Origin of the sequence: Eggerthella sinensis (assembly GCF_003339815.1) — a bacterium.
GTDB classification, from domain to species: Bacteria; Actinomycetota; Coriobacteriia; order Coriobacteriales; family Eggerthellaceae; genus Eggerthella; species Eggerthella sinensis.
Genome location: NZ_PPTT01000006.1, coordinates 1 through 115,343, shown reverse-complemented (window position 1 = coordinate 115,343; position 115,343 = coordinate 1). Strand labels below are relative to the sequence as shown.

The 115,343-nt window shown below is 66.3% G+C and carries 102 protein-coding genes, 3 tRNA genes and 1 riboswitch (1 of these 106 running past the window's edge); of the genes, 29 read left to right on the top strand and 76 right to left on the bottom strand.

The features are described from left to right. A protein-coding gene (locus tag C1876_RS05090) for an FAD-binding protein (RefSeq protein WP_114545638.1) crosses the window boundary here: on the top strand, positions 1–1,199 show its 3' portion. It extends 484 nt beyond the left edge of the window; only the last 1,199 of its 1,683 coding nucleotides appear in the window; its start codon lies off the left edge, out of view; it ends in the stop codon at positions 1,197–1,199. A gap of 100 nt (positions 1,200–1,299) precedes the next feature. Here C1876_RS05090 and ispH read toward each other — a convergent pair whose 3' ends face one another. From ispH to C1876_RS05045, 9 genes are all read right to left on the bottom strand, one after another. Continuing rightward, positions 1,300–2,136, bottom strand: a complete 837-nt coding sequence (ispH, locus tag C1876_RS05085) for a 4-hydroxy-3-methylbut-2-enyl diphosphate reductase (protein WP_114545637.1) — start codon at positions 2,134–2,136, stop codon at positions 1,300–1,302. After that, positions 2,133–3,014, bottom strand: coding sequence for a lysophospholipid acyltransferase family protein (locus C1876_RS05080; RefSeq protein ID WP_114545636.1), 882 nt, complete (start codon positions 3,012–3,014; stop codon positions 2,133–2,135). The genes ispH and C1876_RS05080 overlap by 4 nt, the downstream gene beginning before the upstream one ends. Continuing rightward, entirely contained in the window at positions 3,011–3,712 is a 702-nt protein-coding gene (gene cmk / locus C1876_RS05075) for a (d)CMP kinase (protein ID WP_114545635.1), read from the bottom strand. Before cmk ends, C1876_RS05080 begins: the two co-directional genes overlap by 4 nt. After that, the gene (gene aroA / locus C1876_RS05070) at positions 3,709–5,040 is read right to left on the bottom strand and encodes a 3-phosphoshikimate 1-carboxyvinyltransferase (RefSeq protein ID WP_114545634.1); all 1,332 of its coding nucleotides are present in this window, start codon (positions 5,038–5,040) and stop codon (positions 3,709–3,711) included. Before aroA ends, cmk begins: the two co-directional genes overlap by 4 nt. Then, positions 5,030–6,202 (bottom strand): prephenate dehydrogenase/arogenate dehydrogenase family protein, encoded by a 1,173-nt coding sequence (locus tag C1876_RS05065; RefSeq protein WP_114545633.1) that lies wholly within the window; start codon positions 6,200–6,202, stop codon positions 5,030–5,032. The genes aroA and C1876_RS05065 overlap by 11 nt, the downstream gene beginning before the upstream one ends. Before the next feature lie 86 nt (positions 6,203–6,288). Continuing rightward, positions 6,289–7,137 (bottom strand): pseudouridine synthase, encoded by an 849-nt coding sequence (locus C1876_RS05060; RefSeq protein WP_114545632.1) that lies wholly within the window; start codon positions 7,135–7,137, stop codon positions 6,289–6,291. Between the two features lie 17 nt (positions 7,138–7,154). Next, entirely contained in the window at positions 7,155–7,964 is an 810-nt protein-coding gene (gene scpB, locus C1876_RS05055; protein WP_114545631.1) for an SMC-Scp complex subunit ScpB, read from the bottom strand. Between the two features lie 4 nt (positions 7,965–7,968). Next, a complete protein-coding gene (locus C1876_RS05050) occupies positions 7,969–8,760 on the bottom strand; it encodes a segregation and condensation protein A (protein WP_114545630.1) in 792 nt (263 codons plus the stop codon). Positions 8,761–8,773: 13 nt separating this feature from the next. Continuing rightward, positions 8,774–9,457, bottom strand: a complete 684-nt coding sequence (locus C1876_RS05045; RefSeq protein WP_114545629.1) for a site-2 protease family protein — start codon at positions 9,455–9,457, stop codon at positions 8,774–8,776. A 234-nt stretch (positions 9,458–9,691) separates the two neighbouring features. Between C1876_RS05045 and C1876_RS05040 the strand changes: the two genes are divergently transcribed. Then, complete coding sequence (locus tag C1876_RS05040) at positions 9,692–10,474, top strand: glucose 1-dehydrogenase (protein WP_114545628.1); 783 nt, start codon at positions 9,692–9,694, stop codon at positions 10,472–10,474. A 195-nt stretch (positions 10,475–10,669) separates the two neighbouring features. Here C1876_RS05040 and serC read toward each other — a convergent pair whose 3' ends face one another. From serC to C1876_RS05020, 4 genes are all read right to left on the bottom strand, one after another. Further along, a complete protein-coding gene (gene serC / locus C1876_RS05035) occupies positions 10,670–11,752 on the bottom strand; it encodes a 3-phosphoserine/phosphohydroxythreonine transaminase (RefSeq protein WP_114545627.1) in 1,083 nt (360 codons plus the stop codon). Between the two features lie 201 nt (positions 11,753–11,953). Beyond that, positions 11,954–12,424, bottom strand: a complete 471-nt coding sequence (locus C1876_RS05030) for a tRNA (cytidine(34)-2'-O)-methyltransferase (protein WP_114545626.1) — start codon at positions 12,422–12,424, stop codon at positions 11,954–11,956. Further along, positions 12,421–14,517, bottom strand: a complete 2,097-nt coding sequence (locus tag C1876_RS05025; RefSeq protein WP_114545625.1) for an ABC-F family ATP-binding cassette domain-containing protein — start codon at positions 14,515–14,517, stop codon at positions 12,421–12,423. The genes C1876_RS05030 and C1876_RS05025 overlap by 4 nt, the downstream gene beginning before the upstream one ends. Positions 14,518–14,694: 177 nt before the next feature. Next, positions 14,695–15,234 carry a flavodoxin family protein gene (locus tag C1876_RS05020; RefSeq protein WP_114545624.1) on the bottom strand — a complete coding sequence of 180 codons (540 nt, stop codon included), beginning with the start codon at positions 15,232–15,234 and terminating at the stop codon, positions 14,695–14,697. Between the two features lie 172 nt (positions 15,235–15,406). On the opposite strand from C1876_RS05020, the gene C1876_RS05015 reads away from it, so the two are divergent. Continuing rightward, complete coding sequence (locus C1876_RS05015; protein WP_114545623.1) at positions 15,407–15,790, top strand: MerR family transcriptional regulator; 384 nt, start codon at positions 15,407–15,409, stop codon at positions 15,788–15,790. 131 nt (positions 15,791–15,921) lie between these two features. Here the strand turns inward: C1876_RS05015 and C1876_RS05010 are convergent, their stop codons facing one another. From C1876_RS05010 to trpS, 3 genes are all read right to left on the bottom strand, one after another. Next, positions 15,922–16,125: a cold-shock protein gene (locus tag C1876_RS05010; RefSeq protein ID WP_114545622.1), complete on the bottom strand. Its 204-nt coding sequence runs from the start codon at positions 16,123–16,125 to the stop codon at positions 15,922–15,924. 205 nt (positions 16,126–16,330) lie between these two features. Further along, positions 16,331–16,405 (bottom strand) — tRNA-Asn (locus C1876_RS05005). Positions 16,406–16,533: 128 nt separating this feature from the next. Beyond that, positions 16,534–17,580, bottom strand: coding sequence for a tryptophan--tRNA ligase (gene trpS, locus C1876_RS05000; RefSeq protein ID WP_114545621.1), 1,047 nt, complete (start codon positions 17,578–17,580; stop codon positions 16,534–16,536). 132 nt (positions 17,581–17,712) lie between these two features. Between trpS and C1876_RS04995 the strand changes: the two genes are divergently transcribed. Further along, positions 17,713–18,225 carry a DUF6125 family protein gene (locus C1876_RS04995; RefSeq protein WP_114545620.1) on the top strand — a complete coding sequence of 171 codons (513 nt, stop codon included), beginning with the start codon at positions 17,713–17,715 and terminating at the stop codon, positions 18,223–18,225. A 55-nt stretch (positions 18,226–18,280) separates the two neighbouring features. On the opposite strand, the gene C1876_RS04990 is transcribed toward C1876_RS04995, so the two are convergent. The 3 genes from C1876_RS04990 to C1876_RS04980 all read right to left on the bottom strand — a co-directional run bounded on the left by C1876_RS04990 (position 18,281) and on the right by C1876_RS04980 (position 20,897). Further along, positions 18,281–18,355 (bottom strand) — tRNA-Ile (locus tag C1876_RS04990). Between the two features lie 109 nt (positions 18,356–18,464). Further along, positions 18,465–18,539: transfer RNA gene (locus C1876_RS04985), tRNA-Val, on the bottom strand. 111 nt (positions 18,540–18,650) lie between these two features. Next, positions 18,651–20,897, bottom strand: a complete 2,247-nt coding sequence (locus tag C1876_RS04980) for a putative bifunctional diguanylate cyclase/phosphodiesterase (protein ID WP_114545619.1) — start codon at positions 20,895–20,897, stop codon at positions 18,651–18,653. Positions 20,898–21,118: 221 nt separating this feature from the next. On the opposite strand from C1876_RS04980, the gene C1876_RS04975 reads away from it, so the two are divergent. Continuing rightward, positions 21,119–24,202, top strand: a complete 3,084-nt coding sequence (locus C1876_RS04975; RefSeq protein WP_114545618.1) for a PAS domain-containing protein — start codon at positions 21,119–21,121, stop codon at positions 24,200–24,202. A gap of 33 nt (positions 24,203–24,235) precedes the next feature. On the opposite strand, the gene C1876_RS04970 is transcribed toward C1876_RS04975, so the two are convergent. Genes C1876_RS04970 through C1876_RS04955 form a run of 4 tightly spaced genes read right to left on the bottom strand, consistent with a single transcriptional unit; the run spans position 24,236 to position 26,058 of the window. Then, entirely contained in the window at positions 24,236–24,700 is a 465-nt protein-coding gene (locus tag C1876_RS04970) for a PH domain-containing protein (protein WP_114545617.1), read from the bottom strand. Continuing rightward, complete coding sequence (locus C1876_RS04965) at positions 24,693–25,037, bottom strand: translation initiation factor IF-2 (protein WP_114545616.1); 345 nt, start codon at positions 25,035–25,037, stop codon at positions 24,693–24,695. The genes C1876_RS04970 and C1876_RS04965 overlap by 8 nt, the downstream gene beginning before the upstream one ends. A gap of 20 nt (positions 25,038–25,057) precedes the next feature. After that, positions 25,058–25,720 carry an HAAS signaling domain-containing protein gene (locus C1876_RS04960; protein ID WP_114545615.1) on the bottom strand — a complete coding sequence of 221 codons (663 nt, stop codon included), beginning with the start codon at positions 25,718–25,720 and terminating at the stop codon, positions 25,058–25,060. Beyond that, positions 25,717–26,058 (bottom strand): PadR family transcriptional regulator, encoded by a 342-nt coding sequence (locus tag C1876_RS04955; RefSeq protein ID WP_114545614.1) that lies wholly within the window; start codon positions 26,056–26,058, stop codon positions 25,717–25,719. Before C1876_RS04955 ends, C1876_RS04960 begins: the two co-directional genes overlap by 4 nt. Positions 26,059–26,204: 146 nt before the next feature. On the opposite strand from C1876_RS04955, the gene C1876_RS04950 reads away from it, so the two are divergent. Continuing rightward, on the top strand, positions 26,205–26,906 hold the full coding sequence (locus tag C1876_RS04950; RefSeq protein WP_114545613.1) for a YczE/YyaS/YitT family protein: 702 nt from the start codon (positions 26,205–26,207) through the stop codon (positions 26,904–26,906). Between the two features lie 104 nt (positions 26,907–27,010). Here the strand turns inward: C1876_RS04950 and rlmKL are convergent, their stop codons facing one another. Further along, positions 27,011–29,323 (bottom strand): bifunctional 23S rRNA (guanine(2069)-N(7))-methyltransferase RlmK/23S rRNA (guanine(2445)-N(2))-methyltransferase RlmL, encoded by a 2,313-nt coding sequence (gene rlmKL, locus C1876_RS04945; RefSeq protein ID WP_114545612.1) that lies wholly within the window; start codon positions 29,321–29,323, stop codon positions 27,011–27,013. Positions 29,324–29,503: 180 nt separating this feature from the next. Continuing rightward, positions 29,504–30,739 carry an RNA polymerase sigma factor RpoD gene (rpoD, locus tag C1876_RS04940; protein ID WP_114545611.1) on the bottom strand — a complete coding sequence of 412 codons (1,236 nt, stop codon included), beginning with the start codon at positions 30,737–30,739 and terminating at the stop codon, positions 29,504–29,506. 323 nt (positions 30,740–31,062) lie between these two features. On the opposite strand from rpoD, the gene C1876_RS04935 reads away from it, so the two are divergent. Both C1876_RS04935 and C1876_RS04930 read left to right on the top strand, forming a co-directional pair. After that, complete coding sequence (locus C1876_RS04935; protein ID WP_114545610.1) at positions 31,063–33,360, top strand: bifunctional diguanylate cyclase/phosphodiesterase; 2,298 nt, start codon at positions 31,063–31,065, stop codon at positions 33,358–33,360. Next, on the top strand, positions 33,360–35,264 hold the full coding sequence (locus C1876_RS04930; RefSeq protein ID WP_114545609.1) for an extracellular solute-binding protein: 1,905 nt from the start codon (positions 33,360–33,362) through the stop codon (positions 35,262–35,264). The genes C1876_RS04935 and C1876_RS04930 overlap by 1 nt, the downstream gene beginning before the upstream one ends. An 8-nt stretch (positions 35,265–35,272) precedes the next feature. Here the strand turns inward: C1876_RS04930 and C1876_RS04925 are convergent, their stop codons facing one another. Next, the gene (locus tag C1876_RS04925) at positions 35,273–38,185 is read right to left on the bottom strand and encodes an ATP-binding protein (RefSeq protein ID WP_244910044.1); all 2,913 of its coding nucleotides are present in this window, start codon (positions 38,183–38,185) and stop codon (positions 35,273–35,275) included. 207 nt (positions 38,186–38,392) lie between these two features. Between C1876_RS04925 and C1876_RS04920 the strand changes: the two genes are divergently transcribed. Beyond that, complete coding sequence (locus C1876_RS04920; protein ID WP_114545607.1) at positions 38,393–39,895, top strand: D-alanyl-D-alanine carboxypeptidase family protein; 1,503 nt, start codon at positions 38,393–38,395, stop codon at positions 39,893–39,895. Positions 39,896–39,899: 4 nt separating this feature from the next. Here C1876_RS04920 and priA read toward each other — a convergent pair whose 3' ends face one another. The 4 genes from priA to metK form a co-directional block, all read right to left on the bottom strand. Beyond that, entirely contained in the window at positions 39,900–42,368 is a 2,469-nt protein-coding gene (priA, locus tag C1876_RS04915; RefSeq protein WP_114545606.1) for a replication restart helicase PriA, read from the bottom strand. 133 nt (positions 42,369–42,501) lie between these two features. Continuing rightward, complete coding sequence (locus C1876_RS04910) at positions 42,502–42,831, bottom strand: type II toxin-antitoxin system HicB family antitoxin (protein ID WP_158544621.1); 330 nt, start codon at positions 42,829–42,831, stop codon at positions 42,502–42,504. 2 nt (positions 42,832–42,833) lie between these two features. Continuing rightward, a complete protein-coding gene (locus tag C1876_RS04905; RefSeq protein ID WP_114545604.1) occupies positions 42,834–43,091 on the bottom strand; it encodes a type II toxin-antitoxin system HicA family toxin in 258 nt (85 codons plus the stop codon). Between the two features lie 378 nt (positions 43,092–43,469). After that, complete coding sequence (gene metK / locus C1876_RS04900; protein ID WP_114545701.1) at positions 43,470–44,735, bottom strand: methionine adenosyltransferase; 1,266 nt, start codon at positions 44,733–44,735, stop codon at positions 43,470–43,472. 8 nt (positions 44,736–44,743) lie between these two features. Continuing rightward, positions 44,744–44,837: riboswitch (SAM riboswitch) on the bottom strand. Between the two features lie 319 nt (positions 44,838–45,156). Between metK and C1876_RS04895 the strand changes: the two genes are divergently transcribed. The 6 genes from C1876_RS04895 to C1876_RS04870 are packed head-to-tail and all read left to right on the top strand — an operon-like array spanning position 45,157 to position 51,508. Then, complete coding sequence (locus C1876_RS04895) at positions 45,157–46,521, top strand: glutathionylspermidine synthase family protein (protein ID WP_114545603.1); 1,365 nt, start codon at positions 45,157–45,159, stop codon at positions 46,519–46,521. A 43-nt stretch (positions 46,522–46,564) separates the two neighbouring features. Next, positions 46,565–47,308 (top strand): lipoprotein intramolecular transacylase Lit, encoded by a 744-nt coding sequence (locus C1876_RS04890; RefSeq protein WP_114545602.1) that lies wholly within the window; start codon positions 46,565–46,567, stop codon positions 47,306–47,308. A 47-nt stretch (positions 47,309–47,355) separates the two neighbouring features. Then, a complete protein-coding gene (gene gltX, locus C1876_RS04885; protein ID WP_114545601.1) occupies positions 47,356–48,855 on the top strand; it encodes a glutamate--tRNA ligase in 1,500 nt (499 codons plus the stop codon). Further along, positions 48,848–49,966 (top strand): 4Fe-4S binding protein, encoded by a 1,119-nt coding sequence (locus C1876_RS04880; protein ID WP_114545600.1) that lies wholly within the window; start codon positions 48,848–48,850, stop codon positions 49,964–49,966. The genes gltX and C1876_RS04880 overlap by 8 nt, the downstream gene beginning before the upstream one ends. Positions 49,967–49,997: 31 nt before the next feature. Continuing rightward, entirely contained in the window at positions 49,998–51,095 is a 1,098-nt protein-coding gene (locus tag C1876_RS04875; RefSeq protein ID WP_114545599.1) for a hypothetical protein, read from the top strand. A gap of 11 nt (positions 51,096–51,106) precedes the next feature. After that, a complete protein-coding gene (locus C1876_RS04870) occupies positions 51,107–51,508 on the top strand; it encodes a PaaI family thioesterase (protein ID WP_114545598.1) in 402 nt (133 codons plus the stop codon). Here C1876_RS04870 and C1876_RS04865 read toward each other — a convergent pair. Both C1876_RS04865 and C1876_RS04860 read right to left on the bottom strand, forming a co-directional pair. Beyond that, positions 51,505–52,995 (bottom strand): helix-turn-helix transcriptional regulator, encoded by a 1,491-nt coding sequence (locus C1876_RS04865; protein ID WP_158544619.1) that lies wholly within the window; start codon positions 52,993–52,995, stop codon positions 51,505–51,507. The two genes, C1876_RS04870 and C1876_RS04865, sit on opposite strands and share 4 nt — an antisense overlap. 161 nt (positions 52,996–53,156) lie before the next feature. After that, a complete protein-coding gene (locus C1876_RS04860) occupies positions 53,157–54,251 on the bottom strand; it encodes a dipeptidase (protein ID WP_114545596.1) in 1,095 nt (364 codons plus the stop codon). Positions 54,252–54,393: 142 nt separating this feature from the next. On the opposite strand from C1876_RS04860, the gene C1876_RS04855 reads away from it, so the two are divergent. Genes C1876_RS04855 through C1876_RS17940 form a run of 3 tightly spaced genes read left to right on the top strand, consistent with a single transcriptional unit; the run spans position 54,394 to position 55,313 of the window. Then, positions 54,394–54,687: an autorepressor SdpR family transcription factor gene (locus C1876_RS04855; RefSeq protein ID WP_244910043.1), complete on the top strand. Its 294-nt coding sequence runs from the start codon at positions 54,394–54,396 to the stop codon at positions 54,685–54,687. Further along, on the top strand, positions 54,684–54,947 hold the full coding sequence (locus C1876_RS17945; RefSeq protein ID WP_244910042.1) for a DUF1648 domain-containing protein: 264 nt from the start codon (positions 54,684–54,686) through the stop codon (positions 54,945–54,947). The genes C1876_RS04855 and C1876_RS17945 overlap by 4 nt, the downstream gene beginning before the upstream one ends. A 51-nt stretch (positions 54,948–54,998) precedes the next feature. After that, on the top strand, positions 54,999–55,313 hold the full coding sequence (locus C1876_RS17940; RefSeq protein ID WP_244910041.1) for an SdpI family protein: 315 nt from the start codon (positions 54,999–55,001) through the stop codon (positions 55,311–55,313). Here the strand turns inward: C1876_RS17940 and C1876_RS04845 are convergent. The 7 genes from C1876_RS04845 to C1876_RS17810 form a co-directional block, all read right to left on the bottom strand. Further along, positions 55,295–56,281, bottom strand: coding sequence for a DMT family transporter (locus C1876_RS04845; RefSeq protein WP_114545595.1), 987 nt, complete (start codon positions 56,279–56,281; stop codon positions 55,295–55,297). The two genes, C1876_RS17940 and C1876_RS04845, sit on opposite strands and share 19 nt — an antisense overlap. After that, the gene (mfd, locus tag C1876_RS04840) at positions 56,278–59,952 is read right to left on the bottom strand and encodes a transcription-repair coupling factor (RefSeq protein WP_114545594.1); all 3,675 of its coding nucleotides are present in this window, start codon (positions 59,950–59,952) and stop codon (positions 56,278–56,280) included. The genes C1876_RS04845 and mfd overlap by 4 nt, the downstream gene beginning before the upstream one ends. A gap of 220 nt (positions 59,953–60,172) precedes the next feature. Then, on the bottom strand, positions 60,173–60,487 hold the full coding sequence (locus C1876_RS17600; protein WP_158544617.1) for a type II toxin-antitoxin system RelE/ParE family toxin: 315 nt from the start codon (positions 60,485–60,487) through the stop codon (positions 60,173–60,175). Beyond that, the gene (locus tag C1876_RS04830) at positions 60,474–60,800 is read right to left on the bottom strand and encodes a type II toxin-antitoxin system Phd/YefM family antitoxin (protein WP_114545592.1); all 327 of its coding nucleotides are present in this window, start codon (positions 60,798–60,800) and stop codon (positions 60,474–60,476) included. The genes C1876_RS17600 and C1876_RS04830 overlap by 14 nt, the downstream gene beginning before the upstream one ends. Before the next feature lie 77 nt (positions 60,801–60,877). Then, complete coding sequence (locus C1876_RS04825) at positions 60,878–62,710, bottom strand: ABC transporter ATP-binding protein (protein ID WP_114545591.1); 1,833 nt, start codon at positions 62,708–62,710, stop codon at positions 60,878–60,880. Beyond that, positions 62,710–64,434 (bottom strand): ABC transporter ATP-binding protein, encoded by a 1,725-nt coding sequence (locus C1876_RS04820; RefSeq protein ID WP_114545590.1) that lies wholly within the window; start codon positions 64,432–64,434, stop codon positions 62,710–62,712. Before C1876_RS04820 ends, C1876_RS04825 begins: the two co-directional genes overlap by 1 nt. Positions 64,435–64,629: 195 nt before the next feature. Continuing rightward, positions 64,630–65,493: a MarR family winged helix-turn-helix transcriptional regulator gene (locus tag C1876_RS17810; protein ID WP_211309504.1), complete on the bottom strand. Its 864-nt coding sequence runs from the start codon at positions 65,491–65,493 to the stop codon at positions 64,630–64,632. A 218-nt stretch (positions 65,494–65,711) separates the two neighbouring features. Between C1876_RS17810 and nth the strand changes: the two genes are divergently transcribed. Both nth and C1876_RS04805 read left to right on the top strand, forming a co-directional pair. Continuing rightward, on the top strand, positions 65,712–66,374 hold the full coding sequence (gene nth, locus C1876_RS04810; protein WP_114545589.1) for an endonuclease III: 663 nt from the start codon (positions 65,712–65,714) through the stop codon (positions 66,372–66,374). Positions 66,375–66,391: 17 nt separating this feature from the next. After that, positions 66,392–67,534: an aldo/keto reductase gene (locus tag C1876_RS04805; protein ID WP_114545588.1), complete on the top strand. Its 1,143-nt coding sequence runs from the start codon at positions 66,392–66,394 to the stop codon at positions 67,532–67,534. Here the strand turns inward: C1876_RS04805 and C1876_RS04800 are convergent. From C1876_RS04800 to C1876_RS04790, 3 genes are read right to left on the bottom strand one after another with little or no spacing between them, the layout of a single operon-like run. Next, on the bottom strand, positions 67,531–68,409 hold the full coding sequence (locus C1876_RS04800) for an SIR2 family NAD-dependent protein deacylase (protein WP_114545587.1): 879 nt from the start codon (positions 68,407–68,409) through the stop codon (positions 67,531–67,533). The two genes, C1876_RS04805 and C1876_RS04800, sit on opposite strands and share 4 nt — an antisense overlap. Continuing rightward, positions 68,406–69,050: a 4Fe-4S binding protein gene (locus C1876_RS04795; protein WP_114545586.1), complete on the bottom strand. Its 645-nt coding sequence runs from the start codon at positions 69,048–69,050 to the stop codon at positions 68,406–68,408. The genes C1876_RS04800 and C1876_RS04795 overlap by 4 nt, the downstream gene beginning before the upstream one ends. A 54-nt stretch (positions 69,051–69,104) precedes the next feature. Next, a complete protein-coding gene (locus C1876_RS04790; RefSeq protein ID WP_114545585.1) occupies positions 69,105–69,542 on the bottom strand; it encodes a MarR family winged helix-turn-helix transcriptional regulator in 438 nt (145 codons plus the stop codon). Positions 69,543–69,752: 210 nt separating this feature from the next. Between C1876_RS04790 and C1876_RS04785 the strand changes: the two genes are divergently transcribed. The 3 genes from C1876_RS04785 to C1876_RS04775 all read left to right on the top strand — a co-directional run bounded on the left by C1876_RS04785 (position 69,753) and on the right by C1876_RS04775 (position 71,872). Beyond that, on the top strand, positions 69,753–70,292 hold the full coding sequence (locus C1876_RS04785; RefSeq protein WP_114545584.1) for a CarD family transcriptional regulator: 540 nt from the start codon (positions 69,753–69,755) through the stop codon (positions 70,290–70,292). Between the two features lie 64 nt (positions 70,293–70,356). Further along, positions 70,357–71,187 (top strand): DNA-formamidopyrimidine glycosylase family protein, encoded by an 831-nt coding sequence (locus C1876_RS04780; protein ID WP_114545583.1) that lies wholly within the window; start codon positions 70,357–70,359, stop codon positions 71,185–71,187. A 91-nt stretch (positions 71,188–71,278) separates the two neighbouring features. Next, a complete protein-coding gene (locus tag C1876_RS04775) occupies positions 71,279–71,872 on the top strand; it encodes a helix-turn-helix domain-containing protein (RefSeq protein ID WP_114545582.1) in 594 nt (197 codons plus the stop codon). Here C1876_RS04775 and C1876_RS04770 read toward each other — a convergent pair. The 4 genes from C1876_RS04770 to C1876_RS04755 form a co-directional block, all read right to left on the bottom strand. Continuing rightward, positions 71,869–72,297 carry a hypothetical protein gene (locus C1876_RS04770; protein ID WP_114545581.1) on the bottom strand — a complete coding sequence of 143 codons (429 nt, stop codon included), beginning with the start codon at positions 72,295–72,297 and terminating at the stop codon, positions 71,869–71,871. The two genes, C1876_RS04775 and C1876_RS04770, sit on opposite strands and share 4 nt — an antisense overlap. Continuing rightward, entirely contained in the window at positions 72,294–72,860 is a 567-nt protein-coding gene (locus C1876_RS04765; protein ID WP_114545580.1) for a flavodoxin domain-containing protein, read from the bottom strand. Before C1876_RS04765 ends, C1876_RS04770 begins: the two co-directional genes overlap by 4 nt. Beyond that, positions 72,857–73,495, bottom strand: coding sequence for a TetR/AcrR family transcriptional regulator (locus C1876_RS04760; protein ID WP_114545579.1), 639 nt, complete (start codon positions 73,493–73,495; stop codon positions 72,857–72,859). Before C1876_RS04760 ends, C1876_RS04765 begins: the two co-directional genes overlap by 4 nt. Before the next feature lie 121 nt (positions 73,496–73,616). Beyond that, positions 73,617–74,039, bottom strand: coding sequence for a DUF488 domain-containing protein (locus tag C1876_RS04755; RefSeq protein WP_114545699.1), 423 nt, complete (start codon positions 74,037–74,039; stop codon positions 73,617–73,619). 267 nt (positions 74,040–74,306) lie between these two features. On the opposite strand from C1876_RS04755, the gene C1876_RS04750 reads away from it, so the two are divergent. Continuing rightward, on the top strand, positions 74,307–75,986 hold the full coding sequence (locus C1876_RS04750) for a bifunctional diguanylate cyclase/phosphodiesterase (RefSeq protein WP_114545578.1): 1,680 nt from the start codon (positions 74,307–74,309) through the stop codon (positions 75,984–75,986). Here C1876_RS04750 and C1876_RS04745 read toward each other — a convergent pair. From C1876_RS04745 to C1876_RS04735, 3 genes are all read right to left on the bottom strand, one after another. Next, on the bottom strand, positions 75,964–76,851 hold the full coding sequence (locus C1876_RS04745; RefSeq protein ID WP_114545577.1) for a sensor domain-containing diguanylate cyclase: 888 nt from the start codon (positions 76,849–76,851) through the stop codon (positions 75,964–75,966). The two genes, C1876_RS04750 and C1876_RS04745, sit on opposite strands and share 23 nt — an antisense overlap. Before the next feature lie 158 nt (positions 76,852–77,009). Beyond that, positions 77,010–77,540, bottom strand: coding sequence for a hydrogenase maturation protease (locus C1876_RS04740; protein WP_244910040.1), 531 nt, complete (start codon positions 77,538–77,540; stop codon positions 77,010–77,012). Further along, entirely contained in the window at positions 77,537–77,965 is a 429-nt protein-coding gene (locus C1876_RS04735) for a viscotoxin-A3 (protein WP_114545576.1), read from the bottom strand. Before C1876_RS04735 ends, C1876_RS04740 begins: the two co-directional genes overlap by 4 nt. 97 nt (positions 77,966–78,062) lie before the next feature. Between C1876_RS04735 and C1876_RS04730 the strand changes: the two genes are divergently transcribed. Beyond that, entirely contained in the window at positions 78,063–78,626 is a 564-nt protein-coding gene (locus C1876_RS04730; protein WP_114545575.1) for an NADPH-dependent FMN reductase, read from the top strand. Between the two features lie 260 nt (positions 78,627–78,886). Here the strand turns inward: C1876_RS04730 and C1876_RS04725 are convergent, their stop codons facing one another. The 3 genes from C1876_RS04725 to C1876_RS04715 are packed head-to-tail and all read right to left on the bottom strand — an operon-like array spanning position 78,887 to position 82,490. Beyond that, positions 78,887–79,585, bottom strand: a complete 699-nt coding sequence (locus C1876_RS04725; RefSeq protein ID WP_114545574.1) for a cytochrome b/b6 domain-containing protein — start codon at positions 79,583–79,585, stop codon at positions 78,887–78,889. Position 79,586: 1 nt separating this feature from the next. Continuing rightward, entirely contained in the window at positions 79,587–81,251 is a 1,665-nt protein-coding gene (locus tag C1876_RS04720) for a nickel-dependent hydrogenase large subunit (protein WP_114545573.1), read from the bottom strand. Positions 81,252–81,257: 6 nt separating this feature from the next. Continuing rightward, on the bottom strand, positions 81,258–82,490 hold the full coding sequence (locus C1876_RS04715; RefSeq protein ID WP_114545572.1) for a hydrogenase small subunit: 1,233 nt from the start codon (positions 82,488–82,490) through the stop codon (positions 81,258–81,260). A 343-nt stretch (positions 82,491–82,833) separates the two neighbouring features. Between C1876_RS04715 and pheA the strand changes: the two genes are divergently transcribed. Continuing rightward, positions 82,834–83,685: a prephenate dehydratase gene (gene pheA / locus C1876_RS04710; protein ID WP_114545571.1), complete on the top strand. Its 852-nt coding sequence runs from the start codon at positions 82,834–82,836 to the stop codon at positions 83,683–83,685. A 59-nt stretch (positions 83,686–83,744) separates the two neighbouring features. Here the strand turns inward: pheA and C1876_RS04705 are convergent, their stop codons facing one another. The 10 genes from C1876_RS04705 to nrfD (C1876_RS04655) all read right to left on the bottom strand — a co-directional run bounded on the left by C1876_RS04705 (position 83,745) and on the right by nrfD (C1876_RS04655) (position 93,643). Then, positions 83,745–84,326 (bottom strand): manganese efflux pump MntP, encoded by a 582-nt coding sequence (locus C1876_RS04705; RefSeq protein ID WP_114545570.1) that lies wholly within the window; start codon positions 84,324–84,326, stop codon positions 83,745–83,747. A 557-nt stretch (positions 84,327–84,883) separates the two neighbouring features. Next, positions 84,884–85,375 carry a molecular chaperone TorD family protein gene (locus C1876_RS04700; RefSeq protein WP_280523734.1) on the bottom strand — a complete coding sequence of 164 codons (492 nt, stop codon included), beginning with the start codon at positions 85,373–85,375 and terminating at the stop codon, positions 84,884–84,886. 352 nt (positions 85,376–85,727) lie between these two features. Further along, a complete protein-coding gene (locus C1876_RS04690) occupies positions 85,728–86,177 on the bottom strand; it encodes a DUF4405 domain-containing protein (RefSeq protein ID WP_114545567.1) in 450 nt (149 codons plus the stop codon). Between the two features lie 4 nt (positions 86,178–86,181). Beyond that, complete coding sequence (locus tag C1876_RS04685) at positions 86,182–86,541, bottom strand: hypothetical protein (protein ID WP_114545566.1); 360 nt, start codon at positions 86,539–86,541, stop codon at positions 86,182–86,184. A 61-nt stretch (positions 86,542–86,602) separates the two neighbouring features. Next, positions 86,603–87,829, bottom strand: a complete 1,227-nt coding sequence (gene nrfD, locus C1876_RS04680) for an NrfD/PsrC family molybdoenzyme membrane anchor subunit (protein ID WP_114545565.1) — start codon at positions 87,827–87,829, stop codon at positions 86,603–86,605. Positions 87,830–87,847: 18 nt separating this feature from the next. Then, positions 87,848–88,471 carry a 4Fe-4S dicluster domain-containing protein gene (locus C1876_RS04675; protein ID WP_114545564.1) on the bottom strand — a complete coding sequence of 208 codons (624 nt, stop codon included), beginning with the start codon at positions 88,469–88,471 and terminating at the stop codon, positions 87,848–87,850. A gap of 3 nt (positions 88,472–88,474) precedes the next feature. Then, complete coding sequence (locus tag C1876_RS04670) at positions 88,475–90,958, bottom strand: molybdopterin-dependent oxidoreductase (RefSeq protein ID WP_114545563.1); 2,484 nt, start codon at positions 90,956–90,958, stop codon at positions 88,475–88,477. A gap of 373 nt (positions 90,959–91,331) precedes the next feature. After that, positions 91,332–91,739, bottom strand: a complete 408-nt coding sequence (locus C1876_RS04665) for a GntR family transcriptional regulator (protein WP_114545562.1) — start codon at positions 91,737–91,739, stop codon at positions 91,332–91,334. Continuing rightward, on the bottom strand, positions 91,736–92,716 hold the full coding sequence (locus tag C1876_RS04660) for a slipin family protein (protein ID WP_114545561.1): 981 nt from the start codon (positions 92,714–92,716) through the stop codon (positions 91,736–91,738). The genes C1876_RS04665 and C1876_RS04660 overlap by 4 nt, the downstream gene beginning before the upstream one ends. A gap of 12 nt (positions 92,717–92,728) precedes the next feature. Continuing rightward, on the bottom strand, positions 92,729–93,643 hold the full coding sequence (nrfD, locus tag C1876_RS04655) for an NrfD/PsrC family molybdoenzyme membrane anchor subunit (RefSeq protein ID WP_114545560.1): 915 nt from the start codon (positions 93,641–93,643) through the stop codon (positions 92,729–92,731). A 164-nt stretch (positions 93,644–93,807) separates the two neighbouring features. Here nrfD (C1876_RS04655) and C1876_RS04650 point away from each other — a divergent pair, with 164 nt between their 5' ends. Beyond that, positions 93,808–95,427, top strand: coding sequence for a sensor domain-containing diguanylate cyclase (locus C1876_RS04650; protein ID WP_148044571.1), 1,620 nt, complete (start codon positions 93,808–93,810; stop codon positions 95,425–95,427). Positions 95,428–95,462: 35 nt separating this feature from the next. Here the strand turns inward: C1876_RS04650 and C1876_RS04645 are convergent, their stop codons facing one another. Beyond that, a complete protein-coding gene (locus C1876_RS04645) occupies positions 95,463–96,308 on the bottom strand; it encodes a DUF4097 family beta strand repeat-containing protein (protein ID WP_114545558.1) in 846 nt (281 codons plus the stop codon). A 15-nt stretch (positions 96,309–96,323) separates the two neighbouring features. Continuing rightward, the gene (locus C1876_RS04640; RefSeq protein WP_227114751.1) at positions 96,324–97,022 is read right to left on the bottom strand and encodes a helix-turn-helix domain-containing protein; all 699 of its coding nucleotides are present in this window, start codon (positions 97,020–97,022) and stop codon (positions 96,324–96,326) included. Between the two features lie 257 nt (positions 97,023–97,279). Here C1876_RS04640 and C1876_RS04635 point away from each other — a divergent pair, with 257 nt between their 5' ends. Then, entirely contained in the window at positions 97,280–97,834 is a 555-nt protein-coding gene (locus C1876_RS04635) for a TetR/AcrR family transcriptional regulator (protein ID WP_114545556.1), read from the top strand. A gap of 18 nt (positions 97,835–97,852) precedes the next feature. Here C1876_RS04635 and C1876_RS04630 read toward each other — a convergent pair whose 3' ends face one another. From C1876_RS04630 to C1876_RS04610, 5 genes are all read right to left on the bottom strand, one after another. Next, entirely contained in the window at positions 97,853–99,670 is a 1,818-nt protein-coding gene (locus tag C1876_RS04630) for a hypothetical protein (protein WP_114545555.1), read from the bottom strand. After that, positions 99,667–101,769, bottom strand: coding sequence for an efflux RND transporter permease subunit (locus C1876_RS04625; RefSeq protein ID WP_114545554.1), 2,103 nt, complete (start codon positions 101,767–101,769; stop codon positions 99,667–99,669). Before C1876_RS04625 ends, C1876_RS04630 begins: the two co-directional genes overlap by 4 nt. 162 nt (positions 101,770–101,931) lie before the next feature. Further along, positions 101,932–102,477 (bottom strand): NYN domain-containing protein, encoded by a 546-nt coding sequence (locus C1876_RS04620; RefSeq protein ID WP_114545553.1) that lies wholly within the window; start codon positions 102,475–102,477, stop codon positions 101,932–101,934. 15 nt (positions 102,478–102,492) lie between these two features. After that, on the bottom strand, positions 102,493–103,248 hold the full coding sequence (rlmB, locus tag C1876_RS04615; protein ID WP_114545552.1) for a 23S rRNA (guanosine(2251)-2'-O)-methyltransferase RlmB: 756 nt from the start codon (positions 103,246–103,248) through the stop codon (positions 102,493–102,495). A gap of 261 nt (positions 103,249–103,509) precedes the next feature. Then, positions 103,510–104,301, bottom strand: a complete 792-nt coding sequence (locus C1876_RS04610) for a trimeric intracellular cation channel family protein (RefSeq protein WP_114545551.1) — start codon at positions 104,299–104,301, stop codon at positions 103,510–103,512. Positions 104,302–104,501: 200 nt separating this feature from the next. On the opposite strand from C1876_RS04610, the gene C1876_RS04605 reads away from it, so the two are divergent. Then, positions 104,502–105,290: a hypothetical protein gene (locus C1876_RS04605; protein ID WP_114545550.1), complete on the top strand. Its 789-nt coding sequence runs from the start codon at positions 104,502–104,504 to the stop codon at positions 105,288–105,290. 189 nt (positions 105,291–105,479) lie between these two features. Here C1876_RS04605 and C1876_RS04600 read toward each other — a convergent pair whose 3' ends face one another. From C1876_RS04600 to C1876_RS04570, 7 genes are all read right to left on the bottom strand, one after another. After that, complete coding sequence (locus tag C1876_RS04600) at positions 105,480–106,124, bottom strand: TorD/DmsD family molecular chaperone (protein ID WP_114545549.1); 645 nt, start codon at positions 106,122–106,124, stop codon at positions 105,480–105,482. A gap of 138 nt (positions 106,125–106,262) precedes the next feature. Next, a complete protein-coding gene (gene nrfD / locus C1876_RS04595) occupies positions 106,263–107,486 on the bottom strand; it encodes an NrfD/PsrC family molybdoenzyme membrane anchor subunit (protein ID WP_114545548.1) in 1,224 nt (407 codons plus the stop codon). 12 nt (positions 107,487–107,498) lie between these two features. Continuing rightward, a complete protein-coding gene (locus C1876_RS04590; RefSeq protein ID WP_114545547.1) occupies positions 107,499–108,116 on the bottom strand; it encodes a 4Fe-4S dicluster domain-containing protein in 618 nt (205 codons plus the stop codon). 10 nt (positions 108,117–108,126) lie between these two features. After that, positions 108,127–110,556: a molybdopterin-dependent oxidoreductase gene (locus tag C1876_RS04585; protein ID WP_114545546.1), complete on the bottom strand. Its 2,430-nt coding sequence runs from the start codon at positions 110,554–110,556 to the stop codon at positions 108,127–108,129. A gap of 311 nt (positions 110,557–110,867) precedes the next feature. Further along, complete coding sequence (gene nrfD / locus C1876_RS04580; RefSeq protein ID WP_244910038.1) at positions 110,868–112,064, bottom strand: NrfD/PsrC family molybdoenzyme membrane anchor subunit; 1,197 nt, start codon at positions 112,062–112,064, stop codon at positions 110,868–110,870. Positions 112,065–112,091: 27 nt separating this feature from the next. Continuing rightward, positions 112,092–112,709 carry a 4Fe-4S dicluster domain-containing protein gene (locus C1876_RS04575; protein WP_114545697.1) on the bottom strand — a complete coding sequence of 206 codons (618 nt, stop codon included), beginning with the start codon at positions 112,707–112,709 and terminating at the stop codon, positions 112,092–112,094. Between the two features lie 9 nt (positions 112,710–112,718). Beyond that, positions 112,719–114,992 carry a molybdopterin-dependent oxidoreductase gene (locus C1876_RS04570; RefSeq protein WP_244910037.1) on the bottom strand — a complete coding sequence of 758 codons (2,274 nt, stop codon included), beginning with the start codon at positions 114,990–114,992 and terminating at the stop codon, positions 112,719–112,721. Positions 114,993–115,343: the final 351 nt, after the last annotated feature.

The following is a 115,343-nucleotide window of genomic DNA, read 5'->3' as shown; positions in this document are numbered from 1 at the left end:
GGGAAGGCGCTACGACCGCAACCCGCACCGTCAAGCCCATCGACCCCGAAACGGGCAAGTCGACGAACGGTGGCGGGTACACGCAGCCGCAGGCCGACAAGTTCACCGAGCTAGGCGGCACGATCCTCTTCAACACCACCGCCGAAACGCTGGTCGCCCGCACCCTCGACGACGGACGCCAGGAAGTGCTCGGCGTCATCGCGACGGACGCGAAGGGCGCCACGCTTGCCATCAAAGCATCGAAAGCCGTGCTGCTGGGCGCCGGCGGATTCGACTACAACGACGACATGAAGGCGCAGTACCTCGACATCCCCTCGCCCTGCACTTTCATGGTGGAAACGTGCGATGGCAAAGGCGTCCGTATGGCGCAAGGCGTGGGTGCAGATCTGGCTATGATGTGCTACGGATGGGGAAACGCGGCGTACAAGGTCATCGGAGAGGAAGCCTACGCCAACAAGGTGGTCGATGCCAACATCGCGCCGCTGTGCTACCAGAGCGACACGTCGTCGATGTGGATCAACCGTTACGGCCGTCGTTTCTGCGATGAAGCTGCTTCGTATGATTCGTTCTGGTACGGCTTCGGCAACGGACGTGACACGACGGGCGAGATGCTGTACACGAACATTCCCGCCTGGTACGTATGCGATCAGGGGAACCGCAACCGAAACGCAGGCGGCGACGGCGTGGCCACGCCCGATTCCGGCGGCAACCTCTGGGGAGTGGAAGCCTCGGCGGAGCCGCCCGCCTGGGTGCTGCAAGCCGACACGCTTGAAGAGCTCGCCCAGAAAATGGGACTCGACGAGCTGGGGACGGAGAACCTGCTCGCCCAGGTCGAGCGCTTCAACCGGTACGCGGCCGAAGGAACCGATCCCGAATTCCATCGAGGAGAATCGACCTTCGACCAAGGCGGTCCCGGCCGCCCAGCCAACTGCCTTGAGCCGATGAACGTCCCGCCCTACTTCGCCGCGCAGATCGTACCCTTCCTGCAGGGCACGAAGGGCGGCCCGCGCACCAACGAATTCGGACAGGTGCTTCATGTGAACGGCGATACCGTACCCCGCCTGTACGCTTGCGGCAACAACGCCGGATGCGGCACGCCGGGCAAGTACTACAATGGCGCAGGCGGCACCGTGGCCCCCGGCATGGTGTTCAGCTATATCGCCGCCATCGATGCCGCGAAGCTGGACAGCTGGGAATAGCAGCCCTGCTCCCCTCCATGAAGAAGGGCCCGGAAACCGTATGGTCGCCGGGCCCTTCCGATGTGCTGCCAAACAGCCGCGCGAGTGTCGCGCTGGGGGGTCATAGCGCCTCCAGGCGCTCCACGATGGCGGCGATCTGGTCTTCGGGGGTGGAGGCGCCGGCGGTGACGCCCACGCTTTCGCAGCCGGCGAACCAGGCGGGGTCGAGCTCGTCGGGAGCTTCCACATGGTGGGTGCGGGCGCACGACAGCGCGCAGATGTCGGCGAGCCGCGTGGTGTTCGACGAGTTGCGGCCGCCGATGACCACGATGGCGTCCACCTCGTCGGCGAGCGCCGCGGCCGATTCCTGGCGCTGGCGCGTGGCGAAGCAGATGGTGTTCTTCACGTCCGCCTCGATGCCGCGCTCCGCGAGCGCCGCCACCACGGCGTCGAGCGCCTCGCGCGTCTGGGTCGTCTGCACGACGATGCCCACGGGCGCCTCGAGCGACGCGGGCAGGTCGTCGGGCTCGGCGACCACCACCACGTGGCCGCCCGCCTCGCGCGCGTGCGCGACGAGGCCCTCCACCTCGGGATGCCCCGCCTCGCCCACCACGACGACGCGGCCGCAGCGACGCGCGAGCTCGGCCGCGGCCTTCTGCGCGCGAGCGACGTGCGGGCACGTGGCGTCGATGAGGGGCAGGCCCCGCGCTTCCACGGCGCGCCGCACCGCCGGCGTCACGCCGTGGCTGCGGATGATCACCGAACCCCGCTCCACGTTCTCGGGGCCCTCCACGGCGCGGATGCCGCGCTCGGCAAGCTCGGCCACCACCTGGGGATTGTGAATGAGCGGGCCGAGCGTCGAGGCGCCCTGCCCGCTTTCGCTCGCCTTGACGGCCATGTCGAGCGCGCGCTGCACGCCGTAGCACGCGCCCGCGAACTCGGCCTTCACCACCCTCATGCGGCCTCCTCCGCCGAAGCGGCTGCCGCCTTCGCGGCCTTCGCTGCGGCCTTCGCGTCGAGGTCGGCCACGATCTCGGCCGTGGTGTGCGCGGGAATGGGATGCTCGGCGAACACGGCCGTGAAGTCCTTGCCGCCGGGGAACAGCGCCGGCATGTCCACCTGCTCGCGCGGCAGGTACAGCGACAGCGCGAAGCACTCGCGCATGGCGTACCACGTGCACGCGTCGATGCGGTCCTCCTTCGGCAGGAAGTCGAAGTCGCTCACGAGCAGCGGATCGCCGTACTCGATGGTGATCTTCGGGAAGCGGAAGAACTTGCCCTTCTGCTTCACGTACTCGGCGTTGCGCACGGTCATGGGCAGGATGGGCGCGTGGCCCATCTTCGCGATGAACGCGGCACCGGAGTGGATTTCGGGCGTCCGGTCGCTCTTGCCGCGACGGGTTCCCTCGGGCATGATGCCCACGATCTCGTTGTTCTTGAGCATGCGCGTGGCACGCTTGATGGCGGTGCGGTCGGCGGCGTCGCGCTTGATGGGGAACGCCCCCACGCGCGACAGCACCTGCCCCACGAGGCCGTGCGCGTTGCCGAACAGGCTCTCGCGGCCGAGAAAGCGCACCCACTGCGAGGGGCGCCCGGCCAAGTACATGAAGGCCACGTCGAGAAACGAGGTGTGGTTGCCCACGACGAGCACGCCGCTCTTGTCCTTGAATCCGCGCAGGCTCTCGCGATGGTCGACCCGGTAGCGGAAGCAGATCTTGAAGACGAAGGCCAGAAAGCCCCAGATGAGATTGCCGGCCCAGTGCGGAACCTGCTTCTCGTCGGACGTGCCGCCGAGCGGCATGTCCCACATCTTCTCGTACGGGAGGAACAGGCTCATTTGCAGGTTCCTTCGGTTCCGGACACGACGCCCTTCTCGCGGGCGAGCGCGACGATGTCGTCGATGACTTCCTCGATGTAGCGGCCGGTGGAATCCATGCGCACGGCGTCGTCGGCGGGACGCAGCGGCGATGTGGCGCGCGACGAGTCCTGATCGTCGCGGCGGCGGATGTCGGTGAGCACCTCGTCGTAGTCGATGGAGCCCACGCCGCGGTCGACGTTCTGACGCACGCGGCGGTGCGCGCGCTCCTCGGCCGACGCGGTGAGGAACACCTTGACGGGCGATTCGGGGAACACGGTGGTGCCGATGTCGCGGCCCTCCACCACGTAGTCGCCCGCGCGCCCGATGCGCTGCTGCTGCTCGACGAGCGCGGCGCGCACGGAGGGAGCGGCGGACACGGGGCTCACCGCGCGGTCGATCTCGGCCGTGCGGATGGCGTCGGTGACGTCGGCACCGCCGATGGACACGCGGCGCGGGACGGGGTCGCCCGCGACGTGCCCGAAGGCGATGTCGTGCGTGCGCGCGAGCTCGCCGAGCGCCGCGTCGTCGTCGAACGGCACGCCGTCCTGGATCGCCTGCCAGGCGATGGCGCGGTACATCGCGCCGGTGTCCAGGCAGGAGAAGTCGAGTTCACGGGCGACGGCCTTTGCAACCGTCGACTTGCCGGCCCCGCTCGGGCCGTCGATGGCGATGATCATCGTGCCAACCTTTCGATATCGGTGAGGAACTGCGGATAGCTGATCTTGACGGAGTCGAAGTTCTCCACTTCGACGGGCGTGGAGCCGCACAGGCCGGCGAGCGCCCACGTCATGGCGAGGCGGTGGTCGTTCTTCGAGTCGAACGTCGCGCCGGCGGGCACCTGGAGGCCGGGCTGGCCTTCCACGAACAGGTCGTTGCCGTCGATCCACGCGTCCACGCCGAGGGTCTCAAGCCCTTCGACGATGGCGGCAAGGCGGTCGGTTTCCTTCACGCGCAACTCACTGACCTCGCGAAACACAGTCACGCCGCGGGCGTGGGCCGCCACGAGCGCCAGCACGGGCACCTCGTCGACGAGCGTGGCGATCTTGTCGGCCGGCACTTCGCAGCCGTGGAGCGCGGGCGTATGGCACGCCGAGATGATACCGTAGGGCTCCTTGCCCGCCGCGCCCGTGTGCCGTACGCTGATGTCGGCGCCCATGCGCTCGAGCGTGCGCGTGAAGCCGATGCGCGCGGTGTTCAGGCTGACGTTCTCCACCTGGATGGAGCTGCCGGGCTTGAGCACGGCCGCGCACACGAGGAAGGCCGCCGAGGACGGATCGCCCGGCACCTGCACCTCGCAGGCTCCGAGCTGCGCCGGGCCCGTCACGCTTGCCGTGCGGTCGGCCGCCGTGGTGGTGACGCCGAATTCGGGCAGCATGAGCTCGGTATGGTTGCGCGACGGCGACGGCTCGTTGAGGGTCGTCGTGCCGCGCGCGTACACGCCGGCCAGCAGCACCGCGGTTTTGAGCTGGGCCGACGCCATGGGCGCATCGTAGGTGATGGCGCGCAGGCTCGGCGAGCCGCACACGGTGAGCGGCAGCGTCTCGCGTCCCTCGGGCTCGAAGCGCACGCCCATCTTCATGAGCGGCGCCGTGATGCGGCGCATGGGACGGCGCTGCAGCGACTCGTCGCCCGTGAGCTCCACCTGGAGGTTCCAGGGCGCGAGCACGCCCATGAGCAGGCGCACCGTGGTGCCCGAGTTGCCGCAGTCGATGGCGCCGTCGGGCTGCACGGGGCCGGCGCTTCCCCACCCCGTGATGCCGCCGGCAAGGCTGCCGTCGGGCTGCTTCTCCATCGACACCTGCGCGCCCAGCTGGCTGACCGCCTTGATGGACGAGCGCACGTCTTCGGAATCGAGCACGCCCGCCAGGCGCGACGTGCCCTCGGCCATGGCCGCGAACAGCACGGCGCGGTGGGAGATGGACTTGTCGCCCGGAACCGTGGCCGCCCCGCGCAGGGGCGCCGGCAGCGGGTTGACGACGGTGGCGTTGGCTTCATCATGCGACATGGGTGTGCTCCTTTGCCGTCAGGGGGCTGAATGATACCGAGAATCCCGCGTTGATGAGCTGGGCGGACAGCTGACCGATATCGCCTTCGTCGGTGAGGACGAGGCTGAGCACGGCGCTGTCCTCGGTGACGTGGTCGATCTCGATGGATTGGATGTTGCAGCCCACCGAGCTGGTGACGGTGGTCACCTCGGCCACGACGCCGGGGCGGTCCTCCATGGGGATGCGCACTTCCAACAGGCGCTCCGTCGAGGGCACCCAGGCGGCCGGCAGCGCGCGTCGCGCCGCGGCGGCCTCGGCCAACAGCGCGGTGAGCGCGGCGCGGTCGTCGGCGTCGAGCGCGTCGGCGAACGAGGCGATGATGCCCTGCATCTCGGAGAGCCCGCAGGCGAGGGCCTCCTTGTTGTCGAAGGCGATGCCGCACCACAGCTCGGGCGAGCCCGCGGCGATGCGCGTGGAGTCCTTGAACCCGCCGGCGGCCAGGCGCATGAGCGCCTGCTGATCGTCGGCATGGCGGCTTGCCAGCTGCACGAGCGACGAGGCCACGATGTGCGGCACGTGGCTGACCACGGCCACCGCTTCGTCATGGTCTTCGCGCGGCAGGGCGATGACGCGGGCGCCGAGCGAGGTGACCAGCTCGTGCAGCCGGGGGAAGTGCTCGGCGGGCGTGTCGGCGTCGGGGCAGAGTATCCAATGCGCGCCCTTGAACAGGTCGGGGCGGGCGCCCTCGAGACCGTTCTTCTCCGAGCCGGCCATGGGGTGGCCCGGCACGAAGTTCTCGGGGTGCGGCAGGATCGACTCCGCAAGCGCGACGATGCGCGCCTTCGTCGAAGCCGTGTCGGTGACGATGCCGCGGTAGTCCCACCGCGCAAGGTCTTCGAAGTACGGCGCCACCACGCCCACGGGAGTGGCCAGCACCACGAGGTCGCAGCCCTGCACGACGAAGCGCTCGAACGCGGGATCGTCGGGCAGCGCGGCGGCGGTCGCCCAGTCGCGGGCGAGGGCCTCGGTCAGCGTATGCTCGTCGATATCGACGGCCAGCACCTGCGTGTCGGGATAGGCGGCGCGCACGGAGGCGGCGAACGATGCGCCGACAAGGCCGAAACCGACGACCGCGATACGGTGAAACGCCTGCTCAGGTTGCGCTGCTTGCCTGTGTGCCATGGAACGGGAACGCCTTTCTTGCGAGGGGTCGTTTTCTTCGTGCGCTCAGACCCGCGAAGCGGGCCCCTGCGCGTTTCATTCTAGCATTATTTGCTGCTGCCGATAGCCTTATGGAGCGCCGCCACCTCATCGGCATCGAGCACGCGCCACGATCCGCGCGGAAGGTCGCCCAGCTCGAGCGGACCGAAGGAATCGCGATGCAGGGCGAGCACGGGGTGCCCGATGGCGGCCAGCATGCGCTTCACCTGGCGCTTGCGGCCCTCGCGGATGCCCACTCGCACGATGGCGCGCTCGAGAGCGCGGCCCTCGCACACCGCGGCGTACTCCCTCGACGAACGCGGAGGCACGGCGGCGGGGATGTCCAGCAGGCGCGCGGCCTGGCGCGCGGGGCCGCCTTCGACGATGCGCACGTCCGCCGGCTGCGCAGGCCCGTCGTCCAGCTCGATGCCGCGGCGCAGCAGCGCCAGCTCGCGCTCGGTCGGCGTGCCCTCCACGCAGGCCAGGTAGCGCTTCGTCACGTGGTGCTTGGGATGGAGCAGCCCGTTGCCCAACTCGCCGTCGGTGGAGAACAGCAGCAGCCCCGTGGTGTCGTAGTCGAGGCGGCCGATGGGGAACAGTCCGGGATAGCGCTCCGTCGGCACGAGCTCGGCCACGGTGGGACGCCCCTGCGGGTCGGACATGGTGGTGACGAAGCCGGCAGGCTTGTGCAGCATGAGGGTGATCGGGCCGTCGGCCAGGCGCACCACCGCGCCGTCCACCGCCACCTCGTCCACGAGCGGGTCCACCTTGCTGCCCAGCTCGGTGACCACCTCCCCGTTCACCGTGACGCGCCCCGCCGTCATGAGGTTCTCCGACCCCCGCCGGCTGGCCGCCCCCGCCCGCGCAAGGAACTTCTGCAACCGCATGGGGACGACAAGCTCGTCAGCAGACGACATGAGGCGCCTCCACGTCCCTACTCATCGTCGGTCTCGAAGGTCAGCTTGTCGAAGTCGATCTTCTCCACGAGGCCGAAGCCGCTGGCCATAGCCTCGGCGAGCATCTGCTGGGCGGCGTCGGAGGCGGCTTCTTCGCGAGGGCTTTCCACGGCCATCACCGACACGTCGTCGTCGAGCTCGAACTGCACGCCGTCGAGCGCGTCGGCCGGCTCGTCGTCGAGACGGGCGTCCTCGGCGATGTACACCTCGTCGCGCGTGGCGCTCAGGCGCTCGCGGATGAACGCGCGCGTGTCGTCGTCGGGCGCGAACTGGTCGAGGTCGGGCAGGTCGGCGGTCGAGCGCAGGCCGAACTTCTCGAGGAAGGCGCGCGTCGTGGCGTAGAGCGTGGGGTTGCCGGGCGCGTCGGCCACGCCCGCCTCGCGCACGAGGCCCTTCTCCACGAGCGAGTTGATGGAGCTGTCGGAGTTCACGCCGCGCACCGAGGCCACGCCCGAGCGCGTGACGGGCTGCAGGTACGCCACGATGGCGAGCGTCTCCATGGCCGCCTGCGAGAGCTTGCGCGTGTCCCACGACAGCACGTAGCGCTCGATGAGCTCGTGGTACGCCGGGTGCGAGTACAGGCGCCATCCGCCGGCCACCTCGCGCAGCTGGATGCCTCGGTTCTCGCCTTCCAGCTGGCCGCGCAGCTCCACGAGCGCGCGCTCCACCTCGCCCGGCTCCACCTCCAGCATGTCGGCCAGCGCGATGGTGCCCACCGGCTCGTCCGTGACGAACAGCATGGCCTCGATCGCGCCCTTGAGCTGGTTTTCCTGCAAGCCTTGGAACATGGCCCTACCCTTCCTCCACCGAGGTGAGCGAGTCGTCGCCCGTGAGCACGAGCTCCCCCGACCCTTCGATGTAGCGTATGTCGATGTCGCCGAACAGCTCGGCCTGTTCGATGGTCACCATGGCGCGCTTGTACAGCTCGAGCACGGCGAGGAACGTCACGACCACCACCGGCGTGGGTGTGCGCTCGTCGACGAGTTCCGAGAAGCGCAGCGTCTTCTTGTTCTGGATGCGCTGATGGATGGCGCGCACGTGCACCTCCACCGGGATGGGCTTCGCGGCGATGTGCTCGGATTCCAGCAGGAACACGTCGCGGCGCGCGAAGGCGCGGGCGGCCAGCAGCGCGAGGCCGTCGAGCGTGACGTCCTTGAGGTAGTCGGGCATGAGGTTCAAGAAGCACGCGTCGGGGCCGAAGGGGCGCGGATGCATGCGGCCCTCGGACACGAAGCGCATGTGCAGCGCGCTCGCGGCGTTCTTGTACTGCTTGTACGCGAGCAGGCGCTCCACGAGGATGTCGCGCGCCTCGCTCGGCGCAAGCTCCTCGAACTCGTCCTCCACCGCATCGCGCTCGCGCGGCAGCAGGCTCTCGGCCTTGATCTCGAGCAGCGTGGACGCCACGAGCAGAAAGTCGCTCGCCACGTCCAAATCGAGGTTGTCCATACGCGACACTTCGGCCAGGTACTGGTCGGCGATCTGCGTGATGGAGATGGCCCCGATATCCACCTTCTGGCGGCTGACCAGGTACAGCAAGAGGTCGAACGGCCCCTCGAAGCTGTCTATGCGAACCTTGTACGACACGGACGCGCCTCTTCTACCCGCCGAACGAGAACAGCAGGTCGAACACGTTGCCGGCCGTCGCGTCCAAGTAGATGCCGATGGGGTTGAAGTGCAGCACGTAGGGAACGGCGATCACCGCGATCATGAAGATGGGGAACGCGTAGCGCTGCACCTTGTAGTACTGCGGCAGGTACTTCTGCGGCAGGAAGAACGCGAAGATGGACGAGCCGTCGAGCGGCGGGATGGGCAGCAGGTTGAAGAACATGAGGTACAGGTTGATGAGCGAGAACATGGGCAGGAACAACGTGAGGAAGTAGTAGAAGATGTCGTTCTGCGCAAGCTGCTGCACGGGAAGGACGAGCATGATGAGCGTGTACACGACCGCGCCCAGGATGGCCAGCACGAGGTTGGCGGCGGGGCCGGCGAGGCCCACGATGAGATCGCCCTTGCGCGGGTCCTTGAAGTAGGCCGGGTTGTACGGCACCGGCTTCGCGTAGCCGAACACGGGCATGTTCATGGCCATGAGCAACAACGGCATGATGACGGTGCCGAAGGGGTCGATGTGCTTGAGCGGGTTGAACGACAACCGCCCCGCGCGCTTCGCCGTGGGGTCGCCCAGGCGGTAGGCGGCGAAGCCGTGGCAGGCCTCGTGGCATACGATGGCCGGAACGAAGCTCAGGATGGAGCATATGAGGTAGGGCAATGATATGGAAGACATAATGCTGATCAGTCTACCGCAACCCCGCCCCCGTTCGACGCGCCGGCAGGAAATTTCACAAGTGACCGACGCTTCGCCGCCGAAGATCGTTTCGCTACCGCTCGCATCGGGGGCGGCCCGCCGCGCGAGGACCTCCGGCCTTTCGCCGTCGGAGGCATCGGCGGCGCGCGGGGGCGCATGGTACGCTGCGCAACGGAACCAACCCGATCAACCGGCTTGAAAAGGAGTTGTCACATGTCTGACGCACGTCCCCATTCCGTACTCGAGAACCAGGTCGCCGTCATCACCGGAGGCGGGTCCGGCATCGGCAAGAGCATCGTCCAGCGCTTCCTCGAAGCCGGGGCGAGCTGCTTGGCCGCCGACCTCAACGAGGACAGCCTGAACGCGCTCAAGGACGAGTTCGCCGCGTACGGCGACAAGCTCGACGTGATGAAGGTGGACGTCTCGAACCGCGCGGCCGTGGAGGACATGGTCGACCATGCCGTCGGCACGTTCGGAAAGATGGACATCATCGTGAACAACGCCGGCATCATGGACAACCTGCTGCCCATCGCCGAGATGGACGACGACGTGTGGGAGCGTCTCATGAAGGTGAACCTGAACAGCGTCATGTACGGCACGCGCAAGGCCGTGCGCTATTTCCTCGAGCGCGGCGAAGGCGGCGTCATCATCAACACGGCGTCGCTGTCGGGTTTGTGCGCCGGGCGCGGCGGCTGCGCCTACACGGCCTCGAAGTTCGCCGTGGTGGGCCTCACGAAGAACGTCGCGTTCATGTACGCCGACACCGGCATCCGCTGCAACGCCATCTGCCCGGGCAACACCCAGACGAACATCGGCGTGGGCATGCGGCAGCCGAGCGAGCGCGGCATGGCGAAGGCCACGACCGGCTACGCGGGTGCCACCCGCTCCGGCACCCCGGAGGAAATCTCCGCCGCCGCCCTGTTCCTCGCATCCGACCAGGCCGGCTTCATCAACGGCGAAACCCTCACGATAGACGGCGGCTGGAGCGCGTACTAGGAAGGGCAGGCGCACTCGAGGGCTTCCGTGCTCCTCCGCCCATGGCTTCCTCCTACTCCATGGCGCGCGGGAAGACATGCGAAAAGGCGCGCCCACGGCGCGCCTTTTTCGTTAACCTGCGAGACGTCCCAACGGCGCGGAAGAGCTCAACAACTCACATCTCCCCCGCCGCGCCACAGGAAATGGAATATCCCCTTACCCGTTCTCCCTCTCGAACTCCTGCATGAACTTCACGAGGGCTTCGACGCCTTCGCGGGGCATGGCGTTGTAGATGCTGGCGCGCATGCCGCCGACACTGCGGTGGCCCTTGATGCTCTCGATGCCCGCCTTCTTCGCCTCGGCGACGAACTTCGCGTCCAGCTCGTCGGAGCCGGTGACGAACGGCACATTCATGATGGAGCGGTCCTCTGTGCGGGCCGTTCCCTTGAACAACTTCGACCGATCGAGGAAGTCGTAGAGCAGCTGGGCTTTCTCCACGTTGCGCTGCTGCATGGCCTCGAGGCCTCCCTGAGCCTTGAGCCACTTGAACACCTTGCCGCACATATAGATGCCGTACGCGGGAGGGGTGTTGTACAGGCTCTTCGCGTCGACGTGCGTGTCGTAGCGCAGCATCGTTGGCGTGCCGGGCAGCGGCTCGTCGGTAACGAGGTCGTCGCGGATGATGACGATGGTCACGCCGGCCGGTCCGACGTTCTTCTGCACGCCGCCGTAGATGAGGCCGTATTTCGACACGTCCATGGGCTCGGAGAGGAAGCACGACGACACGTCGGCAACGAGCGGCTTGCCGTTCGTGTCGGGCAGCTCGTGGTACACCGTGCCGTAGATGGTCTCGTTCTGGCAGATGTAGACGTAGTCGGCGTCGTCGGACAGCTCGAGGGCGTGCACGTCGGGCACGTAGCTGAAGTTCTCGTCCGCGCTCGAGGCCACGCAGCGGGCGTCGCCGAACAGCTTCGCCTCCTGATACGCCTTCTTCGACCAGGAACCGCTCACGACGTAGTCGGCCACCTTGTTCTTCATGAGGTTCATCGGGATCATCGCGAACTGCGTGGACGCGCCGCCCTGCAGGAACAGCACGCGGTAGTTGTCGGGGATGCTCAGAAGGTCGCGGATATCCTGCTCGGCCGCTTCCATGATGGCGGCGAACGGCTTGGATCGATGGCTCATCTCCATGACCGACATGCCGGAGCCCTCGTAATCGAGCATCTCGTCGGCGGCTTCGCGCAGCACCTCCTCGGGCAGCACCGCGGGACCGGCGGAGAAGTTGTACACTCGAGCCATAGAAACGACCTCCTTGATAGGCACGCAGATAATGTTCTCAAGTATACCGCGATTCCCCCGCGCCAACCGCTTTATCCCGCTAAAGCGGCGAAACGGGACGCCGGGCGGTCACCGGGCACATCTTCGCTCGGAAACCACGCCTCACGCCACGTAGCGTGTTTTCCGAGCGAAGATGCGGTGCGTCACGTGCGCGCGGGCGTCCTACCCCAGCTCCGGCCAGCCTTGCTGGCGGAGGGCCTCGTAGGCGGCGACGGCCACGGCGTTGCTCAGGTTGAGGCTGCGCAGGCCGTCGCGCATGGGGATGCGCACGCAGCGCGCGGCGTGTGCCTCGATGAGGTCGCCGTCGAGGCCGCGGCTCTCGCGGCCGAACACGAGGAAGGCACCCTCGCCGTACGAGACGTCCGCGAACGAGCGCGCGGCATGGCCGGTGAACAGGTGCAGCTCGTCGGCGGCGTGCGCTTCGAAGAACGCGGCGGCGCAGGGCCAGCGCACGATGTCCACCTCGTCCCAGTAGTCGCACCCGGCGCGCGCGAGCTGCTTCTGCGTCAGGCGGAAGCCCATGGGCTCCACAAGATGCAGGCGCGCGCCCGTGCAGGCGCAGGTGCGCGCGATGTTGCCGGTGTTCTGCGGGATCTCCGGCTCCACGAGCACGATGTTGAGCGGCTCGCTCACAGCGCTTCCGCCTGCTTTGCCATCTCCTCTTCCAGCTCTTCGGTGAGCATGAACCACTCCTCCTCGGCCGCCGACAGGCGCTGCTTGAGCTTCGTGTGCTCGGCCACCGCGTCGGAGCTGGCGTCCTCGTTCACGTAGAAGTCGGGGTCGGCCATGAGCTCAAGCAGCTCCGCCATACGGGCGTTGTCGCGCTCCATCTGACGGTCGAGCTCGGCGATGCGCTTGCGGTGGTTCTTGAGGGCCGCGTAGGCGCGGTTGCGCGCCTCGGCCTCGCGGCGCTTCTGCTCCTTGGTTTTCGGCGCGCTCGCGCGCGGCGCGGTGAGGTCGACGGTGGCGTCCTGCTCCGTTTCGGCCGCGCCGCGATCCTTGCGGTTCACGTGCACGACGGTCTTCGACCCGCCGGCCTTCGCGCTCCCCTTCGCCGCGTCCTTCCCGCTCGCCTTCGGCGTCTCGTCCAGCATCTCGTCGACGAGCGACGGGCTCATGGGGCCTTCCGCATCGAGCTGCCCGCTCTTGAACAGGTAGTAGTCGTAGTCGCCGTCGTAGTTCGTCGCCTTGCCGGGCTCGATCTCCACGATGCGGTTCGCCACGCCGCGGATGAGGTGCCGGTCGTGCGTGATGAACAGGATGGTGCCCTCGAACACCTTGAGCGCCTGCTCGAGGATGTCGGCGCTCGCTATGTCGAGGTGGTTCGTGGGCTCGTCGAGGCACAAAAGCGGGCGCGGCGCCACGAGCATCTTCGCCAGCGCGAGACGGCTCTTCTCGCCGCCGGACAGCACGCTCACCTTCTTGTCCACCGCGTCGCCCGTGAACAGGAACGCGCCCAGCAGCGTGCGCACCTGCGAGATGCTCCAACCCGGGGCCACGTGGTCGAGCTCCTCGAACACGGTGTTGCCGGGGTGCAGCTCTTCGAGCTGATGCTGCGCGTAGTAGGTCTTCGACACGTGCACGCCGTAGTCGATGGTGCCGGCGTCGGGCTCGATGGCGCCCGCGATCATCTTGAGCAGCGTGGACTTACCCGCGCCGTTCGGCCCGACGAGGGCTATCTTGTCGCCGCGGTACATGGTGAAGTCGAAGCCGTCGTACACCTTCTTGTCGCCGTAGCGCTTCACGAGGCCGCGGGCCTTCACCACTTCGTCGCCCGTGCGCGGCGGCTGCTTGAAGTTGAACTTGACGGTTTTCTTCTCCTCGGGAAGCTCGATGCGCTTGATCTTCTCGAGCTTCTTCACGCGATCCTGCACCTGCTTGGACTTCGTGGCCTTGTAGCGGAACTTCTCGATGAACGCCTCCATGTGGGCGATCTCCTCGGCCTGCCTCGCCGCTTCGGCGCGCAGGCGCTCGAGGCGCTCCTCGCGCGTCTTGAGGTAGGCGGAGTAGTTGCCCTTGTACAGGTTCACCTGGCCGTTGTCCACTTCGGCCACGCGGTCCACCATGTTGTCCATGAACGCGCGGTCGTGGCTGACCACGATGACGGTGCCGGCGTAGCCGCGCAGAAAGCCCTCGAGCCACTTCACGCTTTCGAGGTCGAGGTGGTTGGTGGGCTCGTCGAGCAGGAGCACTTCGGGGTTGCGGATGAGCAGCTTCGCCAGCGCGATGCGCATCTGCCAGCCGCCGGAGAACTCGGTGGTGGAGCGTGCGAGGTCGTCCTCCTTGAAGCCCAGGCCGAACAGCACGCTGCGCACCTTCGCCTCGATGGTGTAGCCGCCCAGCACCTCGTAGGCGTCGCGGGCGCGCCCGGCGGCGGCCAGCTGCTGCTCGGTGGGATTCTCGCCCAACTCGTGCTCGAGCTTGTGGAGGCGACGCTCGGCTTCGAGCACTTCCACCTGCGACGACATGACCTCCTCGAAGATGGGCTGGTCGGCCATCTCGATGGCCTCCTGCTCGAGGTAGCCCACGCGCGCGCCCTTCGCGAACAGCACGCGGCCCTCGTCGGCGTCCTCGGCCCCCGAGATGATGTTGAGCATGGTGGTTTTGCCGGCGCCGTTCGGGCCGACGAGCGCCAGGCGCTCGTACTCTTCGAGACGGAACGTCACGTCGTGGAAGAGCTGGCGTCCCCCGAACGACTTGGATATATGTTCGAGCTGCATGATCATGATGCGTGCGTGCTTTCTGCTTGCGTGCGGTTTCGCTGAGGGCTGCGCCCGCCTGGGGCACAGCCCTCATATGATAGCGGAAGAAGCCGCCTCCTGCGAAGCGGCTTCCCCATTTCCCCGGCAATTCCCGAAAGCAACGCGCACGCGCGTCGGTCGCCGCCGCGCGCCGGCTCTCTCTTACGCTTCCACGCCCATGCGGTACGTCTCGTCCATCGCCGGGCTGCCCGCGATGGCGCCCTTCTCCCATGCGTCCACGCCGCACACGACGCCGCGCACCACCGCGCCCGGCAGGCAGTCGGTGAAGCCGCGCAGGCCCTCGAAGGTGCGCTCCATGAGCTCCTCGTCGGGGTCCGCCATGGCCGCGATGAAGTAGAACTCCTTGTCGGCGAGCTCGGTATAGCGCGCCACCGTACGGTCGATGAGCGCCTTGAGCTGCGCGTCCATCGAGTAGAAGTACACGGGCGTGGCCAGCACGATCACATCGGCCTCCGCCATCTTGTCCAGCACCTCGGCGGCGTCGTCGCGCTGCACGCAGGCGCCCTCGTGCGTGCGGCAGTAGTCGCATGCACGGCAGAACCCGATCTCCTTCTCGCGCAGGAACACCTCGTCCGCCACGTTGCCCGCTTTAAGCGCGCCTTCGATGAAGCGTTCCGCCAGCAGGTCGGAGTTGCCGTTCTTGCGCGGACTCGCCGCTATCGCCAAAATCCGTTTCGTCATGTGCCGTTCCTCTCGTCTTGATCGTCTGACGGGATTCATCCTATTCCTTCGAGTCAACTCTAAGTCAAGAGGTCGTATGAACCAATTTCGCCGCATGCCGACGCGCTTGACTTGGAGTGCACTCCATGTGCTTCAATAGGCGTACACGATGCGTACGAGGAAAGGGACGTGCATGAAAATCGCCGAAGTGAGTAAGGAATACGGTCTGTCCGCCGATACCCTGCGCTACTACGAGCGCATCGGCCTGCTGCCGAACGTCACGCGCACGGCAAGCGGCATCCGCGACTACAGCGAGCAGGATTGCGCCCGCGTGCAGTTCGTGAAATGCATGCGGGCGGCAAGCGTGTCCATCGAGGCGCTCATCGAGTACATGGCGCTCATGGACGAGGACGACGCGACGCTCGAGGCCCGCAAGGCCCTGCTCGAGGAGCAGCGCGAACTCGTGCGGGGGCGCATCGCCGAGATGCAGGCCGGCCTCGACCGCCTCGACTACAAGATAGACAACTACGAGCAGACCATCCGCCAATGCGAGCGGCAGCTGCGCGGCGAGTCGTAGCGCCGCCCCCTCCCGCAGCCCCGCATCCTCATGCGAGGCCCCCGAACTAAGAAGCCCCCGAAACCGCGGAGGGTTCGGGGGCTTCGGCACGTCGGCCCGTCGGGCCGCGCGCAATCGATCCTCGGCGTCGCTTAGAGCGCGCGCACCTGGGTCGCCTGGTTCTTGCCGTTCGCGCCGGACGCGATCACGAATTCGACTTCGGCGTTCTCATCGAGGCTCTTGTAGCCGTCGCCCTGAATCTCGCTGAAATGGACGAACAGATCTTCGCCGTTCTCCTGGGAGATGAAGCCGTAGCCTTTTTCGGAGTTGAACCACTTAACGGTACCCTTAGACATGCAAAACCTTACTTCCTACCCCGCAGGGCAAATGCTGACGACGCGCGGCATAACCGGCGCTGTCGATGAATATGCGGCCTCTGCCGCTTGAAAGAGTGTACGCGATGCACGGCGTCAATCGGAGGGCAGGGCGATATTCGATGACCGCACACATGATCGATACAAAAAAGGAGGCCAGACGTTGGTCTGGCCTCCTTCAAGTTTCTGGCTCCCCGGGTAGGATTCGAACCTACAACCCTCCGGTTAACAGCCGGATGCTCTGCCGTTGAGCTACCGAGGAATGGGCGCCCTTGATTGCGCAAGTGAAGATTATACCGGAACCTCATCTTTTCGCAATACCGAATTTTCGAAATTCAGGCACATGCACGATTTTCCTTCATTCGCGCAGGTCATATGCGACAAACGTCCCTAATACACCATGTTCATGGCGGCGCGGACCTCGTCGAGGGTGGCGTTCGCTATCTCGTTGGCGCGGCGGTTGCCGTCGTGCAGCACGTCCTTGATGTAGTCCATGTCGCCGGCAAGCTGCACGCGGCGCTCGCGGATGGGCGCGAGGAACTCGTTGACGCTTTCGGTGACGTACTTCTTGAGCGCGCCCGATCCCCCGTCGCCGATTTCGGCGGCGATGTCGAGCTCGGTGCGGCCTGTGCACAGCGCGGCGGTGGTGAGCAGCGCCGAGACGCCGGGACGGTTCTCCTTGTCGTAGGTGATCATGCGGTCGGGGTCGGTCTTCGACTTCTTGATGAGCTTGGCGGTTTCCTCCGCCGTGAGCGACAGGCTGATGGCGTTGCCGTAACTCTTCGACATCTTGCGGCCGTCGAGGCCGGGAATCTCCACCGCGTCGTTCAGCACGCCCTCGGGCTCGGGGAACACGTGGCCGTAGCGCTCGTTGAAGCGGCGCGCCACCTGACGGGTCTGCTCGATGTGCGGCAGCTGGTCCTTGCCCACCGGCACGATGTTGCCCTTGCAGAACAGGATGTCGCACGCCTGGTGCACGGGATACGTGAGCAAAAGGCCCGTGAGCGCGTGGCCCGACGCGTCCATCTCCGACTTCACCGTGGGGTTGCGCAGCAGTTCGGACTCGGTGACGAGCGACAGGAACGGCAGCATGAGCTGGTTGAGCGCCGGCACGGCCGAGTGCGTGAAGATGATGGTCTTCTCGGGGTCGATGCCGCAGGCCAGGTAGTCCACCACCATGTTGTACACGTTGTCCTGGATGTGCTCGGTGGTGTCGCGGTCGGTGATCACCTGGTAGTCGGCGATGATGATGCGCGTGGCGATGCCCAAGTCCTGCAGCGCGACGCGCTCGCGGATGGTGCCGAAGTAGTGGCCCAGGTGCAGACGGCCCGTCGGGCGGTCGCCCGTCAGCATGGTGTACTTCTCGGGATGGACGGGCAGGTCGGCGCGAATCTCGTCGGAGCGCTTGCGGCTCGCTTCAAAGCTATCGATGCTCATGGTCTCGGTTCTCCGTTGTTCATGATCGGGTGGAATCAATCGGCAACGCAACAGTATAGCGGTTTTGTGGTCTGCGGTGCACTTCGGCAGCGCGCTATAATCGAAGCCGACCCCGCATCGCAAGGAGATTCCATGAACGAAACCGTACGCGCCCTGTCCAAAGACGAGCTCATCGAGCTGCTGGAAATATACGCGAAGAACCTCATCGCCCTCGACGGCACCTGGTTCCAGTCCATCGAAGCCGAGGACGGCATGGACGCCGCCGTGCACCACGACATCGAGGCGTGGCGGCGGTTCAGCGCATCGGAGGCGCGCCGCATCAAGCGGTTCCTCGGCCTCGACGAGCACCCGGGCCTCGAGGGCCTGGCAAAGGCGCTCGCCCTGCGCTGCCAGTCGGCCGCGAACGTGGACGAGATCACCGTGGACGGCGACGAGCTGCGCTATCGCATCGTCGACTGCCGCGTGCAGAACGCCCGCGAGCGCAAGGGCATGGGCTTTCACCCGTGCAAGAGCGTGGGCGTGGTGGAGTACGGGGTGTTCGCCGAGCAGATCGACGACCGCATCACGTGCACATGCCTGAGCTGCTTCCCCGACATCGTCGACGACACGTGCAACTGCGCCTGGAAGTTCACGCTGCGCGCCTGAGGGCACGAAAAAGCCGGCCGCCCGAATGATCTCGTGCGACCGGCTCGTACGTCCGTGGTGGGCCCAGCAGGGCTCGAACCTGCAACCAAGGGATTATGAGTCCCCTGCTCCGCCATTGAGCTATAGGCCCGTAAAGCGCCCCGCTATTCTATCCCAAAACCGACGCCGATGCCAAGGGGCTCTTTGCCGCCCGACCGAAAAGAAAGAACCCCCGGACTTCCGAGGGTTCTGAGGATTCATGGTGGTCGCTACAGGATTTGAACCTGTGACCCCCGCCGTGTGAAGGCGATGCTCTCCCGCTGAGCCAAGCGACCGTGCAAGCGCTGTTGTTAACGCGCTCGAAGTATTCTACCGGTAGTTTCAAAGACGCGCAAGTCCCTATTTCCAATTTTTTCCTCAGGGGTTTTTGAAAGGCCGTCGAGCCGTCAGCGGCCCGCCCCCTCCCCCTTGAGAAAAACGCGCTCGAACTCGTCCGCCGGCACGGGCGCGGAGAACACGTAGCCCTGCACGGCGTCGCAGCGCATGGCGCGCAGCACCTCCACCTGCGGGATGGTCTCGATACCCTCGGCCACCGTGCCCATGTCCAGTTTCTTCGCCAGCTCCACCACCGAGGCCACCACGTCGCGGGCACGTTCGTCGTCGCTGCTGAAGAACGTGCGGTCGATCTTGAGCACGTCCACGGGGATGTCCTTGAGCACGTTGAGCGAGGAGTAGCCGCTGCCGAAGTCGTCCATGGAGCACGTGAATCCCAGCTCGTGGATCTCGTCCACCACGCGTCCCAGAAGCTCGAGGTTCTCGAACGCCACGCGCTCGGTGAGCTCCAGCTCCAAGTACCGGGCCGGCACGTCGTAGCGCGCCCTGATCTGCTCGAACGCGTCGAGGAAACCGGGGATGCGCAGGTGCACGGGCGAGAGGTTCACCGACAGGGGAAGCGGATCGACGCCCGCATCGAGCCACGAGCGCACGAGGCGGCACGCCTGCTCGAACACGCACAGGTCGATCTTGACCACGAACCCGTTGCGCTCGAACAGCGGGATGAAGTCGTTGGGCGGGATGAGCCCCCGCTCGGCGCTGATCCACCGTACGAGCGCCTCGGCGCCCACGGGGCGACCGTCGCGCAGGCTGACCTTCGGCTGCAGGTAGGCCACGAACTCGCCCTTCGCCAAGGCGTCGTCCATGCGGTTCTCCAGCTCCTTGTCGCGCAGGATGCGCTCGAAGTCGGCGTCGTTGCAGAACGAGATGCTGCACAGGCTCAAGCCCGACGCGGAGGCCTCCTTGCGCGCGGCGTTCGCGCGGTCCCTGACGGTCACGATGTCGAGCGGCGCGTCGTCCACCAGGTACGCCCCGCAGCTGAGCGCCAGCAGGTAGGGCGTGTCGCCCATATGGTTGTACGCGTTGAGCCGCGTGGCGATGCGATCGATCCATGCGGTGGCGCGCGCGGGGTCGGCGTCGTCGAGCACCACGTTGAACACGTCGGAGGACACGCGTGCGGCGAACTCCCCTCCGGCGAGCTCCTCCACGACGAGCCGATGCAGGTACTTCAGGGTGAGGTCGCCCTTGTCCTTGCCGAAGAAGTCGTTGACCAGCTTGAAGTCCTTGATGTCGAGCGAGAGGAACGTGAACGGGCGCCCCTCGCCCATCCTGCGCGCCAGCAGCTGATCGAAGCGCGCCGCCGTGTGTCCCTCCGTCACGGGATCGACGTAGGCCATGCGCTTGATCTCGCGGTTCTTGCGCGCCGACGTCCAGAGCAGCAGGCCGCCGAACGCCGCGAAGGCCGCGCACGCCACCGCCGCCACGCCGCCCACCGAGAACGCCGTGTACGCGCTGAGCGCGCCCACGTACGCGTCGGGCGGCACGATGGACATGAGGTACCAACCGCCCCTGCCGAGCGGGGCGAAGGTCATCTCGCGCGCCTGGCCGTTCACGGAGAAGCGGACATGCCCGCTTTCTCCAGCCTCCATGCTGCGCTGCAGCTCGGCGAGGCTCCCCTCCTCGAACGTCGCATCGGCGGCAAGGGCGGCGAAGAAGCTCTCCCCCTCGAGCACGGCGTTGCCGTTCGACGACTTGAGGATGAAGTCGCCGTTCTCGGCCACGACGTGGGAGAACCCCACCCCGTCGGACGTGTCGGTGTCCATGAGCAGCTGCATCCGCTCGGGCGGCACCCAGCCCACCACGGCGCCTATGGCGGGATCGTCCGAGGCGGGCGCGGCGTACAGCGCGCCTTCCCGCTCGTCGAGCACGGCGACGAGGCCCTCGCTCACCGCCGTCTCGCCCGCGAGCGCGCGGGCCACCGCGCCGAACCCGGAAACGTCGCGCACCTCGCGCCCGTCCACACGCAGCATGCCCGCCGCGTCCACCGTGCCGATCCATTCGAAGGGGCCGTTGTCCACGTACGCCGCCACCGACGCCGCGCGGCTGTCCTCGGAGGGGCCGTCGATGGCCAGCTCGCGCCCGAGCAAGCCCAGCAGTTCCAGGTTGAACGAGACCCGCTGATCCATCTTGAAGGCCGTCTGCCGCGAGAGCTCGGTCAGGTACCGGTCGGTGTCCTCGCGAGCGATGTCCGCGCCCCGCTGCAACGTCACGCTGCACACGACGGCCGTGGCGAGGGCGAGCACCGCCAGCGCGGTCAGATAGAGCGCAAGGGAGCCTTTGTTTCCTTCGGGGGTTCTCATGCGGCGCGATCCCTTCGGCGTGGTGCCAATACGAATGCGTCCAGTATATGCGCACGTTCGTCGCCATCTTAACCCTTGACTTGACGGCGCGTTCGTGTCAGCAGGTTTTTACACGTTCATCAGGCACGACATCGCATAGATTCCACTTTTCCGCAGCCCCGCGCGCACCCGAAACTTGCTACACTGGAACCCTATTCATGAGCACGGAAAGGATCGGGAACATGGTCTGCGCGAACGCCGCCGGAGGACAACCGAAGATGACGCTGCTGCTCGCCTGCTGCACGCCGGACGAGCGAGCATCTCTCGCGCACACGTTCGGCGACGGCTTCCGCCTCGTGCTCGCGCACGGCGCCGACGAGGCGCTCCGCGCCGTGCGCGTCGACGCGCCCGCCGCCGTCCTATGCAACTTGTCCGCACCCAAGGCCCACACCTTCCTCGACCTGCTCCGGCGCGACGACGACGCCCGGGGCCTGCCGGTGCTCGCGCTCGCGCCGAAGGACGACGAGGACGCGCAGGCATCGGCGCTCGAGCACGGCGCCGACGGCATCGTCACGCTTCCCGTAAGCCCCCTGCTCGCCCGCGCGCGCCTCGAGAGCGCCCTGCGCACCCAGAGCGCGGCGGATGCGCGTGCGCAGGAGATCAACGACCAGCTGCGCTTCCTCAACGAGACGTCGCGCCTGCTGCTCGTGGGCACCGACCCCGACGCGGCCATCCACCGGGCGCTGCGCAAGATCCTCGAGCACTTCGACGGCGAGCGGTCCTACCTCTTCGAGCTGGACGACGAGCGCGAGGAGGCGGCGAACACCTACGAGGTGTGCGCTGCCGGCGTGCCCTCGGAGCAGGCGAACCTCCAGCATCTTCCGTACGCGTCGCAAGCCTACGTGCTCGAAGAGTTCCGCAACGACCGCGTCGTGCGCATCGAGGACGTGGCCGGCATGCCCGAGAACGGCCTTCGGGAGCGGCGCGTGCTCGAGCGGCAGGGCATCCGCAGCGCGTTTCTCGTGCCGCTGTGGAGCGAGGGGCGGCTCGTCGGCTACGCCGGCGTCGACGACCCGCGCAAGAACGCGCGCCACGTCGACCAGCTGGCCGCCATCGGCGACTACCTGGCGGCCATGCTCGCGCGGCGCAATCAGACGCGGCGCTCCGAGCAGGACGGCGAGCTGGCGCAAAAGCTCATGAACGACACGCCCGGCGGCTTCGTCCGCATGAGGATGTCCGCCGGCGGCAACGCCGTGCCCGTGTTCATCAACGACGGGTTCTGCCATATGATGGGCATGACGCACGACGAGGCGATGGCGCTCTACACCGAGGATGCCTACGCGGGCGTTCATCCCGACGACGTCCTCGCCATCCAGCAGGCGGCCGTGAAGGCCATGGAAGAGGATTGCGTGTTCTCGGCGCGGGCGCGGTTCCTCCATCGGGAGAAGGGCTACCAGCTGTTCCAGGCGTACTACCGCACCACGACCGACTCGGACGGCACGAAGTACACGAACGGCTACTACGCCGACGTGACGCCGGAAGCCGCGCAGGAGGAGCGTCGCCGCGAGCTGTTGGACAACCTGCCGTGCGGCGCGATCATCTTCGAGATCGCCTCAGACGGCAGCATCGACTGCCCGCACATCAACAAGCGCTACATCGAGCTCATCGGACGCGATGCGGCCGAATTGCGCGTCCACGACGCCATCCACGCCGTCCATCCCGACGACCGCGCACGGTTCCTGCGCGCCATCGACGAGGCCGTGCGCGAGGACTGCATGATGGAATGCGACCTGCGCACGCTCAAAGGCGACGGCGGCTACCTGCCCTTCCACCTCGTCGGACGCGTGGTGGAGAAGGGGCCGAGCAAAACCGTGATGTACACCACGTACACGCCCATCAGCGATGAGACGCGCTCGCTCGGCGCCGCCCTCGCCGACCAGCGCCGCGCCGAGCGCCGCGCGCGCGAGATCAACGAGCAGCTGCAGTTCCTCAACGACGCCTCGCGCTACCTCTTGGTGGGCGCCGACCCGGACGACTCCATCCGCCTCGCCCTCGAGAAGATGCGCACGTACTTCGCCGGCGACCGCGCCTACGTGTTCGAGCTCGACGATGAGGAGGGGCTGACCAACAACACCTACGAATGCTGCGCGCCCGGCGTCCCCTCCGAGCAGCACAACCTGCAGGATCTTCCCTGCACGGCCTACACGCGCACGCTCGGCATCCTGGGAACCGGCGAGAGCATCTGCCTCGACGGAGTGGATGCCATCGTCGAGAGCGGCATCGACGAGAACGACATCATCACCGGCCAGGGCATCGAGAGCATCATCCTCGTGCCGCTGCGCACCGGCGAGCGGCTCGTCGGGTTCATGGGCGTCGACAACCCCGCGCGCAACGTCTCGCACGCGAGCCACCTCGTCGCGCTCGGCGATTACGTGACGGCCATCCTGCGCCGCCGCGACGACGAGGAGCAGATCCTGCACGACAACCGCGTCATGCACGACCTCATGAAGGACATGCCCGGCGGCTTCGTCCAGCAGCGGGTGACGCCCGACGGGCGGACCATCCCCCTGTTCATCAACGAGGAGTTCTGCCGCATGAGCCATATGAGCCACCGCGAGTGCGTCGAGTTCTACAGCGAGGACGGCTTCACCGGCGTCCACCCCGACGATGTGGAGATGGCGAACGAAGCGCTGGGCAAGCTCGTATCCACCCGCGACACCATCACGCTGCGCCTGCGCCTCATCCGCGGCGACGGCGGCTACGTGCCCATGCAGGTGTTCTACCGCGTGACCGACGACCGCGACGGCAACCTGCTGCTGAGCGGCTACTACACCGACCTCACCGAGCAGCTGGCCCGCGAGGAGCGCGAGAAGGCCGAGCGCGACGAGCTGACGGGGCTCTTCAACCGCACCTGCCTCGCGCGCATGCGGGACGACGCGTACCTGGGGCTCTCGTCGTGCGGCGTGCTGTTCTTCGACGTGAACCATTTGAAGACGGTGAACGACACGCAGGGCCATGAACAGGGCGACATCATGCTGCGGCTCGTGGCCGACGGCATCCACGCCATATCCGACGAGCGCGTGCACGGCTACCGCTACGGCGGCGACGAGTTCATCGTGGTGGCCTGCGATTGCGACGAGGCCGAGCTGGCGGCGCTCGTCGCGCGGTGGGAGGAGGCCCTGCGCGCGCTCTGCGAGAACCGCGCGGTGGTTGCCACGGCCGCCGTCGGCAGCGCATGGAGCCGGGCGCCTTTCACGCTGAGCGACCTGATTCGCCGCGCCGACCGCGCCATGTACGACGAGAAGCAGCGCGCCCGCAGCCGCTAGCGCGCCCTCAATCGCATGCGGTCGCGCCGGCGGCTACCTCGCGCGGCGCTCGACGGTTGCGTGCGGGCAGCGCTGCTCCACCACGCGGTAGAACGCCTCCTTGTCCTTGACGGCGATCATGATCTCCTCGAGCCCCAGCTGGATGGCGATGCGGTCGAACGAGGCGGCGGTCGACGCGAGGGGGCTCCGCGTCTCCCGCAGGGCGCGCACCTTCTCCACCGGCACCCGCACCCCCTGCCAGCCGAACGCGACGACGAAGTTCCCCTCGTCGTCGAACTCCACGTAGTTGCGCGCGATCATCGGGATGAAGAGGGCGTCGCACACGACGAGGCATCCCAGCGAGATGGCCGCCCCGAGGAGCGCCCCCTCCTTCGCAGGATCGGCGAAGGCCATCGCCGCCGGCACGATGAGCAGGATGTTCGCCGCGATCGTGATGAGGTAGAACCACACGTCCACCTTCCCCGCAAACCGCACCGCCCCGCCCGCTTCCTCACTCATGGCTCCCCCTCAACAGCTCGACGTGCGTTTTGACCTGCAGCGCGACGATGACCGCGATGGCGAGCGCCGCCGCGATGCCCGCGCCGAGGCAGACCTGCGGCGCGCAGGGCCACAGCGCGAAGCATCCGATGATGAGTGCCACCAACCACACCGCGACCCCCGATTGGCGCGCCGACGTGCGGTACTGCGCCTCGCTGGGGTGCAGGGAGAGGAACGCGCCGCCTCCTGCGAGGACGGAGAAGCACCTCCTGTTGCCCGCGAACACGAACGCGCCGTACACGAACGTCGCGAGCCCGAACGCGAGGATGGCGATCTGCTCGAGCGAGAACGGTTCCATGGTTGCGCCTGCCTTTCGGGTTACATCACGCGCATCTCGGTCAGTTGCAGATCGCCGTCGAACGCGAGGACGAACGTGACGGTGGTATGCTCGTACACGGCTACGAGCTGAACGGGATTGCTCGTCTTCCCCATGTAGACGAATTCGCCGACGTATTCGTTTCCGAACGACTCGAACGCGCCCCAGTCTCCGCCGTTGAACAGGTCGCGGGCGGAATCGATTACCTCCTGGTTGGTGAGGCTCTTCAGCGTTTCGTTGCCGAGCGCCGCGATGCCCTCGGCGTCGCCCGCCGCGAACAGCTCGACCACCTGCTCGGCTTGGTCGAGCACCTGCTGCTCGGTGTGGCCGCTCGCCTCGCCCACGGCCACGTAGTGCGGCGTGGCCCACCAGGTGGCGGCGGCGAGGATGGCGGCGAGGACCACCACGACGGCCAGCACGATCGCGATGATCTTCGTGCGCTTGCGCTTCTTGCCGGCGGCAATCTCCGACGCGGAAAGGTCCTCGTTGAACTCGGCGGCCACCTGCAGCGGATCGCCCATGCGGCGCTCGACCTGCTCCCAGGTCTCCCCCGCCGCAAGCGCGTCGGAGATGTCTGACTCGAGATCGCGGACGAACTCGTCGCGCCGCCCCTTCGAGCACGCAAGGCGCTTCGCCACCGCTTTCACGTAGGCTTCCCTGTTCATTGCCCCTCCTCCATGATCGACCGCACGTATCCGTCGAATTCGCTCCAAAGCTCGTACATCTCGCGCAGGGCGACGCGTCCTGCGTCGGTGATGGCGTAGTACTTGCGTGCGGGTTCTTTCGCGGTGTGCGCACCCATGCGGCTCGTCACGAGGCCGCCGTCTTCCAGCCGGTAGAGAATGGGATACAGCGTGCCCTCCTTGAGCGAGAGCGCCTCGTCGGTGCGGTCGCGCAGCTCGGCGATGAGCTGGTAGCCGTACTTCTCGTCGCGCTCGAGCAGCTTGAGGACGAGCATATCGAGCGCGCCCTTCTTCATCTGCTGCGCGAACCGTTGCTGCATCGAGCATCCTTCTCTCAGGCACTTAGCAATACTAAATATATCTGATCTGGCATTATATTGCAATATGAAGCTCTTGGGACAAACGGAGGCAGATGGCGAACAGCACTACCTTGTCGGGCGGAAGACCCAGCGCTACAATCGAGGGTATGAAAACTCCCCTTGTGCGTTCTTGCCTGCTTGCTGCGGGCGTCCTCATCATGACGGCGGGCATCGTGCTCGTCACGAAAAGCAACCTGGGCACCTCGCCCATCTCGTCGCTCGGCTACGTGCTGACCTTGGCGTTCCCCGCCGTGTCGTACGGCACGTTCATGTTCGCGTGGAACAGCGCGCTGCTGCTGGGGCAGGTGGCCATCCTGCGCCGGCGCTTCAAGGCGATCGCGCTGCTGCAGATTCCCCTGTCGGTGCTGTTCAGCATCGGAATCGACGGCTTCAACCAGGCGCTCTCGTTCGTCGCGCCCGCAACCTATCCCGCCTCGCTCGCCACGCTCGCGCTCGGCATCGTGGTGCTCGCGTTCGGGGTGGCGTGCACCGTGGTGGCGAACATCGTGATGAACTGCGGCGAAGCGTTCGTCTGCGCCATCACGAGCAGGACGGGGTGGAACTTCGGGCACACGAAGGTGGGCTTCGACCTGGGCTGCGTCGTGCTGGCCGTCATCGCGTCGGTCGCGCTCGTGGGCGGCGTCGCGGGCGTGCGCGAAGGCACCGTCATCGCGGCGGCGGCCACCGGCTTCATCGTGAACGCCTTCATCAAGCTCATGGGCGGCGTGCGACCCGCTTTGGGAGAGGCGAAGGAGCGCGAGAACGAAAGCCCCCTCCCCCATGGCGCGGAGTACGACCGCGCGGACTAAATAAAACACGCCGCGCCCTTTCAACCAGGACGCGGCGTGCGATGGGCGCGATGGGGGCGGCGCAGACCGGTAAGCCAACGCCGCGCCACAATGGAAGGAAGATGCTACCCTCTCTTCACCAGGTAGCATTTGTGGATGCGGGGGTTTCTTTCGAAGTCGTGCGGGATGGTCTGCGCGGTGATGTCCTCGATACGCACGCCGTACTTGGCAAGCTCTTCCTCGTCGGGCTTGAACGAGCGCAGGTTGCATGAGAACACGGCTTCGCCCTCTTCCGAGAGCAGGCGCGACACGCCGATGAGCAGCTCCACATGGTCGCGCTGCACGTCCCACGTGCGCTTGCCCATCGCCTTCGAGTTGGAGAACGTGGGCGGATCGACGAACACGAGGTCGAAGCGGCGGCCCGTACGGCGTGCCTCGGTGATCCACGCCATGACGTCGCCGCGCTCGAACGTGTGCTCCGGGCCCTCGAACCCGTTCGCGGCCATGTTGCGCGCCGCCCAATCGAGGTAGGTCTGCGACAGGTCCACCGTGGCCGTCGTGCGCGCGCCGCCGGCGGCGGCATGCACGCTCGCCGTGCCCGTGTAGGCAAACAGATTGAGGAAGCGCTTGTCCTGCGCCTTCGCGCCCACGAGCTCGCGCGTGAGACGATGGTCGAGGAACAGCCCCGTGTCGAGATAGCCCGCAAGGTCCACCTCGAAGCGGTAGCCGTCCTCCTCCACCTGCGTCACGTAGGAGCGGCGCCCGGAGTCGCGATACTGGCTGCCGCCCTTGTCGCGGCGGCGCACCTTGGAGAACACGTGGTCGGGGCGCACGCCCAGCACCACCGGCGCGAGAGCCAGCACGTCGTCGTAGCGGCGCTGCGCCTTGCCGGGGTCGATGGTGGAAGGGGCCGCGTACTCGGCGATGTGGAGGTAGAGGTTGCCCTCGGCGTCGCCCGCGCCCGGGTACACGTCGATGGCCACCGCGTAATCGGGCAGGTCGGCGTCGTACACGCGATAGCACGACACGCCCTCGCGCTTCGCCCACTTGCGGCGCTCCTTCGCGGTTTTGCGCAGGCGCGCGGCGAACTGCTCGGACGAAGGCTCGAGCACCTCCACCACATGCTCGGCCCCGCCGGCCGAATCGGGCACGATCACCGTCACGGCCTGCATCGGCGGCTCGTCGAACACGAGCGCCTCGGTGGCCACGCGGTCGTGGCCGAGCGTGGCGCGCACGATGGGCGCGCTGCCGAAGCGCGCCTCCACGCCGTCGCCGCCGGCAACCGCGAACGTCGAGCCCGCCGGAGCAGCCGATGCGGCGCGCACGAACGTGGCCGCCTCGGCCTGAGCGCGCGCGTCCGACTGCGAGCGCTCGCCCGACAGCAGCACGCTGGCCACCGTGCAGGCCATCTCCTCGCCGCCGCGCACCTTGCCCGCCGCCGCGCACACGCGCTCCACGAGGCCGTCGACGTTCTGAGCGTCGGCCAGCTCGATGCTGACGGCCTGGCGCAATCCCGCGCGCTTGGCGTGGGTGCGCGCCCGCGCGATGGCGGGCGACGAGGTGGACGCGCCGGCGAAGCGCACGTACAGCGGGTCGGGCGGAGCCGAAGCCGGGCCCTCCGCCGCACCGGGAGCGACGGCCGACGTCAACCCGCGCTCGAAGCGCTCGTCCGCGTCGTCGATGAGCTCGTTCCACGCCTCGGGTTCGGACTGCGCCCAACCGAAGAAGCCCCACCGCTCGCGCGTGAGCCCCGGTGCCAGATCGCACGCCGCAGCCGCCGCCTCCACCACGAGGAAGCCGTCGCCGCAAGCAGGGTCGACGCACGCTTCGCCCCGGCTGCCGCGCTGGCGCCATCCGGACAGCGCCAGCAAGCCCGCCGACAGCGCGCAGGACAGCGGCGCGTCGGGGCCGTCGTCGGGCGTGAGGTAGGTGCGGTGGTACAGCGATTCGCCCGACAGGTCGAGCGAGATGGTGGCGCGTCCCTCGCGGATGCGCACGTCGACCGTGACGTCCGCCGAAGCGGCGTCCACGTCGGGGCGCTCGCCGCGCGCTTCGCGCAGGCGGTCGCACACACCGTCCTTCACCTTGAGCGCGGTGAAGCGGGTGTTGCGCAGCTCCTCGTTCATGCCGTGCGCCGTCACGGCCATGCTCGCACCCGGCGCGATGACGTCCTCCCAGGGAAGGCGCCGCACGCCCTCGTACAGCAGGTTGGCGTCGCCGGCGTTCACGCGTCCCACCACCACGAGGATGCGCGACGCGAGCCGCGACCACAGGCAGGCGGACAGGGCATGGCGCACGTCGCAGAAAAAGGCGACGCCCCCACCGAGGGGGCGCACGCGCTTGATGCCGAGGCGCTTCAACTCTTCAGCGAGCGGCGCCTCCAAGCCGGACAGGCAGCTCGCGAACAGTTCGAGGTTTTCGTTGCAAGGATTGCTCATCCGGGGAACTCCTTGGGAAGTGTTTTCATGGCGCGGGAAGCGGCATGCGATCAAGCACCCGCACGCGCGCCGATTCGTGACGGGAGCGGCATGCGCACAGGCGCGGCAAGGGACGCATGGAACGCTACGTCCCCGCCGCGCCGGAAAAGACTGGAGCGCCGCGCCATAAAAGGAAGAGCCCTAGTCTTCCAGGTAGTCCTTCAGCTTCGAGGAGCGGGAGGGGTGGCGCAGCTTCGCGAGGGTCTTGCTCTCGATCTGGCGGATTCTCTCGCGCGTGACGCCGAACTCGCGTCCGACCTCCTCGAGCGTGCGCGGATGGCCGTCTTCCAAGCCGAAGCGCAGGCTGATCACCTTGCGCTCGCGCTCGGCCAGGCCGTCGAGCACCTTCGACAGCTGCTCCTGGAGCATGCTGAACGAGGCGGCGTCGGGCGGCACCACGGCGGCGTCGTCTTCGATGAAGTCGCCCAGCTGGGAGTCTTCCTCTTCGCCGATGGGCGTCTCGAGCGACACGGGCTCCTGCGAGATCTTCTGAATCTCGCGCACGCGCTCGGCGGGCAGGCCCATCTCCTTGCCGATCTCCTCCGGCGTGGGTTCGCGCCCGAGCTCCTGCAGCAGCTGGCGCTGGATGCGCACGAGCTTGTTGATGGTCTCCACCATGTGCACGGGAATGCGGATGGTGCGGGCCTGGTCGGCGATGGCGCGCGTGATGGCCTGGCGAATCCACCAGGTGGCGTACGTCGAGAACTTGAAGCCCTTCGTGTAGTCGAACTTCTCAACCGCGCGGATGAGGCCGAGGTTGCCTTCCTGGATGAGGTCGAGGAACAGCATGCCGCGACCCACGTAGCGCTTGGCGATGGACACGACGAGGCGCAGGTTCGCTTCGATGAGCTGCTGCTTGGCGTCGATACCCACCTGCTCGATGCGGCCGAGGCGGCGCTTTTCGCGGCGCTCGAGCTCGATGCCCTCGTCTTCGGCCTTCTCAAGTTCTTCGGTGGCGGCGACGCCGGCTTCGATCTTCATGGCGAGGTCGATTTCCTCCGCTGCGGTGAGCAGCGGAACCTTGCCGATTTCCTTGAGGTACATGCGCACGGGGTCGCCCGTCAGCATGGTCACGCTTGCGTCGGCGTTGCGCTTGCGCACCGAGCGCACCTTGCTCTTGCCAACCACCTTCGGCAGCGGAACGTCGACCGTCGCTTTGAGCTCCTCTTCGGGAATGCCCTCAAGCAGGTCTTCGTCGTCGCCGTCCTCGGACAGGCTGCCATCGAGTTTATCGTCGTCGAGCGCGTCGCCGGCGTCAACCACATCGGGTTCGTCGTCGAGCGCGTCTTCTTCCAACATGTCTTCGGCTTCGATTGAGACTTCCGTAGCTTTGCTCTGCTCTTGAACAGACGTTTGCTTACTTGAGGCTTGGGCCACGTGATCTTCCTTTCCGACAGGACTGCGCGCTGGGCATGAGTATACATACGCACCAGGCGCAAAGATACAGCCAAATAGTTTATCATAGTTGGGCCCGTTTTAGACGACGAATATAAAGCTTCAAACGGGGTGGTGCAGGGCCGGCCCCCCTCCCTGTTCGCACGAATGAACAGGCATTTTAGAACGCGTAGCAATTCGGTCGCGTTCTTGCAACATTTTCTTGCCAACCTATGCTTTAATAACGCGTACGTCGTTTGATTCGGCTTCGCGCGCCCCACGGCATCGCGCACCGGTCCGATGCTCTTCCGTCGAAAGGACGCAGTATGGGACGTACTCACCGCAGGATGCCGGCTTTCAAGGGCTCCCTCAAGCTGTCGCTTGCGACGTTCGCGCTCGCCTGCATCGTCGTGGGAACGTTCAGCTTCCAATACTACCAGCAGCTGCAGAGCACCATCCGCGCCGAGAGCGGCGGCTACCTCCAGGAAATCGCCACGCGCATCGGCGCGAACATCGACCGCACCATCGCCGACAACTACTCGTTCCTGCACACGGTGTCGTCGGGCCTGCACACCGCGCAGGTGACCACCTTCTCCCGCTTCGCCGCCGTGGTCGAGGCGCAGCGCGAAGGCTGGGAGTTCCAGGACATCATGCTCATCGACGCGGACGGCAAGGCGTACGCGAGCACCGGCGAGCCCGTGAAGCTTGACAACGACGCGTACTTCATGGATGCGGTGAGCGAAGGCAGGGCGGTCATCTCGAACGCGCAGATGATCGACAACGAAGAGCGCATCGCGCTGTCCATCCCGCTCGAGAACATCACCATGGACGGCACGCCCATGGTGGCGATGGCCGCCGTGTACGAGCCGGCATCCTTCGACGAGACGCTGTCCATGTCGTCGTTCGACGGACAGTCGTTCTCGTGCATCATCGACCGCGGCGGCACCATCGTCGTGCGCTCGTCCTCCCCCTCCGCCCTCGAACTGGGCTACAACGTGCTGACCACCATCGGGCAGTCGGAGCTCGATCAGGACGACAGCCTCGAGTCGATGAAATCCTCCATGGCCGCCGAGGGGAAGGGTCAGATCGGCTTCACCATCGACGACGTGCGCTACTACGCCGTGTACACGCCCATCGCGCCGCAGAACTGGTACCTGCTCACGTTCGTGCCCGCGAGCGTGGTGAACGCGCGCTCGGACATGATGCTGGGCGCAACGCTGCTCATGTGCGGCGTCGTGACGGCGGCCTTCGCCGCGCTCGTGGCGTTCTTGCTGTTCACCTCGTCGCGCAACCGCCGAAAACTCGAGCACATCGCCTACGTGGACGACGTGACGAGCGGCCACACCATCCAACGCTTCTACGACCTGGCGCAGCAATCGCTGTCCGCGACGGATCGGCCGCGCTACGCGCTCGTCTACACGAACATGGAGAAGTTCAAGGTGCTCAACGAGCAGTTCGGCCGCCGCTCCTGCGACGACCTGCTGCGCATGTTCTCGGAAACCATCGAGAGCGGGCTGCGCCCCGGCGAGTACATCGGGCGGCAGTCGGCCGACAACTTCTGCATCCTCATCGAGTTCGACGGCGAGCCGTGGCTGCGCGAGCGCTTCGCCGAATGGTACCGCATCGCCGAGCGCTTCCTCGAGGAGAACCAGCCGCAGTGGAACCTGCCCATCGTGGAGTTCGGCATCTTCGTCATCGACAACGACGAGCTGCCCTTCCCCCAGATGATCGACCGCGCGAAGCTGGCGTTGCGCGAATCGCCCCAAGCCATCGGCGGCAAGATTCGCTACGCCGTGTACGACGACGAGGTGCGCCGCCTGCTCGTGCGCGAGAAGCAGCTCGAGGACATGATGGAGCGCGCCATGCTCGAAGGCGAGTTCCAGGTGTATTTGCAGCCGAAGTACCGCCTGCCCGAGCGCGTCGTGGGCGGCTCCGAGGCCCTCACGCGCTGGGTGAGCGCCTCGGAGGGCATGATATTCCCCGACGAGTTCATCCCCCTGTTCGAGAAGAACGGGTTCATCGTCACGCTCGACCTCCACGTGTTCGAGGAGGTGTGCCGCACGCTGCGCGGGTGGATCGACCGGGGGCTCACGCCGCCGAAGACGTCGGTGAACTGCTCGCGCGCCCACGTGAAGAGCAAGAACTTCCTCGATGCGTACCGCGCCATCGCCGATCGCTACCGCATCCCCGAGCGGCTCATCGAGATCGAGCTCACCGAGGGCATCGTCATGGAGGACTCGCATCGCCTCATCGAGGTCATCGAGGACATCCACGAGGCGGGCTTCGACTGCTCCATCGACGACTTCGGCAGCGGGTACTCCTCGCTCAACATGATCCAATCCATCCCCGCCGACACGCTCAAGCTCGACAAGATCTTCTTCCGCAACCGCACGAAGGACCCGGCGCGCACGCGCTCGGTGGTGCAGAGCATCGTGAGCATGGCGCAGGCCCTCAACATGGACACGGTGGCCGAGGGCGTCGAGTACGAGGATCAGGTGGACATGCTCGAGGAGATCGGCTGCGACTACGTGCAGGGCTACGTGTTCGCGCGCCCGATGCCCATCGCCGACTTCGAGCGCCTGGCGTTCGGCGAAGAGACGAACGAGGAAGGCGAGGAGCGATGATGTCCGCACATCCGGCCCTGCGTCGTCTCGCGCGCGGCGCGCTCGCAGCCTGCGTCGCGGCGTCCCTGCTCGTGAGCACCGTCGCGTGCGCGAGCAGCTCGAGCGAGGACGGCGACGTGCTGTCGCAGAAGGTTGCCGAGGAGGGGCGGACGCAGGTGTCCGTCCTCGTGAAGTACGCCTTCACCGTCAACGGCTTCGAGCAGGCCGTGGAAGAGCAGTTTCCCGACATCGACATCGTGCAGGTGGGCAACTACACGCGCGAGATGGGCATCGACGAATACGAGGCGCGCCTCGCGCACGGCGACCTCACCGACATCGTGATGACCTGGCCCTACGAGGTGGGCGAGCAGTACTGGGACGACAATCTGCTCGACTTGAGCGGCATGGGCTTCTCGAGCCGCTACAACATCTCGGCGCTCAACGAGATCGCACGCGACGGCAAGCTGTACTACCTGCCCGGCCCCGCGCAGGTGCGCGGCATCGTGTACAACAAGACGCTGTTCGCCGAGAACGGCTGGGAGGTCCCCGCCGACTTCGACGGGTTCGTGGAGCTGTGCCGCACCATCGAGGACAGCGGCATGCGCTCGCTGCAGCTGGGCCTCAAGAACGCCGAGGTGCTCGACACCGCGTTCACGGGCTTCGGCTTCGCGTCCTGCTACGGCAAGCCGCAGGACGAGCGCTGGCTCGAGGCGTACGACCGCAACGACGGCGCGAGCTTCGGCGACCAGTTCCAACCGGCGCTCGACACGTTCCAGACGCTCGTCGACGAGAACATCCTGCAAGCGGGCGACCTCGACGTGGACTACGCGCAGCGCGAGACCATGCTGTTCACGCGCGGGTGCGCCATGGTGGAGGATTCGGTGCTCATGGCGCGCATGGGCGAGAGCCAGACGGGCACCACCGACGAGTTCGCGCTCATGCCGTTCTTCAACCCCGGCGACGGCGGCGACTGGGCACGGCTCTACCCCGTCTGCTACATCGGGTTGGGCAAGCAGATCGCGCAGGCGGGCAACGAAACCGTCTACGACGCCGTCATGCGCATCATGGACTACCTCAGCACGCCCGAAGGCCAGGAGGCGCTCATGTCCGACACGGGCGCCATGTACTCGAACCTCACCGGCGTCGGCGCGCCCGACGTGCCCGAGATCGACGACATGCGCAACGCGCTGGAGCACGGCCGCTACGGGTCCTTCCCCACCCTGGCCAACGCCCAGGACGCGCTGCGCGAGGGGCTGGCCGGCATGGTGCGCGGCGACACGACGAGCGCCCAGGTGATCGAGATGGTGGACGCGCAGAACGCCGCGCCGCAGAGCGCCTCGAACGAGGAGGAGGTGCTCGGGGCGGCCGCGAGCGACTTCACGCTGGCCGAGACGGGCGGCTTCGTGGCCGATGCGCTGCGCGAGGCGAGCGGCGCCGACGTCGCGCTGTTTTTGGACAACGGCAAGGACGGGCGCTACAACGGCAAGGGCATCAGCGGGCGGCTGTACGGCGGCACCGTGACCATGACCGACGTGCTGCGCATCCTGCCCGACCTCAAGCACGGCGAGACCGGCACGATGTGGACGGTGAGCATGACCGGCGCGAACCTGCTGCGCACGCTCGAGTACGCCCTTCCCGTGGACAACGACCAAACCGGCTGGTTCTACTACGCCTCCGGGCTCACGATGACCTACGATCCGCAGGCCGCACCGGGCAGCAGGATCAAGGCCATCGCCCGCAGCGACGGGTCGGCCATCGAGCCCGACGCCGTCTACACCGTCGCCGTCATGGACGAGACGGTGCCCGACGAGTACCTGCTGTCGTGCGATCGGTCGAACCGCGCCGTCGCCGACATCGTGGCGCAGGCGGTGCGCGACGCCAAGACCGTCGCGCCCGCGCAGGACGGGCGCTTCATCGTGGGCTAGCGTGCCCGTTAGCCCTCGGGCGGCAGGAAGCTGCGCAGCGTGTCGTAGAGCTGCTTCGCGTCGAACGGCTTGGGGATGAACCCGTTCATGCCCGCGGCCGCCGCATCCTCGCGATCCTCCTGGAACGTGTTGGCCGTGAGCGCGATGATGGGGATCTCCCGCGCGTCGACGCGGGCGAGCGCGCGGATCTCCGCCGCCGCCTCGAGGCCGTCGAGCACCGGCATCTTCACGTCCATGAGCACGAAGTCGAAGGTTCCGGGAACCGATTGCGCGAACAGGTCGACCGCTTCGCGCCCGTTGGCGGCGCGCTTGGTTTCCACGCCCTCCATGTCGAGCAGCGCCACGGCGATCTCGGCGTTCAAGTCGTTGTCCTCGGCCAGCAGCACGCGCGTGCCCGCAAGCGAGCGCGGCGGCACGCCGTCGACCGCACAGAACGACCCCGCTGAGGCAGGCGCCTCCACGGCGGCGGGCAGGTCGAGGATGAAGAAGAACTCCGAGCCTTCGCCCGCGACGCTCTTCACGTCGAGCTTGCCGCCCATGAGCCGCACGAGGTTGCTGCTGATGGCCAACCCCAAACCGGTGCCCTGCGCGTTGAGACGGTTCCCGGAAGCCTGTTCGAACGACACGAAAATGCGCTCGAGATCCTCCTCGTGGATGCCCGCGCCCGTATCCTTCACGCTGAAGCGCACGTTCACCGTGCCCTCCTCGCGCAGCAGCACCCCGATGCTCAGCCGGATGGTGTCGCCGGGATCGGTGAACTTGAGCGCGTTCGACAGCAGGTTCGCCAGCACCTGCTGCAGGCGCACGTCGTCGGCCACCACCACGTCGTCGGCGTCGCAGCGCGCCTCGAGCACGATGCCCTTCTCCTCGGCTTGAATGCAGAACATGCTCTGCAGCCGATCGGCGAGCGAATGCAGGCTGACCGGCGCCGTCTCGATGTGCATCTTGTCGTTCTCGATCTTGCTCATGTCGAGGATGTCGTTCACGAGCGACAACAGGAACTGCGCCGAGGTGTTGATCTTCTCGAGGCTCGAGCGGATGGACGGCGTGGCCTCGCCCGACAGCGACGCCACGTTCGACAGGCCGATGATGGCGTTCATGGGCGTGCGAATCTCGTGCGACATGCGCGAGAGGAAGTCGGTCTTCGCGCGGCCCATCTCCTCCACTTTCTCCAGCTTCATCTCCATCATGCGGTTGCGCACCTTCGCCACCGACACCACCACGACGATGGCGCCGACGAACAGGCACAGCACCAACCCGAGCGCCACGATGAGCAGCGGATTCTCGGACACGACGGCCTGGATGGTGCGCTGCTGGCCGAACGCGGGCATGGTGTTGCGCGACGAGATGGTTTCCAGCTCGTCGGAGGTGAAGCTGTTCACGGCCTTGCTCATGATGGAGTACAGCGCGGAATCGACGGGCTTCGGGAAGGCGAGCGAGAGGTTGCTGTCGTGGTGCTCGGAGGTGGTGGGCGTGATGTTGTTGAACGCCTGGTCGGTGAACAGGCTCTCCGCGAACGCGACGGGCATGCTCGTGATGTCGGCGCGTCCCGAGTTCACCGCTTCGAGGCAGTCCTCGTAGGTGCGGTAGTACACGATGTCCGACGCGCTCACGCCGTTCGAGCCGGAGCGCCCCTCGATCTGCGCGAACACGGTGCCCTGCGAGCTGGTGAGCTTGTTGCGGAACACCACCTCGTTGAGCGCGGCGAAGCTGTCGGTGATGGCGAGCCCTTCGGCGTCGGCGGCGTACCCGTCGTCCATGAAGCAGCCCATAATGTCCGCTTCTCCGGCGTTCACGAGGTCGATGGCCCCCTGGTAGGTGCTTGCGTGCACGAGGCGAAACGTGAGGCCCGTGCGCTCGGTGATGCGGTCGAGCACGTCCTTCACGATGCCCTGGTACTGGCCGTCGCGCTGGTAGTAGAGCGGGTAGCGGTCCTCCATGACGGCCACCCTGATGACGCCCGCCTGCTCGATGTAGGCGCGGTCGGCGTCCGAGAACCCGATGGGGGTTCGGTAGCGCGAGGGCATGTGCTTGACGTCGAGTTCTTCGGCGAATTCGGAATCTGCGGTGTATATCGAGGTCATCGCATTGTTCAGCTCGTCGATCAACGGGCTGCCCGCCGGCGTGGCGATGTAGTACGGCTCGCCTTCGAACTCGGCCACCACCTTGCGGCCGTCGATGACGTCGGGATCGTTTCCCAGCATGACGTCGGCGATACCGGTGCTCAGGCACTGGATGTAGTCGTCGTACTCCAAGCTCTTGACGGTGCAGTCGATGCCGTTGAACTCGAGGTAGTTTTCCAGACGGCGAATCTTCTCGGCAGCGTTCTCGAACGCGCCGATGGTTTTGCCGTTCAGCGTCTTGGGGTCGAAGGTGACGATGTCGTCGGCGTCCTCCGAACTGATGAGCAGCGCGTGGTTCGACCCGATGGGATAGGCGGCGTACTCGTAATAGGATGCGATCTGCTCGCGGTAGTACATGCCGCCGATGAGATCGAGCTCGCCGGCCACGATGCGGTCCATGAGCTCGTCGGCCTCCCCGTCGACGAACTCGTACTCCCACCCGGTGTACTTGGCGATCTCGACGAGCCAGTCGTAGAAGATCCCCGAGCGCACGCCGTTCTCGTCGGTTTCGCTGATGCCGGCAACTTCGGGAAACGCCACTTTGATCGCACGCGACGCGTGGGATTCGGGTTCGGTTGCGGATGCGGGGTCGGGTTCGTCGGGTTCGCGGGGCCCTTCGGCCGCCGACTCGTGCGATGACGCTTCCGCATCGCCCGCATCGGACGATTCGGCGGTCACCTCCGCTCCCGACGACTGACCGGGCACCGCTTCAGCCGATGCGGGTGCGACGAAGACGGTAGTTGCGATCAGCAATGCTGCCATTGCCGAGCAGACGCAGCGCGCTGCTTTTGTTCTCACAGCCCATCCCTCCTTCGACACCTGCTTGTTCGAGCTCGTCCCACGATGCGCTAGGATACCATGGGTTGACGGGTAACCGCCAATTCGGTAACCAACAATATGCGCGCCGTCCATGCCCATGGATTTCATGCACCTGCGGGGCGCTGCGCGCGCGTCGCGTATACTGTCGTCGAAGGACATCGTCGTCGCATGCGCAAGGAGTCCCTGATGATCGCACATCGTTTTGCCTGTTCAAATGGTCTTTCGACCCGGTTCGCCCGCGTCGGCCCGAGCCTGGCCCTCGGCTTCGCCTGCGCCCTCTCCCTCGCCGTCGCCCTCGGCTTCGCCTGCCTGCCGCACGCGGCGGCGTTCGCCGTGACGAGCGAGGACGACCTCGTGCTGGGCACGAGCATCGCCGAGCGCGGGACGCCCCTCGAGCAGGCCCCCGACCTCGACGCGTCGTTCGCGGCGCTCATGGACGAAGACGGAACCCTGTGGTTCGGGCGCGGGGCCGCCGATCAGGCGCAGATCGCCTCGCTCACGAAGATCATGACGGCCCTCGTGGCGGTGGAGCACCTCGACGCGGCGGCGACGATCGAGGTGACGCCGACGGCGGCGAGCATCGGGGAGTCGAGCGCGGGCCTGGTCGAGGGCGACACGATGACGTTCGACGACGCGCTCAAGGCGGTGCTCACGGCCTCGGGCAACGACGCCGCCGCGGCCGTGGCGCAGGCGGCCGGGGCGCGGCTGCTCGAGGAGCAGGGCGCGAGCGGCGACGCGCAGGCGTGCGAGGCGGCGTTCGTGGAGGCGATGAACGCCAAGGCGCGCGATCTCGATCTGGCGAACTCCCTGTTCACGAACCCGCACGGGCTGGACTTCGACGCGTTCGCGCAAGGGCAGCACAGCTGCGCGCAGGACGTGGCCGCGATGCTGCGCGCGGCCATGCAGCACGACCTGATCCGCGCGAACATCGGGTACGCGCAGGTGGACATCGTGGTGCAGCGCGGCGGCGTGCCCACCGCGCTCACGCTGACGAACACCGATGCGCTGCTGGGAAGCTACGAGGGAACCTGCGCCGCCAAGACCGGCTACACGCTGGCCGCGGGGCCGTGCTCGGCCTCGGCGGTGAACCGGGGCGACGGGCACGAGTACTACGCGGTCGTGCTGGGCTCCTCCTCGAAGCCGCAGCGGTTCGCCGACGCCGAGGCGCTCTACGACTGGGTGTTCGCCCACCGCGCCGCGCTCGAAGACGAGGCGGAAGCGCGACCCGAGGAGCGCGAAAGCGCGCCGCCGCAGGTTGACGAGGAGACGTATCAGCTGGTGAACGCGACGAGTTCGACGAAAACCGAGATCGCCGGCGCGGAGGCGTCCTACCCCGTCGTGGCGAAGGTTGCGCACGGCGACTGGACGGACCGCACCGTGGAGGCCACCGTAGCCGACCCGTACGCAGCGGTCACGGTGGCCGCGGGTTCCGAGCGCATCGAGCAGGAGGTCGCCTTCGCCGACGTGCACGGCGACGTGCGGCGCGGCGACGTCGTGGGGCGCATGACCTTTCGCCAGGGAGGAACCGTGCTGTGGGAGGCCGACCTCGTGGCCGTCCGCGACGCGGCCGCCCCCGCCTGGTGGGAAGCGCTCGGCGTGGGCGTGCAGCGCTTCTTCGCCAACCTCACGGGCGCGCCGACGGTGGCCGCGAGCAGCGTCGAGGCGCTCGGGGCCATGAAGGTGTCGTAGCGCGTTACAGCAGATCGTCCGGGTCGACGTCCACGGCCACGTTCGCGTCCTTGTCGGGCTTGCGGCGGCGGAACAGGGGCAGCAGCACACAGGACAGGTCGGCGTCGGTCGGGCACTTCACCACGATGTGCCAGCGGTACGTGCCGCGCAGCTTCGCGAGCACGCACGGCGTGGCGGGCAGCACGCTCCAGCCGTCGCCGCCGAAGTCGCGCACGACCTCCTCGAGCCCCGCTTGCAGCTCGCCCGCCACGCGCCGGACGGCCGGCTCGTCCTTGCCCCACACCAGCACGTTCGCCATGCGCACGTAGGGCGGGTAGCCCAGCAGGCGGCGCTTCGGCAGCTCGTCGCGCAGGAACAGCGCGCGGTCGTAGGACGCGGCCGCCCGGATGGGAGCCGCGTCGGCCTCGTAGGTTTGCACGAGCACGCGGCCCGGCAGCTCGGCGCGGCCCGCGCGGCCGGCCACCTGCTCCACGAGGGCGAACGTGCGCTCGGCGGCGCGGTAGTCGGGCAGCTTGAGCATGGTGTCGGCGTTGATGACGCCCACGAGCGTGACGTCTTCGAAGTCGAGCCCCTTCGCAATCATCTGGGTGCCCAGCAGAACGGCCGCGTCGGCGGCGGCGAACTCCTCGAGCAGGCGCTGGTGGGCGCCCTTGCCGCTCGTGGTGTCGGCGTCCATGCGCACGATGGGCACCGACGCGCCCACGCCCGGCATGCCGTCGAGCAGCACGCGAAGCTCGGCTTCGACGCGCTGCGTGCCCGCCCCGAACTTCTTGAGGTAGGGGCTGCCGCATTCCGGGCAAACGGGCGGCGCCGTCACGCGATGCCCGCAGTGGTGGCAGATGAGGAAGTTGCCGCGCTCGTGGTAGGTGAGCGACGTGGAGCACGAGGGGCACTCGGGCACGAACCCGCATTCGCGGCACAGCAGGAACTTCGCGAATCCGCGCTGGTTGAGCAGCAGCACCACCTTGCGGCCCGCCGCGAGCTCCTCTTCGAGGGCGCGCACGAGCGGCAGCGCGAACATCGAGCGTGAGCCGCCGCTGAACTCCTTCGCCATGTCCACCACCTGCACCGCGGGCAGCGGCTTGCCGTTGGCGCGTTCGGGCAGATCCACGTGATGCCACGCCGGGTCCTTCGCGCACGCGTGCAGCGCCTCGATGGACGGCGTGGCCGAGCCCAGCGCCACGGCGGCGCCGGCGCGGCGCGCCATCCATACGGCCACGTCGCGGGCGTGGTAGCGCGGGGCGCTGTCCTGCTTGTAGGAGCCCTCGTGCTCCTCGTCGATCACGACGAGGCCGAGGTTCGCGAGCGGCGTGAACAAGGCGCTGCGGGCGCCCACCACCACGCGCGCCGCGCCCGAGCGGATGAAGTCCCATTGGTCGTAGCGCTCGCCCTGGCTCATGCGCGAGTGCATGACGGCCACCATGTCGCCGAAGCGGCCGCGGAAGCGCGCGACGGTCTGCGGCGTCAGCGAGATTTCGGGCACGAGCACGCACGCCGTGCGGCCGGCGGCCAGCGTGGCCTCGATGGCCTGCAGGTACACCTCCGTCTTGCCCGAGCCGGTTACGCCGTCCACGAGCACCACCTCGCCCGCGCCGCGCTGCCGCGCGCCGTCGATGGCGGCGAGCGCGGCGGCCTGCCCGGGCGTGAGCGGCGGCTTGGGGCTGGGAACGAAAGATCCCCCCGGTCCGCCAACGTCAGCGAGGGCTCCTGCGGTGCCCGAGATCGTGGGGATGGCGGAGGCGAAGCGTACTTCGGTACGCGAGTCTCCGGCATCGCCGCGAGATCGGGTGCCGCAGGAGGCCGCAGCGTCGGCAGGTTCCGACGGCTGACAAGCCGGCGGAACGGCAAAGCCTCGCATGCGGCGGCGGTGCTCGATGACCACGACGCCCTGCTTCTCAAGCGTCTTGAGCGGCGAGGACACCGCGCCGAACTCGGCGGACAGCTCCGCCACGCGCAGCTCGCCGCGCTCGAGCGCCGCCACGATGGACGCCTGCTTCACGGCGTTCTTGCGCGGCTCGAAGTCGGAAAACGACGGGCCGGGCACCACCCAGCGGTCGTCCACCTCCCCCACCGAGGGCTCTTCGAGCCGCCAGTAGCCGCCCTGCGCCCGCACCATGCGCGGCACGCCGCCCGGCGGCGTGAACAGGCGCACGCACGACGACAGCGGCGCGACGTAGCGCTCCGAGAGCCACTGCGCGCACGCGGCGCCCTCCTCGTCGAAATAGGGGCGACTCACCGCGCGCACGATGCCCTTGAGCTTGGCGGGGTCGAGCCCCGCGGGCCAGTCGCCCTCGGCGCGCTCGTCGAGGGATATGACGAACCCCACCGCCTGCCGATGCCCGAACGGCACGAGCACGGCGCAGCCCACCTCCACCGGCTGATCGCCCGCGGCGGCCTCGTCGGCGACGGCGTAGGTGTACGGCGCGTCGAGCGCCTGCGTGGGAATGTCGAGGATAACGGATGCAAGTTTCATGCCCCCAGTATACCCCACGGCTCCCGCAGCCGCCGCCCCGCCGGCTCCTCCACCCACATTGCGCAGGAAACCCTTTGGTCGTCCGGCGCGGCGCACGCTCGTCGAACATGATCTTCACCTACGGTTTTAGACACTATACCGCCGCCGCCAGCGCCTCGATGACGAACTGGTTGAGCGACTCGTTCCTTTCTGCCGCCTTCAATGCGGCGCGCTCGTGCAGTTCTGCGCCGACGCGCACGTTGAACGTCCCCTTGAATGGCTTTTCCGGGTTTTTGCCTTTTTCCTCGCAGAAAGCCAGGTAGTCGTCCACAGCCGCATGGAAGGACTGCACGATCTCCGAGGCGTTGTCGCCCTCGAAGTAGATGGCGTCGCGCATCCCCGCTACGTTGCCGAACAGGTATCCGCCCTCTGCATCGTACGAGACGAGCGCCGTATAGCCTCGATACCTCAGCGCGTTTCCCACGTTCATCTCCTTCCCGCCTCTTTCAAGAAAGCGGCCATCGTGCGCACAGCCGCAGCACGCATCTCGCTACCTGGATGGGGCACATGCATGAGCAGCATTCGCCCATCGCTTTCCCGATAAAAGCGAATGCGGGAACCCGACGTTTTTCCCTTGCCGTCGAGCGCGAATCCGTACCAGGCCATCACCCGCACCGCATCGTCGAAACGGAACGTCCGAGGACAAGCCATCAGTCGGGCAGCGAGCCGATCGACGCTCGTCATGACGGTTCCTTTAGTTGCAACTGAATTATAGTTGCAATACCTGGAAAACTCAAGGGACGTCTCGCCAACGCGGCCATCGGGCACCTCCCGCCCGCCTTGCGAAGCGGCTTATCGCGGACGCGCAAGGCGTATTCCGTTGCTCAGAGGATCTTGCGGGCGTGGTACGGGCGGCGCGGAACCCCGCCGCCATCTATGGGCGTCGCGCAGAGACCGCCCTGCGGGACGGCTTGCGAGCGATGCGCCTGCACTGGCTCTTTTCGTTGGACGCAGTATAACACAAATAAACGTACATTTGTACTCTTTTAATAAGAATCCCCCGTAAACCAAAGCCGGCCCGCGGAAAGCGGGCCGGAATCGGAACCGAAGCAGGGAGTTAGTTTACGCCAGGCCGCAGGCCTTTCGCAGGGCGTCGGCCTTGTCAGTGCGCTCCCAGGTGAACTCGGGCAGCTCGCGGCCGAAGTGGCCGTAGGCGGCGGTCTTGCGGTAGATGGGGCGGCGCAGGTCGAGGGCGTCGATGATGGCGCCGGGGCGCAGGTCGAACGCGCCCTCGACGGCGGCCATGATGTCGGCCTCGGGCACCGCGTTCGTGCCGAAGGTGTCGATCATCACCGAGACGGGGCGCGCCATGCCGATGGCGTAGGCCAGCTGCACCTCGCAGCGCGCGGCGAGGCCGGCGGCCACCACGTTCTTGGCCACCCAGCGCGCGGCGTAGGCGCCCGAGCGGTCCACCTTCGTGCAGTCCTTGCCGGAGAACGCCCCGCCCCCGTGGCGGCCCATGCCGCCGTAGGTGTCCACGATGATCTTGCGGCCGGTGAGGCCCGCGTCGCCCATGGGGCCGCCGATGACGAAGCGGCCGGTGGGGTTCACGTAGATCTCGGCGTCCGGCGACAGCGCCACGCCCTCGCGCGCCAGGACGGGCATGACCACCTGGTCGACGACGGCCGCGTACAGCTCGTCGTGCCCGACCGACTCCGCGTGCTGCGTGGACACCACGACCTTCTCCACGCGCACAGGGCGGCCGCCCTCGTAGCGCACGGACACCTGCGTCTTGCCGTCGGGGCGCAAATACGGCAGCGTCCCGTCCTTGCGCACCTCGGCCAGGCGCTCGGCCAGGCGGTGCGACAGGTAGATGGGCAGCGGCATGAGCGTGGGCGTCTCGTCGCAGGCGTAGCCGAACATCATGCCCTGGTCGCCCGCGCCGATGCGCTCGTAGGGGTCGTCGTCGCCGGCGAGGCCGTGCTGGGCCTCCCAGCTCTCGTCGACGCCCTGCGCGATGTCGGGGCTCTGCTCGTGGATGGCGTTGAGCACGCCGCACGTGTCGCAGTCGAAGCCGTACTTCGCGCGGTCGTAGCCGATGTCGGAGAGCACCTCGCGCACGATGGCCGGCACGTCGACGTAGGCCTGCGTGCGGATCTCGCCCGTGACCATCACCATGCCGGTGGTGGCCAGCGTCTCGCAGGCGCAGCGCACCTGCGCGGGATCGGCGGCCTGCCCGCCGGGGGCCACGTAGCCGGCGGCGGCGAGCTCGATCTCCTTGGCGAGGATCGCGTCGAGGACGGCGTCCGAGATCTGGTCGCACACCTTGTCGGGGTGCCCCTCGGTAACGGATTCGGATGTGAACAGATATGATGAAACTTCGGCCATGAATTCCTCCTTCATCGGTGTAGGCCGGACCACCTTGGCATATACAGCCAGGTTGGTGTCGGGATCATCGAGCCAACTCTCTCCCCCGACTCTTGATAAAACGGGAACCGCGCAAGCGGCCGGAACGCCCGTAAACCTTGCCGATGGTACCCTGAAAGCGACATCCGCGCAAGGGCGAATGCACGGCAAGCGCGCAACCACCACGACTGCCCGGACAGCGCCTCCGGCTTCCGCTCGCAGCCGCACCCGACGGAGCGCCCGAAGGGGGTCGCGCAAAGGTGGCGCGCAACCGCCGTTCCTGTGGCGATACGGCAACTTCCTCGATCGGGCCGCGCAGCTCATGGTACACTTTTCGGCTGAAACCTAGCCCCCGCCCCGAGGCGCGCGATGCCTCGGAAGCGGTGTTCCGAAAGGACGCACCATGCCCACCAATGCCGACTACACGCACGAGTACTTCCAGATCATGGACGAACTGGGCGGCGACATCGCCGGACGGCGCGCCGCGTACGACTACATGCAGCGCTCCACGGCCATCGTGCACCACCAGGTGGTGGCCTGCTCGTTCATCCCGCGCCTGTTCAACAAGAAAACCTACGAGGTGATGAAGGACACGGCCGAGACGGCGCACCGCATCCTGTGCAAGGTTATCGAGCACTACCTGGACGACCCCGAGTACCGCCGCGCCTTCGACTTCGACCCGCGCCTCGAGGAGCTCATCCTGCTGCCGCGCGGCTACGCGTCGGTGCTGCCGTTCGCGCGCGTGGACACGTTCATCGACGAGGACGACTACCGCGTGAAGTTCTGCGAGTTCAACGCCGACGGCTCCTCGGGCATGAACGAGAACCGCGAGATCACCACGTCGGTGGCGCAGTCCGAGACGTTCAAGCGCTTCTCCGAGCGCCATCAGGTGCAGGGCTGCGAGCTGTTCGAATCGTGGGTGCAGGCGTTCCTGGACATCTACGCCACCTACGAGCGGCGCGTCGACAACCCGCGCATCGCCATCTGCGACTATCTCGAGAACGGCGTGGTCGACGAGTTCCACATCTACGCCGACCTGTTCCGCCAGCGCGGCGTGGAATGCGTCGTGGCCGACGTGCGCGAGCTGAGCTTCGACGGCGAGGTGCTGCGCGACAAGGACGGACAGCGCGTGGACGCCATCTGGCGCCGCTGCGTGACGAACGACGTCATCGACCATTGGGACGACTCGCAGGAGCTGCTCAACGCCGTGCGCGCCGAAAAGGTGGCGCTCATCGGCAGCTTCGCCGGGCACATCGTGCACGACAAGCAGATTTTCAAGGTACTGTTCGACGAGCGCACCGTGGCGTTCCTCGACGGCGACGATATCTCCTTCATCGAGGAGACGGTGCCGATGACGGCCTTCCTCGACGACGACTACATCAACGTGCCGCAAATCCGCGCGAACAAGGACGAATGGATCATCAAGCCCACCGACCACTACGGCGCCGACGACGTGTACGCCGGCTGCTCGGTCTCGCAGGAGGAGTGGGAAGCGCTCATCGACAAGTTCGCGAACGGCCGCGCCGGCTTCCCCTTCATCGTGCAGCGCTACATCCGCCCCTTCAAGACCGAGACGCTGCCGCCCGACGCGGGCATCGACGAGCTGCCCGACGACGAGGTGTCCGACGAACCGAAGCGCTACAACAACCTGAACGGCCTGTACCTCTACGACGGCATGTTCACCGGCGTGTTCAGCCGCCTCGGCCCCCTGCCGACGATCTCGAAGGACATGCAGGGGATGACCGCCGCCACGATCTGGGTGGATTAACGCCCTTCTTGGACGCGCTATGAGAGCTGGGGAGAGGAACGTTATGTCCAACCTGATCAACAAGGTGGCGGCAGTTGTTGCCGTCGTGTCGCTGGCGGTGACGCTTGTGGCGGCGGGATTCGTTGCGTGCGCGGCGTTTCCGCAGACCACGGAGATGCTTGCGGGGGCGTTCTCGGGCAAGGGGAATCCCGACACGCCGTTTTCGCACGACGAGCTCGTGCATGCGGCGGTGGTGACGCGCGACTACACGGTGGGCTCGAACGACCGCGAGGCCGTGTTCGCCATGCTGCACGACATCAACGAGGGCGCGAACACGCGCTACGCGACGGCCGACGAAACGGGCCTCGCCGCCGCGCCCGAGCAGTACACGCTCACGTCCGACGCGCTGTCGCACCTCGACGACGTGTACCGTGTCGTGGTGGCCGCGCGCATCGCGCTCGCCATCATCGCGCTGCTGGCCGTGGCCGCCTGCGCCCACATGGCCATCCGCGTGGGGCGCCGCGCGCTCGGCGGCGTGCTTTTGGCCGCGGGCATCGTCGTGGTGGCGGCCTTCGCGCTGTTGGCCGCATGGGTGGTCGTGGACTTCAACGGCTTCTTCGCCGCCTTCCACTCGCTGTTCTTCGCGAGCGGCACCTGGACCTTCTCCTACGATTCGCTGCTCATCACCATGTATCCTCCCGAATTTTGGATGGGGATGGGGGCCGTGTGGCTTGCGGCCACCGGCTTGTTGTCTATACTGGCAATCGTGGTCGGCGCCCTGCTGCGCCGCCGCACGCCCGCCCGCTAGGCGCGGGCCCACGCACGACGAACGACGAGACGTAAAGGATCCGCTCCATGACCAACGCAATCGACGCGCGCGTTCGCGTGCGCTTCGCACCCTCCCCGACCGGCCGCCTCCATGTGGGCGGCGCGCGCACGGCCATCTACAACTGGGCGTTCGCCCGCGCGATGGGCGGCGACTTCATCCTGCGCATCGAGGACACCGACCCCGAGCGCTCCACCGAGGAGAACGTGCAGGTCATCCTCAATGCCATGAAGTGGCTCGGCCTCGACTGGGACGAGGGCCCCGAGGTGGGCGGCCAAGCCGGCCCCTACTTCCAGACGCAGCGCATGGACACGTATGCCGCGGCGCTCGAGCTCATGAAGGAGCGCGGCAGCGTGTACCCCTGCTTCTGCACGAAAGAGGAGCTCGACGCAAAGCGCGCCGCCGCCGAGGCGAACGAAGGCGGCTACGCGGGCTACGACCGCACGTGCCGCGACCTCGACCCCGCCGAAGCCGCCCGCCGCATCGAAGCCGGCGAGCCGCACGTGTGGCGCCTGCGCGTGCCCGAGAACCACGGGCCCATCGAGTTCGACGACGCCGTGTACGGCCACGTGAGCTTCCCCGCCGAGGTGATGGATGACATGATCGTCGTGCGCACCGACGGCTCCCCCACCTACAACTTCGCCGTGGTGTGCGACGACGCCAACATGGGCGTCACGCACGTCATCCGCGGCGACGACCACCTGTCCAACACCCCGCGCCAGATCCTCATCTACGAGGCGCTCGGTTTCGACGTGCCCACGTTCGCGCACCTGTCGATGATCCTCGGCCCCGACGGCAAGAAGCTGTCGAAGCGCCACGGCGCGGCCTCGGTCGAGGAGTTCTGCGAACGCGGCTACCTGCCCGACGCCATGGTGAACTTCCTCGCGCTGCTGGGCTGGTCGCTCGACGGCGAGACCACGCTCATCGACCGCGCCACGCTGTGCGAGAAGTTCAGCCTCGACCGCGTGACCAAGAAGGACGCCGTGTTCGACGAGACGAAGCTCGACTGGATGAACGGCCAGTACGTCAAGGACATGGGAGCGAACGCCTGGGTGCAGGCATCGCTGCCGTGGCTGCTCGAGATCGGCGCCACGCCCGAGGACATCGCGGCGCGGCCGGATTTCTACCTGGGCCTGTACCCGCTCGTGGCCGAGCGCCTCACGCGCCTCGACGACGTGGCGAACAAGCTGGCCTTCATGTTCTGGGGGCCCGAGGTGCGCGAGCTCGACGAGAAGAGTGTGACCAAGGTGCTGAAGAAGGAAGGCGCCCGTGCCGATGAAGCCCTGGCCGCCTGCCGCAGCGTGCTGGCCGACGAGAGCGTTGCCTGGAAGGCCGAGCCGCTCCAGGAAGCGTGCCGCGCCCGCGGCGAAGAGCTCGAGCTCAAGCCGAAGCTGCTGTTCCAGCCGTTGCGCGTGGCCGTCTGCGGCAACATGGTGTCGCCGCCGCTGTTCGAGAGCATCGAGCTTCTGCCCCGCGAAGACGTGCTGGCCCGCATCGATTACGTGACGAAAGAGGTGTTCGGTGGCTGACGCCCCTGACAACATGCCCGAGCAGGCCGGCGGCCCCTCCGCCGACGCGGAGAGCCGCCCCAACCAGATCGTCGTGCTGCGCGACTACTGCACGCGCACGCACGGCGCGGCATGCGACCGCTGCGCGCTGGCCTGCCCGCACGACGCGATCAGCTTCGCGGAGGACGGCCGTCCGGTCATCGACGCGGATGCGTGCACGCGCTGCGGCATCTGCCTGGGTATCTGCGACGCGTTCTCCTCCTCGCGCGTCACGATGATCGACGTGCACGCGCGCATCCGCCGCATCGCCCTGCGCGGCGAGGACGTGGTGCTCACCTGCAAGGAGAACATCTTCCCCGGGCTCGAGCCGGCCGCGAACGTCGTGGTGCTGCCGTGCCTGGCGTGCCTGTCGCCCGAGTTCTGGACGCTCGTGCTGACCGAGAACATCCCCGTGCGCATTTCCGCCGACCTGGCCTACTGCGCCGAGTGCGACCGCGCCGGCGACATGGGCGAGCTGCTGTACTCCCACGCCGTGCAGACGGCCGAGGAGTGGAGCGGGCAGAGCGTGGGCTACCTCGACGTGATCCCCGAGAAGGAGAACCTCGTCAAGGATCTGGCCAACCCCGAAGGCGTCGACCGGCGCAGCGCGTTCACGAACCTCGTGGGCGATGTGGGCGACATCGCGTCGGGCAAGCGCCGCCTGCGCAACTCCGAGGTGCTGCAGCAGTTCTACGAGCGCAAGGAGCGTGCCCGGGCGCGGGCGCGCCTCAACCTCGTCGACGGCGTGCAGTTCAACGAGTTCGTTCCCGCCGGCCGCACGAAGAAGACCATGTGGCCGAAGCGCCAGCTGCTGCTGGAAGCCATCGACCGCAATCCCGACATCGCCGAGCGCGTGCCGGTGGTGATCTCGGAAACCGACTGCAGCCTCTGCACGAATTCCCTCGCCTGCGTCGAAGCCTGCCCCACGGGCGCGCGCTTCCCCAGCCCCGAGGACGGCACCCTCGACTACGACGCGCGGTACTGCATCGGCTGCGGCCTGTGCGTGGACGCGTGCCCGCACGGCGCCGTGGAACTCGTCGAGACCACGGCCGCCGTGTTCGCGCCCGACGAAGACGAGCATCCGCAAGCTTAAAACCCGCCCGCCCCAAGGCAAGGAGCCTCGCATGACCGCACCAGAAGAGCCCACGTTCCCGAGCGACGATCAGAACGCGCAGGGCAACGACGCCCCGCAGCAGCCCGCACCGGCGGCTCCCGGCGCTCCCGTGCCGCCTCCGCCGCCCGGGCAGCAGCCGTATGCCCCGCAGCAGCCCTACGGCGCGCCGTACGGGCAGGCCCCGCAGCAACCGCAGCCGCAGCAGCCCTACGGGTACGGCCAAACCCCGCAGCAGCCGTACGGACAGCAACCCTACGGCGCCGCCCCGCAGCCGCCCTACCCGGGCTATCCGGCGCAGCCGCCGTACCCCGTCGCGCCCGAGCAGCCCAAGAAGAAGGTGTGGCCGTGGGTGCTCGGCGGATGCCTCGTGGCGTTCGTGCTGTTCGTCGGCGGGTTGGTGGGATGCGTGTCGTGCGCCGTCATGATGGGCGAGCGCTACGACAGCTCCTATTACGGCTACTCCGATTCCTACGACGACTACGATTACCGCTACAACTATCCCTACGACGATTCCGACAGCGGGGATTATTCGGGCCAGCTCACCTACGAGAGCATCAAGGAGGCGGCCGGTAACCTGCCGAACAACGTCATCGACGGGAAGTGCACGTCGGGCGTGTACCGCGTAGGCGCGGGTGCCGATATCGAACCGGGCCGCTACTTCTTCGAGGGCAGCACGGGCGAAGAGGGCTACTTCTCGGTGTTCGACGGCGACGGCTCCGGCGGCTACGACATCCAGTCGGCCGTGGCCTACTTCGGCAACTACTTCGCCGACCTCGAGGAAGGCGACCTCGTCGTGTTCATGGGAGCGGCCAACGACCGCATGTACCTGGCCGACGAAGCCGACTTCAAGCCCGAAGCGCCCTACGAGTGCGGCCTGTTCCTCGTGGGCACCGACATCCCGGCCGGCACGTACACCGTGACGACGCAGGACGAGGCCGCGGCCGTCGCGGACAGCGAGAGCGCCGCCTTCATCATGAAGGACCTCGCCTTCGACGACGACTCCATCACCGACACGAAGTACGTGGTGAAGGGCGGCTCGCAGACCATCACCGTGCAAGACGGCGAGTGGCTCGAGCTGTACGCCGCCACGGCCACCCCCGCGGAATAGAAAGGCGCCCCATGCTTCCCGACCATCCCACGCGCGACGAGATCGAGGCCGTGTTCGCGAACGACCGGTTCGCAACCGAGGCAGCGGGGTGCCGCGTGGTGGAGGGTGCGCGCGGGCGCGCCGTATGCGAGATGGTGCTGGGAGACGTGCACAAGAACGCCATGGACAACGTCATGGGCGGCGCCATTTTCACCCTGGCCGATTTCGCGTTGGCCATCTGCTGCAACATCGGAGAGGAGCCCACCGTGTCGGTGGACTCCTCCATCAGCTTCTTCCGCTCCACGAAGGGCGCGAAGCTCACCGCCACGGCCGTCTGCGACAAGCCGGGCCGCCACCTGGGATTCTACACGGTGCTCGTCGAGGACGACCTGGGCAAGGCCATCGCGAAGATGACCGCCACCTGCTACCGCTAAACCGACGTGTCGGCCTCGAACACGAGGTCGACCACATCCTGCTGCGAGTGCGCATCGAGCTTCGCGTAGATGTGCTTCACGTGGGTCTTCACCGTGTTCTGCGATATCACCAGGTGCTCGGCGATGTAGGCGCCGCTGCGGCCGCGCGCCATCAGCTTGAGCACCTCCTCTTCCCGGCCCGTCAGCCCGCGCAGGGCCGCCAGACGCTCGCAGCGTCGTTCCACCGCGGCTGCAGGATCGACCTCCGTAGGCGGCGCGGCGGCTACCGCCGGGACCGGCGACGCCCCTTCCGCCTCGTCCGGCGACACGCCGTCGACGGACTCCTCGAAGCTGAAGCTGCGCAGCCCGATGAGGCAGTACGCCACGAGCATGAACGCGAGGGCGACGGCGATGGCGTCGGGCACGACCGGGTTCACCGCCGAGAACGAGCGGGCCGACGAGCCCACGATCAACCCGACGAGCGCGCCCAACGCAGCCGCCAGACGACCGCCCGCCAACGCAACGAGCGCGCGCGACGGATCGAGGAAGCCGCGCCGAGCGAGAACCGCCCACACGAGGATGGCGAAGCATTCCGAACCAGCCATGAGCAGGGTGTTCGACACATGGGACAGCGCCACAGCCGCGCCGACGCCCGCCTGTCCGACGAAAGGCACCACGAGCAGCCCGGCCAGCACGAGCAGCAGCCCGAAGTGGAACGCGACGTCGATGCGGTTCTTCGAGAAGCGTGAGGCGATCGCGCATACGAGCACCGCGGCGAAGAGCGCAGCGTAGCTGAGGCCCGCGCCGCCGCGCTCGCCGAACACCGCGAACGTGGCATAGCCCGACACGATGCCGAGCGCGAAGATCACCGCGAACAGGACGGGAGAGCCCGCGCGCGTCCCGGCGCGCCACGAGCGGCGGACGGGGGCCGGTTGCGCGACGGCGGCGCAGAGCACCTCGAGGGCCGCGCTCCCGCGCGCATGCCCGAGGGCGAACGCGACTCCGAACGTGACGAGCGCGAACCCGAGCAGCGCGGCGCGCGCGTAGGGAAGCCCGCTCATGAAGGGCATGGCGAACTCGGCGATGACGAAGACGAGGGCGAACGACGAGAACACCGTGCGCAAGCAGGCCGAGCCATCCATGCGCGCGAGGCACGATCCCGCGAGCACCACGAGCCACGCCGCGCCGAGCGACACGAGCAGCCAGCCCGCGAGCACGGCCACGGACGAGTGCTCGCCGCAGCCGTAGCCGATGAGCGCGATGCCGACGACGAACGAGGCGAGGAGCAGCCACGGGGTTGCGGCCGCGCGCAGCAACGACGGCCGCTTCGCCGCGACGAGCAGCAGGGCGGCCAAGGCGAGCGCCGATGCCAGGGCGTTGGCGAAGCCCGCGTACGAGGGGTACGGGCCCGCGGCAGGGCTCGCCAGCATGGCGAGCGTCAACGCGCAGAGTTCCAGCGCGGCAAGCAAAGCGATGCACCGCGGCTGGAAAGCCTCCCCGTTCCTCACGCTGCCCGCTCCCCCTTTTCCGTCGACCTCGGCCGCATCACCGAAGCGGCGCATCCAAATTGAGCACTATTATAGGGAACCTGCGCGCCGTCGCCCCGAGACGCCCGCACCTGCGCGGCAAGTCCACAGACGGCGGGTCGAGGTTGACGGGCCCGCAGCCGTCACGAGCGCGGCGCGGCATCCTCCATCCGGGAGAAGAAGCCGTGCGCGTTCTCGAAGAACACCTTGTCGGCAATCGGACGGCCGAACTCGCGTGCCAGCAGCTCGTGGAGGGCGCCGATGCTGCTGCACGGGTTCAGCCAGCTGGGCACGTCGCAGCCGTCGTAATCGCTGCCGAGCGCGAGCACGTGCTCGCCCGCCGTCTCGAGGACGTGGTCGACATGGCGCAGCACGTCATCGCGGGTCGGGTCGGCATGGGCATCGCTCAAAAACTGCACGCAGAAGTTGAGGCCCGCGATGCCGCCGCGGTCGGCCAACTCGCGCAGCTGCCAGTCGGCGAGATTGCGCGGGTGCCCGCACACGGCGCGCGCGTTGGAGTGCGAGGCGGCGAACGGCCGGTCGGCCACGTCGCACACGTCCTTGAACCCCGCGTCGTTGAGGTGCGACACGTCCACCACGATGCCGCGCCGCTCGAGCTCCCCCACCATCGCGCGGCCGAACCCGGTCAGGCCGTGGCGCGTGTCGTTGCCGCTGCCCAGCGCGTTCGGGCCGTTCCACGTGAGGGTCAGCATGCGCACGCCCGCATCGGCCAGCGCATCGAGCCGGGTCTCGGCCCGCTCGTCGTCTTCGAGAAACGACGCGCCCTCCACGGTGAACAGCGCCGCCGTCTTGCCCGCGGCGTGGATCGCGTCTATCTCGGTGCACGTGCGCGCCAAGGCCAGCTTGTCGCCGCAGCGGTCGAGCTCGCGCGCGAGCACGCCGCGCACGCGTTCGAACAGGCCCCATGCCGCCTCGCCGTGCACCTCGTCGGGAATGAACGCCGCGAAGCACTGGCACCACGCGAACCCTTCGGTGCGCGCGAGCGAGATATGCGCGTCGTTGTCGGCGAGCGTGGCCATGCGATGGCGCGGCACGGCCGCATCGTGCTCGGCGAAGCCGCCCGGCACGGACGGATCGCCCGAAAACGCGATGCGGTCGAGCGTGTCGCAGTGCAGGTCGAACACCCTCAGCTTGCCAGCCGCCGCCTGCCCGCGCTCCCGCGCGATGCGGCCCGCCTCCTCAGTCGCCAACTCCTCCAACGTGAGAAACGCGCCCATCGGATCATCCCTTCGTCTCGAACCATCGCACCTTCGCCTTGCACGCCGAGCCCTCGGCCCTTGCTCCCGTCACGATAGCACAAACCGCTCCGATTGCCTTCTCCGATCCGATCTGCTATATTTAACCGAAAGGTTAAATGTTGTGGCGGAGGACGACGCGCGCGTCATGGGCATCCAGGAAACACTCAAGGCTTTGTCCGATCCCGTTCGACGGGAGGTTTTGGAGCACCTCAAGCACGAGCGCATGGCGGCAGGCGAGATCGCCGAGCTGTTCGACATCTCAGCCCCCGCGATCTCGCGGCACCTATCGGTGCTGAAGAACGCGGGCCTCGTGCGCGACTACCCCGAGGGACGATTCATCTACTACGAGTTGAAAGCCTCCGTGCTCGAAGAGACGCTGCTATGGATTGCCAACCTGAAGGAGCAGAACCTATGAAAACCATCTATCGGGTCGTGTATCTCCTGGTCGCGCTCAACGTCATCATGGATGCGGCTTTCCTCTTGCTGATGCCCGACCAGGTTCCTGTGCACTTCGGAAACAACGGCGACGCGAACCGCATCGGCAGCAAGTACGAGCACCTGTGGTTCCCCGCGCTCGCGCTCGTGTTCGGCCTGGGCCTCGCCTTCACCGCGAAGCGGAGCGACGAATGTAACGTCCCCTCCTTGCGCCGGCCGAAAGCCGCTCACGTCCAATAGCCGCATCGCCGGCGCAACAGGGGAAGGGCGCTGCATCACGCCGAGAAGCGTGTGAGCCGAGGCAGCGCGCTCGTCGCCGGCATCGCGTTCATCGCCTGCGGAAACGTTATGCCGAAATCGGATCGGAACGACTCCTTCGGACTGCGCACGCCCTGGAGCCTCAGCAACGCCGAAGTGTGGCGCAAGGCGCAACGCTTCGGCGGACGCGCGATGATCGTCGCAGGCGCGCTCACGCTGATCGGCGGAGTCGTGCTCCCGACAGACCTCGTCATGCCCGCCATGGTTGCCATACTCCTGGTCGCGGCCGCGGTCAGCATCGTTGCGACCTACGTGCTATACCGCGCCCACTACACGCACTCGGAGTAGTCTTCCTCAACCGCTTCCTGCGAGGCGGCGGGGTCTTCGGTGGTGACGAGGAACACCATGGCTATCATGAGGGCGCAGCCCGCGAGGTCGGCGCCCGTGAACGCCGTGGCCAGCCACAGCGCCGAGAACACCGTGGCGCTGACGGGTTCGACGGCCCCGAGCAGGCTGCCCTGCACCGAGCCCACCACCGACACGCCGTGCAGGTACAGCGCGAACGCGGCGAACGTGCCGATCACGATGAACGCCGCGAACACGAGCAGCCCCGCCGCGTCGAGCGCCGGCAACGCGAGCGGCTGCCCGAACGCGGCGCCGCCGAAGTAGACCGCCGTGGCCACGACGCCGCCGGCGAGCATGCCGAGGCCCGTCACCGCGAAGCTGCCCCAGCGCGCGAACAGCTTCTTTGGGTACATGATGTAGAACGCCACCGATAACCCGTTCGCGATACCCCAGATCAAACCCACGAGGGGCAGCGACAGCGCGCTCGGGTCGCCCTGTGTGGCGATGAGCCACGTGGCCGCCACCGCAGCGACGAGCCCGACGATCTCGCGCATGCGCGGCAACCGCCGCATGAACAGGCACGTGGCAAGCATGACGAACGCGATGCCGGTGGTCTGCAGCACGGTGGCCGTGCCGGCGTTCGTGTACCCGATGACGATGGTGTAGGTGATCTGGCACAGGAACAGCCCCACGCCGCCGAAGACGGCGAGCTGGCCCACCGTGCGCCGGTCGCCCAGCATGGCGCGCAGCTGGGCGCGGTTGCGCACGACGAGCACCGCGAGGAACAGCGCGCCGGCGCCCAGCATGCGCACGGCGGTGATGAACGAGGGCGTGATGTCGTAGTTAGCCAGCAGGAACTGAGCGCACGCGCCCGAGAAGCCCCAGAGGGCCGCGCCCACGAGCGCGCAGAGCACGCCCTTCGTATGGCGGCGCCGGAACACGGACGCCCCCTCGGCTATGCGCTCCCTCATGCCAGCTCCTCGAGGAACTGCGCCACGGGACCCAGCAGGTTGTCGCCCTCGTCCAGCTTGAAGTGGCGCAGGGGCAGCGACAGCTTCCGCTTGTCGGCCAGGTAGCGGCCGCCCGAGCGGCGCAGGCCCGTCATCTTGTCGCGCGCGATGTCGATGGGCTCCACCACGAGCTTGCCGCCCGTCACCGACACGGTCTTGATGTGGTGCTCGTTGGCGTAGGCCTTGATGCGCGCCTTCTCCAGCAGGTTCTTCGCCGCCTGCGGCATGTCGGGGCGCTTGGCGGCCAAGTCGGCGCGCACGTCCTCGACGGCCTGCTCGGTGGCGGCCGACGCGATCTTGCGGTACCACAGCACGCGCTCGTCGGCGTCGGGCACGTACTCTTCCGGCAGGTAGGTGTGCCCCGGCACGTTCACCGTGATGTCGCTGAGCGCGGGCGGCAGCGCGTCCATCGCCTTGAGGTCGCCTTCGCGCGTGGCGCTCACGGCCTGGTTCAGCATCTGCGCGAACAGGTCGAAGCCCACCGCGCTCATGTTGCCCGACTGCTCGGCGCCCAGCAGGCTGCCCGCGCCGCGGATCTCGAGGTCGCGCATGGCGATGCGCATGCCGCTGCCGAGGTCCTGGTGCTCGTTGAGGGCCGTCAGGCGCGCGGCGGCCTCTTCGGTGAGCTCCATGTTCTCGGGGAACATGAAGAAGGCGTACGCCTGCGTGGACGAACGACCCACGCGGCCCTTGAGCTGGTACATCTGCGCGAGGCCGAGGCGCTGCGAGTCCTCGATGATGAGCGTGTTCGTGTGCGGGTTGTCGATGCCGCTCTCGATGATGGTGGTGGCCACGAGCACGTCGAGCTCGCCGGCGCTGAAGTCCTCCATCACGCGCTCGAGCTGCTCCTTCGACATCTGCCCGTGCGCCACGCCCACGCGCGCCTCGCCGGCGGCCGCCGTCACGCGGCGCACGGCCTCCTCGATGGAGCGCACGCGGTTCGACACGTAGTACACCTGCCCCCCGCGCGCGAGCTCGCGGCGGATGGCGGCGCTCACGAGGTCGGGGTCCCACTCGCCCACGTGCACCTCGACGGGACGGCGTTCGTCGGGCGCGGTGAGGATGAGGCTCATGTCGCGCACGCCCGACAGCGACATCTGCATGGTGCGCGGGATGGGCGTGGCCGACAGCGTGAGCACGTCGATGGACTCGCGCAGGTTCTTCATCTGCTCCTTGTGGCCCACGCCGAACCGCTGCTCCTCGTCGATGATGACCAGTCCCAGATCGTGCGGGTTCACGTCGCGGCTGAGCAGGCGATGCGTGCCCACCAGCACGTCGACGTCGCCCTCCTGGAAGCCCTTGAGCGCGGCGGCCTGCTGCGCGGGCGTGCGGAAGCGCGAGAGCACTTCCACCTTCACGCCGAAGGGCTCGCAGCGCTCCTTGAAGTTCGTGTAATGCTGCTGCGCGAGGATGGTGGTGGGGCACAGCACCATGACCTGCTTGGAGTCCTGCGTCGCCTTGAACGCGGCACGCAGGGCCACCTCGGTTTTGCCGAAGCCCACGTCGCCGCAGACGAGGCGGTCCATGGGCTTCGCGGACTGCATGTCGGCCTTCACGTCGGCGATGGCGGCCAGCTGATCGGGCGTTTCCTGATAGGGGAAGGCCTCTTCCATCTCGCGCTGCGCCACGGTGTCGGGGCCGAAGCGGTAGCCCTGCGTCGAGGCGCGGCGCGCGTACACGTCCACGAGGTCGAACGCGAGCTTCTTGGTGGCCTTGCGCGCCTTCGCGAGCGCGCGCGACCAGTCGGCCGTGTTGAGGCGCGTGAGGCGCGGGCTTGCGCCCTCGGGCCCCACGTAGCGCGTCACGCGGTCGAGCTGCTCCACCGGCACGTACAGCTTGTCGCCCTCGGAGTACTCGAGCAGCAGGTAGTCGCGCGCCGTGCCGTCCACGTCGCGCCGCACGAGCTCCTTGAAGTAGGCCACGCCGTGCGCGGCGTGCACCACGTAGTCGCCCGGCTGGTAGGGGAAGGTGATCTCGGTGATGTCGATGTGGCGGCTCGGCCGCGACGAGGACGCGCCCTGCGTGTCCGACACGCTCACGATGGCCAGCTTCGCCTTCGGGATGATCATGCCGAGCGGCACGTCGACGTCCACGACGTTGACCACGCCCCGCCGAAGCTGCCGCTTCGCGACCGCGAGCGCATGGGCAGCGTCGGCCGACGGAGCGCCTTCTTGCGCCGCGAGAGACGCGCGCCCTTCTTGCGGGGGTTCAACCTGCGTTCCCCCTCTTTGCGAGCGTTCGACTTGCGTTCCCCCTCCTTGCGCCGCGGGGAGCGCGTGCGCACCGGCAAGCCCCTCCGCGGCGCCATGAGTAGAGCCCGTGAGCGCACCTTTGTCGCCATACGTCTCTCCCCCGTCCAGCGCTTCTTGGATGGGCAGGCCGTGGTCTACGAAGGCCAGCTTCATGTCCTGGCGGGCGCGGAAGTTCGGCGCGCTGAACACCACGGTGTAGTCCGTGTCCACGAGGCTGCGCAGACGGCCGAACAGCTTGTCGGGATGCCCCGCCACTTCGACGCGCTTCACGGGCAGCTCGTCGTCCACCTGACCGCCCACGCGCATGATGGACACGTACGTGGCACGCTGGCCTTCGCCGAAGCTCACGTTCGCCGGCTGCTCGTACAGACCGTCCACGGGGATGCTCGATCCCTTCGCGCGGCCCACCACGTCGTCGAAAGCGTGGCTCATGTCGTCGAACAGCGAGCGCGGCTCGATCAGCGCGGTGAGCGCGCCGGGGCGCACGTAGTCGCCGAGCGTCGCCGTGGCGGCGTACAGGTACGGCAGCAGCATGTCGGAGCCGTCGAAGCGCAGACCGCCGTCCAGCTTCTCCAGCACGTCGCGCAGCACCGGGTTCGTCGCGGCAGGGCGTTCGAGCTTCTGACGCGCGCGGGCCAGCCCCCGCTTCGAGCACGAGAACTCCACCACGGGGTAGATGCTCACGCTCGGCAGCGCGGCGATGGTCTGTCCCGTCGTGGGCACGATGCGGCGAATCTCCTCCAGCTCGTCGCCGAAGAAGTCGAGGCGCACCGGGTACACGAGGTTGCCGGGGAACACGTCGATCGTGCCGCCGCGCACCGCGAAGGTGCCGGGGCCGTCCAACTCGCCGGTGTTCTGATAGCCGCGCTCCTCGAGCGCGTACGCCAGATCCTCGAACTCGGTGACGCTCGCCGCCTGCGCGCCGGGCATGTCCGCCAGCTCGTGCCCCGCCTCGAGCGCCACGGGAACGTGCACGTCGGAACCCACGGGCGGCAGGGCGCGCAGCAGCGCGCGGGCGCTTGCCACCACCACGACGCTGCGCCCGCTCGCCAGCGCGTGCACGGCCTCCATGCGGCGAGCCACCTGCGCCGGGTCGCTCGGCTTCGGCACGAAGGGAAAGTCGCTGCGCTCGGGGAAGCGCATGACGCGTTCGTCGCCCAGGTAGGCCGCGAGGCTGCGCGAGAAGGCCACGGCCGCGTCCTCGCCCGCCACCACGACGAGCGTCGGCTGCGGCTTGTGGGCGAAGCGCGCCGCCACGAGGAAGGGGCGGGCCGACGAGGCCACGCCGAGCGTGCCGTCTTCGCCCGCGTCGAGCTTGCCCCAGAACGCGTCGAGGCAGCCCGATTTCTCCAGCGTGAACGTGAGCGAGTCGATGAGCATAGTGAGTCCTCTTCCGTATGCGCGCAGCACGAAAAGCCGCATTTCGCGGCTTCGTGCAAGGTTTCTGCATGCCGTCCGCGCAAGCGCGGACAAACGCTGTCGATTCTACTACACGAGCGGCCTCCGCGCCCGCCGTGAAATCGTCCCGTGAAGGAGAAACCACAGCCAGCACGACCGACGGCGCACTCCAAGGGCCCTCAGCACGAAAGCGCCGGCAAGCTCAATCAACAAGCGTGTCGTCGAAGTTCATGCGCTTGTGAAGCACCCGCTTCACCCGCACGCGCTCCTCGTCGAACGTGAAGAATGCCACATGGTTCTCGGTTACGCAGAACCTGAACCCCGAGTTCTTACCCCCTTGATAGAAATACCGAGGATATGCGGCCGCCCCGTATTCGAGCGGCCGCAGACGTCGCCTGATCTTCTTCAGATAGCTGTCGGCCACCTGCTTCGATTTCGATGCGCGGTACACGTAACCCCTGATCGCTCGCAGATCCTCCACCGCATCGTCGAGCAGCTCGACCTTACGCGGTTTCACGGTGCGCACCCTGCTCGCGCTTCGAGCCCCTGTCCTCCAGCGGCTCGTCGAGCAGCTCTTCGAAGGCGAGCTCCATATCCCGATACGACGAAGCGCCCGTGCGTTCGTGCAGCTCGGCTTCGGCGAGCGCATCCCCGACGTAGCGATGCCAAACCTTGTCGAGCTGATACTCCTCGAAGGCATCGATATCCATGAGCACGAGGCTTCCGCGCCCGTTCTTGGTCAGGTAGATGGGCTCGCCTGATTTCTTGGCAAGCTCCTCCACTTCGGGAAAGCGGTTTCTCAGATCCGTCGACGGGATAATGTGCGGCATATCATATCCTATCACTATAACGATATAATACTGATAGTTTACTGAATGAGCAGCTGCGTGTCAAGGTACGAGGCGCGCTACGCGGCCGCGGCGGGTTTCTGCTCGAACTGGCTTTCGTAGAGGGACGCGTAGGCGCCGCCGCGGGCGAGCAGCTCGGCGTGGGTGCCCTGCTCGACGATGGCGCCGTGGTCCATGACCACGATGACGTCGGCGTTCACCACGGTGGACAGGCGGTGCGCGATGACGAAGCTCGTCCGGCCGCGCATGAGCTCGGCCATGGCGCGCTGGATGATGAGCTCGGTGCGCCCGTCGACGCTCGAGGTGGCCTCGTCGAGGATGAGGATCTCGGGGTCGGCCGCGAAGGCGCGGGCGATGGTGAGCAGCTGGCGCTGGCCTTGGCTGATGTTGTCGGCGTCCTCGGACAGCACCGTGTTGAAACCGTGCGGCAGCTTGCGCACGAACTCGTCGGCATAGGCCGCCTTCGCCGCCGCGCGCACCTGCTCAGGGGCAGCGTCGGGGTTGCCGTAGGCGATGTTGTCGTAGATGGTGCCGGTGAACAGCCACGGGTCCTGTAGCACCATGCCCATGCGTCCGCGCACCTCTTCGCGGCTCAAGCTGGCGATGTCCGCTCCGTCGAGCTCGATGGCGCCGCCGTCCACGTCGTAGAAGCGCTCGAGCAGGTTGATGAGGGTGGTTTTGCCCGCACCGGTGTGTCCGACGATGGCCACCGTGGCCCCTTCGCTCACCTCGAGGTCGAAGTGCTCCATGAGCGGCTCGTCGCCGTAGCCGAACGACACGTCGCGGAAGGCCACCTTCGGCAGCTCCCCGTCCGTCGCCAACGTCGCCAACGTCGCCGGCGCCAGCGCGCCCGTCCCGTCGGCTTCGCCCATCTCCTCGGCATCGAGCACGGCGAACACGCGCTCCGCCGACGCGACGGCGGACAGCACGTTCGTCCACACCATGGAGAATTTCGTGATGGGGTCGGAGAACTGCGATGAGTACTGCAAGAACGCCTGCAGGTTGCCGATGGGCATGCCGCCGCCCACCACCTGCACCGCGCCCACGACGGCGATCAGCACGTACGACGCGTTTTCCAGCAGCATCATGCACGGCATCATGATGCCGCCGAAGAAGCGGGCGCGCCATCCCGTGCGGTACATGTTCTCGTTGCGTTCGTCGAAATCGGCCAGCGCCGCCCCCTCGCCGCCGAACGCCTTCACCACGGCGAAGCCCTGGTACGTCTCCTCCACGTGCGCGTTGAGCGAACCCAGATGGGTGTAGTAGTACCGGTTGTTGCGCTTGGCCGGGCCGGTGAGCAGCTTCGCCACCAGCAGGCCGCCGGGCACCATGATGCAGGCGAGCAGCGTGAGCAGCGGGCTGATGGTGAGCATCATGACGAACACGCCCACGAACAGCACGACGCTCGTCACCAACATCACGAGGCCTTCTTGCAGGTTCTCGGCGATGTTGTCCACGTCGTTCGTGGCCACGGACATGAGATCGCCCGTAGCGCGCCCGTCCAGATACGAGATGGGCACGCGCGCCATCTTCTCCTTCAAGCGCTGACGCAAGGTGGCCGCCGTGCGCTGCGCCACGGCCACCATCGAGCGCTGTTGCAGAAACGACGCCACGAACGAACCCGCGTACAGCCCGCACACGCCAAGCAGGATGGAGGCGAGCGCGCCGAAGTCCATCGCGTGCGACGTGGCGCCGTTGAACAGGACCGTCGTCGCATCGCCCAGCATCTTCGGCGTGGCCACCTGCAGCACCGTGCCCACGATGGCCGCCACGAGCGCCACCGCGATGAGCAGCTTGCTCGTCTTCATGAATCCGAGCAACCGTCCCACCGTGCGCACGAGCTCTCGGGGAGACGACTCCACTGCGTCCTGACCTTCTCCTGGTGCCTTCATTACGCTGCCACCTCTTCCTGTATTTGCGTGTGCATGATCTCCCGGTACACGTCGCATCCGTCGATTAATTCCTCGTGCCTGCCGAACCCGACAAGCGCTCCGTCGTCGAGCACGGCGATGGCGTCGGCATCGAGCACGGCGCTCGCCCGCTGCGACACCACCACGCACACGGCGTCGGCCACGCGCGGCGCCAAGCGTGCGCGCACCACGGCCTCGGTCTTGAAGTCGAGCGCCGACAGCGCGTCGTCGAACAGGTACACCGACGCGTGCTTCACGAGCGCCCGGGCAATGCTCAAGCGCTGTTTCTGACCACCCGAGAAGTTGCCGCCCGCCTTGTCCACAACGGCGTCGAGCCCTTCGGGGAGCGCGCGCACGAACTCGTCGGCGTCGGCGATATGCAGCGCCTCCCACAGGTCTTCCTCCGTCGCGTCGGGACGCGCCATCAGGAGGTTCGAGCGGATGGTGCCCTGGAACAGCATCGGACGCTGCGGCGCGATGCTCACCTCGGCGCGCACTGAGGCGAGCGAGCAGGTCCGCACGTCCACGCCGCCGAGGCGCACGGCGCCCTCCTCGGGGTCGGCGAAGCGCATGATGAGGTTGAGCAGCGTCGTCTTGCCCTCCCCCGTGCCGCCCACCACGGCCAGCGTCTGCCCCGGCTGCACCGAGAAGCTCACATCGTCGAGCACCCGCCCGTCGGCACCGGCATAGCGGAAGCCCACGTGATCGAACGCGAGATCCTTGCCCTGCGGACAGGCGACGGCATGCGCGTCGTCCGCATCGTCCACCGACACGGGATGATCGATGACCTCCTGCACGCGCCGCGCCGACACCATGGCGCGCGGCACGAGCACGATGATGCTCGTGAGGATGGCGAACGCCATGAGAATCTGCGCCGCGTACGTGATAGCGCCCATGACCGCGCCGATCTGCATCTCGCCTGCCATGATCTGACCGCCGCCGATCCACACGATGAAGGCCGTCGCCAAACCCATGAACAGCGTCACGAGCGGGATGAACGCGCTCATGATGGTGGCGGCCTTCACCGCGGTTGCGCGATACGCCTCGTTCGTCTGGCCGTAACGCTCGATCTCGTACTGCTCGCGGCAGAACGCCCGCATGACGCGCGCGCCGGTCAGCCCTTCGCGGAAGCGCAGGTTCAACCCGTCGAGCAGCTCCTGCATGCGCCCGTACAGCGGGCCTGCGAAGCGGAACACCACGTACGCCGCCAGCGCGAGGAACGGCAGGGCGCCGATGAACACGAGCGCGAGCGCCGGGTTCAGCAGCCAGGTGAGCACGATGCCGCACACGAGGTAGATGGGCGCAAGGATGAGGAACTTGAGCCCCATCTCCACGACGTTCTGCACCTGCGCCACATCGTTGGCGCTGCGCGTGATGAGCGTGGCCGCGCCGAAATCGTCGAATTCCTTGCCCGAGAAGCGCAGCACCGACGCGTACACGTCGCGCCGCATGTCGCGGCCCACCTCGTACGAGACGCGCGAGACGAAGTACGCGCCCAACACGGCGGCCACGAGGCTCGCCACGGCGAGCGCCATCATGAGCGCACCGTCCGAGAGGATAGAGGGGATGTCGCCCGGAACGATGCCGTTGTCGACGATGCGCGCCGTCACGTAGGGCAGGCACAGCGCGCACACCGACTGCAGCACGATGAACAGGATGGCGACGGCCGACGCCTTGACGGGCAGCCGCTTGAGTAGAGCCAGCATAGCGAACTCCTTTCTGGTTGCAGCACGCACGGCAGGGCGCAAGCCATCGGCACACGAGCGCGTGCGAAGCTGCGAGCTCCCAAGGGAAGCCCTGGTCATGGTGCTATGAAATGATGTTTTTAAGGGATTACGGGATGCGAGGGCACGAGCCCTCGGGCCGGAGGCGGCGCACTGCCGCCTCCGGCGGGGGACATGCTAGCGGTCGGCGTCCTCGCGCTTCGGCGCGGAGTCGTCGTCGCGGGTGCGCGCACGATCGTCGCCTTCGTCGGCGTCCATGCCGAAGCCCGGTGCCATGCGCGGGTCGAACGTATGCGGGTCGAACGAGCTCGGGTCGAACCCTGCGGCGCGCGGGTCGAAACCCGGGAATCCGCCGAAGCCGTCGCGGCCCGCACGGCCGTCACGGCCGTCGAACCCTCCGAACCCGCCGAACCCTCCGCGGCCGCGCGCGTCGTGCGCGGCGCGCGGGTCCATGCCCATGCGCTCGGCGTATTCGGCCATGCGCTCGCTGTACTCGCCGAAGTTCTCCAGCCATCCGTCGAAATCGGGATGCGCCGGCGGGGGCGGCGGCGTGGGACGGCCGCGCCCGTCGCTTCCGCCCTCGGCTTCGGCAGCGCGCTCGAGCGAAGCGATGAGCTTGTCGAGCAGGGCGATGAGCTGGTCGCTCTCCTCTTCGGTGAAGTCGCCGAACACGACGGACCATTCATCCTCGCTGTCGGCCAGGTTCTCGGCCGCCTTCGCGCCCTCCGGCGTCAGCTTCACCACCATGGAGCGCCGATCGGCCTCCGACGGCTCCTTCGTGATGTAGCCCGCCTTCTCAAGCTTCGACAGCAGCTCGCCGAGCGATTGGGTGCGCATGTCGAGCAGGTAGCCCAGGTCTTTCTGGGTGATCTCCGGCTGCAGGCGCAGCAGCGTCAGCACCCGTCCCTGCCCGCGATGCGGGTTCGCCATGCCGCGGCGCCCGCCGCGACGTCCGCCGCGAAACCGCTGACCCTGATAGCGCTTCATCAACGCGTCGATGCGCGAGAGGCGCTCGACGATGGCTGCATTCTTTTCTTCCATACGTGCCTCCTCATTGAGTACGTGTTCTAGTTGCTCAGGTACCTTACTTTGCACACTATGAAGGTGCCTGAATAGTTTGTCAACACCGTTTCGAGAAATTTGTTAAGGTACCTTCAATTCAACGCAGAACGACCTTCAGCCGAAACCGCTTTCACGCCGTGGGCAAGTTCACTATACTGGGAGGAAATCCCCCGCACACGCGTCCGAAGGAGAGCCTGATGCCGCGCGAAACCATGAAAGACAAGCGCGAACGCGCGCTGGCGGTAGCCGAGCGCATGAACGAGCACTACCCCGCCGCGGAGTGCGCGCTCGTGTACGGCGGCAACCCGTTTCGCCTCACCATCGCCGTGCTGCTGAGCGCGCAGACCACCGACAAGGGCGTGAACAAGGTGACGCCGGCCCTGTGGGAGCGCTACCCCACCCCGGCCGACCTCGCCTCCGCCGACGTGCGCGACGTCGAGGACATCATCCGCACCATCGGGTTCTACCACACGAAGGCCGCGAACGTCATCAGGTGCGCGCAGATGGTGGTGGCCGACTACGGCGGCGAGATCCCGCGCGACATCGACGAGCTGCAGAAGCTGCCGGGCGTGGGCCGCAAAACCGCGAACGTCGTGCTCAACGAGGCGTTCGGCATCGTGGAGGGCATCGCGGTGGACACGCACGTGTTCCGCATCGCGCATCGGCTCAAGTTCGCCGGCCCCTCGGCCGATACCCCGGCCAAAACCGAGGACGTGCTGCTCAAGCTCTACCCGCGCTCCTGGTGGGGCCCCATCAACCACCAATGGGTGCTGTTCGGGCGCGAGACGTGCATCGCCCGCCATCCGAAGTGCGAGACATGCTTCATCTGCGACCTGTGCCCCAGCTGCGGCAAGGTCTAGGCGAGAAGGAGAACCTCATGGAATACCGCCGACTGGGAAAGACCGGGCTCATGGTGAGCGAGATCGGCTTCGGCGCCGAGTGGATGGAGAAGAAGTCGGCCGCCGAGGTGCGCGCCGTGACCGCGCGCTGCGAGGAAGCGGGCATCAACATCCTCGATTGCTGGATGGCCGGCCCCGACGTGCGCAGCAACCTGGGCGCCGCCCTCGCCGACACGCGCGATAGCTGGATCATCCAGGGGCACATCGGCTCCACCTGGCAGGACGGGCAGTACGTGCGCACGCGCGACATGGATCTCGTGCGTCCCGCCTTCGAAGACCTGCTCGCGCGCCTCGGCACCGACCACGTGGAGCTCGGCATGATCCACTACGTGGACGATGTCGACGAGTACGAGGGCATCATGGCCGGCCCGTTCATCGACTACGTGCGCGCGCTCAAGGCCGCGGGCACCATCGAGCACATCGGGCTGTCCACCCACAGCCCCGAAGTGGGCAAGCGCGCCGCCCTCTCCGGCGAGATCGAGATGATCATGTTCAGCGTGAACCCCGCCTTCGACCTGCTGCCGGCATCGACGAGCCTCGAGACCGCCTTCGCGTTCGACTACGATGATACCCTCGGGGGCATGGACCCCGCGCGCGCCGAGCTGTACGCCCTCTGCGAGCGCGAGGACGTCGGCATCACCGTCATGAAGGGCTACGCCGGCGGCCGCCTGTTCAACGCCGAGGCTTCGCCCTTCGGCGTGGCGATGACGCCCGTGCAGTGCATCCACTACGCGCTCACCCGCCCGGCCGCGGCCAGCATCATGGCCGGCTTCGACGAGCCGACGCACGTCGACGACGCGGTGGCCTACGAGAGCGCCTCCGACGAGCAGAAAGACTACGCGAGCGTGCTCGCCGACGCGCCGAAGCACGCCTACTTCGGGCAGTGCACGTACTGCGGCCACTGCGCCCCGTGCACGGCCGGCATCGACATCGCCACCGTCAACAAGTTCTACGACCTGGCCGTCATGGCCGACGAGGTGCCCGCCTCGGTGCGCGCGCACTACCGCGCGCTCGACGCGCGCGCCGACGACTGCACGGCCTGCGAAGCCTGCGAGCCGCGCTGCCCCTTCGGCGTGCCCATAGCCGAGCGCATGGCGCTGGCGTCGGCCCTGTTCGCCTAGCGACCCGCGGCCTGCGGCCCGCGCAGCATGCACAGGTCGCGCAGCACGCCGCCGATGTCGGCGTCGAGGGCGAGCACCCGCGCGCCCAGCTCGCGCGGCGCGTACGCCTCGCCGCGGTTGACGCACGCGTAGAAGGCTCGCGGGTTGCGGGCGGCCATCCGCCAGAAGGGGTACTTGACGATGCCCGGCGTGTTGCCGCCAACGCCCAGCTCGAGCAGGAGGAGGCGGTCGCTCGCGTGCGCCTCCGCGAACGCCTCGTAGCGCGCACGGGCCGCATGCCAGCCCTCGTCTTCGACGAACGTCCCGTCGATGCGCAGGTTCATGGCCATCGGCGCACCGCACACGGGGCAGCGCGGCAGCAGCTCCGAGGGAACGCGCATGTTCCGCTGCTCGGCCGCCATGCGCCGCACGGCGGCCTCGTTGTCGTAGGTGCCCCGATGGCAGGGCTTCGAGCACTGCCACAGCCCGTAGTCGCCCTGCAGGTAGCACAGCCGCGCCCGATCGATGCCCGCCCGCTGGAACTGATGGTCGACGTTCGTGGTGAGCACGAAGAAGTCGCGCCCTTCCAGCAGGTTCAGCAAATCGCGGTAGGGGCGGCCCACCGGCGCGTCGTAGCGGTTCACCATGATGTGGCGGCTCCACCAGGCCCAATACTCCTCAGGCGTGGCGAAGGGATAGAAGCCGCCCGCGTACATGTCGCGGATGCCGTAGGCCGCGTGGAAGTCGGCGAAGTACCGCATGAAGCGCTCGCCGCCGTAGGTCAGCCCCGCCGACGTCGACAGCCCCGCTCCTGCGCCCACGAGCACGGCGTCGGCCGCGTCGAGGGCTTCCGCCAGACGTTCCACCTGCCCCGTCTGTTCCGGCGCGCACGTCACGAGCGCCGCTCGATCGCATCGTGCGGGCACACCTCGGCGCACCGGCCGCAGCGCAGGCAGTGCACCTGGGCGATCTCGTAGGGCGACCCCGTCGCGATGCACTGCTCGGGGCACGCCTCCGCGCACGTCCCGCACCCGACGCACCGGTCGGTGATGACGAACCCCGCGACGGCTTCGCGCGCGCTGCCCAGCGCGAAGGGCACGCGCACGATGGGCGTGCCGCTCAGGTCGAAGTACTCGCCCTGCGCGTCCTGCAGGTAGAACGCCTCCAGCACGTAGCGCGAGTCGCCGGGATAGAGCTCCTGCATGGACGGGTTGAGCTCGAAGATGCGGTCGACGAGCCGATGCTGCTCGACCTCGTCGTCGGGATGCTCCACCGCGCCGCGCAGCCGGCACGTGCGGAAGTCGGGCGACTGCCCCACGATGGCCACGAAGCGCGTGCGCATGACGTCGGCGTAGAACGCCTTGCCGCGCGCCGCGACGAAATACAGCCGGCCGCCCTCCACCATCATCACGTCGATGATGCGCACCGCCGGCAGACCCGCCTCGTCCGTCGTGGCGAAGGCCACGTCGCGCACCTCGCGCAGAAACCGCAGGCAGTACCCCGCATCGATATCGTCCGTACGCGGCACCTGTTCCATAGCGACCATCCCTTCCCGGCTGTTCCGCCGTTTGTCTCGTCGACTCGTCGTGCGCTACGCGTCCCCGAGGGCGCGTTCGAAGTTCTCGCGCATGGCCGCCAGCACCCTGCACATCGTCTCCTGCTCTTCGGCGTCGATGCCCCGGCTCTGCACGGCAAGCAGCTCGCGCGAGATGGCGGCAAAATCGCCCCGCAGCTCCTGGCCGCGCGCGGTCAGCGACACCACGGTGGCGCGCCGATCGTCGGCGCGCTTCTCGGTGCGCACGTACCCGGCGGCCGCCAGCTTCTTGACGAGCGCCGTCACCGTGGAGGGGTCGCGGCCGATGGCGTGCGCCAGCTCCTGCATGGAGCGCTCGTCCGACGCGAACAGCTGCGCGAGGATGTCGCCGTGCGACGGCGCGATGCCCGTCAACCCGCGCGCCTTCAGCTGCGCCGCGATGAACCGGTTCGCCTGCGCAACCGTCACCGAAAGCCGATGCACCACATCGTCCATGCCCGCTCCTTCCCTTCCGTCCGTCCCCGCATTATACTTTGATGTCAAAGTATTTCAAGCGACATCCCGGGAAACGCCTCTGCCGCTCGCCGAATGGGGTTGGGGCTCTTTCGCATACGAACTGGTATAATAGGGGTGCTGATCTGCGACGTCTTTTCGACGCGACGGAGCCGCACCCACCGTTTCCCCACCCATCCGTCGGAGGTTGCCATGTACGCTTGCGGAGATACCGTCGTCTATCGCCATCACGTCTGCGAAGTGGCCGCGCTGCGCGAGGACTACTTCGAGGGCAAGGACTACTTCGAGCTGCGCACGCTGTTCGAGAACTCCCTCAAGCTGTTCGTGGCCGTCGACGAGGCCGCGCCGCCCACCCTGCGTCCCGTCATGACGAAGCACGAGGCCCTCGCCCTCATCGATTCCATGGCCGACGCCGACTCCATCGACGAGGAGACGCTGCGGCCCGACGCGCCCACGCCCACGCTGCTCGAGCGGCGTTTCAAGGAGGAGTACGAGCGCCGGCTGAAAACGTTCGCGCCGCAAGACCTCGTCCCCATCATGAAGTCCGTCCACGACCGCACGGCCCGCCGCGTCGATTCGGGCCGTCGCATCACCGCCACCGACAAGAAGTACTTCGATCTCGCCGAGGGCCTGCTGTGCGACGAGCTGGCCGTCTCGCTGTCCATTCCGCGCGACGAGGTGAAGAGCGTGCTCGTCGAGCGCGTGAAGCGCGCCGAGGCGCACCGCAGCTAGGGCTGCTGCTATACTGGCGGCAACGCTCCCCCGCGTCCGCGCCGCACCGTCCAGGAGGTTCGCCATGATCGAGATGCCCGAAGCCCTCACGCTCGCCCGCCAGATGCACGCCGCCTTCGCCGGCCACGTCATCGTGGAAGCGGAGGCGAACCATTCGCCGCACAAGTTCGCGTTCTACACGGGCGACCCCGCCACGTACGGCGCGCGCCTCGACGGGCGCCGCGTCGAGGCCGTCAAAGCCACCGGCCCCTACGTGGAGCTCGCGCTCGACGACGGCATGACCCTGCTTTTGCGCGAAGGCGTGAACGCGCGGCTGCTCGATGCGGGCGCGAAGACACCGGCGAAGCACCAGCTGCTGCTCGCCTTCGAGAACGGCGCGCGCCTCGTCTGCACGACCGCCATGTACGGCATGTTCCTCATCGCCGACACCGGGGCGGACGACGACGCGTACTACGTGGCCGCCCGCGACTGCGTCCCCGTGCTTTCGGACGCCTACGACGAGGGGCGCTTCCGCGCGCTCATCGAGGCGGCCCCGGCAAGCACGAGCGCGAAGGCCCTCCTCGCCACCGAGCAGCGCATCCCGGGCATCGGCAACGGCGTGCTGCAGGACATCCTGTTCAACGCGGGCATCAACCCGAAAACGAAGGTGCACGCCCTCGACGACGAAGACACGGCGCGCCTCTTCCGCGCGATGAAGGACACGCTTGCGGCCATGGTCGAGGAGGGCGGCCGCGACGTGGAGCGCGACCTCTACGGCAACCCCGGCGGCTACCGGTGCCTGCTGTCGGCGAACACGTGGAAGGACGGCTGCCCCGTCTGCCACGGCGCCATCGAACGCAAGCCCTACCTCGGCGGCAACGTGTACTACTGCCCCGTCTGCCAGCCGCTGCCGTAGCACCCGGGCCGCCACTCTACGGAGCGTTCATTGCGCCTGCCGCAGCGGACGCGTATCGTGGACACCCGTCAACCGATCAGGGAGGAACACCATGGACGCACGATCGACGGGCACGCTCATCCGCTCGCTGCGCGAGGAGCGAGGGCTCACGCAACGGCAGCTGGCCGACGCCCTCGGCGTCACCGACAAGGCGGTGTCGAAGTGGGAGCGCGGCGGCGGCTGCCCCGACATCGAGCTTTTGGGCGCGCTGTCCGATCACCTGGGAACTCCCGTCGAAACGCTGCTCGCCGGCACGTTGGCCGCCGACGAGCGGATGGGAGGAACCATGAAACGCACCGCATTCCGCGTATGCCCCACCTGCGGAAACATCATCACCACCACGGGCGATGCCGACGTGTCGTGCTGCGGCAGGAAGCTGCCCGCGCTCGTCGCCTTGCCCGCCGACGAGGCGCATGCCGTGCACGTCGAGCCGGTCGAGGGCGACTGGTACGTCACCTTCGACCACAAGATGAGCAAGCAGCACCACCTCGGCTTCGTCGCCGTCGTGGGCTTCGACCGCATGGCCGTCGAAAAGCTCTACCCCGAGCAGGGCGGCGAAGCGCGCCTGCCCCACCTCGCCGGCGCGAAGCTCTACACGTACTGCACGGCCCACGGCCTCATGCGGCACGAACCCGCGCGCCGCTAGCGCGCGGGGCGCATCACCGCCGCGCACGCCGTCTGCATGAGCCCGATCACCAGGTAGATCACCGAGACCGGGTTCGGCAGGTACACGAGTTCGAACAAGCACCAGACGATGAGCAGCGCACCGGCCAGCAACGCCCACGAACGCGCGCGCCCATCGCGGCGCGCGAACAGCACGGCGGCCACGAGGTTCGCCACCCCGTTCACGAGCGCGAGGGCAAGCCCCGGCCAGAACAGGTCGGCCGTCATATACGCAGGCAGCGGCATCCGCTGGATCAAGGGCACCATGAGGTCGAAGAAGCCGAAGAGCTCGTCGAACGCGGGCGGCAGGACGCCCGCGGCGCCCGCCATCATGAAGCCGCCGCACACCACCGCGCACACGCCGTTGAACACGCAGATCACCCGCACGATGCGGCGCGCCGCGTTCATGCGCGCTCCGCGCTTCCCGTCGGCACCGCGGCGGCGTCGAGCGCGCGGACGCAGGCCGTCACCGGCTCGAGCGCGGCGCGGTCGGTGGCGTCGAACCCGCCGCGCATCCCCGAGAGCATCTCGGCGGCGCGCGGGTCGTGCTCCGCGTTCTTCTCCTGCATCTTGAAGAACAGCCTCATGGCCAGCTTGTTCGGCGCGCTCAGGCGCTCGTAGGCGAACCCGCCGCGCAGGTAGAAGCGCTCCACGCCGTCGAACTCCGGCGACGGCAGCTCCTTCGCAAGTGCCTCGGCGACCATATCGTCCCACTCCACCGGCGTCGCGCCCACCGCGAACACGACGAACCGCGTCTGCGGATGCCGCTCCCGCGCGCGCACGAGCCACTTCTTGCCCGCAAGCCCGCCCGCGTGAAGCCATCCGCCCATCGCCACTATGTCGAAGCCGCTCGCATCGAACCGCGGCTCGTCGTCAAGCGACACCGCCCGGCACCCCAGCTCTTCCGCAAGCCAGGTCGCGTAGCGCTTCGTGAACCCCGTGTGCGACGAATACACCACGATCATGCTCATGCCCGTTCCTCTCCTCGAATGCCCCGTCCCGGCGCCGTATGCGCCCGCGCGAACCGCTCGACGTGCGCGGCGAGCCGCGGCTCGGCTTCCTCCCATGTCAGCCCCGCATGCATGAGCATGAACGGGACGCCCTGCAGCTCGATGGCCATCTGCGCCGCATCGTCGCGGACGAACTCGCCCGTGGCCATGAGGTGCTCGAAGACGGTGCGCTGCAGCGCCATGGGCTGCTCGACGAACACGAGGCGGTAGACGCGCCCCGCCTCCTCGCTCTCGAACTGGCTGATCACCAGCAAATGGCGCAGACGCACCATGTACGGGTCCTCGAAGAAGTAGCGAAACGACGGCAGCACCATCTCGCGCAGGCGCGCGGCGGTCATCTCCTCGTACGGCGCCGTGTCGTCGGTGACGTCGAACAGGATGCTGCGCTCGCCGAAGAATCGGCGCGTCCGCTCGAGCGCATCGTGCACGATGGCGTCGAACAGGGCCTGCTTGCCGGAGAAATGGTTGTACAGCGACGCGTCTTTGATGCCCACGGCCGACGCGATGTCGCGCACCGACACCGCATGGAAGCCGCGCGACGCGAACAGCGCGAACGCCTCCTCGACGATGCGCTCCTTCGTGTCCTTCCCTCGCATGGTCCCTCCTCTACAAAACTAGCGATTGCTAGCATAATAACTAACAATCGCTAGTTTTACAAGAGAGCAGAACGAGAACGGATGTTTCACGTGAAACATCCGGCGCACCCTTTCCGCGTCCCTACTGCTTCTGGAAGTCCTTGAGCATCTCGGCGAGGATTTCCACATGGGAGCGGCGGGCGTGGGTCGCGGTGCCCACGAGGGCCACGGACTCGTACTCGCCGTAGCGCTCGAAGAACTGCGGGACGGCCTCGCGCTCGCGCATGTCCTCGCGGTACGCGTCGGCGTAGGCGTCCCAGCCGATGTTGCCATGGATGTAGCGCTCCATCATGGTGGGCGCCGGCGCAAACAGCTTGTCGTGCACGTAGCGGCCGTGCACGATCTGCTCCACGAAATAGGCGAGGTCGTCGCGCTTCGTGAAGCCGGCAAGCTGGTTCGTGTTCTTGAGCCTCGTGTCGATCACGAGGTCGGTGTTCCAATCTTCAAGGCGCTTGAAGAACTCCTCGGCGGAGGTTTCGTAGGCGCTGATGGTATGAATGTGCATGAGCGGGCGCTCCTTCTCGTCGCGCGACGACGCGCGCGGCACGGTTGTTTCCTCGAAACGATAACGCGCGCGGGAAGCGCGCCGAGCCCGCGAGCGGCCGTTGTGGACGAATCGAGGAGGTCTCGTCAATCCGCTGCCACTCCGCCATTCTTTTCGCCCACCGGGAACGTTTCCCCTCGTACTCGGTCATTTACGCACAATATCGCACCGATTACGTATACAATGGACTTCGCATATTCAATTGATCATTGAAACGGAGCGCATTTCTTGAATACGAAAGAAGCGCTGAAATCGTTCGAACTCGACGCACGGCTGTTCTACGACGCCGTGACGTTCAGCACGGACGATTACCTCTACATCATCGACATGAGTCGCGACACGGCCCTCGTCTCCGACAACATGCGCGAGGATTTCGGTCTGCCCGACAGCCTGGTTCCGGGTCTCATCCCGCTGTGGCGCGACCTCATCGTCGAACGGGATCGCGTGCGTTTCGACGAATCGATCAACGACATGCTCTCCGGAAAAACCGACGTCCACGACGTCGAGTACCAAATCAAGAACGTCGACGACGAGAACATCTGGGTGGTGTGCCGCGGCCTCATGAAGCGCGACGAGCATAACGATCCCACGATGTTCGCCGGCGTGGTCACCTGCCTTGAGCGCAAGGGCAAGGTGGACTCGGTCACGGGCCTGTTCACGCACGACGAATGCGTCGAACTGCTCGACCGCCTCATCGGCTGCGAGTCCGAAGGCGGCGTCATGCTGCTCGGCCTCGACGACTTCTCCCGCATCAACTCGCTCAACGACCACGCGTTCGGCAACACCGTGTTGCGCCTCTTCGCCCAGTCAACGCAGCGCCTGCTCCCCGAAGGCGGCTCCATGTTCCGTCTCGACGGCGACATGTTCGCCGTAATCGTGGACGGCGCCGATCGCGCCGCCATGAAGGAGCTCTACGACGCCGTCCACATGGTGGCGAACCGCCCGCACACCATCGACGGCGTGACGTTCTTCTGCATGGCATCGGCCGGCATCGCGATGATCGGCCAGGACGCCACCACCGCGCAGGACCTGTTGCGCAACGCCGAGAGCGCGCTCGAGGAAAGCAAGCAGCGCGGCAAGAACACCTCCACGTTCTACTCGGCCGCGATGACGGCGACGAAGCTCAGGCGGCTCGAGATCAGCGACTGCATGCAATCGTCGGTGCTCGGCGGCATGAAGCACTTCGAGCTGTACTACCAGCCGCTCGTGGATGCGGAAACCATGGACCTTGCCGGCGCCGAAGCGTTGCTGCGCTGGAACTCGGAAGATCGCGGCTCGCTCTCCCCCGTCGAATTCATCCCCGTCCTCGAGTCCTACGGGCTTATCGGCCAGGTGGGACGCTGGGTGCTCGAGCAGTCGTTCGTCCAATGCAAGCGCTGGACCGAAACGCATCCCGACTTCATCATGGACGTGAACATCTCCTACCTGCAGCTGCTCGACGCGGACTTCATCCCCTTCGTGGAGCAGCTCATCGAGCGCACGGGCGTCGAGCCGTCGTCCATCGTGCTCGAAATGACCGAGAGCTACTTCGTCACCGACATGGATGCGTTGCGCGCCACGTTCGACCGCCTGCGCGCCATCGGCATCCGCATCGCCATGGACGACTTCGGCACGGGGTACTCGTCGCTCGGGCTGCTGTCGCAGTCGCCCGCCGACATCGTGAAGATCGACCGTCTGTTCATCAAGGACATCCACAAGGAATCGTTCAACCGCGCCTTCATCGACGCCGTCATCGAGCTGTGCCACAGCGTGGGCATCCGCGTCACCGTCGAAGGCGTTGAAGAACCCACCGAACTCGATGCCGTGCGTGCCATCGGCGCCGACAACATTCAGGGATTCTTCGTGTCGAGGCCCATTCCGGCCGCCAGCTTCGAGGAGCAGTTCCTCACGCCGCAGGCAGCGTCGTAGGCGTCGGTCCCTGCACGTCTTCCGCCCGCACGTCGTCCATGTCGGCGATGCGGTAGGCGCTCTTGCCCGTGCGCTTGATGCCGTAGAGGGCCTGATCGGCCGCGCGGTAAAACGATTCGTAGGAATGGGTGGGACGTCCCACCGCCACGCCGATGCTCACGCTCACGTCCGCGCACTTCTCCTTGAGGATCTCGACGCTCGCCACCACGTCGGCGCAAATGCGCTCGGCCACGCACGCGCACGGAATGTCGGGCACGAACGCGGAGAACTCGTCGCCACCGGCGCGGAACACGATGTCGGAGCACCGGAAGGAGCGCTCGAGCACGCGTGCGAAGCCCTTGAGCACCGCATCGCCCCGATCATGGCCGAACCGGTCGTTCACCAGCTTGAAGTCGTCGAGGTCGAACATGAACAGCGCGCCGCGCGTGCCCTTCCAACGCGGCTCGGCAAGCTGCCGCTCCACGAGGACGCGACCCTCGCGCACGTTGTACAAGCCCGTCAGCGGATCGCGCGTCGCCTGCAGCTCGAGGCGCTGATGCTCCTCTTTGCGCAGGTTGTCCTGGCGCGCCGTATCGGTCACATCGTGCAGGACGCACGCGCAGAACCCGGGGCGCGGCTGGTAGGTTTGTATGGAAAGATAGCGGCTTCCGGGAATGCAGCGGGTGAAGTACTGCTTGACCCCCTGCTCGGCCGTCATGCGCACGGCCTCCATCGTTGCCGCGTCCACAGCGGGAAACACCTGGGGCATCGATTTGCCCACCAGTTCCTCGCGGCGGAAACCCTCGATGCACGCGCCCGCTTCGTTGACGTACGCATACACGATATCGGACGGGAGAACGCGAAACACCACGAATGCTACGGGCATGTCCCGAAGGAAATCCCCTACCTCGCTCTTGCTCAACACGGTTGCTCAGGCACCCCTTTGCCCTCGTACGACTCCGGCTTCAACTAACGCTTGAGCAATTATACGCTATCCGATCATACTAGTCGGGATTTCGACGGAAAATCCGGGGCTCCCCCGTGTTAGCGAGCGGGTTTTTCCCTAAGCGGCGAACCCAAGCGCGCCAGCTCCCCCGCCACCGTCTCCACGAGCAGCGGCAGCGCGGCGTCCACCTTCGGCGTGAGGCCCACGGCGACCATGGCCGGCGACGGGTTCTCCACCTGCATGCCCAGGCAGAGGCCCTCGGCCTCGTAGCCCAGCAGCGTGGCGGCATCGAACAGGTCCACCAGCTTGAGGTCGTGCAGCGAGGCCGTCGCGCCCGAATGGCGCGCCATGGCGTCGGGCGCGAAGCGGAACACCGTGCCCGGCTCCGCGTCGGTGCCGTCCACGGCGTCCACCGTGATGATGACGTCGTACTCGCGCACCCGGTCGATCATGTTGAGCGTGAGGCACCCCAAGTCGAACAGCGTCACGTTGTCGGGGATGTCGTAGCGTTTGAGCAGCTCCTCGTACACCGCCGGGCCCACGCCGTCGTCGAGCATGAGCTTGTTGCCCACGCAGAACACCGCGATGGCGCGCGGCGCTTCGGCCCCTCCTTCGACGTCGCCCATCATGCACCCACCGTCGGGCGGATGACCAGGTTGTAGTACGTGGCCGCCGCCAGCATGACGACGCCCGCCGCCACGCAGACGATGCCCCAGATACGCTCGCGCTTGAGGTAGGCCTCTTTGTCCTGGCCGAGGCTGGCGGCCCGATGCGCCGCGAACGGCTGGCCCAGGATGGCGAACGCCACCGTGCCCGCCGTGAGCGTCAAGAACACGAGCGTCGCGATGACGATGGCGAGCGGCGTGCGCTCGGTGAATGCGGCGTAGAACGTGTTGTCGGCGAACAGCCAGATGGGATAGAACAGGATGGTGGCCCACATGCCGTGCGCCGGTCCCCAGATGGGCGGCAGGAACAGCGCGCCGATGTTGAGCCGGGGGATGCCTTCGAGGAAGCGCTCCTCGCGCGCGATCTGTTCGTCGGTCAATTCAGTCACAATTCGATATCCCTTTCGCACTCCGTATGATTCTCTGCCATTATAGACGAGGTAGCCCCGCACACGAGGGGGCTTTAGCCGAGCGGAAGGAGAGAGCATGAAGCTGCTGGCAATCGCCGGATCGCTGCGCGAGCACAGCTACAACCGGCAACTGGCCGAAGCGGCCCGCGCCGTCGTGAACGAGCGCCATCCCGAAGTGGAGTTCGACCTGCTCGTCTGGGACGACGTGCCCCTGATGAACCAGGATATCGAGCATCCGGCTCCCGAGGCCGTCACGCGCGTGCGCGATGCCGTGCGGGAGGCCGACGGCATCTGGCTGTTCAGCCCCGAATACAACCACGCCATACCGGGCCCCTTGAAGAACCTCCTCGACTGGCTCTCGCGCCCCGTGAGCGCCACCGAAGCCCAGGTGCTCGGGGAGAAGCCGTTCGCCCTCGCCGGGGCCAGCATCGGCATGAGCGGCGCTGCGCACGCCCAGGATCAGCTCGTGAACATGCTGAGCTTCCTCGACGCGCACGTGATGAACAAGCCGCGCCTCACCATCCCCCACATCGCCACCCAAGCCGACGAAAACGGCGAGCTCCGCCTGGAAGCCTCCGCCCCCTACCTCGAAAAACAAGCCGACGCCTTCATTAGGTTCGTGGAAAAGGAGATCAGCTAGCGCAGGCAAGGCCCCAGCGCACCCTCGCTCCCTGATCCCCCAGCACCGTCCCTCGCCTCTCCCCTTCCTGCGCCTCCCCCTATTGCGCGCGGGGTAGCACAACCAGGTCGCACGTGCTCCACCGCGCGCAATAGGGGGAGAGCGGGTATGCAATAGAGGGAGACGCAGGTACACAGGCAGAGGCGGGGACGCAACGCCCCCTCCCCAACAAAGCAAGAAGGCCCGGTTTCCCGGGCCTTCTTGCTTAACCTACGAGCAGCTTATGCCTTCTCGTTGTGATGGAGGTCGTCCTCGCCCACGATGGTGTGCTTCTCGGGGTCGTAGACCAAACCGCCGTGCTCTTTCCAGAAGAACATGAGGAGCGTCGGGGAGATGCCCTCGATGTTCGCCAGGTACACATGGATGAACATGAAGCAGATGAAGACGTACATCATGAAGTAGTGGATGATGCGCATCGACATGAGGCCGCCCACCAGATCGGTGCCGCCCGCGAAGAACGCGAGGTTCATCGTCGGGTTCCACAGGCACAGGCCCGTGTAGAACATCACGATGATGAGGATGGGGATGGCCAGGTAGCTGATCTTCTGCGGCACGCCGAGCTTGGCGCCCAGCGGGTGATCCTTCTTGAAGAACAGGTAGTAGCGAATCCACGCGCCCAGCTGGTGACGGTTGTCAGCCTGCGGCAGCCACGTCTTGAAGTCCGTGACCTGGTAGCGGGTGCCGCCGTCCGGCGCGGACTTCACGAAGAAGGCCATGATCACGCGGACGATGCAGTTGATGAACAGCACGAAGCCCATGAACACATGGACGCCGCGAGCGATGCCCATGAAGCCGCCCCAGAACGGGAAGTGGATGCTGAAGCCCGTGATGATCAGGAGGATCATAGCCACGAGGTTGATCCAGTGCGTGATGACGAAGGGCATCGGATGCGCTTCGCGGTAGTGTGCCAAGTGCGCCATGTTACTTCACCCCCCAGGGGCTCGTGACGGTCTCGAAGCTCTTGCCCGTCGCCGGCTCGGTGATGTGCACCGCGCACGCCGTGCAGGGGTCGAAGCTGTGAACCGTGCGCAGCGCGTTGATCGGCTTCTCGATGTCGCCCACCGGGTTGCCGATGAGCGCCTGCTCCATCGGACCGTGCTCGCCGTTGGCGTTGATCGGCGCGAGGTTCCAGGTCGTCGGGATGATGATCTGGTAGCCCTCGATCTTGCCGTCCTTGACGCTTTCGGAGTGGTAAAGCGCGCCGCGGGGAGCTTCCCAGAAGCCCGTGCCGGCACCGGTGATGGTGGCAGGCTCGCGGAAGTACTCGCTGTCGCCGCTCTTGAGCGCCTCGATGAGCTCGGCAACCCAGTCCTTCATGAGGCCGGCGATGTAGAGCGTCTCGATCTGGCGAACGGCGGTACGGCCGAGCGTCGACTGCGCGACGCCGATCTGGCCGGGAGCGCCGAGAGCCTCGAGAAGGCCGTCGACCTGCTCGACCACGAACGGCACGTTGCGCTTGTACGCTGCCAGGATGCGGGAAAGTCCGCCGGCCTCGTAGGGCTTGCCGTCGTACGCGGGGCACTTGACCCACGTGTAGCGATCTTCGACGTTGTACTCGGTGAAGTCCGGCTTCGTGATGAAGTACGGCGACTCGAAGGTTTCCTCGCCCTCGTACCAGGAGTGACCCATGTACTCGGTGATGAGGTTCTCCTGCACGTCGGACAGGTTGAGCTTGTCGTCGATGACGCCCATGGGCAGGTAGCGGTTCGCCATCTGCTCGGTGTAGCTGCTGTAGTCGCCCTGGCCCTCGAAGACGCCCCAGGCCACGTAGCGGCCGCAGCCCTTGCCCCAGTTGAGCGCGTCGATGTAGTACGGCGCGATAGCCAAGGTGTCGGGGATCATGGTGGATTCGACCCAGGTGTAGATCTCGTCGACGAGGCCCTTGAGCTCATCGAGCTTCTGATCGGTGGGCACGAAAGCGGTGCCGCCGGGGACGAGCGTCATGACGTGCGGCATCTTGCCGCCGATGATGGCGGAGATCTGCGAGGCCTTCGCCTGCATGGTGAGCGCCTCGAGGTAGTGCGCCGTGCAGATGAGGTCGAGCTCGGGCGGCAGCTGGTAAGCCGTGCCCTCTTCGGCGTCGAACCAGTTGCCGGAGAAGATGGACAGCTGGCCGTTGTCGGCGAAGTTCGCAAGACGCTCCTTGAGCGCGACGAAGTCGCTGTTCATGGACGTGCCGGCAGCCTGGGCGAGATCGTAGGCGTCCGCCGGGTCGGCCTTGAGCGCATTGAGCGGGTTCACGTAGTCGAGGGCAGCCAGGTTGTAGAACCACAGGATGTGGCTGTGCAGGAACTGCGCGCCCTCGAGCATGTTGCGGATGATACGCGCGTTGTTCGAGATCTGGATGCCGTAAGCTTTCTCGGCGGCGATGGCCGACGAGTGAGCGTGGGACACCGGGCACACGCCGCAGATGCGCTGCACGATCTGCGCAGCGTCTTCGGGCGTGCGGTTCTCCACGACCATTTCCATGCCGCGGAAGCAGCCGCCGGACACCCATGCGTCGGAGACCTTGCCGTTGGTCACTTCCATCTCAACGCGAAGATGGCCTTCGATGCGGGTGATCGGGTCGATGACTGAACGAGTCATGTGGGCTTACCTCCCTTCTTTTTTGTCGTCGGATTTCAGATCGGCCTCGTCGTACTTGCCGATGGACTTGTCGGGATGCTTCGCGTCCCAACCGCGCACCTTCTCGAAGTCGGCGCCGCCGTCCATACGGCCGGTGAGCTTCATGCCGAAGCCGTGCACCACGAGGGCCGCAGCCAGGATGCCGGTGATGCCGAGCGCGATCGTGCCGGGCTGCACCATCCAGTCGCCGATGCGCAGGTCGCGATGGCGCTTGTAGAACGGGGTGTTGACCTCGACCCAGTTCTGGCCGGGATCGTTCGGGTTCGCCTCGCAGCAACCGATGCAGGGAGCGCCGGACTGCACGCACCAGCTGCGACGGTTGTTCCACAGCACCACGCCGCAGTTCGACTTCGTCTGCGGGCCGCGGCAGCCGAGCGGGTACAGGCAGTAGCCCTTGGCCTCCTCTTCGGACCCGAACTTGTAGACGAACTCGCCGTTCTCGAAGTGACCGCGACGCTCGCAGTTGTCATGGATCGTCTGGTCGAAGATGCCGGCAGGCTTGTTCTCGCTGTTGAGCGCGGGAAGCTGCTCAAGGAAGATGACGTCGGCCAGAACGGCCACGAGCCACTCGGGGTTCGCCGGGCAACCGGGAACGTTCACGACCGGCGTCTCGATGCCAGCCTTCTTCAGGAACGCCTGCACGCCGAGCGCGCCCGAACTGTTCGGATTCGCGCCCATCCAGCCGCCGTTGACCGCGCAGGAACCCAGCGCAACCACGGCATTGGCCTTCTCGGCAGCCTCGATCAGATGCTCCGTACCGGGCTTGTCGGCGACGCGCAGCGCCTGCCCGCCCCAGCCTTCCAGCACAGCGCCCTCGTACACGAGGATGTAGTTGCCGGCCTCGATCGTCTGCTCCTTGGCTTCCTCCATCGACCAGCCGGCAGCCGCCGACAGGGTCTCAGAGTAGTTGAGCGAGATCATGTCCAGCACGATCGAAGCCGCATCCGGCGTCTCAACCTGCGCAAACGACTCGGTACATCCCGTGCACGACGCGCCTTCGATCCAGATAACCGGATACAGCTTTCCCTTCGTTGCGCCGATCACGGACTTCTCGAGGGCCTGCGCCACGCGCGGAGCAGCGAGCTCGGACAATCCGGCCGCGACCGCAACGGCGCCGCAAAGTTTCATGAAGCTGCGGCGGCTGACGCCGCGAGCAGACAGCATATTCTGAAACTCTGAAACTGTGGCCTCTGTTTCCATGTGCACACCTCCTCAGGTGCTCTCGTCTTCCAATGCTTGCTGATTGTGTATTTTCCACGACTCCAGAAATAAAACGCACAGCATGGGCGCGAGCGCAACGTTTGACCCGCAAATGGCGCAAAAATGTTACGGTTCAACATTTGCGTAACATGAGTTATACACTTCGTTGGCTTGTTTACTCAATTTCATGCAAGAGGAGGTCAAATTCGCGCCTCTGTATGCATAGCGTTCAAAGCGTGAGAACTCTCGTTGGTTTCTCGTTCACTGCCGTTCATCTCGTCGTGAGTCGGGTATGATAGCACATGCTCCGATAATCGAGAACCCCCGACAGAAGGATTGGACCATGGCTTCAACCGACCCCGTCATCGCATACCTCGGCCCCGCCGGTACCTATTCCGACGAAGCGGCGCGAGCGTTTGCGAAGCGGCTCGGCATCGACGAACCCCAGCTGCTCGAGTGCTCCTCGTTCGACGAGGTGTTCGATTGCGTGGACCGCGGCAAAACCGAGTTCGGCGTCGTTGCCAAAGAGAACTCGCTCGAAGGCTCGGTCACGGCCACGCTCGACAACTTCGCGTTCAAAAGCACGGCCAACATACTCGGCGAGCACGTGCTGGACATCCACCACTGCCTCGTGATGCACCCTGACGCGAAGCTCGAGGACGTGACCACGGTGGCCTCGCACGCTCAGGGCCTCGCCCAATGCCGCCGCTTCCTCAACGAGCGGTTGCCGGGGCGCGCGAGCATCACCACTTCGTCCACCGCCGAGAGCGCGCGCTTGGCCGCCGGCGACAAGCATGTCGCGAGCATCGCGAACGCGTTCGCCGCCGAGCTGTACGGCGCCGTCGTGCGCGAGCGCGACATCGAGGACCACTTCGGCAACCAGACGTCGTTCGCGCTCATCGGCCGCCAGGGGCATCCCCAGGTGTTCCGCAGCGACCGCAAGAAGACGTCGCTCGCGCTGTTCTTGCAGGTGGACAAGGCCGGCACGCTGCATATGATCCTGTCGGAGTTCGCCTATGCCGGCATCAACCTGTCGATGATCCAGTCGCGCCCCACCAAGCAGGCGCTCGGCGACTACATGTTCTTCATCGAGTTCGAGGGCTCGGCGAACGACCTGGCCACGCAAACCGCCCTCAACTGCCTGCGCCTCAAGCTGCGCGAGGTGAAGGTGCTGGGAAGCTATCCTCTTATATAAGTAAGGGCATCGTGGAAAAACGAGGAGGGCGCCGTGGGGCGCCCTCCTTGCGTTGGCGGCTAGAAGGCGATGAGGCCGAGGTGCTCGAGCAGGATCTTGAGGCCGATGAGGATGAGCACGATGCCGCCCACGATGGTGGCCGGCTTCTCGTACTTCGCCCCGAAGCGATGCCCCACAGCCACGCCCACGATGGACAGCACGAACGTGGTGATGCCGATGAGGCCCACCGACACGGCGATGTCCACGCGCAGAAACGCAAACGTGATGCCCACGGCCAGCGCGTCGATGCTCGTGGCGATGGCCATCATCACAAGTTCGCGCAGGTCGAGCTTGCCGTCGGTTGGGCACGCCAAGTCCTCGGGATCGTCCTCGTGGAAGGCGTCCCACAGCATCTTGGAGCCGATGATGCCCAGCAACACGAAGGCTATCCAGTGATCCACCGGCGTGATGAGCGCCTCGAACTGCGTGCCGAGCGCCCAGCCCGCCAGCGGCATGAGCGCCTGGAAGCCGCCGAAAAACAGCGCGATGACCACCGCCTGGCGCACGTCGAGCCGTTTCATGCACAGGCCCTTGCACACCGACACGGCGAACGCGTCCATCGACAGGCTCACCGCGATCAAGAACAGTTCCACGAATCCCATGGTATTCCTCTCGTCTCAGCGCGGCCCCCCTGGCCGCCCCCGCAGCAGCGTCGCCAAGCTGCGGGCATAAAAATACCGACGCGTACGCGCCGGCTGCACATGAGCGGTGCGACGAGTACGCCACACCGCGAGTCTTGTCGTTTCAGGATGCGCCAGCTTCATCGAAGCAGTATGTTGACGCAGCCACGCCTCTCGGCGTCGACTACTCCCCCACGGGATGCGGGCTATTCTATCACAGGAATGGTCGGGGACGAAGGGTTCTTGGCCAAAAATGGCGGCTGCGGTAAGGCGGACCCCTCCCCGTGCGCGTATCCTCCTTGCCGCAGCCGCCATTTTTGGCCATGTTTGGGGCGGATGCACGGATAAGCGCCTGTTAGTGGCAAAAATGTACGCGATTGCGGGGTTTTGGGGTCGATTTCGGGCGGTTTCAGGCGATTCAGCGCTCAGATGCGGAAAGCGTGCGCGCATAACCCCAGGTCGCGCGATTCCGCTGAGATGCGGGGTGCCGAGCGGGGCCGCAATCGCGTCATTTCTTGCCATTTCGCGGCCCGGGAGCGTCACCCGCGCTCGACGACGGCGGCGAGCAGGCGCGCGGCGGCGGCGTAGAAGGGGGCGCGGGCCTCGGCGCGCACGGCCGCGGCGAAGGCGGGCATCCATCGCCGGGCGTGGGCGTCGAGGAAGGCGGCGTAGGCCGCCTGCGGGGAGCCGCCGGGCAGGGCCGCGCCGCAGGGCGCGCCCGCCGGCGCCGGGGCGCCGGCGGCCAGCGAGGCGAGGTAGGACAGGAGCTCGCACTCGGCGGCGACGTGGTCGAGCGGCTCGTTGGCGCCCTCGGGGCGGCCCAGGCCGCAGGATCGCACGAAGCGCTCGACGTCCATGGAGCGCGGGTTGACGAACAGGAGGGGCCGCGCGCCCTCGGCGAGCGCGCGGGCGACGCCCTCGTAGGGCGAGACCGCGGGCTCGGGAGCCCCCACGAAGAGCCGCGTCGCCTCGACGCGCAGGGAGCGGAGGAGCGCGGGAGGTGCGGGCCTCGCGGGAAGCCCCCCATTCATTGCGTCCGGCGCGGGCCTCGCAAGAGGCGCGGCCCCTCCTCTTGCGTCCGCAGTGCCGCATGCGTCCGCATGGCGCATCGCGGACGCAATGGTGGGGGCCGGGGCCGCGGACGCAGGGGTGGGCGCCGTGGCCGCCGAAGTGGGGGCCGTGGACGCCAGAGCGGGCCCCGGGGCCGGGGCCGCATCCAGCGCGTCCCCCTCCTCCCCTTCGCCGATCCCCAGCGCCTCCGCGATCTCGGCGGCGGCCGCCTCCCACTCGCCGCTCGCTATCGCCTCGGCCAGCACCTCGTCCGGGTAGCGCAGCGACAGCGCCAGCAGCTCCCAGGCAGCGGCGCGAACCTGCCACTCGGCTTCACGACTCATTCCGGTTGCTCCTTCCCCTCTTCGCCACGTTCGCGAACCACTTCCAGTGCACCACCACGTGCACCAGCAGCAGCGCGAGCAGGGCCTTCGCCGCTATCGCGTGCAGCGGGTCCCAGAAGTAGTACCCCTCGGCGTACAGGCCGAACGCCGGCAGCACCGCCCCCGACACGAACAGGCCCGACACCACGACCACCACGAGCGTCACCAGCATGAGCGCGTCCACCACCAGGTTGCCCGTACGCGCCCACGTCGGGCGGCGCAGCGTCGTGCGCAGGGCGTCGACGCACCAGTCGGCATGCACCAGCAGGTGGACGAACAGCACGACGAGCGCGCCGAGGCCCAGCCACTCGTGCAATCCAATCCCCGTGAGCGCGGGGTTCGCCACCACGAGGTACGCCACGAGCGCCACCACGTCGATGGCGAGATTCTTCCCGTCCACGTTCTCACCCCACCTTCCGCACGATGAGCACGAGCCCCGCCACAAGCGCCACCGGCGCGAGCACCCACAGGTTCAAGCTCGCGTCCGAAGGCTGGTAGTAGCGCGTGGTCAGGACGTCCCAGGCGTGGCATTCGACCGACGCGCACGTGGCCTCGGGGCACGCCATCTCGTGCACGCCGTCGGGCTCGGGCACGTTGTCGAAGCCGTGGCACGTTCCCGACGCGCACCCGGCGGCCGGGCATGGCGAGTTCGCCTCGATGGGACGAGGGAGCCCCACCGACACGTCGGAGACGGCTCCGGCAGCGAACACGCAGATGCCCACCAGGACAAACGACAACACCGTTATCACGATTCTTCTTACCATGTCGTACCTCGATACCATCGAAGGCGCCCGGGAGGCCCGGGCGCCTTGCGGCCGATCAGCGTCAGTGAGACGCCTCGGTCGGCTTGAGGGGCAGATACTTGAGGCCCACGAGCAGCATGAGGGCTCCGAGGCCCACCACGCCCAGCACGAGGCCGAACTCGAGCGGCGTCGGGAAGTACACCATGCCTTGGTAGGCGCCCGTCATGCCGGCGGTCCAGTCGGTCACCGTGTACGGCGTCATGACGCCCGCGTAGTCCAGATTCGGCAGCTGGAAGCCGCCGACGAGCAGCTGCACGCGCTTGCAGAAGATGCCCACGATGGCCAGCAGCGACGCCGCCACGATGAGCGGGTTCGTGCGCAACTTCGGCACGAAGCACACCACGGCGCACAGCGCGCAACCAACCACCTCGACCCAGAAGAACGGCGCGAGCGGGCCGGAGGTCAGCATGGCCGCCACCTCGGCCCCCGAACCGCCCGGGAAGGCGGAGGTCAGCAGGTCGCACCCGAAGAAGTAGAGGTCCACCAGCACGAAGGCGCCCAGCATCTTCACCAGCTTCACCACGTTGGCCTGGTCAAGCTCCATATAGCCCGCGCGGCGCAGGGCGATGACCACCACAAGCACGAGCGCCACGCCGCACACGAGCGCGCTCGACACGAACCACGGCGCCAGAAGCGCGGTGTGCCAGAACTCGTGCGCCTGCTGCAGGCCGAAGATCCACGCGGTCACGGAGTGCACGAGCACGGCGCACACGAGCGCGATCACCGACACGACGCGCAGCGCGGTGGCCGACACCTTGCCCGCCTCGGCGCGCAGGGTGGCCCACAGGTACACGACGGACAGGATGAGGTACGTGCCCAGCACGATGATGTCCCACATCAGCGGCGAGCCGAGGTTCGAGTACGCGAACAGCTCCCACAGGCGCATCGGCTGGCCGAGGTCCACCACCACGAACCCGATGGCCAGCACCGTGCAGCAGATCGAGGTCCACACGGCCACCTTCGAGATGCCGCCGAAACCCTGCATCCCGAAGGCGCGCGGCACCGACGAGATGATAAGGCCGCCGGCCGACAGGCCTACGAGGAACATGAACATCGTGATGTAGAGCCCCCACGAGTCGAAGTTGCGCATGTTGGTCTGGACGAGGCCGCCGGAAAGCTGCACGACCCACAGCGCGATGCCCGCGACGGTGGCAACCGCGGCCACCGCGATGCCGATATTGAGCCCCTTGCCCCCGAATCTGGCAGCAGGAGCTTGAGGCGACGTTGTCGCCTGGTTATTCTCAGACATGATTGTCTCCTTATCTCCCTAGACGAGGTAGTAGACGGAAGGATTGGTACCGCGATCCTCAAGCAAGCGCATATGCTCCCGCTCGCGCACAAGACGCGACACCTCGGAATCGGGGTCGTCCAAGTCACCCCAAAAACGAGCGCGGGCAGGACAGACCTCGACGCACGCAGGCTCCTCGCCTTTGGCCAAACGATGCCAGCACATCGTGCACTTCTCCACCACGTGCTTCTGATGGGAGGGGACGTCCGCATCGCCGACGGAGAAATCAATGGTAAACTTCGGCTCTTCCCAGTTGAACGACCGCACGCCCGTATAGGGGCACGCCGACATGCACATGCGGCAACCGATGCACTTGTCGTAGTCCTGGCGCACGATACCCGTCTCTTCATCGCGGTATGTGGCACCTACCGGGCACACTTTCACGCACGCCGGGTTCTCGCAGTGCTGGCAAGCCACGGTAAGGTAGCTCATCTTCACGTCAGGAAAGATGCCAGCGGGGGTGTCCATATCCTCGCCGCCGTCAGTAAGCGCGCGGTTCCACCACGTTCCCTGGGGCAGGTTGTTCTCGATACGACATGCGACGGAGCACGTATGGCATCCGATGCAACGTTGCCCGTCTAAGGCAAATCCATAGTGCGTCATCTCTTAGCCCTCCCACTTCCTGAAATCGACTCGGCTGTCATAGAAAGAAGACGCCGCAGGATATGGATCGATTTTCGGTTGCGTCATCTCTTGATAGCTTCCCTCGATGAACTGGTTCCTCTGCCAACCCTTCGGGATGGAAATGACCCCCGGAGCGATGGACTCGTCGACGAGGCACTTGAGCACCGCATGGCCTCGATCGTTGAATACCTCGACGATGTCGCCGTTCTTCACGCCTCGCGCCTCGGCATCGGCGCTGTTCACCTTCGCGAGCGGTTCGGGATCGAGCTCGCGGAGCAGCGGAGTCTCCCACCATTGGATATGCACGCGGAAACGCGAATGCTCCTGGATGTACACGAGCGGATACTTCTCGGCAAGCGGGTTGTCGGCACCGGCCTCCTCGGGCGGCTGGTAGTAGACGATATGCTCATGCGGCTCGCGTTCCGAAAGATCCTGCCCCCAGTTCAAACGCGGTTTCGGGTTCTCGCAGTACAGCTGAACGCGCTTCGATTCGGTGGGAAGCGGTGCGCTCTTACCCCTGATGTGGGGTTCCCCTTCGGCTGTTGTCGTGAATTGAATGACTTTCTCTTCTTTCAGACGATCGAGCGTAAAGCCGCGTTTCTTGGAAACCTCATCGGTGAACAGAAGGTTCATCCAGTCGTCGGGACCCCAGTCGGCCGGGAACGACTTCTCGTAGCCCATCGCACGACCGATGAGCCCGGCAATCTCCCACTCGGGCTTCGACTCGTAGAGCGGTTCGATGGCCTTCTCGTTAATGGTCATGTACGGGTTATTGTATGCAACACGCACATCTTCTTTTTCATACCACGATGCAACGGGCAAAACGATGTCGGCATACCGGGCAGAGTCGTGCATTTCCGTATCAAGCACTACCCAAAACTCGATATTGGGAAGCACTTTCTCCATCCATTCCTTTTGAGAGGGCTGATTGCTCAAAAGGCTCGAGCAGTAGGAGACCATGGCCTTCGCTGGATAGTCCTTGCCCTCAAGCTTCTGCGTGCCGAAGACTTCAGCCGCCAAGCCATTGGGTATCTGGGAGTTCAATTCCTTGAACTCAGGCGTCCCCGCCCAGATGGCAAGGGTATTGGGCGAGTATGTCGCAGTGAATACGCCGGTGAATCCGGCACCGTCGCGGCAGCACTGACCCGTCAGCGCGAGGAGCATGGCGATGGCCCACGTGTTCTGATAGCCGTTCACATAGTGATCAAGACCATACGTGATGTTGACGGACACAGCTCGCTCTCCCGCGAATTCTTCGGCAAGCTTCACGATACGGTCCTCGGGCACGCCGGTAAGCTCGCTCGCCTTCGAGACGCTGTACTGTTCCAACTGCTTCTTGAGCAGCGAGTACGCAGTATCAACCTCGATGCCGTCGGATGTCGTGAAAGAGCCTTCCATCGCCGGATCCTGAGCTTCGCCAACCAGAGCGATATCTCCCCTTGCGTTGTCCCAAACATAGAAATCGTCGATAGGCTTCTTGGTGGCAGGATCGGTCGGAACTTCCTCGTAGTCGCTCTTGCGCAGATGCCTCAGCGTATCGCGACGCACGAGGAAGCACGCCGTACTCTGCTTCATGAGGAACTCAGTGTTGATAAGATCGTGCTCGATGAGGTGGTTGCACATCGCGAGCGCCATGTAACCGTCGTGGCCCGGTGTCACCGGTATCCACTCGTCGGCCCGATGAGCCGTAGCGGATTTGATGGGGTCGATGTCGATGACGCGGGTGCCTTTCTCGCGAGCCCACTGAATCCAGCGCCAGTTCTGCGGCGCGCATAACACGGGGTTGGTTCCCCAGACAACCACGAGCGATGAGTCCATCACGCTGTTCGGTTCGTTACAGTACGACCAGTCCCCCGTGCCCAGCACGCGATCGATTCCGTGGCCAGCGGCATAGTCGTAGCTAACCGCAAGTTTCGTCGCACCCATTACACCCGAAAGGCGCCCGAACGGGTTGTAGATACCGTTCAAGAATCCGTACTGACCCGAAGCAGAATCGAAGACCACGGCTTTCGGACCGTACTTCTCGCTGATTTCCGTCAGTTTAGAGGCGATCTCCTTGATAGCATCATCCCAGCTGATCTGTTCCCACTGATCGGCCCCGCGTTCCCCCGCGCGCCGCATGGGATACTTCACCCGTGTAGGGCTATAGATGCGTTCGACGTATGCGAGCCCTTTCAAGCAACTGCCACGATATCCCTCGACCGGATAATCCGCCGGCGTGAGCTTCATAAGCTTGCCATCGCGCACATGCGCATGATAACGACATGATCCCATGCAATTGGAACGGCACATGCAGCTGAATAACTCTTCGTCTCCGGAACCCTGCTTGGCAACGGGTTCTGCCGCCAAAGCCTGCAGCGTTGGCGCAGCCGTACCAGACACAGCGGCTACACCCGCTACGGCACCGGTTGTTTTCAGGAAGCTTCTGCGTGTAAGCCCGCCATGCGAGCCGGTTGCTCCTGACATCTCTCCTCCTCCAAAGATCGCGTCAGGATATCCCCTTGCGGATGGTGTCGGGAAACCGGATTCGAGAAACCTGTGCCGCCGAACGGCACTTTCGAAACCTCTCGCCCCAAGCGCAATCTTATCGGATATCCCCCATACCGTACCTGATAAGAATTGGCCAAATCCTTGTGACTGTCACATTATCACAATGACTTGCGACAATCAATTAACAGGATTAGGCTACTTTGAGAATAGATACGGGGAAACAGCGGGCAAGAAAGCCGTTTGATCAGGTACGTTCGTCATAAAGCAAACAAATGTTTCACGTGAAACATTTGTCACCATGCCGTGCGACAATCGCACACGCAGCGTCCCGGGGGCGCTGGGCGCTCCCCTACGCGCGCTCGCTCATGACGCGGCGCTGGCCGAGGCGGGCCTGCACGAGTGCGAGGATGTCGTCGTCGGCCATGCCGGCGTTGGCGCAGGTGCGGATGAGGTCGTCCACGAGCAGCTCGACGGGGCTGTCGGTGGCGAGGGTGGCGCCCACGGCGTGGCGCTCGGCGACGAAGGTTCCGCGGCCCTTGCGCGTGGAGATGTAGCCCTCGCGCTCGAGGTCCATGTAGGCGCGGTTCACGGTGTTGTAGCTGATGTCGAGGTCGACGGCGAGGGCGCGCACGGTGGGAAGGCGATCGCCCGTGCGGTACGCGCCCGAGCCGATGAGGTACGCGATGCGGTTCTTCACCTGGATCCACACGGGCAGGCCGCTGTTGTAGTCGAGTTCGAATGAGGCGAGTGGATTCATGAGGTCTTTCTCTCAGAAGTACGGTTATCGTTCATCATAGCACTATCCGTGAACCCGTCGCTCAGCGCGCTGGGAACGGTGACCACGGTGCCCTTCGATTTCTTCACCGTGTCGTACTGCATGAGCATGGTGCGCAGCTTGAGGGCGGCATCGGGGTCGCCGTAGACGCGCGCGGCCTCGGCCAGCATCTCGGCGAGCTCGGCCTCCACGCCGGCCACGGTCATGCGCGCGTTCTTCTCGCGGTCGGCCTGCGCCTCGAGCGACATGACCTCCTGCAGCTCGTCGGGGATACGTATGTCGCGCACCTTCACCGAGATGATGTCCACGCCCCAGCTGGCCGCTTCCTTCTCGATGTCCACCTTGATCTCGGCGTCGAGCTGGTCGCGCCGCAGCGCCACCTCGGCCACGGTGGAGCGGCCCACGGCCTCGCGCAGGGCCGTCTGCGCGAGAAACGACACTGCGGCGTAGTAGTCCTCCACCTCGGTGCACGCCTTCTCCGCATCCCACACCACCCAGAACAGCACGGCGTCCACCGTGACGGGCACGAGGTCGGCCGTGAGCGTCTTCTCGGCGTAGAAGGGCGTGGCGATGGTGCGCTGGTCCACGCGGATGGTGCCGTGCTCGATGATGGGGATGGTGAAGTACAGGCCCGGCCCCACGACGCGGTTCAGGTTGCCGAACCGCAGCACGACCACCTTCTCCCAGCTCAGCGCGATGTGGGTGGACGAAAGCATGAGCAGCGCGGCCAGCAGCATGACCACGATGGCCTCGATGCCCACCTTGCCCGTCAGCACGTAGGCGAGGCCCAGCACCACCGCGCACGTGGCGATGAACACCGCGATGTTGAAGATGACCGCGCCGTTGCGCGAGGATTTGCGCGGCACGTACGACGTGGCCGCCCTGATCTCGGCGTCCTTGTCGCGCACGTCGTAGGGCGCGTCCTTCGCGAACCGCTCGCTTGCCCGTCGTTTCGTCATCCTGACCTCTCCTTATCCCAGCTGCTCGAGCATGGTCAGCCCGTACAGCCCTTCCGGCATCTGCGTCACGTCGTACGCCCCCGCGCCCACGATGCAGAAGCGCAGCGCGAACCCTCCCACCAACAGCAGCGCCGCGATCCACAGCAGCTGCGTGCGGCTGTTGCCGTGCGTGAGGAAGCGCTCGAGCGCGAGCGGCACCGCCAACCCGCCCACCACGAGCACGCCCCAGAACACCGCGCCCATATCGCCGAACACGAGCGCCTGAGCCGCGCGCGCCGTGCCGTCGCCCGCAAGGGCCAGCAGCACATACGCGGCCAGGCAGCCGGCCTCCGCAAGCACGATGCCGCCGTCCGCGCGCGCGAGCCACACGAGCGGGCGCATGTGCGGATGCCGCGTTTCGACGAACGCCGCGGCCAGAAACGCGCACGCGATGCCGCACGAGGCCGACGAGAGCACGAACACGAGCGGCAGCAGGGGCGACTGCCAGAACAGCACGGCGGCCAGGCTCTGCAGCAGCACCCCGGTGTACGCGGCGGTCACCGCGGCCGACGCGAACCCCGCCACGGCCAGCCCCACCACCACGGCGCGTCCCGCACGCACGTTGTCAAACAGCGCGAGCACCGCGAACGCAACCGCGCACCCCAGCGCCACGACGAGCGCGAACGCCCCGATGGCGATGGCCGAGGGCACGGGCGACGTGACGAGGAGCAGCAGGCGGTCGGGGCGCCCGAGGTCGGCGAGCAGGCAGAGGATGCCCACGGCAAGCGCGACGACGCACACGGGCCAGCAGCGCGCGAAGAACTCCTCCGGCAGCTCGAGCGCCCGCCCGCGCAGCGCGCGTGCGCATTCGAGCACGCACAACACCGCAAGCGCGCCCGCCCCCGTGCCGCCGAGAAATAGATAGCAGGTTGTGAGCATGTTGAACATGCAGCACCCGTCCCCTTTGTCGCAATGCAGCAATTCATTGGTATTGTACCATCGCGGCCACGCCCCCCGCCACCCATAAAAACAATGCCAGGTACGCACTTCGCCATACCCCTGCGATACTTTACGGAGTACAATGGCCCTCAACTACACAGAGGGGGGTGCGCGTGTATAGCAAAACGCTTCATGTCAGCCTGTTCGGCATCTCCGACGCGCTTGCTGCGGCCTTGGAACGAATCACGCCCCTCGATCGCTTCTCTCACGAACTCTCGCCCCATACGAACTGGGATGACGCTGCCTTCGTCGCAAGCGACATCGCGCTCGTCGATGCGGCGCTGCTGCCCGGCTCGGATCTCCCCTCGCTCGTGGCGCAACGCCGCGAGCGGCTGGGAGCTTCCTTCGGCGCGTTCGTCGTCATCGCCGACGCCGTCGCGCTTGCCGCGTGGACCGCCGACGACTACGCGCTGGCCGACGCCGTGTGGCCCGCGCCCCTCGACGAGACGCGCCTCGTCTTCGAGTTCGCCCGGCTGCAACGAGAGGCGCGCCTCTCCTCCGAACTGCACCTCGCACGCACGTACCTCGAAGCCGCCATCGACTCCTCGCCGGAACTCATCTGGTTCAAGGACATCGACGGCACGCACGTGAAGGTGAACAAGGCCTTCTGCACAACGGTGCAGAAACCGCGCGAGCAGGTGGAAGGCCGCGACCACTGCTACATCTGGGACGTGCCGCCCGAGGAAGCCGAAGGGGCGTACGCCTGCCAGGAATCCGAGGAGCAGGCCATGCGCGCCGGCTGTACGTGCCAGTTCAACGAGCTGGTGAAAACCGCCCACGGCATGCGGCAGTTCCGCACGTACAAAACGCCGCTGTACGACGAGGACGGGCGCATCATGGGAACGGCGGGCATCGGCCACGACGTGACCGACCTGCAAAACGTGGCAACCGAGCTGGACATCCTCATCAACGCGCTGCCCTTCTCGGTGGTCATCGAGGACGCCGACGGCACCATCCTCAACGCCAACCGCGAAACCGAAACGCACTTCAAGATGGACAAGCAGCTTATCATCGGCCATCACATCAAGGACTGGCGGCGCCTCGTGTTCGGCGACGAGCTGGCCGACCTGCGCGAGGTTCACGAGGACCGCGAGTTCGACGCCTGCATCGGCGGGCAAACGCGCCTGTTCGAGATGACGAAGACGCCCATCGTGGACGTGTTCGACAACGAGACGGGGCTGCTGCGCATCTACAGCGACGTGACGGAGAAGCGCGAGCTGGAAGAGCGCGCCACCATGAACGCGCGCACGGACTACCTCACCGGGCTGTACAACCGACGCTACTTCTACGAGTACCTCGACGAGCGCGGCCGAAACGAGTCGCTTGCGCTCGTGGTGCTCGACCTCGACGACTTCAAGGACGTGAACGACCGCTACGGGCACGCCGTGGGCGACGAAGTGCTGATGAAGGCGGGGGCGCTGCTGCGCGAAGCCTTCCCCGAAGGCCTCGCCATCCGCTGGGGCGGCGACGAGTTCATCGTGGCCGTGTTCGGTCAGCACGACATGCCGAGGCTGGAAGCGCAGGCCGAAGCGCTGCTCGACCGTTTCCATGCCGAATCGAACGAGGACGGCCACGCGCACGCCCTGACGGGAAGCGTGGGCATCGTGTCCACCGACGACCCGAGCCTGTCCATCGACGAGCTCATCCGCCGCGGCGACGAGGCGCTCTACCACGCCAAGCGCGCGGGCAAATCGCAATGCTACGTATACCAAGAGGACGAGCCGCTCTCGTAGCCGACCCGTCCCGGTAACCGCGCCACCCGTGCGCGTTAGTTGCTGGCATCCATCCTGAACTCGCCGCTCGCAAGATGGGCGCTCACGTTCGCGCTGCCGTCGCCCGTCGTGTACGTGCTGCCGTTCTGCGTGAGCGGGAACGTGCTGTTGAAGCTGCCCGACGCCTTGTCGATGCTCACCGTGAAGCCGCTGTCCTTCGGCACGGCTACGCTCACCAACCCGCTGGCGATGTCGGCGTCGATGGTGCGCGGGCACACGTCGTCGCACACGATGCGCGTGTCGCCCGATGCCGTGCGCACGTTCAGACGATCGGCAAACCGGCCGTTGATGTCGAGCTGGCCGCTTGCCACGTCGACGCGCAGGTCGTTCGCTGTGAGATTGCGCGCGTCCACTTCGCCCGAGGCCAGTTTGAGATTGAGCGCATCGCAGCCGAAGTCGCTCAGGTTGTAGTGCCCCGAGGCCCCGTCGATGTCAACGGCATCGAACTGCTGCGCGTACTTCTGCGGAATGCGCACCTCGAGGTTCTTGCGGCCCAGCATGAAGCACGAGAACCACTGGCCGTAATCGATGGTGAGCGTGTCGCCGTTGAGGTTCCAGCGCATCTCCTGCGCCTTCGTCATGCCGCCGGTTGACGTTTCGATGAGCTCGATGGAGTCGCCCTCGCCCACCACGTTCACGTCGACGCCGCCGGCGCCCCACGCGATGTTCAGGTTCTTGACGCTTGCCGCGTCCACGTTCGCCGACCCCATGTTCGACGCGCCCACGATTCCGCGATTCCACACCGTCGAGCAGCCTCCAAAGCCGATCGCCCCGAGGATGAGCGCGCCGAACACGATGATCAGCGCGATTTTGGCATACGACGCCCCGGTAAGTTTCGTCATGATACGACCCTTCCGCTAGCGTCGGTCGGCCCGATAGTTCGGGTCGTTCTCGATGATGTGGGCGATCCAATAGTACAGGGGGATGGAGAGGAACAGGATCCAACCGGGATGCCATGCGCCGAACAGGAATCCGAGCACCATGTACGCGAACACGCAGAACACCGGGTACGGGAAGGTCGACCACGGACCGCGGTTGCGGCGGTCCGGGTGCCGGTCGTAGGGGTCGGGGGCGTAGGGAGCCTGCGGGGGCACCGGCGCCTGCGGAGCGACGGGTGCGCCGTAGTAGGGCTGCGTCGGCTGCTGGGGCTGAGGTTGGGCTTGCGCTTGCGGCTGCGGCTGCGGAATCTGCTGCTGCGCCTGCTCGGCTGTGGCCCGCGCTTGGGCGGCGGCCACGGCAGCCTGCGCCGCGCGCACGGCCGCTTCGTTGGCGCGCACCGCCGCCTCCTGCGCCTGAGCTTCGGCCGTGACGTCCTTGTCCTTCTCCTCGAACAGGATGTCGTCCACCACCTCGTCGTCGATGCGCAGCAAATCGTCGATGGACACACCGTACAGTTTCGCAAGCGCGATGAGGTTTCCGGTATCGGGCGACGACTCGGCGCGCTCCCACTTCGACACCGCTTGCCGCGACAGACCGAGCTGTTCAGCCAACTCCTCCTGACTGTATCCTTGCTCGCGTCGCATGGTGGCGAGGCGCTGGGCAATCTCGACGTTCATGAAAGATCCCTTCTTCGATGTTTGGGGCATAAAGCCGCTCCTTCTTGATTCCCAGCCTACGGTTGCCTGACGAGTTGCACCAGCATGTCTGGTTATCATTTTACGCAACCGGCGGTTGCATATGCGTGTGAAGTGGGATTTTGTGACATTTGTCACGTCAGGAAATGACGAATGCGTCCTGTGAAGGCCGCCCGCAACCGTCCGCCGAAGCCCCTCGAGCCGTATAATGGAGCCACGCCGACCACGGGAGGTACGCCATGGAACACGACAGGATCGATCGCCGCGTGCAGTACACGAAGCGCGCGCTCGCCGCCGCGCTCATCAAGCTCATGCGTGAGAACCATATTTCGAAGATATCCGTGAAGGCGCTGTGCGAGGCGGCCGACGTGAACCGCAGCACGTTCTACGCGCACTTCCGCAATCAGTACGATCTGCTCGATCACGTGGAAGCCGAGGCGCTCGGCGACCTCAAGGCGCGCCTGCTGGCCGACGACGAGTCGCGCACGCGCAACGTGGTGCAGATCCTCGAGTACGCCAAGGAGAACGCCGACGTGTTCCTCATGCTGCTCGACGAGAGCGACGGCAGCTTTCAGCAGCAGATCATGGAGCTGGCGCACCTCGTGGATTTGCAGATGTCGGACGCGCCCGGCGCGGTGGAGGCCGACAAGCAGGAGTACATGTACCTGTTCGCCGTGTCGGGCGCGCTCGGAATGCTGTCGCACTGGCTGAAGAAGGGCACGCCGCAGTCCCCCGCCGAAATGTCGGAGCTGCTGATGCGCATGATCCAGCACGGCATCGAGGAGCGAGTGTAGGGGCGACGAGCGCCGGCGTTAGCGGAACAGCGCGACGAAGCGGTCCCAGATGGTGAGCTCCTCTTCGGGCGCTTCCTCCTGCGGGGCTTCCGGCTGCTCGATGGCGGCGGTGGTCATGACGAACTGCACGGCTTGGACGTTGGCGTTGTCCGACGACACGAACGACACGGGGTCGAACGCGGGGAAGTCGTAGTCGGCCGTCATCTCGGCGATCTGCTCCTTCATGGTTTCGGGCAGCGTGATGGTGGACGCGTTGAGCTGGCCCATGCCGCTGCTGAGTTCACCCGCGCCGCTCGCAAGCTGGCCCGTTCCCTGGGCGAGGTCCGCCGTGCCCGACGCGAGCTGGTTGTAGTTGGAAGCGAGCGACGACAGGCCGGAAGCGTACTGCGCCAGGCCGTCGTGGAACTGGCCGTATTGGCCGGACAGCTCGCCGAGGCCGCTCGCAAGCTGCGTCAGCTGGTCGAGTTGCCCGCCGCCGACCGCGGAATCGAGGGACGCGGCCATGGAACGGAGGGCGGCTTCTTGCTGGGCAAGGGCGCCATCGTCGGCGGCAATCGCATACAACAACTGATTCGCGCCGTCGAAAGCGGGTTTCGTGGCGGCGTAGGTACCTTTGACGGTTTGAGCGGCCTGGTAGTTCGCCACCAATTGCTGAGCCGTCTTAAGGTCATCGGCATCGGATAACGCATTCATCATCTTGCCGATTTCGTTTTCCGTCAGCGTGCCTTCGGGGATTTTCGCAATTGCATTATCGAGCGCCGTCAGAGAATCGGCATACCCCTGCCGCGCCGCGATCGACTTCGTCCGAAGCTCGCTCAGCCCATCGGCCAGTTGGTTCAATCCGGCCGGCAGTTGCGCGAGCTGGTCGAGTTGGGACAGGTCCGTGTTCTGCAGGCCTCCTGCGATGGCGGCGAGGGCGCCCTTGATCTCGCCCGAGGCGTTCACGAGCGTGCTCGACGACCCGCTGAGCTGGTTGAGCCCCTGGCCGAATGCCGAGGCGCCCGACGAGAGGCTCTGCGCGCCGCTCGTCAGCTCGTCAACGCCCGATGCGAGCGATGCCGTGCCGTCGGCGAGGGCGCTCACGGCATCGGACAGGTTCGTCATACCGCTCACCATCTGGTCGGTGTCGGGCATCTCGATGATGGACGAGTACGGCAGCGCGGCGAACTGCGCGCCCGCCATCTTGAAGTTCTGCACCTTGGCCGTCAGCGTGAAGTCGCCGTCATGGCCCGGCAGCACGGTGAACGCCACCGTGGTGTCCTCCCCCGCGCTGGCCAGCGTGGCGCCTTCGGCGGCCACGTCGCTGGCCACATCGCCCGGCAGCGTGAACGTGATCTGCATCATGAAGCTGTCGTAGAACGCAGGGTCCACCGAGGCGTTCTGCTTCGTGGTCACGTGAATGCTCAGGTTTCCCGATGCACCGGCCAGATCTTCGGCCTTCACCTTCTTGCCGTCCAGCTCGTAGACGAGCGCGACGTCCCACGGCAGCGTGGTGGATGCGGCGTCGCCCTGGTAGTACAGCGTGCCCTCCTCAACCTCGAACGTGGTGGCGTCGCCCTGACGCGCGAGCTCGGTTTCGTTCGTGAGGTTCTGCACCTTCGTGTAGTCGCCGTGGTCGACGACGGTGCCCGGTTTCTCCACGTCGAAGCGGTTCACCACGTACACGGCCTCGGGCGCGCCGGCCGCGGACAGGCTCGCGTACACCACTTCGGACTTCTGGTACGTCGCCGTGGACGACGAGGCCGCGAACGCGCTGGGCGCGCTGCCGACCGCGAGCGCGACAGCCAGCAGCGAGGCCAACGAGACGGTGCGGATGCGGGCGGACAAGTTCATCATGATGCATCTCCTTCGGTTTCAGGGAGAGAGGGTTTCGGGTCGGAAGGCGCGAAGTTCGCGTGCCAGGTGGTACGGCGGATGACGCGGTCGAGCACCACGAGCAGCGCCGGCAGGAAGCACGTGACCAGCGCGAGCGACAGCAGTGCGCCGCGCGCGAGCAAAAGCCCCAGGCTGGACACGGCCGACATGCTGGACGCGAAGCCGAGCGCGAAGCCGGCCGTAGCCAGGATGCTGGCCGACACGAGCAGCGACGGGAACGTCTCGCCCAGCGCGAGGTGCGCGGCTTTGCGCGCGGGCACGCGCGTACGATGGCGCAGGTAGTGCGTGGTCAGCAGGATGCCGTAGTCGATGGTGGCGCCCAGCTGCACCGTGTTGATCACGAGGTAGCCGATGAAGTTCACCGACTCGCCCGTGAAGTACGGGATGGACAGGTTGATCCAGATGCCCGACTCGATGGTGAGCAGCAGCACGAGCGGCAGCGTGAGCGAGCGGAACGTCACCAGCAGCACGATGAGGATGGCGACGACCGCCACCGCGCTCACCACCACGTTGTCCACCGACACGATGTTCTTCATGTCGTAGAGGTTCGCGGACTGGCCGGCCGCGTAGTACGTGTCGTAGTGGCGCGCGGCCGTCTCTTCGACGGCTTGCACCGTGGCGAACGCCTCGTCGCTTTCGGTGTCGGTGCTCGTGTACACGATGATGCGCGCGTAGTTCGGCGAGTAGAACTGGTCGAGCACGCTTTGATCGAGGAAGCCTTCCGGGATGGCCGTGCCCACCGTGGCGGCGTACGAGATGACGCTGGTCACGTTGTCGAGCTTGTCGAGGTCGGCCGACAGCGCCGCCTCTGCCGACACGTCGCCGCGCGGCACGAGCACCACCATGGCGTTCTGCTGGCCGAATTCGTCCTGCACCATGAGCGTGTCGGCGCCCGAGCGCAGGTTGGGGTCGGGCTCGCTGTTCTGGTAGGTGAACACGGTGTGCGCCTGCCCGAGGAACGCGGGCACCACGAGCGCGAGCACGAGGATGAGCGCCGGAACGCGCACCTTCGACAGCACGCTGCCGATGTTCTTGAAGGAGGGCATGAGCGGCCGGTGCTTCGTCTTGTCGATGAGCTTGTACAGAAGCAGCGTGACCGCCGGCAGGAACACCATGACGGTGAAGAAGCTGAACACGATGCCCTTCACGAGGTTGATGCCGAGGTCGGCGCCAATCTGGAACTGCATGAACGACAGCGCCGCGAAGCCGAACAGCGTGGTGACCGCGCTGGCCGCGATGGTGGACAGCGACGCGCGCATGGCCTTGGCCATGGCCTCTTCCACGTTCGCCGTGCGCTGCCGCTCGGCCGCGAACGCGTGCAGCAGGAAGATGGCGTAGTCGAGCGACACCGCCAGCTGCAAGATGGGGCTCACCGAGAACGTGATGAACGACACCTGCCCCAACGCGATGTTCGTGCCCATGTTGATGAGGATGGACACGCCGATGGCCGCGATGAACAGCACCGGCTCGATCCACGACGTGGTGGACAGGATGAGCAGCAGCAAGATGATGGGCACGAGGATGACCGCGGCGCCGCCGGCTTCCTCGGCCGTGCTCGCCTGCACCTGCGCGGTGTCGGCGGCCTCGCCCGACACGGCGTTGCCGGGGCCCGCCTCGTCGACGAGCGCGCGCAGCTGCGGAATGACCGCGCTCTCGGCGCCTTCGGCTACGGTGACCGAGAACAGGGCGGCGCCGTCGCGATAATAGGCTTCCACCGTGTCGGCGTCGGCCATCTCGAGCGGTTGCGTGACGTCCACGACGTCGTCGAGCCACATGACGCCGTCCACGCCGTCGATGGCGGCGATCTGGTCTTTGAGCGCGAGGGCGCGGGCGATGCCCACGTCGTGCACGAGCACGTTCGCGTTGGGAACGGCCTGGCTGAACTCGTCGTTCATGATGGCGACGGCCGTGGTGGATTGCGCCTCGTCGGGCAGGTAGTCCACCATGTCGTAGTTGACGCCCACGAACGGAATCATGGCCGCGCACACAACGGCCACGGCCAAGAAGGCCGTCACCACGGCCTTGCGCCGCGCCAGAATACCGTGGATGATGCGATCCATGCCGCCCGCCTGTTCGTTTCGGTCGCGCGCACTGCACGCGTTTTGGCTACCCTTCACCATGCATGATAACCAACACCGTGTAGCGAAACAACCGACAAGGCGCGGTTGATCTGCCCGTATTCCGACACTTTCGGCGCGAAGTGTCGGGCATTCACGAAATCGTCAGACGCCCGTCGCCCGATCGCGCAGAGCCTTGAGCTTCGCGAGCGTCGCCGGGTCGATGCGGGAGGCCACCGTGTTCTTCTCGGCCACCTTCGGCGTGTCGTCGAGGCGCGCTTCCTCGTAGCACCGGTCCACTTCACGCGAGAATCCGTCGGCGCTCATACGGTCCACGCCGAAGCCGAACGTCGTGTCCTGAATGGTGGCGTCGCTCGTGACGACGAGCGTTTCCACCTGCCGCTCGCGCGCATCGTGGGCCAGCTTCTCGATCACCTTGTCGGCCGATTGCCCTGCCGGCGAGAACACGATGCGCACGCCGCCCACCTTCTCAGCCTCGCCGTTCGAAAACGCGTTCTTCGCGCCGTCGAACACGATGACGGCCTTACAGTCGCTGCCGGCGTAGTTCACCACGTCGTTGATGAGCATCTCGCGCGCCGCGTTGAACGTGTCGTCCGTGTAATCCTCCTCGGGCGCGACGCGGTACCGACTGCCCGAGCGCAGCACGTTGTACCCGTCCACGATGAGGAGCTTTTTCCGTTGCTTGGCCATGCTGCTCGCCGTGCGCTACTTGCCCGCGTGGTTCTGCCGCAGCCACTCGTACATGCACGCCGTGGCCGCCTGCGCGACGTTGAGGGACGCCACTTCGCCTTCGATGGGCAGCTTCGCGAGGAAGTCGCAATGCTCCATGACCAGGCGCGAGATGCCTTCCTGCTCGTTGCCCATCACGAGCGCGATCTTGCCCTTGAGGTTCGTGTCCCAGATGAGGTCGTGGGCGTGCTCGGTGGCGCCGGCAATCCAGAAGCCCTCCTCCTTGAGACGGCTCATGGTCTGCACGAGGTTCGACACCTGCGCCACGGGCACGTGCGCGATGGCGCCCGCCGAGCTCTTGTACGTGGACGCCTCCACGTGCGCGCTGCGCTTGTTGGGGATGACGAGGCCGCACGCGCCCACCGCTTCGGCGCTGCGCGACACGGCGCCGAGGTTGCCCGCGTCGGTGATGTGGTCGAGGATGATCACGAGCGCGCGGCCTTCGTGCTGCTCGGCGTACTTGCCGGCGGCATCCACCACGTCGCCGATACCCACGTACGGAAACGGTGCCGCCTTCGCCATGACGCCCTGATGGCTGCCACGTTCGGACTTGCCGTCCAGCACTTTGCGCGGCACCATCTCCACCGTCGCGCCGACGCGCTTCGCCTTGCGCAGGATGTCCTCGATGAGGCCGTCGCGCTGCACGTTGTCCGCCATGAGTACGCTCTTGATGGGCACGCCCGTACGCAGCGCCTCGATGACGGGACGCTTGCCCTCGATGAAATCAGCCATGTGTCACGATCCTTCGTTCTTCACCCGCGTCGATCCTGGCATGGCATCGCACGGCACCTTGTTGTTGCAGTTGTTGCCGCTATTATGGCAGACGGGCGCGCCTTCGGGAGAACACAACCCGCTTCTTCAGCGTATCGTCACGCCAACCGGCACGAGAAACGGCCAAAACAACGGCGGTGGCAATGCGCTGACGCGCCCCGTCCCCCTTATGCGCCCTGTTCTCTCCCCATTACCACAGCCGTCGTTTTCGGCCAGATTTTGCTAGTCCTCTCGGTCGCGGCGACGCCAGCGGCTGCGGCGACGGCGCTCCTTGAGCGCCACCGTGGCATCGCCGCCGTGCAGGAACACGCCCGATGCCACGCGCTTCACCTTGCCCAGGCCGCGCGCCACATGCGGCGTGAGGTCGGCGTCGTTGCGCGTCTTCCAATCGAAGTACACGCTCCAATACCGCAGGAACACGACGGCGAACACGCAGGCCGCGCCCGCAATGGGCAGCGGGCAGCCCGCATAGGCCAGCATGACGAACGCGAACGAGCCGCCGAGACCCGCCACCGCGTAGAAATTCGACTGCTGGAAGATGCCGGGCGTCTCGCCCACGCAGATGTCGCGCACGGCACCGCCGCCCACCGCCGTGATGGCTCCGAGGATGATCGACAGCACGAAGCCCTGCTCGAGCGAGAACGCCTTGCTCGCGCCCGCAAGCGCGAACAGGCCCACCGACAGCGCGTCGGCGAAGAACACGGTAGCGTCGAGATGCCGGAACAGGCCGCGGAAGTAGAACACGAACACGCAGATGGCGATGCAGATGACGATGAGGTCGGGGTGCGAGGTGAAGTACACGCCGTGATCCTGCAGCAGCACGTCGCGGATGATGCCGCCGCCGTACCCGGTGAGCAGGCCCAGCACCACCGTCCCGATGATGTCGAGCTTGCGGTCGCACGCGAACAGAGCGCCGGTCAGCACGCCCACGATGACGGAGAAATAGTCGATGCTCCACGGCACGGTGAGCACCTGCGAATCGGCGAACGCCTGCTGAAAGATGGTGGTGTCCATAAGCCCCTTGACTCTCGATCGGCCGCGCTCCGCGGTCGATGCGCTTATGAAACCACATCGCAGGGCATTGCGCCAGAGAAGAATCGGGCGCACAAGAGTCGTCCATCTTCGACGAACTGCAACCATATGGTGAGCGAACTGGTATGATAAGGGGAAAAGCTCGCACGTGCATCACAGCACCTGGAACGGAAGGACCTGCCTTGTACAAGAAGATCGTCGCCACCGCGGCCTGTGCGCTCATGGCCTTGGCGCTGGCCGGCTGCGGCGCGAAAGCCGAAGAACCCAACGTCCCGGTCAAGGAAAGCGGCGTTTCCACCAGCGGTTATACGATAACCGACGCATCGAAGCTCAAGTCGCTCGCCGTGGGCGAGACGGCTGTCTGGCGCGACTACGAAGTGACCGTGACCTCCATCGATCGCGCGAACGGCACGCTCACCGCGCACGTCGACGTGAAAGCCCACACCAACGCGAAGGAGCTTTCCACCGAATGCCTGCTGTCCTTCGGCATGCCGCCGACGGGCTCGTCGTTCGAGAACAACGTGATCTCCGTGCCGGCAGGCGAGACGGTGTCGGGCACGCTCACGTTCGACGACCAGTACACCTCGCAGCGCCTGTTCTGGAACGACGGCGCCACCGAGGCCACGTGGCTGCTCGACCAGACCGCGGCGTCCACCGAGCCCGCGCCGGCGCCCGAGACGCCCGCCGAGCCCGAGAAGGAGCCCGAGCCCGCCGAAGATCCGCAGGCCAAAGCCGTCGCCGCGCTTGAGGGCGCCCTGCCGGGACTCATCGCCGACAACACGTTCTACGCCTACCAGAGCTTCGACCCCGCCACGGCAACCGTGACGCCGATCGACGGCGGCTACGAGTACTCCAACGCGGTGTCCATCCTGGACGGCAACGGCGCCGAAGCCGTCACGAACGTCGTTCTGACCTGCGATGCCGACGGCAATTGCACGTCTATGAGCGTCGACGGCGCACTCGTGTTCTAGCGCGCCAGAAACGACGAAGCGCTGCGCGCTTCTGCATTTGACGGGTCCTTCGACTGCGGCCTACGGCCTCCGCTCAGGATGACAGGGCGTTTGTCATCCTGAGCGAGCGAAGCGAGTCGAAGGACCCTCCCAAAACAGAAGCGCAAAGCGCTTCGTCACATTTTCTACCCGATGGCCCTCGGCCTCCGCTCAGGATGACGGTGCCGCTGCCGCATGCCACGCGAGCACGGCCCGCGCCACTCCCACCAGCGCGTCGAAGTACCCAACCGGCGCGCTCTCGGCAATCCGCAGGCGAAACGCCTCGGCCCACGCAAGCGGGTGCGCCTCGATGAACGCGGCCACCGCCTCGGGAGCGGGCGCCGCCTCGTCGCCCTCGGCCACGCGGCCGCACAGCGCCGACAGGTACAACAGCTCGATACCCATATGGTCTTCGTACTGGTTGTTCTCGTTGCGCACTTCAAGCCCCGCCTCGCGCAACAGCGCGCGCATCTCGAACGTGGCCTGGCCGAAGCCCACGGTCACGTCCTCACCGCGGTACATCGTCTCCCAGGGCGCGGCCGCCGGCGACGGCGGGCCCACGAACAGGCGCGTGTACTCCACCGCCGTGCGCTGCACCTCGTCTTCGCCCTCGGACGCGCGCTGCGCGGCCTGCTCGGCATAGCGGGCGCACGCATCGACGGCCGCGGCAACGCCCTCGTCGTCGAACGTGGGAAACGCCTCCCAAAACGCAGGGTCCAAACCGACGTTCGACGTCATCGTCATCGGCTTCAGCAGCGAGTTGCCCACGAATGCATACGCTTCGGACAGGGTCTTCCAGGGGATTTCCTCCGCCATGGTGATGAGCTCCTTTCTTCGCTTCGAGCAGCGAGGTGCGTTGATGCTGCCCTACAGGATACCGTAAGAACAAGGATACCTGCGACGCGGGAGGGGAAAGCGTCGCAGGTATGCAGAGGACGGGTATGCGGGGGCGCGTTACGCGGCCTCGCCCGCCGTCCCGTCGGCCGCGCTGCGCACGGCGTCGCGCTCAGCCCGCTGCGCAGGCAGCAGCTTGTTCGACAGCACGAGGAACGCAAGGGCGCCCAGCGATACCACGCCGATCACCACCACGACCTCGACCCAGGTGGGTGCGTACGAACTGGCAACCGTCCACACGTCCATGCCGCTCGCATGGGCCGCCGAGGACGAACCGGAGATCACGCCGGGAGCGCCCATGACGTTGAACTGCACGAACGAGGTGAGCAGCAGCCACACGCGCTTGAAGAACACGCCCACCACCACGCACACGCTGGCCACGGCCACCAACCCCATGCGAGCGCGATTCTTCGCGAACACGAGGATGCAGAACGGGATGAGCACGCCCACGATGATCTCGAACCAGAAGAACGGAGCGGTGGCACCCGTGGCCATGATGGCGAGCGTCTCGGCGCCCGCGGCGCCCGGGTAGGCCATGGTGAGCACTTCGCATCCGACGAAGAACCCGTCGACGGCGATGCACACGGCCAGCAGTCCGGCCAGGTTCGACAGCAGCTTCTTGTCGGTCTTGAAGCGACCCGACTTGTTGAGGCCCATGAGCGACAGCAGCAAAAGGGCAAGACCCGAATCCATGGCCGACACCACGAACAGCGGCGCCATGATGGCCGAGTACCAGCCCTCGCGGGCCATCTCAAGGCCGAAGATCCACGCCGTCACCGAGTGCACGAGGATGGCGATGGGCAGGGCGAAGCGCGACACGATGGCCACCTTATCCTGCGCGCCCGGCTTCTTCGACTTCATGAAGTACAGGTACACTACGTTGATGACCAGGTACAACGTGATAACGCAGATGTCCCAGAACAGCGGCGAGGTGGGGTTCGGCCCCGTGACGATGCGCCACACGCGCTGCAGACCGCCGAGGTCGATGAGCACGAACATGCCGGCGCAGCAGATGCACACCGTGGACAGGATGACGGCGGGAAGCGCCACCTTCTTGTAGTCGGCAACGTGGAACACCGAGGCCGACGAGGCCACGATGAGGCCGCCAGCCGACAGGCCGACGAAGAACATGAAGCACGTGATGTAGAGGCCCCACGACGTGCCGTTGTTCATGCCGGTCACGCCCAGGCCGTTGACCAGCTGGTAGATCCAGGCGGCGATGCCCGCCACCGTCAGCGCCGCAAGCACTCCGGCAGCCGCTTTGAATTTCGTTGAGGTTCCCATGATTCGCACCCCTTAATCGAAGTAGTAAAGTTGCGGATGCGTACCCTGCTCTTCAAGCAGCACGCCGGCCTTGCGCTTGACGACGAGCTGCGATATCTCGCTGTTCGGATCGTCCAAGTCGCCGAAGGTGCGCGCGCGGGTCGGGCAGCATGCCACGCACATCGGCTCGTCGCCGCGGTCGGTGCGCTCCTTGCACATCGTGCACTTCTCCACGACGCCCTTGCCGCGCACGGGCACGTCCTTGTCGCCGTAGTTGAAGTCGGGATCGCGCGAAGGCTCGTTCCAGTTGAACACGCGGGCATTGTACGGGCAGGCCGCCATGCACATGCGACAACCGATGCACTTGTCGTAATCCACTTCCACGCGGCCCTTATCGTCCTTGTACGTGGCGCCCGTCGGGCACACCCGCTGGCAAGCCGGGTTCTCGCAATGCTGGCAGGCAACCGGCAAGTATCCCCTGCTCAGATTCGGAAACTGACCGAGCGCGCCGTCTTCCACGTCGCAGCCTTCGGTGAGCACGCGGTTCCAGCGCATGCCGGAGGGAACGTTGTTCTGCATCTTGCAAGCGTGGGCGCACGTTTGACAGCCGATGCAACGCGTTTTGTTGATGGCTATTCCAAGCTTCGTCATGTCGCGTCACCTACGCTTTCTCAATTTGGACGAGCGTGTCGTTGTAAGGAATCTGCGGACCGTGGAACATCTCGTAGCAGCGTTCGTTGCGCGCCGAGTTCGTCACGTTCTGAAGGAAGCCCTCCTGGTAGTACCGCGTGTACGTCGTTTCGGCCATGAACAGGACGCCCGGCTGCAGCGCAGGATTCACGCGCGCCGTGCACACGAACGAGCCGCGGTCGTTGAACACCTTGACGGAGTCGCCGTTTTCGATGCCGCGCGCTTCCGCGTCGGACGGAAAGATGTTGACGCAGGGGCCGAAGTCTTCCTGGAACCACGGAGACGCGGTGTAGTAGGCGTGAATGCGGTAGCGCGACTTGCCCTGCATGAAGTAGAGCGGGTAGGTGTCTTTCAGCGGGTTCTTCTCGAACGCCTCGTTGGCATCTTCGTACACGGGGAACTGATGGCCCTGGTCAAGCAGGTACTCGTAGTACAGCTCGATCTTCGTGGACGGCGTCGTGTACACCTGGTCGGCATGACCGTCGGGACGATAGTCCGGACCCGCGCCCGCCACCGGCATGCAGCCGCCGTTCTTCAGCAGCGCGTCGTACGTGATGCCCTTCATGTTCGGGTCGAGCTTGTCCACGCCTTCCACGGAGAAGCGCGCGAGCTCTTCGTACGTCTCGGGAATCAGGTGATCGAGCCCCCATTCGGCAGCCAACAGGCGCTCGATTTGCAGGTCGCTCTTCGACTCGAACAGCGGATCGACCATGCCGTTCGCCAGCATGACGTGGCCGTAGCTGGCACGCAGCTGCTTGACGTCCTCCTCGCACTCGAACTTCGTGCAAGCCGGCAGGACGATATCGGCGTAGTCGACGGCCGACGAATGGTAGATGTCGATGATGGCGAAGAAGTCGAGGCTCTTCACCCATTCCAGCGTGTCGTTGGCACTTGCCGCCTCAAGCGTGAAGGCGTCGCCGAACGTCAGCGCCACGTGGATGTTGTTCTTGTTGTACACCATGTCGTACATGGCCATGCCGGAGTCGTTGTAGGCGTACTCTTCGGGCAACGTCCAGTAGTTCAGCGTTGCCGCCGGATCATCGGCGCCCACGCCGCCGTAGAAGCCGAAGCCCGAGCCCTTGCGGCCGTAGTTGCCGGTGAGCGCAGTCAGAATGGACATGGAATGGCCCAGCACGTCGGCGTTCGTGTACTTGTCGGGACCTCCCAGACCGTAGTCGATGATGGCCGGGCCGTTGTTCGCGTAGCGGTCGGCCAGGTCGACGATCACATCCTGCTCGATGCCGGACGTCTCGGACGCCCACTCGAGCGAGTATTCCGAAATCCACTTCTTCATGAGGGAGAACTCGGTGACCAGCTCCTTGCCGTCAACCGTCCAGCTGCCCTCGAGCGCAGGCTTCACGCCCTCCGCATCGTAGAGCGCCGGCGCGTTCGTAACCTCGTCCCACACGTACGGCTTGCCGGTGTCCTCCGCGGTGACGACGGTGGGGTTCGGGCACAGCTCGTCGTCGGAGCGGTAGTTCTTGCCCGTCTTCTTGTCGATGAGGAACGGCAGCGACGTGTTGGCCTTGACGAATTCCTCGTCGTACCACTGCTCGTCGACGATGGCGCGAATCATGCCCTGGATGACGGCAGCATCGGTGCCGGGACGAACCGGCAGCCACAGGTCGGCCTTGGAAGCCGTGCCGCTGAAGCGCGGGTCGAGCACGGCGATATACACGCCTGCTTCCTTCGCATCCATGAGCGCACGCGACCACACGATGCCGCTCTCGAGCGGGTTGTGACCCACTTCGATGATGGTGGAAGCATCGGAGAATTCCCAGATGGAGCGCGAGGGGCAATAGCTGAACGCGCCGAACGCAGGCGTCTGGCCGTTCGGCTGGCCGCGGTCGAGGCCCCATTCGCCGCCCTGATCGGCGCGCAGCAGCGCTCCGATGAAGTCGAAGCCGATGGAAGCCTCGGTCGACTTGCGCACGAACACCGAGTTCTCGCCGTACTTCTGCTGCGACTCTTTGAATGCATCGGCGATGGCCTTGATAGCCTCGTCCCAGCTGATCTGCTCGAACTTGCCCTCGCCGCGTTCGCCGACGCGCCTGAGCGGCGTCTGCAGGCGATCCTGCGAGTAGATGTGCGCAACCTCGTTGATGCCGCGCAGGCAGATCGTGCGGTGGGTCTCGTCGACGAGATCGCTCGGCTCGATGAGCGCGACGCGTTCGTCGCGGATGGTGCACTTCAGGTTGCACCCGGTCAAACAATGAAACTGGTGGCACAGATGCGCTACGCGTTCTTCGGGCTCGGCGTAGGCTTTGGCTGGCGCGAGCCAACCGTCGGACGTGGTCATGCTGGCCGCCCCCGCCAGTCCCAAGGCCCCCGCGGCAACGCCGGACGCTTTGAGAAAGCCCCTGCGTGTGAGTCCGCGATGCGGACTGCTCGTTTCTGACATTTCTCCTCCTCAAGATCGTGTCAGATTATCCCCGTTTTGTTCGCCCCTCGAGCTGACGTTTTCGCTGCCCGGCAAACGAGCTGTAGACGAGGACACCTCCATTTCCTCGTGAGAACCGGCCGATTCCACTGGGGTCACTATACAAAATTATCCTATGACAATCAATGATTGTCATAGGATAATTTCGCGTGTCATGCTCCTATTTTGTGGATAATTTTTGTTGATCGAAACGCGCATAGTACGTGCGTCACGGGCATGAGGGAAGGCGTGCGCGGCGCCGACTGAGGAGGATAGGCGCCGCGCACAAGCCCTTATGCCCCCTGAACGGCACCCTCTCCCGTCAGGTCTTCGTCGCGCTGCGGGGCGACCAGCCTCTTCGCCAGCACGAGGAATGCGAGTGCTCCCAGCGACACCACGCCAATCACCACGGTGATCTCAACCCACGTGGGCACGTACACGCCCACGGTGGACCAGATGCCGGCAGCGTCGGCGTGCACGCCGGCCGACGAACCCGACGAGATGCCCGGCGCGCCGTACACGTTGGGATGGATGAATGCGGTGAACAGCAGCCACACGCGCTTGAAGAACACGCCCACCACCACAAGCGCCGAGGCCAGGATGACGAGCGCCGGACGCTGCCGGTTGCGCGAGAACACGAGGATGAGGAACGGCAGGGCCAAGCCGGCGACGATCTCGAACCAGAAGAACGGGGCCGTCGCGCCGAAGAACATCTCGCCGAGCGTTTCCATACCGCCCGCCGTCTGCGGATACGCCACCGTCAGCAGCTCGCAGCCGATGAAGAACGCGTCCACCGCGATGCACGTGGCCAAAAGCCCGGCCAAGGTTCCCATGAGCTTGCGGCCCAGGTCGAACACCTTCGCCGCGCTGAGCGCCAAGAGCACGATGAGCAGCAGCGCCAGGCCCGAGTCCATGGCCGAGGCCACGAAGATGGGCGCCATGATGGCCGAGTACCAGCCCTCGCGGGCAATCTGCAGGCCGAAGATCCACGCCGTCACCGAGTGCACGAGGATGGCGATGGGCAGGGCGAAGCGCGAGATGATGCTGACGATACGCGGGTTGGCGCGCTTCGAGGTCATGAAGTACAGGTACAGGATGTTGATGACGAGGTAGCACGTGATGACGCAGATGTCCCACAGAAGCGGCGACAACGGGTTCGGCGACATGAGGATGTTCCCGATGCGCTGGATGCCGCCGAGGTCGATGAGCACGAACATGCCCGCACAGCAGATGCACACGGTGGACAGGATGATGGCCGGCACCGCCACTTTCTTGAACTGCGTGATGTGGAACACCGAAGCCGACGAGGCCACGATGAGGCCGCCAGCCGACAGGCCGACGAAGAACATGAAGCACGTGATGTAGAGGCCCCACGACGTGCCGTTGTTCATGCCCGTCACGCCCAGGCCGTTGATCAGCTGGTACACCCACGCGCCCACGCCCGCAGCTGCCAGAACGGCCAGCACGACGGAGGCGAATTTGAATTTCATCGATGTTTTCGTTCCCATGGCGCTCCCCTATCCCTGGTAGTGGACTTGCGGGCGGGTGCCCTGCTCTTCGAGCAGCACGTGCGTGCGCTGCTCCCGGATGATCCGCGCCACATCGCTTGCGGGGTCGTCCACATCGCCCCAGATGCGCGCCTTCGTGGGGCAGCACACCACGCACATGGGCTCGTCGCCGCGGTCGGTGCGCTCCTTGCACATCGTGCACTTCTCCACGACGCCCTTCGTGCGCACAGGCACGTCCTTGTCCCCGTAGTTGAAGTCGGGGTCGCGACGCGGCTCGTTCCAGTTGAACACGCGGGCGTTGTACGGGCAGGCCGCCATGCAGGTGCGGCAGCCGATGCACTTATCGTAGGCGATCTCCACGCGGCCCACCTCGTCCTTGTACGTGGCGCCGGTGGGGCATACCCGCAGGCAGGCGGGGTTCTCGCAATGCTGGCACGCCACGGGAAGGTAGGCGCGCGAGACGTTCGGGTACTGGCCGATGGCGCCGTCGATGATGTCGCTGCCCTCGGTGAGCACGCGGTTCCACAGCATGCCCATGGGCACGTTGTTCTGCATTTTGCAGGCGTTTGCGCAGGTATGACACCCGATGCACCGCCCGGTATTGATGACGAATCCGAATCTGGTCATGGGGCTCACCTACGCTTTCTTCACTTCGACGAGGGTGTCGTTGTAAGGGATGACGGGGCCGTTGAGCAGAGCGCGCCCGCGGTCGGAGATGCCCGGGTTCGTGACGTTCTGGATGTTGCCCGACGCCATGAACTTCGACCACTCGCCCTCGAAGACGCGGGCCGTGCCCGGTCGCACCGACTCGTCGCCGACGACGGGGCACCCGAAGCTGCCGCGATCGCTGAACGCCTCGACGGTATCGCCGTCGGCCAGGCCGCGCGCGTCCATGTCCACGGGGTTGAGGTGCAGCGCCGCCGTGGAATACTGGCGAATCCACTCCGCGTCGCAGAACTGGTTGTGGATGTGGAAGCGCGTGCGCATCTGGCACAGCTGCAGGGGGAACGTTTCGCGCAGCTTGCTATCGGGACCGGTTTCCTCAGGGGCCTCGTACGTGGGAAGCGCCTGGTCGAACTTCACCATATCGGCGTAGTACACCTCGAGGCGACCCGACGGCGTGGGGAACTTCTGGTCCGCGAACGGGATGGCGTTGGGACCCTGGTACGGGAGCACGCCCTGGTTGTTCTGCAGCGCGTCGAGCGTGATGCCCGCGACTTTGGGGTTCGTCGCCGTGTCGAGCATGTGCGCGATGCGCTCCTCGTTGCTGCTCGGCAGCGATGCGTCGATGCCGAGGGCGCGTGCCAGCTCGCGCTCGAACGAGAAGTCGGTCTTGCTTTCGAACAGCGGCTCGAGCACCTGCTGACGCAGCATGACCTGGCCTTTGTTCGAACGGACGCCGCCGAGGGACTCGTCGCTTTCGAAGCGCGAGCAGATGGGCAGCACGAGGTCGGCGTACTGCGCGCCCGTGCTGTGGTACACGTCGGCGTACACGATGAAGTCGAGGCCCTGCACCCATTCGTCCAGCTTGTTCAGGTCGGCGAAGCGCTGCTGAATCTGGTCGCCCACGCCGATGAAGCACTTGACGGGGCTGTCCACGTAGGGCAGCTCGAAGGCGGGCACGGAAAGGGTCGTGGGCTTCATGTCGGCCGCGAGCGGCCAGGCGCCCAGCGGCGCGCTGCCGTAGCCGAATCCGGGATAGCCGATGCCGCCGCCGGCGCGCCCGATATTGCCCGTGACGGCGGCCAGGATGCCGGCCGCATGACCGGCGATGTCGGCGTTGCCGTACTTGTCGTTGCCGCCGTAGCCCACCGCGAGGCACGCGGGGCCGCCGGTGGCATAGCGTTCGGCGAGGGACTCGATGACGTCGGCGGGGATGCCGGTCACCTTCGACGCCCATGCCGCGTCGTAGCGTTGCTGGCCCTGCTTGAGCAGCGAGAACACGGTGGTGTACGACGCGCCGTCCACGTCGCAGGAGCCTTCGAGAGCCGGGGATTCAGCATCGGCTGCGAGGCGCGCTTCGCCGGCGGCTTCGTCCCAGACGAAGGACGCGCCGTCGCCGTCGCCCAGCAGGGAGCCGTCGGCGTCGGACACGAGGAACGGCAGCGACGTGTGGACGCGCACGTATTCCTCGTCGTACCAGCCGTTATCGAGCACGACGGTCAGCATTCCCAGGAACAGCGCGGCGTCGGTGCCCGGCTCGATGGGAATCCACTGGTCGCACTTCGACGACGTGGGGCTGTAGTGCGGGTCGATGGAGACGGCGAACATCCCCTCGTCCTTCGCATCGAAGAACGGCTTGGTTTGCGTGAGGCTCGACTCGATGAAGTTGACGCCCACGAACAGCAGCGTCTTGCAGTTCTTCCAGTCGGCCACGCCGTTGAACGCGGTGACCGCCCCGAGCGGGCCCGAGCGCTTCGCCCCGCCGTACATCGCCGCGAGGCCGTTGGCGTAGCCCACGTCGATGCCGCCGACGGTGTCCATGGATGCGCTCAGCAGCTTGCCCAACTCGGCAGCCACTTCCGACTCCATGGCGATGCTGGCGAACACGCTCTCTTTGCCGTAGGCGTCCCAGCACTTCCGCACGTTCTCGGCGAAGATGCTCACCGCTTCGTCCCAGGAAATGGCGACGAATTCGTTGGCTCCGCGCTCGCCCACGCGCTTGAGCGGCGTTTGGATGCGCTCGACGCTGTACACGTGCTGGATTTCGGACAGACCCTTGAGGCAGACCGTTTGCAGGCCCGCTTTCGCCTTGTCGTTCGGCTGGATCAGGCAGAGCCGGCCGTCGCGCACGGTGCACTTGAGCATGCAATGCCCTCGGCAATGGGCCTGGTGGTAGGTGTAGGCGACGCGCTCCTCGGGTTGCGCGTACGCCTCGGTCGGCGCGAGCCACGCGTCTGCGGACAACATGCCTGCAGCTCCGGCAACGCTCAGCGCACCGGCCGCAGCCCCGGTGGATTTCAGAAAGCTCCGGCGAGTGAGCTTGGTGTTTGGCCTGGTCGTACCTGACATGGTACCTCCTCGTCGCGCTCGCGCTCAAGCGCAAGCGTCGCTCGTCGTGTCAGGATGCCCCTCCGAGAAAGCCGTCAGGCGCTCTCGTGGACTCCCTCGATAGATTTGGCCAAATCCTATTAAAGCTCACCGCAAGCCCCGATCATCCGCAAAGTCCAATCCGCATGGAGGTTTCACAACCGAACGCGCTCCTGCCGCGCCCTCGTCCGCGGGGCCGAACTGCATCTCGTAGTAGTGGGCGTACGTGCC

Coding starts and splice junctions, on each gene's coding strand:
- ispH (WP_114545637.1), bottom strand. CDS start 2,136: ATGAGGGTGGTGAAGGCCGAGTTCGCGGGCGCGTGCTACGGCGTGCAG.
- C1876_RS05080 (WP_114545636.1), bottom strand. CDS start 3,014: ATGAGCCTGTTCCTCCCGTACGAGAAGATGTGGGACATGCCGCTCGGC.
- cmk (WP_114545635.1), bottom strand. CDS start 3,712: ATGATCATCGCCATCGACGGCCCGAGCGGGGCCGGCAAGTCGACGGTT.
- aroA (WP_114545634.1), bottom strand. CDS start 5,040: ATGTCGCATGATGAAGCCAACGCCACCGTCGTCAACCCGCTGCCGGCG.
- C1876_RS05065 (WP_114545633.1), bottom strand. CDS start 6,202: ATGGCACACAGGCAAGCAGCGCAACCTGAGCAGGCGTTTCACCGTATC.
- C1876_RS05060 (WP_114545632.1), bottom strand. CDS start 7,137: ATGTCGTCTGCTGACGAGCTTGTCGTCCCCATGCGGTTGCAGAAGTTC.
- scpB (WP_114545631.1), bottom strand. CDS start 7,964: ATGTTCCAAGGCTTGCAGGAAAACCAGCTCAAGGGCGCGATCGAGGCC.
- C1876_RS05045 (WP_114545629.1), bottom strand. CDS start 9,457: ATGTCTTCCATATCATTGCCCTACCTCATATGCTCCATCCTGAGCTTC.
- C1876_RS05040 (WP_114545628.1), top strand. CDS start 9,692: ATGTCTGACGCACGTCCCCATTCCGTACTCGAGAACCAGGTCGCCGTC.
- serC (WP_114545627.1), bottom strand. CDS start 11,752: ATGGCTCGAGTGTACAACTTCTCCGCCGGTCCCGCGGTGCTGCCCGAG.
- C1876_RS05025 (WP_114545625.1), bottom strand. CDS start 14,517: ATGATCATGCAGCTCGAACATATATCCAAGTCGTTCGGGGGACGCCAG.
- C1876_RS05020 (WP_114545624.1), bottom strand. CDS start 15,234: ATGACGAAACGGATTTTGGCGATAGCGGCGAGTCCGCGCAAGAACGGC.
- C1876_RS05015 (WP_114545623.1), top strand. CDS start 15,407: ATGAAAATCGCCGAAGTGAGTAAGGAATACGGTCTGTCCGCCGATACC.
- C1876_RS05010 (WP_114545622.1), bottom strand. CDS start 16,125: ATGTCTAAGGGTACCGTTAAGTGGTTCAACTCCGAAAAAGGCTACGGC.
- trpS (WP_114545621.1), bottom strand. CDS start 17,580: ATGAGCATCGATAGCTTTGAAGCGAGCCGCAAGCGCTCCGACGAGATT.
- C1876_RS04995 (WP_114545620.1), top strand. CDS start 17,713: ATGAACGAAACCGTACGCGCCCTGTCCAAAGACGAGCTCATCGAGCTG.
- C1876_RS04980 (WP_114545619.1), bottom strand. CDS start 20,897: ATGAGAACCCCCGAAGGAAACAAAGGCTCCCTTGCGCTCTATCTGACC.
- C1876_RS04975 (WP_114545618.1), top strand. CDS start 21,119: ATGGTCTGCGCGAACGCCGCCGGAGGACAACCGAAGATGACGCTGCTG.
- C1876_RS04970 (WP_114545617.1), bottom strand. CDS start 24,700: ATGAGTGAGGAAGCGGGCGGGGCGGTGCGGTTTGCGGGGAAGGTGGAC.
- C1876_RS04965 (WP_114545616.1), bottom strand. CDS start 25,037: ATGGAACCGTTCTCGCTCGAGCAGATCGCCATCCTCGCGTTCGGGCTC.
- C1876_RS04960 (WP_114545615.1), bottom strand. CDS start 25,720: ATGAACAGGGAAGCCTACGTGAAAGCGGTGGCGAAGCGCCTTGCGTGC.
- C1876_RS04955 (WP_114545614.1), bottom strand. CDS start 26,058: ATGCAGCAACGGTTCGCGCAGCAGATGAAGAAGGGCGCGCTCGATATG.
- C1876_RS04950 (WP_114545613.1), top strand. CDS start 26,205: ATGAAAACTCCCCTTGTGCGTTCTTGCCTGCTTGCTGCGGGCGTCCTC.
- rlmKL (WP_114545612.1), bottom strand. CDS start 29,323: ATGAGCAATCCTTGCAACGAAAACCTCGAACTGTTCGCGAGCTGCCTG.
- C1876_RS04935 (WP_114545610.1), top strand. CDS start 31,063: ATGGGACGTACTCACCGCAGGATGCCGGCTTTCAAGGGCTCCCTCAAG.
- C1876_RS04930 (WP_114545609.1), top strand. CDS start 33,360: ATGTCCGCACATCCGGCCCTGCGTCGTCTCGCGCGCGGCGCGCTCGCA.
- C1876_RS04920 (WP_114545607.1), top strand. CDS start 38,393: ATGATCGCACATCGTTTTGCCTGTTCAAATGGTCTTTCGACCCGGTTC.
- priA (WP_114545606.1), bottom strand. CDS start 42,368: ATGAAACTTGCATCCGTTATCCTCGACATTCCCACGCAGGCGCTCGAC.
- C1876_RS04905 (WP_114545604.1), bottom strand. CDS start 43,091: ATGACGAGCGTCGATCGGCTCGCTGCCCGACTGATGGCTTGTCCTCGG.
- metK (WP_114545701.1), bottom strand. CDS start 44,735: ATGGCCGAAGTTTCATCATATCTGTTCACATCCGAATCCGTTACCGAG.
- C1876_RS04895 (WP_114545603.1), top strand. CDS start 45,157: ATGCCCACCAATGCCGACTACACGCACGAGTACTTCCAGATCATGGAC.
- C1876_RS04890 (WP_114545602.1), top strand. CDS start 46,565: ATGTCCAACCTGATCAACAAGGTGGCGGCAGTTGTTGCCGTCGTGTCG.
- gltX (WP_114545601.1), top strand. CDS start 47,356: ATGACCAACGCAATCGACGCGCGCGTTCGCGTGCGCTTCGCACCCTCC.
- C1876_RS04875 (WP_114545599.1), top strand. CDS start 49,998: ATGACCGCACCAGAAGAGCCCACGTTCCCGAGCGACGATCAGAACGCG.
- C1876_RS04870 (WP_114545598.1), top strand. CDS start 51,107: ATGCTTCCCGACCATCCCACGCGCGACGAGATCGAGGCCGTGTTCGCG.
- C1876_RS04860 (WP_114545596.1), bottom strand. CDS start 54,251: ATGGGCGCGTTTCTCACGTTGGAGGAGTTGGCGACTGAGGAGGCGGGC.
- C1876_RS17945 (WP_244910042.1), top strand. CDS start 54,684: ATGAAAACCATCTATCGGGTCGTGTATCTCCTGGTCGCGCTCAACGTC.
- C1876_RS04845 (WP_114545595.1), bottom strand. CDS start 56,281: ATGAGGGAGCGCATAGCCGAGGGGGCGTCCGTGTTCCGGCGCCGCCAT.
- mfd (WP_114545594.1), bottom strand. CDS start 59,952: ATGCTCATCGACTCGCTCACGTTCACGCTGGAGAAATCGGGCTGCCTC.
- C1876_RS04830 (WP_114545592.1), bottom strand. CDS start 60,800: ATGCCGCACATTATCCCGTCGACGGATCTGAGAAACCGCTTTCCCGAA.
- C1876_RS04825 (WP_114545591.1), bottom strand. CDS start 62,710: ATGAAGGCACCAGGAGAAGGTCAGGACGCAGTGGAGTCGTCTCCCCGA.
- C1876_RS04820 (WP_114545590.1), bottom strand. CDS start 64,434: ATGCTGGCTCTACTCAAGCGGCTGCCCGTCAAGGCGTCGGCCGTCGCC.
- C1876_RS17810 (WP_211309504.1), bottom strand. CDS start 65,493: ATGGAAGAAAAGAATGCAGCCATCGTCGAGCGCCTCTCGCGCATCGAC.
- nth (WP_114545589.1), top strand. CDS start 65,712: ATGCCGCGCGAAACCATGAAAGACAAGCGCGAACGCGCGCTGGCGGTA.
- C1876_RS04805 (WP_114545588.1), top strand. CDS start 66,392: ATGGAATACCGCCGACTGGGAAAGACCGGGCTCATGGTGAGCGAGATC.
- C1876_RS04795 (WP_114545586.1), bottom strand. CDS start 69,050: ATGGAACAGGTGCCGCGTACGGACGATATCGATGCGGGGTACTGCCTG.
- C1876_RS04790 (WP_114545585.1), bottom strand. CDS start 69,542: ATGGACGATGTGGTGCATCGGCTTTCGGTGACGGTTGCGCAGGCGAAC.
- C1876_RS04785 (WP_114545584.1), top strand. CDS start 69,753: ATGTACGCTTGCGGAGATACCGTCGTCTATCGCCATCACGTCTGCGAA.
- C1876_RS04780 (WP_114545583.1), top strand. CDS start 70,357: ATGATCGAGATGCCCGAAGCCCTCACGCTCGCCCGCCAGATGCACGCC.
- C1876_RS04775 (WP_114545582.1), top strand. CDS start 71,279: ATGGACGCACGATCGACGGGCACGCTCATCCGCTCGCTGCGCGAGGAG.
- C1876_RS04770 (WP_114545581.1), bottom strand. CDS start 72,297: ATGAACGCGGCGCGCCGCATCGTGCGGGTGATCTGCGTGTTCAACGGC.
- C1876_RS04765 (WP_114545580.1), bottom strand. CDS start 72,860: ATGAGCATGATCGTGGTGTATTCGTCGCACACGGGGTTCACGAAGCGC.
- C1876_RS04760 (WP_114545579.1), bottom strand. CDS start 73,495: ATGCGAGGGAAGGACACGAAGGAGCGCATCGTCGAGGAGGCGTTCGCG.
- C1876_RS04755 (WP_114545699.1), bottom strand. CDS start 74,039: ATGCACATTCATACCATCAGCGCCTACGAAACCTCCGCCGAGGAGTTC.
- C1876_RS04745 (WP_114545577.1), bottom strand. CDS start 76,851: ATGCCCGTAGCATTCGTGGTGTTTCGCGTTCTCCCGTCCGATATCGTG.
- C1876_RS04740 (WP_244910040.1), bottom strand. CDS start 77,540: ATGATGGGCGACGTCGAAGGAGGGGCCGAAGCGCCGCGCGCCATCGCG.
- C1876_RS04730 (WP_114545575.1), top strand. CDS start 78,063: ATGAAGCTGCTGGCAATCGCCGGATCGCTGCGCGAGCACAGCTACAAC.
- C1876_RS04725 (WP_114545574.1), bottom strand. CDS start 79,585: ATGGCGCACTTGGCACACTACCGCGAAGCGCATCCGATGCCCTTCGTC.
- C1876_RS04720 (WP_114545573.1), bottom strand. CDS start 81,251: ATGACTCGTTCAGTCATCGACCCGATCACCCGCATCGAAGGCCATCTT.
- C1876_RS04715 (WP_114545572.1), bottom strand. CDS start 82,490: ATGGAAACAGAGGCCACAGTTTCAGAGTTTCAGAATATGCTGTCTGCT.
- pheA (WP_114545571.1), top strand. CDS start 82,834: ATGGCTTCAACCGACCCCGTCATCGCATACCTCGGCCCCGCCGGTACC.
- C1876_RS04705 (WP_114545570.1), bottom strand. CDS start 84,326: ATGGGATTCGTGGAACTGTTCTTGATCGCGGTGAGCCTGTCGATGGAC.
- C1876_RS04700 (WP_280523734.1), bottom strand. CDS start 85,375: ATGAATGGGGGGCTTCCCGCGAGGCCCGCACCTCCCGCGCTCCTCCGC.
- C1876_RS04685 (WP_114545566.1), bottom strand. CDS start 86,541: ATGGTAAGAAGAATCGTGATAACGGTGTTGTCGTTTGTCCTGGTGGGC.
- nrfD (WP_114545565.1), bottom strand. CDS start 87,829: ATGTCTGAGAATAACCAGGCGACAACGTCGCCTCAAGCTCCTGCTGCC.
- C1876_RS04675 (WP_114545564.1), bottom strand. CDS start 88,471: ATGACGCACTATGGATTTGCCTTAGACGGGCAACGTTGCATCGGATGC.
- C1876_RS04670 (WP_114545563.1), bottom strand. CDS start 90,958: ATGTCAGGAGCAACCGGCTCGCATGGCGGGCTTACACGCAGAAGCTTC.
- C1876_RS04665 (WP_114545562.1), bottom strand. CDS start 91,739: ATGAATCCACTCGCCTCATTCGAACTCGACTACAACAGCGGCCTGCCC.
- C1876_RS04660 (WP_114545561.1), bottom strand. CDS start 92,716: ATGACGAAACGACGGGCAAGCGAGCGGTTCGCGAAGGACGCGCCCTAC.
- nrfD (WP_114545560.1), bottom strand. CDS start 93,643: ATGTTCAACATGCTCACAACCTGCTATCTATTTCTCGGCGGCACGGGG.
- C1876_RS04645 (WP_114545558.1), bottom strand. CDS start 96,308: ATGACGAAACTTACCGGGGCGTCGTATGCCAAAATCGCGCTGATCATC.
- C1876_RS04640 (WP_227114751.1), bottom strand. CDS start 97,022: ATGAACGTCGAGATTGCCCAGCGCCTCGCCACCATGCGACGCGAGCAA.
- C1876_RS04635 (WP_114545556.1), top strand. CDS start 97,280: ATGGAACACGACAGGATCGATCGCCGCGTGCAGTACACGAAGCGCGCG.
- C1876_RS04630 (WP_114545555.1), bottom strand. CDS start 99,670: ATGATGAACTTGTCCGCCCGCATCCGCACCGTCTCGTTGGCCTCGCTG.
- C1876_RS04625 (WP_114545554.1), bottom strand. CDS start 101,769: ATGGATCGCATCATCCACGGTATTCTGGCGCGGCGCAAGGCCGTGGTG.
- C1876_RS04620 (WP_114545553.1), bottom strand. CDS start 102,477: ATGGCCAAGCAACGGAAAAAGCTCCTCATCGTGGACGGGTACAACGTG.
- rlmB (WP_114545552.1), bottom strand. CDS start 103,248: ATGGCTGATTTCATCGAGGGCAAGCGTCCCGTCATCGAGGCGCTGCGT.
- C1876_RS04610 (WP_114545551.1), bottom strand. CDS start 104,301: ATGGACACCACCATCTTTCAGCAGGCGTTCGCCGATTCGCAGGTGCTC.
- C1876_RS04600 (WP_114545549.1), bottom strand. CDS start 106,124: ATGGCGGAGGAAATCCCCTGGAAGACCCTGTCCGAAGCGTATGCATTC.
- nrfD (WP_114545548.1), bottom strand. CDS start 107,486: ATGGGAACCTCAACGAAATTCAAAGCGGCTGCCGGAGTGCTTGCGGCG.
- C1876_RS04590 (WP_114545547.1), bottom strand. CDS start 108,116: ATGACGAAGCTTGGAATAGCCATCAACAAAACGCGTTGCATCGGCTGT.
- C1876_RS04585 (WP_114545546.1), bottom strand. CDS start 110,556: ATGTCAGAAACGAGCAGTCCGCATCGCGGACTCACACGCAGGGGCTTT.
- nrfD (WP_244910038.1), bottom strand. CDS start 112,064: ATGAAATTCAAATTCGCCTCCGTCGTGCTGGCCGTTCTGGCAGCTGCG.
- C1876_RS04575 (WP_114545697.1), bottom strand. CDS start 112,709: ATGACCAGATTCGGATTCGTCATCAATACCGGGCGGTGCATCGGGTGT.
- C1876_RS04570 (WP_244910037.1), bottom strand. CDS start 114,992: ATGTTGTCCGCAGACGCGTGGCTCGCGCCGACCGAGGCGTACGCGCAA.